The 93,544-nt window shown below is 54.0% G+C and carries 82 protein-coding genes; 66 read left to right on the forward strand and 16 right to left on the reverse strand.

Annotation, left to right across the window (positions count from 1 at the left end; translation table 11 throughout):
• A partial coding sequence (locus tag IV433_RS25230) for an integrase core domain-containing protein (protein ID WP_195822787.1) occupies nucleotides 1-88 on the forward strand: 88 nt, incomplete at its 5' end.
• Nucleotides 89-145: 57 nt separating this feature from the next.
• On the opposite strand, the gene fadL is transcribed toward IV433_RS25230, so the two are convergent.
• On the reverse strand, nucleotides 146-1,423 hold the full coding sequence (gene fadL, locus IV433_RS25235) for a long-chain fatty acid transporter FadL (RefSeq protein WP_195816405.1): 1,278 nt from the start codon (nucleotides 1,421-1,423) through the stop codon (nucleotides 146-148).
• Between the two features lie 416 nt (nucleotides 1,424-1,839).
• Between fadL and IV433_RS25240 the strand changes: the two genes are divergently transcribed.
• The 4 genes from IV433_RS25240 to sixA all read left to right on the forward strand — a co-directional run bounded on the left by IV433_RS25240 (nucleotide 1,840) and on the right by sixA (nucleotide 6,791).
• Nucleotides 1,840-2,172, forward strand: a complete 333-nt coding sequence (locus IV433_RS25240) for a YfcZ/YiiS family protein (protein WP_195816404.1) — start codon at nucleotides 1,840-1,842, stop codon at nucleotides 2,170-2,172.
• Nucleotides 2,173-2,376: 204 nt separating this feature from the next.
• On the forward strand, nucleotides 2,377-3,690 hold the full coding sequence (gene fadI / locus IV433_RS25245) for an acetyl-CoA C-acyltransferase FadI (RefSeq protein ID WP_195816403.1): 1,314 nt from the start codon (nucleotides 2,377-2,379) through the stop codon (nucleotides 3,688-3,690).
• The gene (gene fadJ / locus IV433_RS25250; protein ID WP_195816402.1) at nucleotides 3,687-5,855 is read left to right on the forward strand and encodes a fatty acid oxidation complex subunit alpha FadJ; all 2,169 of its coding nucleotides are present in this window, start codon (nucleotides 3,687-3,689) and stop codon (nucleotides 5,853-5,855) included. Before fadI ends, fadJ begins: the two co-directional genes overlap by 4 nt.
• Before the next feature lie 447 nt (nucleotides 5,856-6,302).
• Nucleotides 6,303-6,791: a phosphohistidine phosphatase SixA gene (gene sixA / locus IV433_RS25255; RefSeq protein ID WP_195816401.1), complete on the forward strand. Its 489-nt coding sequence runs from the start codon at nucleotides 6,303-6,305 to the stop codon at nucleotides 6,789-6,791.
• Between the two features lie 87 nt (nucleotides 6,792-6,878).
• Here the strand turns inward: sixA and smrB are convergent, their stop codons facing one another.
• On the reverse strand, nucleotides 6,879-7,418 hold the full coding sequence (gene smrB / locus IV433_RS25260; protein ID WP_104924666.1) for an endonuclease SmrB: 540 nt from the start codon (nucleotides 7,416-7,418) through the stop codon (nucleotides 6,879-6,881).
• Nucleotides 7,419-7,620: 202 nt separating this feature from the next.
• Here smrB and prmB point away from each other — a divergent pair, with 202 nt between their 5' ends.
• The 6 genes from prmB to IV433_RS25290 all read left to right on the forward strand — a co-directional run bounded on the left by prmB (nucleotide 7,621) and on the right by IV433_RS25290 (nucleotide 12,381).
• On the forward strand, nucleotides 7,621-8,553 hold the full coding sequence (prmB, locus tag IV433_RS25265; protein WP_152324412.1) for a 50S ribosomal protein L3 N(5)-glutamine methyltransferase: 933 nt from the start codon (nucleotides 7,621-7,623) through the stop codon (nucleotides 8,551-8,553).
• 74 nt (nucleotides 8,554-8,627) lie between these two features.
• On the forward strand, nucleotides 8,628-9,713 hold the full coding sequence (aroC, locus tag IV433_RS25270; protein WP_195816400.1) for a chorismate synthase: 1,086 nt from the start codon (nucleotides 8,628-8,630) through the stop codon (nucleotides 9,711-9,713).
• Nucleotides 9,714-9,798: 85 nt separating this feature from the next.
• On the forward strand, nucleotides 9,799-10,572 hold the full coding sequence (mepA, locus tag IV433_RS25275) for a penicillin-insensitive murein endopeptidase (protein WP_195816425.1): 774 nt from the start codon (nucleotides 9,799-9,801) through the stop codon (nucleotides 10,570-10,572).
• Between the two features lie 47 nt (nucleotides 10,573-10,619).
• Nucleotides 10,620-11,420 carry a sulfite exporter TauE/SafE family protein gene (locus IV433_RS25280; protein WP_195816399.1) on the forward strand — a complete coding sequence of 267 codons (801 nt, stop codon included), beginning with the start codon at nucleotides 10,620-10,622 and terminating at the stop codon, nucleotides 11,418-11,420.
• 94 nt (nucleotides 11,421-11,514) lie between these two features.
• Nucleotides 11,515-12,072: an elongation factor P hydroxylase gene (locus IV433_RS25285; protein ID WP_195816398.1), complete on the forward strand. Its 558-nt coding sequence runs from the start codon at nucleotides 11,515-11,517 to the stop codon at nucleotides 12,070-12,072.
• A gap of 30 nt (nucleotides 12,073-12,102) precedes the next feature.
• The gene (locus IV433_RS25290; protein ID WP_195816397.1) at nucleotides 12,103-12,381 is read left to right on the forward strand and encodes a YfcL family protein; all 279 of its coding nucleotides are present in this window, start codon (nucleotides 12,103-12,105) and stop codon (nucleotides 12,379-12,381) included.
• Nucleotides 12,382-12,451: 70 nt separating this feature from the next.
• On the opposite strand, the gene mnmC is transcribed toward IV433_RS25290, so the two are convergent.
• Nucleotides 12,452-14,482, reverse strand: coding sequence for a bifunctional tRNA (5-methylaminomethyl-2-thiouridine)(34)-methyltransferase MnmD/FAD-dependent 5-carboxymethylaminomethyl-2-thiouridine(34) oxidoreductase MnmC (gene mnmC / locus IV433_RS25295; RefSeq protein ID WP_195816396.1), 2,031 nt, complete (start codon nucleotides 14,480-14,482; stop codon nucleotides 12,452-12,454).
• Nucleotides 14,483-14,651: 169 nt separating this feature from the next.
• Between mnmC and fabB the strand changes: the two genes are divergently transcribed.
• The 4 genes from fabB to IV433_RS25315 all read left to right on the forward strand — a co-directional run bounded on the left by fabB (nucleotide 14,652) and on the right by IV433_RS25315 (nucleotide 19,432).
• Nucleotides 14,652-15,872, forward strand: coding sequence for a beta-ketoacyl-ACP synthase I (gene fabB, locus IV433_RS25300; protein WP_101076146.1), 1,221 nt, complete (start codon nucleotides 14,652-14,654; stop codon nucleotides 15,870-15,872).
• Between the two features lie 228 nt (nucleotides 15,873-16,100).
• Nucleotides 16,101-16,574 carry a DUF2946 domain-containing protein gene (locus IV433_RS25305; RefSeq protein ID WP_195816395.1) on the forward strand — a complete coding sequence of 158 codons (474 nt, stop codon included), beginning with the start codon at nucleotides 16,101-16,103 and terminating at the stop codon, nucleotides 16,572-16,574.
• An 88-nt stretch (nucleotides 16,575-16,662) separates the two neighbouring features.
• The gene (locus IV433_RS25310) at nucleotides 16,663-18,141 is read left to right on the forward strand and encodes a PepSY-associated TM helix domain-containing protein (protein WP_195816394.1); all 1,479 of its coding nucleotides are present in this window, start codon (nucleotides 16,663-16,665) and stop codon (nucleotides 18,139-18,141) included.
• 166 nt (nucleotides 18,142-18,307) lie between these two features.
• Nucleotides 18,308-19,432 carry an SLC13 family permease gene (locus IV433_RS25315; protein WP_195816393.1) on the forward strand — a complete coding sequence of 375 codons (1,125 nt, stop codon included), beginning with the start codon at nucleotides 18,308-18,310 and terminating at the stop codon, nucleotides 19,430-19,432.
• Here the strand turns inward: IV433_RS25315 and pdxR are convergent.
• Nucleotides 19,425-20,900 (reverse strand): MocR-like pyridoxine biosynthesis transcription factor PdxR, encoded by a 1,476-nt coding sequence (pdxR, locus tag IV433_RS25320; RefSeq protein ID WP_195816392.1) that lies wholly within the window; start codon nucleotides 20,898-20,900, stop codon nucleotides 19,425-19,427. The genes IV433_RS25315 and pdxR overlap by 8 nt on opposite strands.
• Before the next feature lie 100 nt (nucleotides 20,901-21,000).
• On the opposite strand from pdxR, the gene IV433_RS25325 reads away from it, so the two are divergent.
• Nucleotides 21,001-21,456, forward strand: coding sequence for a rhodanese-like domain-containing protein (locus IV433_RS25325; protein ID WP_195816391.1), 456 nt, complete (start codon nucleotides 21,001-21,003; stop codon nucleotides 21,454-21,456).
• Between the two features lie 8 nt (nucleotides 21,457-21,464).
• Here the strand turns inward: IV433_RS25325 and flk are convergent, their stop codons facing one another.
• Nucleotides 21,465-22,514 carry a flagella biosynthesis regulator Flk gene (gene flk / locus IV433_RS25330; protein ID WP_195816390.1) on the reverse strand — a complete coding sequence of 350 codons (1,050 nt, stop codon included), beginning with the start codon at nucleotides 22,512-22,514 and terminating at the stop codon, nucleotides 21,465-21,467.
• A 231-nt stretch (nucleotides 22,515-22,745) separates the two neighbouring features.
• A complete protein-coding gene (locus IV433_RS25335; protein ID WP_195816389.1) occupies nucleotides 22,746-23,651 on the reverse strand; it encodes a DMT family transporter in 906 nt (301 codons plus the stop codon).
• A gap of 128 nt (nucleotides 23,652-23,779) precedes the next feature.
• On the opposite strand from IV433_RS25335, the gene IV433_RS25340 reads away from it, so the two are divergent.
• The 15 genes from IV433_RS25340 to hisP all read left to right on the forward strand — a co-directional run bounded on the left by IV433_RS25340 (nucleotide 23,780) and on the right by hisP (nucleotide 38,462).
• Nucleotides 23,780-24,586, forward strand: a complete 807-nt coding sequence (locus tag IV433_RS25340) for an AraC family transcriptional regulator (RefSeq protein WP_195816388.1) — start codon at nucleotides 23,780-23,782, stop codon at nucleotides 24,584-24,586.
• An 89-nt stretch (nucleotides 24,587-24,675) separates the two neighbouring features.
• Nucleotides 24,676-25,803, forward strand: coding sequence for a 4-phosphoerythronate dehydrogenase PdxB (pdxB, locus tag IV433_RS25345; RefSeq protein WP_195816387.1), 1,128 nt, complete (start codon nucleotides 24,676-24,678; stop codon nucleotides 25,801-25,803).
• 127 nt (nucleotides 25,804-25,930) lie between these two features.
• Entirely contained in the window at nucleotides 25,931-26,941 is a 1,011-nt protein-coding gene (locus IV433_RS25350) for an aspartate-semialdehyde dehydrogenase (RefSeq protein ID WP_195816386.1), read from the forward strand.
• A 2-nt stretch (nucleotides 26,942-26,943) separates the two neighbouring features.
• On the forward strand, nucleotides 26,944-27,774 hold the full coding sequence (gene truA, locus IV433_RS25355; RefSeq protein ID WP_195816385.1) for a tRNA pseudouridine(38-40) synthase TruA: 831 nt from the start codon (nucleotides 26,944-26,946) through the stop codon (nucleotides 27,772-27,774).
• A gap of 59 nt (nucleotides 27,775-27,833) precedes the next feature.
• Nucleotides 27,834-28,502 (forward strand): DedA family protein, encoded by a 669-nt coding sequence (locus IV433_RS25360; protein ID WP_195816384.1) that lies wholly within the window; start codon nucleotides 27,834-27,836, stop codon nucleotides 28,500-28,502.
• Between the two features lie 262 nt (nucleotides 28,503-28,764).
• A complete protein-coding gene (accD, locus tag IV433_RS25365) occupies nucleotides 28,765-29,682 on the forward strand; it encodes an acetyl-CoA carboxylase, carboxyltransferase subunit beta (protein WP_195816383.1) in 918 nt (305 codons plus the stop codon).
• A gap of 172 nt (nucleotides 29,683-29,854) precedes the next feature.
• A complete protein-coding gene (gene folC / locus IV433_RS25370; protein WP_195816382.1) occupies nucleotides 29,855-31,141 on the forward strand; it encodes a bifunctional tetrahydrofolate synthase/dihydrofolate synthase in 1,287 nt (428 codons plus the stop codon).
• Nucleotides 31,131-31,952 (forward strand): cell division protein DedD, encoded by an 822-nt coding sequence (dedD, locus tag IV433_RS25375; RefSeq protein ID WP_195816381.1) that lies wholly within the window; start codon nucleotides 31,131-31,133, stop codon nucleotides 31,950-31,952. The genes folC and dedD overlap by 11 nt, the downstream gene beginning before the upstream one ends.
• A gap of 271 nt (nucleotides 31,953-32,223) precedes the next feature.
• Nucleotides 32,224-32,715, forward strand: coding sequence for a colicin V production protein (gene cvpA / locus IV433_RS25380; RefSeq protein WP_104921249.1), 492 nt, complete (start codon nucleotides 32,224-32,226; stop codon nucleotides 32,713-32,715).
• A gap of 30 nt (nucleotides 32,716-32,745) precedes the next feature.
• Nucleotides 32,746-34,263, forward strand: coding sequence for an amidophosphoribosyltransferase (purF, locus tag IV433_RS25385; protein WP_152324391.1), 1,518 nt, complete (start codon nucleotides 32,746-32,748; stop codon nucleotides 34,261-34,263).
• Between the two features lie 214 nt (nucleotides 34,264-34,477).
• The gene (locus IV433_RS25390) at nucleotides 34,478-35,050 is read left to right on the forward strand and encodes a UbiX family flavin prenyltransferase (RefSeq protein ID WP_195816380.1); all 573 of its coding nucleotides are present in this window, start codon (nucleotides 34,478-34,480) and stop codon (nucleotides 35,048-35,050) included.
• Between the two features lie 322 nt (nucleotides 35,051-35,372).
• Nucleotides 35,373-36,155, forward strand: a complete 783-nt coding sequence (gene argT / locus IV433_RS25395; RefSeq protein ID WP_101076128.1) for a lysine/arginine/ornithine ABC transporter substrate-binding protein ArgT — start codon at nucleotides 35,373-35,375, stop codon at nucleotides 36,153-36,155.
• Between the two features lie 105 nt (nucleotides 36,156-36,260).
• Nucleotides 36,261-36,947, forward strand: a complete 687-nt coding sequence (locus IV433_RS25400) for a histidine ABC transporter permease HisQ (protein WP_152324389.1) — start codon at nucleotides 36,261-36,263, stop codon at nucleotides 36,945-36,947.
• Nucleotides 36,944-37,660, forward strand: a complete 717-nt coding sequence (locus IV433_RS25405; RefSeq protein WP_152324388.1) for an ABC transporter permease — start codon at nucleotides 36,944-36,946, stop codon at nucleotides 37,658-37,660. Before IV433_RS25400 ends, IV433_RS25405 begins: the two co-directional genes overlap by 4 nt.
• 28 nt (nucleotides 37,661-37,688) lie before the next feature.
• Nucleotides 37,689-38,462, forward strand: coding sequence for a histidine ABC transporter ATP-binding protein HisP (gene hisP, locus IV433_RS25410; protein ID WP_152324387.1), 774 nt, complete (start codon nucleotides 37,689-37,691; stop codon nucleotides 38,460-38,462).
• A gap of 69 nt (nucleotides 38,463-38,531) precedes the next feature.
• On the opposite strand, the gene pepT is transcribed toward hisP, so the two are convergent.
• Nucleotides 38,532-39,764 carry a peptidase T gene (pepT, locus tag IV433_RS25415; protein ID WP_195816379.1) on the reverse strand — a complete coding sequence of 411 codons (1,233 nt, stop codon included), beginning with the start codon at nucleotides 39,762-39,764 and terminating at the stop codon, nucleotides 38,532-38,534.
• A 159-nt stretch (nucleotides 39,765-39,923) separates the two neighbouring features.
• Here pepT and IV433_RS25420 point away from each other — a divergent pair, with 159 nt between their 5' ends.
• The gene (locus IV433_RS25420; protein ID WP_195816378.1) at nucleotides 39,924-41,519 is read left to right on the forward strand and encodes an ABC transporter substrate-binding protein; all 1,596 of its coding nucleotides are present in this window, start codon (nucleotides 39,924-39,926) and stop codon (nucleotides 41,517-41,519) included.
• Between the two features lie 661 nt (nucleotides 41,520-42,180).
• Here the strand turns inward: IV433_RS25420 and IV433_RS25425 are convergent.
• Nucleotides 42,181-43,077 (reverse strand): TIGR01777 family oxidoreductase, encoded by an 897-nt coding sequence (locus IV433_RS25425; protein WP_195816377.1) that lies wholly within the window; start codon nucleotides 43,075-43,077, stop codon nucleotides 42,181-42,183.
• 150 nt (nucleotides 43,078-43,227) lie between these two features.
• Nucleotides 43,228-43,857: a GSH-dependent disulfide bond oxidoreductase gene (yfcG, locus tag IV433_RS25430; RefSeq protein ID WP_152324383.1), complete on the reverse strand. Its 630-nt coding sequence runs from the start codon at nucleotides 43,855-43,857 to the stop codon at nucleotides 43,228-43,230.
• A gap of 315 nt (nucleotides 43,858-44,172) precedes the next feature.
• On the opposite strand from yfcG, the gene yfcD reads away from it, so the two are divergent.
• Complete coding sequence (gene yfcD, locus IV433_RS25435; RefSeq protein WP_195816376.1) at nucleotides 44,173-44,790, forward strand: NUDIX hydrolase YfcD; 618 nt, start codon at nucleotides 44,173-44,175, stop codon at nucleotides 44,788-44,790.
• A 38-nt stretch (nucleotides 44,791-44,828) separates the two neighbouring features.
• Here yfcD and IV433_RS25440 read toward each other — a convergent pair whose 3' ends face one another.
• The gene (locus IV433_RS25440; protein ID WP_195816375.1) at nucleotides 44,829-45,845 is read right to left on the reverse strand and encodes a LacI family DNA-binding transcriptional regulator; all 1,017 of its coding nucleotides are present in this window, start codon (nucleotides 45,843-45,845) and stop codon (nucleotides 44,829-44,831) included.
• 351 nt (nucleotides 45,846-46,196) lie between these two features.
• Here IV433_RS25440 and IV433_RS25445 point away from each other — a divergent pair, with 351 nt between their 5' ends.
• The 5 genes from IV433_RS25445 to IV433_RS25465 all read left to right on the forward strand — a co-directional run bounded on the left by IV433_RS25445 (nucleotide 46,197) and on the right by IV433_RS25465 (nucleotide 50,496).
• Entirely contained in the window at nucleotides 46,197-46,640 is a 444-nt protein-coding gene (locus tag IV433_RS25445; RefSeq protein ID WP_195816374.1) for a PTS sugar transporter subunit IIA, read from the forward strand.
• Between the two features lie 139 nt (nucleotides 46,641-46,779).
• Entirely contained in the window at nucleotides 46,780-47,061 is a 282-nt protein-coding gene (locus tag IV433_RS25450; RefSeq protein ID WP_195816373.1) for a PTS sugar transporter subunit IIB, read from the forward strand.
• A gap of 174 nt (nucleotides 47,062-47,235) precedes the next feature.
• Nucleotides 47,236-48,612: a PTS ascorbate transporter subunit IIC gene (locus IV433_RS25455; protein WP_165058307.1), complete on the forward strand. Its 1,377-nt coding sequence runs from the start codon at nucleotides 47,236-47,238 to the stop codon at nucleotides 48,610-48,612.
• 104 nt (nucleotides 48,613-48,716) lie between these two features.
• Nucleotides 48,717-49,550, forward strand: coding sequence for a transketolase (locus IV433_RS25460; protein ID WP_195816372.1), 834 nt, complete (start codon nucleotides 48,717-48,719; stop codon nucleotides 49,548-49,550).
• On the forward strand, nucleotides 49,543-50,496 hold the full coding sequence (locus tag IV433_RS25465) for a transketolase family protein (RefSeq protein ID WP_195816371.1): 954 nt from the start codon (nucleotides 49,543-49,545) through the stop codon (nucleotides 50,494-50,496). The genes IV433_RS25460 and IV433_RS25465 overlap by 8 nt, the downstream gene beginning before the upstream one ends.
• 64 nt (nucleotides 50,497-50,560) lie before the next feature.
• Here the strand turns inward: IV433_RS25465 and pta are convergent, their stop codons facing one another.
• Together pta and ackA are read right to left on the reverse strand one after the other, a co-directional pair.
• Complete coding sequence (gene pta, locus IV433_RS25470; protein ID WP_193333090.1) at nucleotides 50,561-52,705, reverse strand: phosphate acetyltransferase; 2,145 nt, start codon at nucleotides 52,703-52,705, stop codon at nucleotides 50,561-50,563.
• Between the two features lie 189 nt (nucleotides 52,706-52,894).
• Nucleotides 52,895-54,097: an acetate kinase gene (ackA, locus tag IV433_RS25475; protein ID WP_195816370.1), complete on the reverse strand. Its 1,203-nt coding sequence runs from the start codon at nucleotides 54,095-54,097 to the stop codon at nucleotides 52,895-52,897.
• A 519-nt stretch (nucleotides 54,098-54,616) separates the two neighbouring features.
• Here ackA and yfbV point away from each other — a divergent pair.
• From yfbV to IV433_RS25495, 4 genes are all read left to right on the forward strand, one after another.
• Complete coding sequence (gene yfbV, locus IV433_RS25480; RefSeq protein WP_104921265.1) at nucleotides 54,617-55,072, forward strand: terminus macrodomain insulation protein YfbV; 456 nt, start codon at nucleotides 54,617-54,619, stop codon at nucleotides 55,070-55,072.
• 177 nt (nucleotides 55,073-55,249) lie between these two features.
• Nucleotides 55,250-55,744, forward strand: a complete 495-nt coding sequence (locus tag IV433_RS25485; protein WP_165058299.1) for a YfbU family protein — start codon at nucleotides 55,250-55,252, stop codon at nucleotides 55,742-55,744.
• Between the two features lie 27 nt (nucleotides 55,745-55,771).
• Nucleotides 55,772-56,425, forward strand: coding sequence for a sugar phosphatase (locus IV433_RS25490; RefSeq protein ID WP_195816369.1), 654 nt, complete (start codon nucleotides 55,772-55,774; stop codon nucleotides 56,423-56,425).
• A 243-nt stretch (nucleotides 56,426-56,668) separates the two neighbouring features.
• On the forward strand, nucleotides 56,669-58,501 hold the full coding sequence (locus tag IV433_RS25495; protein WP_195816368.1) for an SLC13 family permease: 1,833 nt from the start codon (nucleotides 56,669-56,671) through the stop codon (nucleotides 58,499-58,501).
• A gap of 14 nt (nucleotides 58,502-58,515) precedes the next feature.
• Here IV433_RS25495 and yfbR read toward each other — a convergent pair whose 3' ends face one another.
• Together yfbR and IV433_RS25505 are read right to left on the reverse strand one after the other, a co-directional pair.
• Nucleotides 58,516-59,115 (reverse strand): 5'-deoxynucleotidase, encoded by a 600-nt coding sequence (yfbR, locus tag IV433_RS25500; RefSeq protein WP_152324371.1) that lies wholly within the window; start codon nucleotides 59,113-59,115, stop codon nucleotides 58,516-58,518.
• A 114-nt stretch (nucleotides 59,116-59,229) separates the two neighbouring features.
• On the reverse strand, nucleotides 59,230-60,444 hold the full coding sequence (locus IV433_RS25505) for a pyridoxal phosphate-dependent aminotransferase (protein WP_152324370.1): 1,215 nt from the start codon (nucleotides 60,442-60,444) through the stop codon (nucleotides 59,230-59,232).
• Nucleotides 60,445-61,430: 986 nt separating this feature from the next.
• Here IV433_RS25505 and lrhA point away from each other — a divergent pair.
• From lrhA to nuoN, 14 genes are all read left to right on the forward strand, one after another.
• Complete coding sequence (lrhA, locus tag IV433_RS25510) at nucleotides 61,431-62,375, forward strand: transcriptional regulator LrhA (RefSeq protein ID WP_152324369.1); 945 nt, start codon at nucleotides 61,431-61,433, stop codon at nucleotides 62,373-62,375.
• Between the two features lie 702 nt (nucleotides 62,376-63,077).
• Nucleotides 63,078-63,521 carry an NADH-quinone oxidoreductase subunit A gene (locus IV433_RS25515; RefSeq protein ID WP_104921271.1) on the forward strand — a complete coding sequence of 148 codons (444 nt, stop codon included), beginning with the start codon at nucleotides 63,078-63,080 and terminating at the stop codon, nucleotides 63,519-63,521.
• A 22-nt stretch (nucleotides 63,522-63,543) separates the two neighbouring features.
• Nucleotides 63,544-64,218 (forward strand): NuoB/complex I 20 kDa subunit family protein, encoded by a 675-nt coding sequence (locus IV433_RS25520; RefSeq protein WP_101076105.1) that lies wholly within the window; start codon nucleotides 63,544-63,546, stop codon nucleotides 64,216-64,218.
• 81 nt (nucleotides 64,219-64,299) lie between these two features.
• Nucleotides 64,300-66,099, forward strand: coding sequence for an NADH-quinone oxidoreductase subunit C/D (gene nuoC, locus IV433_RS25525; protein ID WP_104921272.1), 1,800 nt, complete (start codon nucleotides 64,300-64,302; stop codon nucleotides 66,097-66,099).
• A gap of 2 nt (nucleotides 66,100-66,101) precedes the next feature.
• Nucleotides 66,102-66,638, forward strand: coding sequence for an NADH-quinone oxidoreductase subunit NuoE (gene nuoE, locus IV433_RS25530; RefSeq protein ID WP_229893720.1), 537 nt, complete (start codon nucleotides 66,102-66,104; stop codon nucleotides 66,636-66,638).
• The gene (nuoF, locus tag IV433_RS25535; protein ID WP_104921273.1) at nucleotides 66,635-67,996 is read left to right on the forward strand and encodes an NADH-quinone oxidoreductase subunit NuoF; all 1,362 of its coding nucleotides are present in this window, start codon (nucleotides 66,635-66,637) and stop codon (nucleotides 67,994-67,996) included. Before nuoE ends, nuoF begins: the two co-directional genes overlap by 4 nt.
• Before the next feature lie 144 nt (nucleotides 67,997-68,140).
• Nucleotides 68,141-70,867, forward strand: coding sequence for an NADH-quinone oxidoreductase subunit NuoG (gene nuoG, locus IV433_RS25540; RefSeq protein ID WP_195816367.1), 2,727 nt, complete (start codon nucleotides 68,141-68,143; stop codon nucleotides 70,865-70,867).
• Nucleotides 70,864-71,841, forward strand: a complete 978-nt coding sequence (gene nuoH / locus IV433_RS25545; RefSeq protein WP_195816366.1) for an NADH-quinone oxidoreductase subunit NuoH — start codon at nucleotides 70,864-70,866, stop codon at nucleotides 71,839-71,841. Before nuoG ends, nuoH begins: the two co-directional genes overlap by 4 nt.
• Nucleotides 71,842-71,855: 14 nt before the next feature.
• Nucleotides 71,856-72,398, forward strand: a complete 543-nt coding sequence (gene nuoI, locus IV433_RS25550) for an NADH-quinone oxidoreductase subunit NuoI (protein ID WP_101076101.1) — start codon at nucleotides 71,856-71,858, stop codon at nucleotides 72,396-72,398.
• 12 nt (nucleotides 72,399-72,410) lie between these two features.
• Nucleotides 72,411-72,968, forward strand: coding sequence for an NADH-quinone oxidoreductase subunit J (gene nuoJ / locus IV433_RS25555; RefSeq protein WP_101076100.1), 558 nt, complete (start codon nucleotides 72,411-72,413; stop codon nucleotides 72,966-72,968).
• The gene (gene nuoK / locus IV433_RS25560) at nucleotides 72,965-73,267 is read left to right on the forward strand and encodes an NADH-quinone oxidoreductase subunit NuoK (protein ID WP_004936014.1); all 303 of its coding nucleotides are present in this window, start codon (nucleotides 72,965-72,967) and stop codon (nucleotides 73,265-73,267) included. The genes nuoJ and nuoK overlap by 4 nt, the downstream gene beginning before the upstream one ends.
• Nucleotides 73,264-75,111: an NADH-quinone oxidoreductase subunit L gene (nuoL, locus tag IV433_RS25565; RefSeq protein WP_101076099.1), complete on the forward strand. Its 1,848-nt coding sequence runs from the start codon at nucleotides 73,264-73,266 to the stop codon at nucleotides 75,109-75,111. Before nuoK ends, nuoL begins: the two co-directional genes overlap by 4 nt.
• 97 nt (nucleotides 75,112-75,208) lie before the next feature.
• Nucleotides 75,209-76,738, forward strand: a complete 1,530-nt coding sequence (gene nuoM / locus IV433_RS25570) for an NADH-quinone oxidoreductase subunit M (RefSeq protein WP_195816365.1) — start codon at nucleotides 75,209-75,211, stop codon at nucleotides 76,736-76,738.
• A 6-nt stretch (nucleotides 76,739-76,744) separates the two neighbouring features.
• Nucleotides 76,745-78,205, forward strand: a complete 1,461-nt coding sequence (gene nuoN / locus IV433_RS25575; protein WP_195816364.1) for an NADH-quinone oxidoreductase subunit NuoN — start codon at nucleotides 76,745-76,747, stop codon at nucleotides 78,203-78,205.
• 95 nt (nucleotides 78,206-78,300) lie between these two features.
• On the opposite strand, the gene IV433_RS25580 is transcribed toward nuoN, so the two are convergent.
• Complete coding sequence (locus IV433_RS25580; RefSeq protein ID WP_195816363.1) at nucleotides 78,301-80,691, reverse strand: putative mucin/carbohydrate-binding domain-containing protein; 2,391 nt, start codon at nucleotides 80,689-80,691, stop codon at nucleotides 78,301-78,303.
• Between the two features lie 407 nt (nucleotides 80,692-81,098).
• Between IV433_RS25580 and IV433_RS25585 the strand changes: the two genes are divergently transcribed.
• The 8 genes from IV433_RS25585 (at nucleotide 81,099) to menE (ending at nucleotide 89,304) form a co-directional block, all read left to right on the forward strand.
• On the forward strand, nucleotides 81,099-81,614 hold the full coding sequence (locus IV433_RS25585; protein WP_195816362.1) for a DUF1097 domain-containing protein: 516 nt from the start codon (nucleotides 81,099-81,101) through the stop codon (nucleotides 81,612-81,614).
• A gap of 104 nt (nucleotides 81,615-81,718) precedes the next feature.
• Nucleotides 81,719-82,027, forward strand: coding sequence for a DUF883 family protein (locus IV433_RS25590; protein ID WP_195816361.1), 309 nt, complete (start codon nucleotides 81,719-81,721; stop codon nucleotides 82,025-82,027).
• A 230-nt stretch (nucleotides 82,028-82,257) separates the two neighbouring features.
• Complete coding sequence (gene menF, locus IV433_RS25595; RefSeq protein WP_195816360.1) at nucleotides 82,258-83,598, forward strand: isochorismate synthase MenF; 1,341 nt, start codon at nucleotides 82,258-82,260, stop codon at nucleotides 83,596-83,598.
• Between the two features lie 23 nt (nucleotides 83,599-83,621).
• Nucleotides 83,622-85,295 carry a 2-succinyl-5-enolpyruvyl-6-hydroxy-3-cyclohexene-1-carboxylic-acid synthase gene (menD, locus tag IV433_RS25600; protein ID WP_195816359.1) on the forward strand — a complete coding sequence of 558 codons (1,674 nt, stop codon included), beginning with the start codon at nucleotides 83,622-83,624 and terminating at the stop codon, nucleotides 85,293-85,295.
• Complete coding sequence (menH, locus tag IV433_RS25605; protein ID WP_195816358.1) at nucleotides 85,292-86,089, forward strand: 2-succinyl-6-hydroxy-2,4-cyclohexadiene-1-carboxylate synthase; 798 nt, start codon at nucleotides 85,292-85,294, stop codon at nucleotides 86,087-86,089. Before menD ends, menH begins: the two co-directional genes overlap by 4 nt.
• Nucleotides 86,076-86,933 (forward strand): 1,4-dihydroxy-2-naphthoyl-CoA synthase, encoded by an 858-nt coding sequence (menB, locus tag IV433_RS25610; protein ID WP_195816357.1) that lies wholly within the window; start codon nucleotides 86,076-86,078, stop codon nucleotides 86,931-86,933. Before menH ends, menB begins: the two co-directional genes overlap by 14 nt.
• Entirely contained in the window at nucleotides 86,933-87,934 is a 1,002-nt protein-coding gene (gene menC, locus IV433_RS25615; RefSeq protein WP_195816356.1) for an o-succinylbenzoate synthase, read from the forward strand. The genes menB and menC overlap by 1 nt, the downstream gene beginning before the upstream one ends.
• Nucleotides 87,919-89,304: an o-succinylbenzoate--CoA ligase gene (gene menE, locus IV433_RS25620; protein WP_195816355.1), complete on the forward strand. Its 1,386-nt coding sequence runs from the start codon at nucleotides 87,919-87,921 to the stop codon at nucleotides 89,302-89,304. The genes menC and menE overlap by 16 nt, the downstream gene beginning before the upstream one ends.
• Before the next feature lie 56 nt (nucleotides 89,305-89,360).
• Here the strand turns inward: menE and IV433_RS25625 are convergent, their stop codons facing one another.
• Nucleotides 89,361-90,794: a catalase gene (locus IV433_RS25625; RefSeq protein ID WP_195816354.1), complete on the reverse strand. Its 1,434-nt coding sequence runs from the start codon at nucleotides 90,792-90,794 to the stop codon at nucleotides 89,361-89,363.
• 321 nt (nucleotides 90,795-91,115) lie between these two features.
• On the opposite strand from IV433_RS25625, the gene IV433_RS25630 reads away from it, so the two are divergent.
• Together IV433_RS25630 and IV433_RS25635 are read left to right on the forward strand one after the other, a co-directional pair.
• Complete coding sequence (locus tag IV433_RS25630) at nucleotides 91,116-91,661, forward strand: YfaZ family outer membrane protein (protein ID WP_195816353.1); 546 nt, start codon at nucleotides 91,116-91,118, stop codon at nucleotides 91,659-91,661.
• 158 nt (nucleotides 91,662-91,819) lie between these two features.
• Nucleotides 91,820-93,025, forward strand: coding sequence for a nicotinamide mononucleotide deamidase-related protein YfaY (locus IV433_RS25635; RefSeq protein WP_195816352.1), 1,206 nt, complete (start codon nucleotides 91,820-91,822; stop codon nucleotides 93,023-93,025).
• Nucleotides 93,026-93,544: the final 519 nt, after the last annotated feature.

The raw sequence follows: 93,544 nt of genomic DNA on the forward strand, positions 1-93,544 counted from the left end.
CAGGGAGTCGGTGGAAATCTACAACACGCAGCGGCCCCATCAGTCGTTAAAATACAAAACGCCCGATGAAGTTCATCGGGCGTTTTGAGGCTGAAAAGTGTCAACCTATATCAGGACTGGTCATGTGCTCGGTCGTGAAAAACGATTAGAAGCTGTAGTTAAAGTTCGCGCCGTACAACATCGCGGTGCCTTTAGCCTGGAACTCATAATTCGGCACGCCGTCAGCCACTTTCTCGCTGATATTCACCGTCTGGCCGTGCATATAGGAGACACCGACGTCCACGGAAGCATCTTTGGTAAACGCATACGTGGTACCGGCTGAAATCCAGAAACGGTCCTGATCCGGGATAGAAATGGTGCGGTTGTCCGCCGGAACCGGGCTGTCATCAAACGCGATACCGGTACGGAATGTCCAGTTTTCGTCGTAGTAATAGGTGGTACCCAGCGCGATGCGGTAAGCATCATGATAGCCTTCGTCTTTCTGGAACAGCGTCTGGCCCTGAGAACCGGTGGCTTTCAGCTCCTGGAACTGGCTCCAGCTGGTGTACGCCAGGCTATAGTGAATAGCCCATTTCGGTGCGACACGGTTATAACCTGACAACTCCCACATTTCTGGCAGGTTCAGGGTCAGGGAACCCGGAACCGTGTGGCCACCCGTGCCGCCCAATGCCTGCGGAATGCCGTTGCGGTATTCGCCATCGAAATCGATTTTCACTTCTGAACGATATGTGAAGCCGTAACGGTTGTTGTCATCCACTTCGTACAGGATACCGGCGTTCCAGCCGTAGCCCCATTCGTTGCCTTTCAGCTTAGCGGCTTCGGTATCAGCTGGCAGCAAACCGCCGGTTTTAATCGGCACCAGTTCGCCAGCAGTACGGCGGATTTTCGCTTTCGCATAGACCGCATCAAAGCCCAGACCGAAGCTGAAATGCTCGTTCAAACGGTAAGCGACGCTTAAGTTATTGTTGATGGTGGTCAGATCGGTTTCGCCACCAATCGGGCCTGCCGGATAATTATCATTAAACTCTGTCGCCAGACCGTAGTTTGAGGTCGCCGATGCGCCGAAAGCCCATTGCTCATTCAGCGGCATAATAAAGTGGATATTCGGAACCCACTGGTTCGGTGCAATGTTATTGGCACTGGTATCAGCACCCGTGACCGGAGACTTGCCTGTAACATCGACATCCGGGTCGACATAGATTGCGCCGATGGAAAACGCCGGACGATTAAACATTGTCATCGTCGCCGGGTTACGGCTTCCGGATGCTGCGGTATCAGCGATAGCGCCTTCACCCGAGAAGGAACGGCCTAAACCGGCGGCGGTGTATTCATTGAGCTGAAAACCTGCCGCGTATACGTTGGAGGAAACAATTGCCACTGCAGCTGCCAGAGCTGATCTTTTAAACAGGTTTTTCTGGTTCATGACCAAAACCTCAATTTTATGTTTTTATCAAACAATGTTACATCAAGTAACAATGAGCGCGGGATTGTAGGGTTCGTTATCAGTCTGACAAATCAGACCAGTGAGCGAAGTATAGGTCTGACCTGTGGTGTAGTTGCAATGATGTTTCATTGATATTTCTTATTTGATGCAAGAAATTGGATCCACTTAACAAAAAACCAACAATAAAAGTTCAATTAAGAAACGCTAAAGTGAGAACGTTGACGTATTAATCATCGATTCATTACATTTACGTGATCTGGATCACTTCAAAGGCACATAAAAAGTAAGTGCTAGCTGTAGCCCAACCGCTGGCGTAAAATACAGGCTGAAAATAATTCTTTAATTCGCAATCAGGCCAGACGGTGGACGTTGCCGTTGATGCCGGGGAGAAAATTATGTCTGACGTAACCATGTCCTCTAAATCCACCCAACCTCTGCATTCCATCAACAAATGTGGCGCCGAAGAAACGGCTGCCTGCTGTTGTGTTGATGTCGGCACCATTATGGACAACACCGACTGTACCGCTTCTTACCTGCGCGTCTTCGAAAACGAAGCGCAGGCCAAAGAAATGCTGCAAACCCTGACCGAACGCGCACGCGGCGTTGAATCAGAGCCTTGCGAAATTAACAGCAAGATTGAAAAAGTTGACGGTGGCGTTGAGCTGAAAGTGGATTTCACTTTCTCCTGCCAGGCAGAGACCATGATCTTCCAGCTCGGATTACGTTAATTAATCGTGCTTTTAAAATACCGCTGCCAGACAGCGGTATTTTTTTGTCTGCTATTTTTCCAGCCTCTTTCTTTTCACTCTCATTTCAGAAAAATTTGCTGTTGCTCGCACTTCATTACCTTTCACTTTGCCAAATGTAAATACATAGTTAACACTGAGTTATCAGGTCTGACCTCTTAAGACCCTATTTACTCAGGAGCTTGTATGAACAAAGTCATTCCACTGGTTACGCGTGAAGGCGATCGCATTGCGATTGTCGATGGTTTGCGCACGCCGTTTGCCAAGCAGGCCACCGCCTATCACGGGATCCCTGCTGTGGATTTAGGTAAAACCGTGGTCAGCGAGCTGCTGGCGAAAAGTGGAATCGATCCGAAAGACATTGATCAGCTGGTGTTCGGACAGGTTGTCCAGATGCCCGAAGCGCCGAATATTGCGCGCGAAATTGTGCTCGGCACCGGAATGAATGTTTCGACCGACGCTTACAGCGTTTCCCGCGCCTGTGCGACCAGTTTTCAGGCGGTGGCGAACGTGGCCGAAAGTATTCTCAGCGGCACAGTGCGCGTCGGGATTGCGGGCGGGGCCGATTCCTCATCGGTACTGCCGATTGGTGTCAGTAAACGCCTCGCCCGGGCACTGGTTGATGTCAATAAAGCGCGCACACTGTCGCAGCGCCTTTCGATTTTCAGCAAACTGAAATTACGCGATCTGCTGCCGGTTCCTCCGGCGGTGGCGGAATATTCCACCGGCCTGCGCATGGGCGATACCGCTGAACAGATGGCAAAAAGCCATGGGATTTCCCGCGAACAGCAGGATGAGCTGGCGCACCGTTCGCACACGCTGGCCGCGCTGGCGTGGGAACAGGGCTATCTGAACTCACAGGTGATGGCGGCGCAGGTTCCGCCCTATCGTGAAGTGCTGCAAAAAGACAACAACATCCGCCTGAATTCAGAAATCGGGCAGTACGCGAAACTGCGTCCGGCATTCGACCGTAAACACGGCACCGTGACGGCGGCAACCAGTACGCCGCTCACCGACGGCGCCGCTGCCGTTCTGATGATGAGCGAATCCCGCGCCCGTGAATTAGGGCTTGAGCCGCTGGGCTATCTGAAGAGCTTTGCGTTTTCCGCCATTGACGTCTGGGAAGACATGCTTCTCGGCCCGGCATACGCCACGCCGCTGGCGTTAGATCGCGCCGGACTGACGCTGGCGGATCTGGATCTGATTGATATGCATGAAGCCTTTGCCGCGCAGACGCTGGCAAATATCAAAATGCTGGCCAGTGACGAATTCGCCCGCGAAAAACTGGGGCGCAGTCAGGCCGTTGGCGAAATCGACTGGGATAAATTCAACGTTTTAGGCGGTTCGCTGGCCTACGGCCATCCGTTTGCCGCAACCGGCGCACGGATGATCACGCAAACGCTGCATGAATTACGCCGTCGCGGCGGAAAATACGGGCTGACCACCGCCTGTGCCGCCGGTGGTCTGGGTGCAGCAATGATTCTGGAGGCAGCGCAATGAGGGACAATATGGACAATTCCGTGCTGGCAGAACAGTCATCCGCAGAGCCGGTTTCCGCTTTCTCGCTGATGTTTACGGCAGAACATGTCGGCATCATCACCATTGATGTTCCCGGTGAAAAAGTGAATACCCTGAAGGCTGAATTTGCTCAGCAAATCTGCGCTATTTTGCAAAAAGCGCAGCAGTATCCGAATCTGAAAGGTCTGGTGCTGGTTTCCGGTAAAAGCGACTCATTTATTGCCGGTGCCGACATCACGATGATTTCCGGCTGCAAAACGGCGGCTGAAGCCAGCGAACTGGCGCAAAAAGGCCAGACGGTCATGTCGCAGATTGCGTCGTTTTCCGTACCGGTCGTCGCGGCTATTCACGGTGCCTGTCTCGGCGGCGGGCTCGAACTGGCGCTGGCGTGCCATTCGCGCGTCTGTTCGCTGGATGACAAGACGCAGCTCGGCCTGCCGGAAGTTCAGCTCGGGCTGTTACCCGGTTCGGGCGGTACGCAGCGTTTACCACGTTTAATAGGCGCGCCGAAAGCGCTGGATATGATGCTCACCGGGCGCAGCATTCGCGCGAAACAGGCGCTGAGAATGGGGCTGGTGGACGACGCCGTGCCTTATTCTATTTTGCTGAAAACCGCGCTGGAACGTGTCGCCAAAGGCCGAAAATCCCGGCCACCTTTACCGTGGCAGGCGCGGCTGGCGGGCGGTCCGCTGGGGAAAAGCCTGTTGTTCTATTTTGTGCGCAAACAGACCCGCGCAAAAACGCACGGTAATTATCCGGCCACGGAAAAAATTATTGATGTGGTGAAAACTGGCCTCGACCAGGGCAGCGGAAACGGCTATCAGGCTGAGGCCAAAGCGTTTGGCGAACTGGTGATGACGCCGCAATCTGCCGCGCTTCGCGGTTTATTCTTTGCCTCGACGGCGCTGAAAAAAGAAAAAGGCGCTGACGCTGAGCCGTTGCCGGTTCACCGCGTCGGGATCCTCGGTGGCGGGCTGATGGGCGGCGGTATTGCGAATGTCACCGCGACCCGCGCCGGGCTGCCGGTGCGCATTAAAGATATTAATCACGAAGGCATCCGCCACGCGCTGAAATACAGCTGGGATCTGCTGGAGAAAAAAGTCCGCAGCCGCAGGCTCACCCGTAACGAACAGCAGCGGCAGATGATGCTGATTTCGGGGACGACGGATTACAGCGGTTTTTCGCAGATTGATATCGTGGTGGAAGCGGTATTTGAAGACCTGGCGCTCAAGCAATCCATGGTGGCAGAGATCGAGAAAAATGCGGCACCGCGTACCATATTTGCTTCAAACACCTCTTCTTTGCCGATTCATCAGATTGCGGAAAAGGCCACAAGGCCTGAGCAGGTAATCGGCCTGCATTATTTCAGCCCGGTAGACAAAATGCCGCTGGTGGAAGTTATTCCCCATGCGGGCACCAGTGCGCAGACGATTTCGACCACGGTAACGCTGGCGAAGAAACAGGGGAAAACGGCGATTGTGGTCGGTGACAGCGCCGGGTTCTACGTAAACCGCATTCTTGCTCCTTATATCAACGAAGCGGCGCGCTGCCTGCTGGCCGGTGAGCCTGTCGATCACATCGATAATGCGCTGGTGAACTTTGGCTTCCCTGTCGGGCCAGTTCAGCTTCTCGACGAAGTGGGCATTGATGTCGGCACTAAAATCGGCCCGATTCTGGTGGAGGCGTTTGGCGAGCGTTTTGCCGCGCCATCCGGCTTTGACGCAGTCCTGCAAGACGACCGCAAAGGCCGTAAAAATGGCAAAGGTTTCTATCTCTACGGCCAGAAAGGGCGCGGGGCGAAGAAAAAACAGGTCGATCCTTCGGTCTATCGTTTGCTCAATGTCACGCCAAAAGCGCAGCTGTCGGGTGAAGAGATCGCACAGCGCTGCGTCATGCTGATGCTGAACGAAGCCGTCCGCTGCCTGGATGAAAATGTTATCCGCAGCGCCCGTGATGGTGATCTGGGCGCAGTCTTTGGTATTGGTTTTCCGCCGTTTCGCGGCGGGCCGTTCCGTTACATCGACACGCTCGGTGCTGCCAGCGTGGTGAAAACGCTGGAACAACTGGCGCAGCGTTACGGTGAGCATTTCACGCCGTGTGACGGTCTGCGTCAGCGGGCGGAGCAGGGCGGGCGTTTCTGTCCCTGAGAGAGGCGCGCGAAAAGGTCGGCAGAGTGTGACCCTCGTCACTGCTTAATGCTGAGTTTCGCGACAATCTGGAACAGATCCTGCTTGCCGCCTGACGACAGCGCGCGGGATCTTTTTTATGGTGAGGCCGGCTTTGTGTACGAACAATCCCAAGCGGTTGATCTACAACCCGAGTGGTTAAATATTCGCCTGAACAGTTTACAAGCTGTAAGGGTTGGTGTAAAAAACAGCGTTTTCTTTACGCGAACTTTCAGGCAAAATGCCCGACCGCTGTTGCTGCACAGACAGAATTTGTGGGCACAGCGTGTTAAGTGGATGTACTGCCTTACAGTTATCTTGTCATGAGAAGGGTCGTCCGAACGGCGATCAAAAAGGCTGGGCAATGGGTAATACAGCACGCAAGGCGTTTCTGTATAGCGCTATTTTTGTTAACAAAAGCGGTGCAATATGCAAGTTGTAATTATGCGTCACGGTGATGCGGTTCTTGAAGCAGCCAGCGATTCGGTTCGTCCGTTAAGCGAATGCGGATGTGACGAATCAGTACATATGGCGGCATGGCTGAATGGCCGGGGTATCACCATTGACCGCGTTCTGGTCAGTCCGTACCTGCGTGCGCAGCAGACACTCGAAAAAGTTCGTCAGTGTCTGTCTCTGCCTGAAAACGTTGAGATTGATATTCTGAAAGAACTGACACCGGGCGGCGATCCTGCTCTGGTTGCCAGTGAATTGCAGCATCTGGCGCAAACGGGCGTCAATGCGGTGCTGGTGGTTTCCCACCTGCCGCTGGTCGGTTACCTGGTCGCAGAATTGTGTCCGGGAGTTTGCCCGCCGATGTTCGCCACCTCTGCCATGGCAAGCGTGGAGCTGAATGCGCAAACCGGGCAGGGCAGCTTTGACTGGCAATTCAGTCCGTGCCAGGTGATGGCTAAGGTTTAATTTTCCGGGACGGAATATTAAACAAAAGAAAGGCACAGTCGTGGAAACGCGCTGTGCCTTTCTGCTTTCTGGTATTCGCCAATGTAGTCAGCTGATTTTGTCATCCAGTTCGACAAGCACCAGTAACGCCGCAGTGCCGCCCAACTCTTTGGGGGCCTGATGGAAGGCTTCAACGTCAGGATGCTGAGCCAGCCACAGCGGGGTTTGCTGCTTGAGAATATGCTTGCCGTGGCCGTGCATGACGCACGCACAGTGAACGTGTTCGCGGCGGCAGGCGGCGATCAGCGCCCCTAATTCCTGCTTTGCTTCTTTCTGCGTTAAACCGTGCAAATCAAGAAACAGCTCGGGGGAATAATCTCCGCGGCGCAATTTCTTCAATTCAAAATGGCTGACGTCTGGCCGGATGTGACGAACCGGGCCTTCTTCCTGCAACATCGGCTGGAATTCATCAGAAAAATAATAACTGGCGTCCACCTGCTCCTGAATCAGCTTTTTCGGCGACAGTTCTGACACTTTTTTCCGCAGCGGACGGTGAGTAATTGTATCGTTTTTCAGGCGCTTGACGCCCGGTACGGCTTCACGAAACAGGGCCGCTTCCTCCGGGCTCAGCCGGTGTTTTTTCTTCATTTTTTTATCGTCATTTTCGCTCAATTCCGACAGTGTACCTTCCGTCACCCTGCGGTTTAAAGAAAACTCAGGGTTAAATTCTTCGAGGCGTCGCGCAAGTGCGTTGACTAGCTGCTGATTTGTGGCGGGCTTCGTGGCAAACTATGCGGAAAATTACGGGTTAAACGTCTGTTAAAAACCCTGTACTGCCTGGAGAACAAAATTGGACAAAATTTTCGTCGACGAAGCCGTCAGTGAACTGCATACCATTCAGGACATGCTGCGCTGGACCGTCAGCCGCCTCAACGCGGCCAATGTTTATTACGGTCATGGCACCGATAATCCGTGGGACGAAGCCGTGCAGCTGGTTTTGCCAAGCGTGTTTTTACCGCTCGACATTCCTGAAGACATGCACACGGCGCGTCTGACCTCCAGCGAGCGTCACCGTATCGTTGAGCGCGTTATCCGCCGCGTCAACGAGCGCATTCCGGTCGCCTATCTGACCAACAAAGCCTGGTTCTGCGACATGGAATTTTATGTCGATGAGCGCGTTCTGGTGCCGCGTTCGCCGATTGGTGAACTGATTAGCCACCGCTTCTCCGGCATTTTGCACGACAAACCTCAGCACATCCTCGACATGTGTACCGGCAGCGGCTGCATTGCGATTGCCTGTGCTTATGCTTTCCCGGAAACGGAAGTGGACGCCGTGGATATCTCCGCGGACGCGCTGGCCGTGGCTGAGCGCAATATCGACACGCACGGCATCGAAAACTGGGTTACACCAATCCGTTCTGACCTGTTCCGTGAATTGCCGCCGCTGCAATACGACCTGATCGTCACGAACCCGCCGTACGTTGACGAAGAAGACATGTCCGATTTGCCGCAGGAATACCGCCATGAACCGGTGCTCGGTCTGGCCTCCGGCAGCGATGGCCTGAAACTGACGCGCCGCATTCTGGCCTGCGCACCGGATTACCTGACCGATGACGGCGTGCTGATTTGTGAAGTGGGCAACAGCATGGTACATCTGATGGATCAATATCCTGAGATCCCGTTCACCTGGCTGGAATTCGAAAACGGCGGTGACGGTGTCTTCATGCTGACTAAACAGCAACTGCTTGATTGTGCAGAAGAGTTCCGCGCTTACCGCGACTAAATACCCTGTTGACCGGCTGTGCGTCAGCCGGTCATTTTGCAAATAAACAACTTATAAATGGTTAAGGAGCCGTGATGGCAGGGAACAGTATTGGGCAGTTTTTCCGCGTCACCACCTTCGGCGAATCTCACGGTGTGGCACTCGGCTGCATCATTGACGGCGTACCGCCGGGCATCTCGCTGACAGAAGCAGACCTGCAACACGACCTCGACCGTCGTCGTCCGGGAACCTCGCGTTACACCACGCAGCGCCGTGAAGCGGATGAAGTCAAAATCCTGTCCGGCGTATTTGAAGGCGTAACGACGGGAACCAGCATCGGCCTGATTATCCAGAATACCGACCAGCGCTCGCAGGATTACAGCGCGATCAAAGACGTATTCCGTCCGGGCCATGCCGATTACACCTACGAACAAAAATACGGCGTACGCGACTATCGCGGTGGCGGCCGTTCTTCTGCCCGTGAAACCGCAATGCGCGTGGCCGCAGGCGCGGTCGCGAAGAAATACCTGCTCGAAAAATTCGGCGTAAAAGTGCGCGGCTATATGTCCCAGATGGGCGACATCACCTGCGAACTGAAAGACTGGGATCTGGTCGAAACCAACCCGTTCTTCTGCCCGGATGAAAGCAAACTCGAAGCGCTGGACGAACTGATGCGCAGCCTGAAAAAAGAAGGCGACTCGATTGGTGCCAAAATTACCGTGGTTGCCGAGCATGTGCCGGTTGGCCTTGGCGAGCCTGTATTCGACCGTCTCGATGCCGATCTGGCGCATGCGCTGATGAGCATTAACGCCGTAAAAGGCGTGGAAATCGGTGACGGTTTTGCCGTGGTCAGCAAACGTGGCAGCGAAAACCGTGACGAAATTACGCCAAACGGTTTTGAAAGCAACCATGCGGGCGGCATTCTCGGCGGGATCAGCAGCGGTCAGCCGGTGGTTGCGCATCTGGCGCTGAAACCAACGTCCAGCATCACCGTTCCGGGACGCACCATTAACCGTGAAGGCGAGCAGGTCGAGATGATCACCAAAGGCCGTCACGATCCGTGCGTGGGGATCCGCGCCGTGCCAATCGCCGAAGCCATGATGGCGATTGTGCTGATGGATCACCTGCTGCGTCAGCGTGCCCAGAACGGCGACGTTCATTCCACCGTGCCACGCTGGTAAGCCTTCGATGAAATTCTTACGCAACGTTCCTGCGTTTAAAACCGCCTGCGCCAGTCTTCTGGCGCTCGCGCTCTGCGCACCGGCTATGGCGGCAACGCCCTGGCAGAAAATTACTCAACCGATTTCCGGCGCGCCGCAGGCAGTGGGAAGTTACGCCAACGGATGTCAGATTGGTGCACAACCTTTGCCGCTGAATTCACCGGATTATCAGGTAATGCGTACCGATCAGCGTCGTTATTTCGGCCAGCCGGATTTACTGGCGTTCATCACGCGACTCGGTACTCAGGCGCAGCAAAAAGGGCTGGGAACCATGCTGGTCGGCGATATGGCGATGCCTGCGGGCGGGCGTTTCAGCAGCGGACATGCCAGCCATCAGTCCGGGCTGGATGTGGATATCTGGCTGCAACTGCCCCGTCAGCGCTGGAGCGAGCAGATGTTGCTGAAACCACAGCCTATCGATCTGGTCAGTGCTAACGGCAAATCTATTGTGCCGGGCCAGTGGCAACCGCGTATCGAAACGCTGATCAAAATGGCAGCGCAGGATAAAGACGTGGTGCGCATTTTTGTGAATGCGGCGATCAAACAACAGCTTTGTCAGGATGCGGGCGCAGACCGTGAATGGCTGCACAAAGTGCGTCCGTGGTTTGGCCATCGTGCGCATATGCATGTGCGTCTGCGTTGCCCGGCAGGCAGTACCGAATGTGAAAATCAGGCTCCGCCGCCTCCGGGTGACGGATGTGGTGCCGAGCTGCAAAGCTGGTTCCTGCCACCGAAACCTCCGACAGGTAAACCGGTGAAATCTGAGCCACCTCCGCTGCCGCCAACGTGTCAGGCGCTGCTGGATAAACACGTTCTTTAACAACGTTTCAATAACTCTTCGCCACGTAAAGCGGGACTGATAGAAAAATGGACTGGTTGATTGTTGCCCCCTGGGTAGTAGGTGTTCTGTTTTTAGTCGCGTTAGTGGCGGGATTTATTGATTCAATCGCAGGCGGTGGCGGCCTTATCAGCCTGCCTGCATTGCTGGCAGCCGGGGTTTCTCCGGCTCAGGCGATTGCAACCAACAAGCTTTCGGCGGTAGGCGGTTCTTTCTCCGCCAGCCTGTATTTCGTGCGCCGGAAAGTGGTGGATCTTAACGATCAGAAGCTCAACATTGCCTGCACGTTTGTGGGTTCTGTACTGGGAGCGATCCTGATCCAGCGTTTACAGGCCGATATGCTGCGTCAGATCCTGCCGCTGCTGATCATCTGCATCGGGCTGTATTTCCTGCTGACCCCTAAACTGGGCGAAAGCGATCGCCAGCGGCGTCTTTCTGCGCTGCCTTATGCGCTGGTCGGCGGCGGCTGCGTCGGGTTTTATGATGGCTTTTTCGGCCCCGGTGCCGGTTCGTTTTACGCATTAGGCTTTGTGACGTTATGTGGTTTTAACCTCGCGAAAGCCACGGCGCACGCCAAGGTCCTGAACTTCACCTCAAACTTTGGTGGCCTGCTGTTCTTCATTTTGGGTGGCAAAGTGGTCTGGGGATTAGGATTTGTGATGATGGCAGGGCAGTTTATCGGCGCACGTCTCGGCGCGCGGATGGTACTCAGCAAAGGCCAGAAGATGATCCGCCCGATGGTGGTGGTGGTTTCCGTGGTGATGAGCTGTAAACTTATTTATGACAACCACGGTGCTGAAATCCACCAGTGGCTTGCCCTCCATATTTGAAGCTGCAGAATGCTTGCCCGAAGTCATGAAATAGGTCATTCAACCAAGGGTATATTGTCGCCCCTGATCTTACTTACAGAGTTTCACAGCAAATATGTCTGATTCGACTGCAACACATAACTATCATCAATTGATGGACATTTTTGATTCCTGTTTCTTTGAGGAATTCAACGTGCGCCTGGTGAAAGGCGACGACGAACCGATCTACCTGCCCGCCGATGAGCAGGAAACGTTTAACCGCATTGTGTTTGCACACGGCTATTACGCCAGCGGGATGCACGAGATTTCCCACTGGTGCGTCGCAGGCGCTGAACGCCGCAAGCTGGTGGATTTCGGTTACTGGTATTGCCCGGATGGCCGCGATGCGCAAACCCAAAGCGAATTCGAAAAAGTCGAAATCAAACCCCAGTCTTATGAATGGCTGTTCTGTGCCGCTGCCGGCTTTAATTTCAACGTGAGCTGTGACAACCTGAGCGGCGATTGCGAACCAGACCGCGTGGGCTTCCAGAACAAAGTGCGTGAGGAAGTGCTCCGCATGCTGGATCAGGGCATCGCTGAAAGACCGGCGCGCTTTATTAAAGCGTTACAATCGTTTTACAATACCGCCCCTTTAACGCCTGCGGATTTCCCTGCGTTGCAGCCGATTGAATAAAAAAACAGAGTCCGGATACGAGGAAGAGTAATGATCGCAGAATTTGAAACGCGGATTTTAACGCTGATCGACGACATGGTCGAAAGCGCCAGCGACGATGAATTATTTGCCAGTGGTTATCTGCGAGGCCATCTGACCGTCGCGGTTGCCGAGGCGGAAGAGAATGGCGAACATACCGCCGAAGCGCTGAAAATTCGTGTTCAGGATGGCCTGGATAAAGCCATCAATGCCGGTGAATTATCACCGCGCGATCAGGCTCTGGTTCAGGGGATGTGGGAGACTTTGTATCAGGCTTCTTTACCAAACTAGCCGGGATTTCTGTAAAAAAAAGCGCAGCACGGTGTTACGGCTGCGCTTTTTTATTGCCTGAAAAGGGCAATCAGCGGGATTCGACCGGGCGGCCTTTGAGTAATTTTCTTACCCACATCCGGTTCGGATTCAGCGCGGCCAGCGTTTCACTGTCCAGCGGCAATGGCTCACCGGCAATCTGCGCGGCCAGCACTTCGGCACCGAGCGGCGCAGAACTCAGGCCACGCGAGCCGAGTGCGCCAAACAGGAAAAGATTCTCATGCACCGGCGCATTGGCGACCGGACGATGGCGCTGAACGTCGAGATCTAACTTCTGATAACTTTCTAAAAGCGCCTCGTAATCGGAAACGGCCCCGATCATTGGCAGGTGATCGCGTGTGGCGCAACGCACGCCGTTCCGCGCCTGTGCGTCACTGACATCCACGTCTTTCGGCCATTGTTGCTCCGGCAGACAGTTCAGCAAACGCTGACGGTTTTCCTGCTGATCGTCTTCGCGGTAATCCGTACATTTATCGGCGCGATGATAGCTGGCACCGATGCAATGATGCTGGTTGAGCGGGTTCACCGGCGTCAGGTAGCCGTCGTAGCACAACACTTGTCTGAGCTTGCTCAGTTCCGGCGTGGTGGGAATATGCGAAACCTGACCGCTGACCGCGTAGACCGGCAGCTTTTCACTTTGCACGAAATCAGTGATATCTGCGCCATTTGCCAGCACCACAGCCTGATGGCGGGTTTCATGCCCGTCGGCAAATTTCAGCGTCCAGCTTTCGTTTGCGTCGCGGCTTAATTCCGTGACCCGCTGGCGATAATGCAGCGCTAATCCCTGCGTTTGCGCCAGTGCGAGCAGCGAGGCGGTCAGCTCCGCCGGGCATAACCATGCGCCAAGCGGATAGGTAATACCGCCGCTACCGCAAGGCAATCCGCATAAGGCTTCGACATCGGTTTCACTCAGCCCTTTCGCCAGCCCTTCCGGCCAGTTGCCGCCCAAAATTCCGTTAATTTTGCCCTGACTTTTTTCGTCATATCCCAGTTGGGTAACACCGCTCCAGCCGTGATCAAAAGGCACGCCCAGCTTTTCCAGCTGGAAATACTGGCGACGGGCGAACGTAAAGGCATGTGCAAAGAACTGTTCCAGCGTGTCGCCCCGGCCATTGAGCAGCGGATAAACCGCGCCCTGACGGTTACCGGATGCGCCCAGCGCCGGTTTTTCATCGGCGCAGTACAGCGTTACGGCATAACCACGGCGCAACAGCGCCAGCGAAAGTACGGCACTGGCGACGCCGCCGCCAAGAATCGCAAATTCAGTGGCATTTTTAGCAGGCGGGCGGAAATACCACGGTGCAGGATGAGGAATATCAATTCCCGCGGGCAAAACGCCGGATAACATATGCCGCTTTTCACCGAATCCGGGCACTTTTGCGATGTCAAAACCCGCGTCCTGCAAGCCGCGACGCACAAAACCGGCGACCGTGAAAGTGGCGAACGTTCCCTGCGGGCGGGTCATTTTGGCCATCGAACGGAAGAGTTCTTCCGTCCACATGTCCGGATTCTTTGATGGCGCAAATCCGTCCAGGAACCAGGCATCGACCTGCTGATTCATACTGGTGTCACATGCAGGCAGCAGGGTAGTCACATCGCCAAACCACAGGTCGAGCGTGATGCGCCCGCCCGCGAGTAAAAGGCGGTGACAACCGGCGAACGGCATCGGCCATTGTTCGCAAAGCTCGGCGGAATACGCGGCCAGTTCAGGCCATTGCGCATGGGCAGCAGCCAGATCGCTGGCGGATAAGGGGAATTTTTCGTAGCTGATGAAATGCAGGCGTTGCAGCGTGGCGTCGGGGCTTTCAGCGCGGAAAGCATCGAACGCCTGCCACAGCGTCAGGAAGTTCAGCCCGGTGCCAAAACCGGTTTCGGCAATGATGCAAAGCGGGCGAGGGTGGGCGGAAAAACGCGCCGGAAAATGGTTGCCATTCAGAAAGACATGACGTGTTTCCAACAAGCCGTCCTGATTGGAAAAATAGACGTCATCAAAATGTCGGGAAACAGGTGTACCCTGTTCGTTCCAGCTTAATTCAGCCGGCGTGATCGGGTTATGGCTCACGTGAAACTCTCTCAGTTCAAGGCGATGCCGGAGTTTAACGCTGCGTTTGACCTCGCGCAAATTTACCGCGATTTACACAAGGAATTGCTGATCGGACTTGTTCGGCGTACAACTGTACGCTAGAGTGCGTGACGAAATCCCAAATGGTGAATAGTACAAGAGGTATTAAATGAAACGTGCAGTGATTACTGGCCTGGGTATCATCTCGAGCATCGGTAACAACAAGCAGGAAGTTCTTGCATCTCTGCAGGAAGGTCGCTCTGGGATCACCTTCTCGCAAGAGCTGAAAGATGCCGGGATGCGTAGTCACGTCTGGGGTGATGTCAAATTAGACACCGCAGGCCTTATCGATCGTAAGATTGTGCGTTTCATGAGTGATGCCTCGATCTACGCTTACCTTTCCATGCAACAGGCGATTGAAGACTCCGGTCTGACCCCTGAAATGGTTTCTAACGAACGTACCGGCCTGATTGCAGGTTCCGGCGGCGGTTCTCCACGCAACCAGGTTGCGGGTTCCGACGGCATGCGTGCCAAAGGCCTGCGCGGCGTTGGCCCTTACATGGTGACCAAAGCGATGGCTTCCGGCGTTTCTGCCTGCCTGGCAACCCCGTTCAAAATTCGTGGCGTTAACTATTCCATCAGCTCTGCCTGCGCAACCTCTGCTCACTGCATCGGTAACGCGGTAGAAATGATTCAGCTCGGCAAACAGGACGTTGTCTTTGCCGGTGGCGGTGAAGAACTGTGCTGGGAAATGGCGTGTGAGTTCGACGCGATGGGCGCATTATCCACCAGCTACAACGAAACCCCTGAAAAAGCCTCCCGTACCTACGACAAAGCGCGTGACGGTTTCGTCATTGCAGGCGGCGGCGGTATGGTCGTGGTTGAAGAGCTGGAACACGCTCTGGCACGTGGCGCACATATCTACGCAGAAATCGTTGGCTACGGCGCAACGTCTGACGGCGCAGACATGGTAGCTCCATCTGGCGAAGGCGCAGTGCGTTGCATGAAAATGGCAATGAACGGCGTGGATACCCCAATCGATTACGTTAACGTTCACGGGACTTCTACCCCTGTCGGCGACGTGAAAGAACTGGGTGCAATCCGTGAAGTGTTCGGTTCCAAAACTCCGGCACTGTCTTCCACCAAAGCCATGACCGGTCACTCTCTGGGTGCCGCGGGCGTGCAGGAAGCTATCTACACCTTGCTGATGGCTGAACACGGTTTCATCGCGCCAAGCATCAACATCGAAAACCTCGATGAGCAGGCAGAAGGCATGGACATCATCACTAAACCGACTCAGCGCGAGCTGACGACTGTGATGTCCAACAGCTTCGGCTTCGGTGGTACCAACGCCACTCTGGTGATGCGTAAGCTGAAAAACGACAAATAATTCCTGTCGTTAAGCCATAAATTGAAGCCCGCTTAATGCGGGCTTTTTATATCCTTCATCCTTCAAGCCGCCTCTGCGTTGGCTTCGTTCGTTCACCCCGGTCACTTACTTCAGTAAGCTCCCGGGTTCATTCACTTGCCGCCTTGATGCAACTCGAATGATTTTGGATATCTAATCCAACATTTCAGGTACAATTTCGCCGGTTATTATTTTCACCTTGTTGACATAATGCTCTCACTCCAACGCCTTCATCACCGACATCGGCACTTCCCGGCCTGGCTGGGTATTGTGGCGATTTTGATGTTGTTTATCGCACCGGTGGTTTCTAAATCACGGGTGGCTGAGGGTGCGCAGCACATGATGATGCCCGGAATGGTGATGTCCGATATGGACATGCCGGACGGGGAAATGGCTGACATGGCGTTGTCAGACACCGAAACATCAGGTGAACATTGCCATCCGCAAGCCTGTAAAACGGCGCAACATGACACCGTGAAAGGGTTGCTTTCCGGCGATATGAGCGATGCTGCCTGCGGTTATTGTGTGCTGCTGGCGCATTTACCGCTGCTCGGTTTACAGGCCATGCCGATGCTCTGGTCGCTGGAGCTTTCCAGCCGTGCGCCTCCGCGTTCTCTCAAACAACGTTATGTACCTTCGCTGTTCTTTACCGATTCACAACCCCGCGCTCCGCCTGTTTTCTGATCTTCCCTTTTTAAGCCATTCCTTTTCAGGTTAACGACGATTTTTCGCCGTTAGCGATGTGCTATTTGAAATTCAGGAAATCAGATTTATGAACCAGCCTGCAAATCTGCGTGCAAACGCGGGTGAAAAACTGTCTGCGCAAACCGCGTTTCTGGCCCTGCTGCGGCGGCTGCATTTTTATATTGGTCTGTTTGTCGGGCCGTTTATTTTCGTCGCTGCGCTGACCGGCACGCTGTATGTGCTGACGCCGCAGTTCGAAAATTACCTGTATGCTGACGCGCTATTCACCGATTCACAGGGTGCATCACAGCCGCTTTCACGCCAGACAGAGGCGGCGATAAACGTGGCGGGGGTAAATCCAAAAATTTATGCCGTCAGACCCGCGCCGGAACGCGGAGATACCACGCGGGTGATGTTTTCTGATCCGCAGCTGGGCGCGTCCAAAAGCCGGGCAATATTCATCGACCCGGTGACGCTGGCGGTAAAAGGCGAAATGACAGTTTACGGAACCAGCGGGATTCTGCCGTTCCGCACCTGGCTGGATGATTTACATCGCGGGCTGTTACTGGGCGATATTGGCCGCGTGTACAGTGAACTGGCCGCCTCGTGGTTATGGGTAGCCGCGCTGGGCGGCGTCGTTCTCTGGTTCACCGGACGCAGAAAACCCCGAACGTCACGCAAGCTGAGCGAAAAAATTGAAAAGCAGCAGCGCAGCCGCCACTGGCACAGCACGCTGGGCGTGATTCTGCTGGCCGGACTGTTGTTCTTTTCCGCGACGGGGCTGACGTGGTCGCAGTGGGCAGGGGACAATATCGGTGTCTTGCGTGCCTACATGGGCTGGATGACACCGGCGGTCAAAACCAGTTTATCTCCTGAGTTAGTGGCTGCCCCGGCAGACGAACATGCAGAACATCATGCACATATGGCCGACATGCCCGATATGCCTGGTATGGACATGTCGGGTGATGTGATGCCCGCCGCACCGGCCACTGTGGCGGTTTCCACGCTCACTTTCGATGGCGTTGTTCAGGCGGCAAGGGCGTCAGGTATTGAGGCGCACCGGATAGAAATCCGCCCGGCTTATACCGCCGGTAAAGCGTGGACGGTGACGGAAGTTGACCGCAGCTGGCCGACACAGGTTGATGCGGTTTCCGTGGATCCGGCTTCATTACAGATTACCGATCACGTGCGTTTTGCGGACTTCCCGCTGCTGGCGAAACTCACGCGCTGGGGCGTTGATGCTCACATGGGCATCCTGTTTGGCGTCTGGAATCAGGTCATTCTGGTTGCCTTTGGCACCGGGCTTTGCGCGATGATTGCTTGGGGATACCGGTTGTGGTGGCTGCGCCGTCAGGGCGATGCCGGCAGCAGCAGCCCGGCCATCACCTTGTTGCAAACCTGGAAACGGGTGCCTTTTGCCCTGCAATGCCCGATAGCGCTGGTCACTCTGGGTTTAGCCATTTCATTGCCGGTCATGGGCGGCAGCCTGCTGATATTCCTGATGATTGATATTGTGCGTTGGCAGCGTCAGAAAAAGGCGCTGAAAACGGCCTCAGCCCTGAGCTGAATTCGGGCTTTTTTGAGGTGAATTCCCTTCCGGCACTGCAATATTTGCAGTGCCGGTTTTTTATTTGCGCGATGCCTCGGGGAAATCACTTTTGGAGTGGCAGCAATTAATTTCTTCGGGTAACGTCAGCGCATCGGATAACCGGCTTTTTTGATTAAGAAAAACCATGCTTACAACGGCTTTCAGCACAGTTTTTAAACCCTTTCTTCGCGACAGATTCTTGCATCTTCTGGTGTTGCTGGGCGTCGTCCTGACGCTCTTCCAGACTGAGAAAATCATGCAGTTTCCGCAGTTCGTCGACTGGGACACCATCATCACCTTGCTCGGCCTGCTGATGCTGACCAAAGGCGTTGAGGTCAGCGGCTACTTTGATTTTGTTGGCCGCAAGATGATTAACGCCATCGACAACGAACGCAGGCTGGCGCTGTTTCTGGTCACGGCTGCCGCCGTGCTTTCCACCTTTATGACCAATGACGTCGCGCTGTTTATCGTGATCCCGCTGACGATTACGTTGAAAAAACTGACGTCGCTGCCGGTTACGCGGCTGATCATTTTCGAAGCACTGGCGGTGAACGCGGGCTCTTTACTGACACCGATTGGCAATCCGCAAAATATCCTTTTATGGAATAAATCCGGCCAGTCATTCCTGCATTTTATCGGGCAAATGGCTCCGCTGGCGCTGGTAACGCTGGTTGCATTGCTGATTGTCACCGGCTTTTGTTTCCCGTCGCGCAGCCTTAAAAAAACGGCGAACAATCAGGGCTATCCGTTTCAGAAACGCCTTTTAGCCAGCTGCGGTGTGTTGTATGTCGTGTTTATAGCCTGCGTGGATCTGGGGCTGGCGCTGTACGGATTGCTCGCGGTGATTTTGTGTTTTCTGCTGCTGGCGCGAAAAGTCCTGCTGCGGATCGACTGGCCGCTGATTCTGGTGTTTATCGTGATGTTTATCGATGTACGCCTGATTGTCGGTTTAGACGTTTTACAGCCGGTCTTCGCGCGCATTCACGGGCTGCCGGATTACGGACATTATTTGCTGAGCATCGGTTTATCTCAGGTGATCAGCAACGTTCCGGCGACGATCCTGATGATCAACTATCTGCCTTCCGGCCCGTTACTCGCCTACGCCGTGAACGCCGGTGGCTTTGGTCTGGCGATGGGATCGCTGGCTAACCTGATTGCGCTGCGTATGGCGAATGACAGAAAAATCTGGCTGAAATTCCACTTTTACTCTTTCCCGTTTCTGCTGTTCAGCGGTCTTGCCGGCTGGTTCCTGCTTCCGTTAGTCAGCTGAGCGCGCCGGTATCGAGAGCGGCCAGCCGGTTAACGGCGAAGGTGATTTCAGCGGGCGTAAGGGCTGAAAAGCCCAGAAGCCAGCCATCACGATGCAGCGCATGCGGTTCGCTCTGATTGAGAAACAGCGGTGAGAGGCGTGGTGTTTCAACACCCGCTTTTGCGGCCAGTGCGCTGAGCCGCTGCTCTTGTCCGGCGGGCAAATGCGCCGCAAGTTGTAAGCCTCCGGCTGCAACCTGCGGGGTCAGCCAGTCAATTTTTTGCCTGATTTGCTCCAGCAGATGATCGCGGCGGCTGTGATAAAGCTGGCGGGAAAGACGCAGGTGCGAGGCGAAATGACCGCTTTGCATAAATTCAGCGGTTACCGCCTGCATCAGCTGTGAAGAATGGCCGTCACTGACGGTGCGCAGCGTCACCATCGGTGCGACCAGTGACGGAGGCAGCACGATATAAGCCAGACGCAGCGACGGGAATAAAACCTTCGAGAAGGTGCCCAGATAAATAACCTGCTGATGCTTATCCAGCCCCTGCATGGCCGGAAGCGGGCGTCCGTCGTAATGCAGTTCGCTGTCGTAATCGTCCTCGATGATCCAGCTTTCGTGACGTCTGGCGTAATCCAGCAAATGCAGACGGCGGGGCAGACTCAGGCTTACGCCGGTCGGATAATGGTGAGAAGGCGTGAGATAGATCAGGCGCGGCGAAGGAGAGTCGGCAGCAGGATTGATGCCCTGTTCATCCACCGGTATTGCACAAAGGCGCGCACCGGCACTGGTAAACGCATTGCGCGCTCCCGGATAACCGGGTTCCTCAAGCCAGACCGTATCGTTGGGATCAATCAGCAACATCGACAGCAGTTGCAGCGCCTGCTGGGAACTGGTGGTGATCATGATGTGATCAGCGGAACACAGTACACCGCGTGACTGTTGCAGATAACTGGCAATCGCCTCGCGAAGGGGCAAATATCCCTGCGGATCGCCATATCCCAGCAAACGTTCGCCGTGTGTACGCAGCTGTTTACCGGTGATTTGCTTCCAGATTTTCAGGGGAAACGCGCGTAAATCCGGGGAGCCTGCTGCAAAAGCCCTGGGAAATTGCGGGTCGTTACAGCCGCCGGTTGCCACAATATTCCGGCCACGTGCTGAAAGCGTGGAAAGTTTCACCGGTGCGCTGCCATTCGCACGCGGTGCGGAAGGGCGGGGAAGCGACTGGCTGACAAACGTGCCTTTTCCGGTCTGGCGCTGCAAATACCCTTCGGCCTCTATCTGCGCATAGGCCGCTTCTACGGTAATGCGTGAGAGTTTTAAATCGGCAGCCAGCACTCGTGAAGAAGGAAGTCGCTGCCCGACGGTCAGCGCACCGGTATTAATGGCCTGCCGCAGAACTGAGCAAAGCCGGTCGCGCAGGCCGGACATTTCGGCCGCGTTTTCAAAAAGAGTAATCAGTGCTGATGGTTGGGGCAGGGTAGCCATAATGGGTCTTATTGATAGGCGATAATTGGTATTAATCATAAGGCCAAAAACAGAGATGATGAACCTGTTTTCAACACAGTAAATTGCAGAGGAAAATTTTATGTCGCAGACGTCTTATGTTCTGGCTTACGAACCGCCTTCCCCCGAAGTCAGCGCAGCCTATTTGCAGTCAAAGCTGAGCTTTTATACCGATGCCGCGGATGTGGCAGCCGATTTACAAAATGGCGTGACCGGCATTGTGGTTATTGATACCCGTTCTGCTGAACATTATGCGCGCGGTCATGTGCCCGGTGCGGTCAGTTTTCCCCATAAAAATATGACGGCAGAAAGCACCCGTGATTTCAATAAAGACGTGGTGTATGTGACGTATTGCGACGGGATTGGCTGTAACGGTTCTACGCAGGGCGCGTACAAACTGGCGAAGCTGGGGTTCCGCGTGAAAGAAATGATCGGCGGGCTGGATTTCTGGACTCGGGACCGGCATCCGGTCGTGAAAGGCGAAGCGCGCGGAGTTTATCCGGCGGACTCCGCCCCTGAAGATTGTGGCTGTGCGTGAGCAGCGGCTTAAAAGACCGCCCACAGCAACAGTACGACGACCACAAAAGCGATAAACACTAACGGCTTGCCGCCGAGCGCCTGCATGGAAGGCGGCAACATGGCCACGAAAGGATTCATGATCGGCTGCGGATCGGTGCGCGAAACGGTGGCAAAGCTGTCATCGATGTCTTCCGCGCGCGGGGAACGGTCAACGCGCTGGCTGAACAATACGCCAATCAGGTCGCTGAACTGAACCGGCGTCAGCGGCGTCGATAATGTCGCGCTGAAACGGTTTTCTACATACTCGGTGAGCTGACGTATTTCGTGCGTGCTGGCAGGTTGTTTCAGTACGCTCAGCAGCGTGGTCAGCGTCGGCGCAGTGGTTTGCTGGCTGAGTGACGCTTTCACCTGCATGAACTGGCTTAACAGCTGAAAATGCTTCGCCGGGATCGAATCTCCGACTTTTACGCCCACCAGATTGAACAGTTCCTGCCAGACTTTCACCGGCGCTTCACCGGTCGCCGCGCTGAGACGAGTGACCAGTTGTTGCAGGCTGTTATGTTCCGCAGGCAGCAACGGACGATCGGTGACCGGCGTCTGCTGGGGTTGCGGAATATTCATCTGGCGTGTCTGGATCAAATCCAGCACTTGCTGAAGCTGAGGATGTGTCAGCTGGCTCAGAACAGTATGACCAAAGTTCTGACGAATAAAATCGCTGACAGCCTGACGGTTATTGCCCTGCGGCAGCAGCTCGGTCAGCTGCAACATCAGCTGGCGGGTCGCGTGGCTGTCCTGCGCCTGGGTCAGTTTCCCCTGCAATAACGTCTGCGCCTGAGGAAATTGTGATGAGGTGATTTCTGCGCCATGAGGCAGCGAAAGATCGTGGCGCAGGTTGGCCCAGATCTCAGCAGATTTTATGGGAGTCAGAGCCATCAGCTTCACAATCAGCTTTTCCAGCGTGGTGCGCTGTGCCGGTGTGAGCGGTAATTCGCCTCCCGGTTTAACCGGAACGGTCTGACCCTGGGGCTGTGTTCTGTTGTCGCCAACCGGCATGCCCGGGCCGCTCAAAGGTTGCATATCACCGTCCTTCGCTGGAAATTTAAACGTCGCTTGATGAGTAAGCGCGGCGCAAAGCGCAGAAGCGCCTCATCATACCTGCAAAGTGTTTTAACCGACACCGTGAATAGCAGCCCGGTGAACATTCATGAGGATATTGTTTCTGAAAACGGCGGGTAAAAACATCTTACTGTACGCAAAAGCGTAAAAGGGGAAGATGCCATCCACCTGAACGGGGGATGGCACTGAGGTTTAACGCGTTTCTTTTTGCAGTTCGCCCGGTTTGCGGCCAAACAAAGGCTTGCGCAGACGCTGTGCGAGGATAACGCCGACCAGCGTGATGCCGCCGCCGATCAGATGGTAGCTTTGCAGGTGTTCATGCAGGAACAACACCGCAATGATTGCCGTGAAAATGGGTGACAGGTTCATGAAAATAGAGGCTTTGTTCGCACCGAGGCGGATAACGCCCTGGATCCACAAAAAAGGCGCAATGATTGACGCCGGGATCCCCGCGAAAAGCACCAGCGGAATGTTGTGTACGGTCAGGCTGACATCTTTCGCCATCAGGAAGTTAGGCAGCAGCAGTAAGACGCCGAAAATGATCTGCACGTACAACGATTGCCAGTTAGGCAGCGGGATCGCCCAGCGCTTGGTCAGCACGCCATACAGCGCGTAGGACGCCGACGCGGCAAACATCATCAGTTCCCCGGTGCCAATACCGTGTTGCAGCAACTGCGCCGGATCCCCTGCGCTCACCAGCCAGATGAGTCCGCCGAGAGAAACAATGCTGCCCACGGCCACGCCAACCGTCGGTACCACGCTCAGCACAAACAGGCCGATAAGCACCGTCAGCAGTGGGATCAGGGAATTGAGGATCCCCATAAACAGGGCGCTGACGCTGTGCGCGGCGTAATACGCCAGGCTCTGATAAAGCACCATTCCGAGCAGGCCGAAGATCAGCAGTTTCCACCAGTATTGTCTGACGGCTTGCAGATTACGCAGAACGCCGGGCAGGATAAAAGGTGTCAGCGTCACCAGCGCCAGAAGCCAGCGGTAGAAAGAGATTGCAGCCGGATCTATCGCACTTGAAGCCGCCTTGCTGACGACCGCATTCAGTGACCAGATCAGCACGGCCAGCAGCGGAAAAAGTACATTCATTGGAAATTGTCCCTGAGTAAATCGTAACGCAAGTGTACGATTGTCTTATTTGTTAGATATAACGATAATCAGACAACTGTTCACGCAATTAAGACAATCGCAATATCGCTCACAGACAAAAGGATTTTATGCCAGCTCCACGTGCTTCATCTCAGCAACCATCCTCTCCCCGCTATTATCCGCCGTTGCCGGAAAAAATGCCGGTGACACTGTTGTTTCGCGGCGAGATCGTTGAAGGGAATTCCGAGTATGTGCAGCATTCCCATCCGTGGAGCCAGATTATCTGCGTGAAGTCCGGCGTTCTGGCGATGCTGGTGGGAGGGAAGCGCTACCTGGCACCGCGCGAGTTTGCGATCTGGGTGCCTGCCGGTGTGGAGCATTCCAGCTATAACCGCAAAACGACGCGATTTTGTGCGATTGATATCGCTCCGGCGCTGGATAAAGATCTGCCTTCCACGCCGTGTTTGCTGACACCGACGGCCATATTCAATGCGATTGCGGATGACTGCTTTTCGCGCAATATGTCGGAGCCGGTCACTGAGGCGGACCTGCGTATGTGCCGCGTGCTGCTGGACCAAATCAGTCTGGCACCGCGTCAGAATACCTATCTGCCCACTTCCGAAGATAAATTACTCTCGCCGGTGCTGAATGCGCTGGAGAAAAATCCGGCAGATAATACGCCGCTGGCGCAATGGGCGACGCAGGTTTATACCACCGAAAGGACGCTTTCGCGCCGCTGCCAGCAGGAGTTAGGCATGGGATTTGCGGAATGGCGTCAGCGGTTGCGTTTTCTGCATGCCATCTCGTTGTTAGAACAGGGCAAAACCGTACACGAGATTGCGCTGGATGTGGGATACAGCTCGGCGTCGGCGTTTATCGCCATGTTCCAGCACATTTCCGGCACCACGCCACAACGTTTTCGTAACGACAGGTAAACCCGGTTGGGATCTCATTTCATATCGTGGCAAAATCAGTGTCCTCTTTATTTTCTATTCTTTCTTAGGCCTTGCTGCCGGAGACAAACGTGAAAATCCTGGTTGATGAAAATATGCCGTATGCCGTCGAGCTTTTTAGCCGGCTGGGGAACGTGCAGGCCGTGCCTGGCCGCCCAATTCCACAAGATGCGCTCAATGATGCTGATGCGCTGATGGTGCGGTCCGTGACGAAAGTGAACGAAAGTTTGCTGGCGGGAAAACAGGTGAAATTTGTGGGTACCGCAACAGCGGGTACCGATCACGTTGATGACGCATGGCTTGCCACTCAGGGTATTGGCTTCTCGGCGGCGCCGGGTTGCAATGCGATTGCGGTGGTGGAATATGTCTTTTCTTCACTCCTCATCCTTGCGCAGCGAGATGGTTTTCAGCTGCGCGACAAAACGGTCGGGATCATTGGCGTCGGTAATGTGGGTTCGCGCCTGAACGCCCGTCTGGAAGCGCTGGGTGTCCGTACGCTGCTTTGCGATCCGCCGCGCGCCGATCGTGGCGATGCCGGTGAATTCTGGCCGCTGGAAAAACTGGTCGCCGAAGCCGATATTCTGACGTTCCATACTCCGCTGAACATGTCAGGCCCATATGCCACGCATCATCTGGTCGATGCGGATTTACTGGCGCGTCTGCCGGCCGATCGCATTCTGATTAACGCCTGCCGCGGTGAAGTAGTCGACAACGCCGCGCTGCTGGATGCGCTGAACGGCAGCAAAAAGCTGACCGCCGTGCTGGATGTCTGGGAACCTGAACCTGATTTGTCGCTGGCATTGCTCGATAAAGTCGCCATCGGTACCGCGCATATCGCCGGTTACAGTCTGGAAGGGAAAGCACGTGGCACCACGCAGGTTTTCGAAGCGTTCAGCCAGTTCATCGGACAACCGCAAACCGTGCCGCTGGAATCCCTGCTGCCTGCGCCTGAATTTGCCGAAGTGACCTTACGTGGCGCGCTCAGCGAAGCCAAACTGCTGCGGCTTATTCACTTAGTGTATGATGTGCGCCGCGATGACCGGCCTTTGCGCCGTGTCGCCGGGAAACCGGGCGAATTCGATAAGCTGCGCAAGTTCTATGAAGAACGCCGCGAGTGGTCGTCTTTACGTGTTATTTGCGATGATGCAGCGACGGCAGACGTCCTGAAAAAGCTCGGATTTAACAGCCAGCCAGGCTGATTTAAATCCCGTCTTAACACGGCCTTAAGCTTTTTAGCCTACAGTGACGCGATAACTATTTGAAAGCAGGGCGGTGATTATTCATCGCCCCTTGTATTTGTACTTTTATTTTCTGGAGAAAACCAACATGTCTGATGGCTGGAATATTGCGCTGCTTGGCGCGACGGGCGCAGTCGGTGATGCGTTACTGGAATTATTGGCTGATCGTCAGTTCCCGGTTGGTGAGCTCTTTCCGCTGGCCAGCGACCGCAGTGCGGGTCAGACCGTGCGCTTTAATGGCAAAAGCCTGCGCGTGCAGCTGGCATCCGAGTTTGACTGGTCACAGGTTCAGCTGGCGTTCTTTGTTGCCGGTACCGAAGCCTCGACGTTATATGCCGAAGAGGCCGCCAATCAGGGTTGTCTGGTGATTGACAGCAGCGGTCTGTTCTCCCTCGAAAACGATATTCCGCTGGTGGTGCCGGGCGTGAACCCGGACGCGCTGTCCCATTACCGTAACCGTAATATCGTGGCGGTTGCCGACAGTCTGACCAGCCAGCTTCTGACGGCGATCAAGCCGCTGACCGAACAGGCCGGGCTTGCCCGTCTGCATGTTACTTCTCTGCTGTCCGTTTCCGCGCTGGGTAAAGCCGCCGTGGACGATCTGGCCGGGCAAAGTGCCCGTCTGCTCAACGGTATCCCGGCAGAAGAAGGCATTTTCACCAAGCAGCTGGCGTTTAACCTGTTGCCGCTGGTGAGCGACGAAGAGGGCAGCGTTCTTCAGGAACGTCGTCTGGTCGATCAGGTTCGCAAAGTTCTGCAAAATGACGGCCTGCCAATTTCCGTCAGCTGTGTGCAGTCACCGGTATTTTACGGTCATGCGCAGGTTGTGCATCTCGAAGGTTTGCGTCCGCTGTCTGCGGAAGAAGCACGTACTGAACTCGAACGTATCGATGATATCAGCCTCAGCGAAGAAGATGATTTCCCGACACAGGTCAGCGACGCTTCCGGTAACGCGAACCTGAGCATCGGTTGTATCCGCAATGACTACGGCGTGCCTGAATTACTGCAATTCTGGTCAGTGGCAGACAACGTGCGTTTCGGCGGTGCCCTGATGGCGGTTGAGACCGCAGAAAAACTGATTAACGAATACTGGTACTGATAATGTCCGATGATGTAATTACTGACGTCGCAGCTCCGGTTATTGCGGGGCGCGTGGCGTTAGGCATTGAGTACAACGGCAGTGAATATTACGGCTGGCAGAGACAGCAGGGCGCGGCGAGCGTCCAGGAATGTCTGGAAAAAGCCCTGAGCCGCGTGGCGGATGCGCCGATTGTGGTGCTCTGCGCCGGACGTACCGACGCGGGTGTCAGTGCCACCGGGCAGGTGGTGCATTTCGATACGCCGGTTTTGCGCAAAGATGCCGCATGGACGATGGGCGTTAATACCCATCTGCCGAAAGATATTGCCGTGCGCTGGTGTGCCAGTGTTCCTGAAGATTTTCATGCACGCTTCAGCGCCACCGCACGCCGTTATCGTTACGTGATTTACAATAATCGCTACCGTTCGGCGATTTTGCATACCGGTGTGACGCACGTCCACATGCCGCTTGATGTCGAAAAGATGCAGCTCGCCGGGCAGGCATTGCTCGGGGAAAACGATTTTACGTCGTTCCGTGCGTCCCAGTGCCAGTCGCGCACGCCGTGGCGCTATGTGATGCATCTGAATGTCAGCCGCCACGGCAATTATGTGGTGGTGGATATCAAGGCGAATGCCTTTGTGCATCATATGGTGAGAAATATTGTCGGCAGTCTGGTCGAAATCGGTGCCGGAAATCAGCCGGTAGGCTGGATGGCTGAATTGCTGGCAGCGAAAGACCGCAATCTGGCGGCGGCGACCGGAAAACCGGAAGGGTTGTATCTGGTATCTGTTGATTACCCTGAGAAATTTGCATTGCCTCAGGTCAATATGGGCCCCTTGTTCCTGGAAGATTAAGGAACAGTACACGTGATTTTTACGCCACGTTTTAAAGAACACATGGGACGGTAAATCAAATGAGTTTTATCCACTTTATTATTGATTTTATTCTTCATATTGATGTGCATTTAGCGGAGCTGGTTGCGCAGTACGGCATCTGGGTTTACGGGATTTTGTTCCTGATCCTGTTTTGTGAAACGGGTCTGGTGGTGACACCGTTTTTACCGGGCGATTCGCTGCTGTTTGTGGCGGGTGCGCTGGCGGCATTGCCGAGTAATGACATTAACGTACACGTGATGGTGTTGCTGATGGCAATTGCGGCGATCCTCGGCGATGCGGTGAACTACACTATCGGACGGGTGTTTGGTGAACGGCTGTTCAGCAATCCGGATTCGAAAATTTTCCGTCGCAGTTATTTAGATAAAACGCACAAGTTTTACGAGAAACATGGCGGCAAAACGATTATTCTTGCGCGCTTCGTGCCAATCGTCCGGACTTTTGCGCCGTTTGTCGCGGGCATGGGGCATATGTCCTACCGCCACTTTGCGGCCTATAACGTGATTGGTGCGCTGATTTGGGTGCTGCTGTTTACCTACGCGGGCTACCTGTTTGGCGATCTGCCCATTGTTCAGGAAAATCTGAAATTGCTGATTGTTGCCATCATCGTGGTTTCGATTCTGCCGGGCGTGGTAGAAATCTGGCGGCACAAACGCGCAGCGGCGAAAGAAAAGCGTCAGCAGGATTAATCTGCGGCGATTTTTTGCGCAAGCGCTTTAAAATTTAAGACATTAAACCAGAGGGTGGACCAGTTTTTTATCCACAGTGTCTGGCCGTTATGGTTTAATGAGCGACAATTTATGGTCTGTTCCTGCGAACAACCCTTCTGCGATGCGGTGTGTAAGGTTTTTTGACACTCCGTGCGCAGGCGTATTTGGGTAGGTTTCAGGGGACTTGTTACAGCATGAACAGCGGACTGGCTTCGGCCGGGTTCAAACAGAAAGGTTATCGATGAGCTGGATTGAACGAATTCTTAGTAAGAGCACTGACTCGCAAACCCGTAAGGCAAGTATTCCTGAGGGCGTCTGGACTAAATGTGACAGCTGCGGGCAGGTTCTTTACCGCGCCGAGCTTGAGCGTAACCTCATGGTTTGCCCTAAGTGCGACCACCATATGCGTCTTACCGCGCGTATGCGTCTGTCCACTTTCATGGACGAGGGTAGTGAGGTTGAATTAGGCAGCGAGCTTGAGCCTAAAGATGTTCTGAAGTTTAAAGATTCCAAAAAATACAAAGATCGTCTGGTTGCTGCACAGAAAGAAACCAACGAAAAAGACGCCCTGATCGTCATGAAAGGCACGCTGTTCGGCATGCCAATCGTGGTGGCTTCTTTTGAATTTGCCTTCATGGGCGGTTCAATGGCGTCGGTGGTGGGGGCTCGCTTTGTGCGTGCCGTTGAACAGGCGATGGAAGATAACTGCCCGCTGGTATGCTTCTCTGCCAGTGGCGGTGCGCGTATGCAGGAAGCGCTGATGTCGCTGATGCAGATGGCGAAAACCAGCGCCGCATTGGCGAGATTGCAGGAACGCGGTCTGCCGTACATTTCCGTACTGACTGACCCGACCATGGGTGGCGTTTCTGCCAGCCTGGCAATGCTGGGTGACATCAACGTCGCTGAGCCGAAAGCGCTGATCGGCTTCGCCGGTCCACGTGTTATCGAGCAAACAGTTCGTGAAAAGCTGCCGCCGGGCTTCCAGCGCAGTGAATTCCTGATTGAGAAAGGCGCGATTGATATGATCGTGCGTCGTCCGGACATGCGCGCCAAACTCGGCAGCGTTCTGGCGAAACTGACCGGGCAACCGGAGCCGAATGTGTCTGACGTCCATTCTGCTGTCGACGGCTCTGCCGCTGACCATCATCAGGATGCCTGATCGGACGAGGTAAAAGCCGGTCAGCTTTTCGGGCGGTAACCTGTTGTATGCCGCCCGGCACCTCCTGGCTGTGCTTTTACTCTTCGTCAGTTCTGACAAAGAGGGCATTGCCTGCTATCACAGTCTGGTGATGTAGTGTCGAAGTGAACCTAACTCAGGTTGAACGGGACTCATGCAAAATCAACTTATCCCTCAAGCCACGTCGCCTTTGGCCACGTGGCTTTATTATCTTGAAAACCTCCATTCTCAGGCTATCGAGCTTGGCCTTGACCGGGTCAAAGCGGTGGCGACAAAACTTGATTTGCTGGCACCTGCGCCACGCGTCTTTACCGTCGCAGGAACCAACGGCAAAGGCACTACCTGTGCGACGCTGGAAGCCATTCTGATGGCCGCGGGTTACCGTGTGGGCGTTTACAGTTCCCCGCACCTTGTCCGCTACACCGAGCGCGTCCGTATTCAGGGCGAAGAGTTGCCTGAGTCTGCGCACTGTGCCTCTTTTGCGCTGCTTGAAGCCGGACGGGGGGATATCTCCCTGACCTATTTCGAGTACGGCACGCTGTCCGCGTTACAGCTGTTCAAACAGGCGAAGCTGGATATTGTTATCCTCGAAGTCGGGCTGGGCGGGCGTCTGGATGCGACGAATATTGTCGATGCGGACGTCTCGGTCGTCACCAGCATCGCGCTGGATCATACTGACTGGCTGGGCTCCGATCGCGAGAGCATTGGCCGCGAGAAAGCCGGTATTTTCCGTTCAAACACGCCAGCCGTCGTTGGTGAGCCGGATATGCCGCAATCAATTGCCGATGTGGCAAAAGAGAAACACGCAGATTTATACCGCCGGGGTGAGAGCTGGAATTTCGCGGCAAACGCCGGAAACTGGCGCTGGGCGGCTTTGCAGGATGGCGAAGAAATCACCATACTGGACGAATTGCCGCTGCCGAATGTTCCTTTGCCAAATGCCGCGACGGCGCTGGCCGCGTTGCATTATTCGACGCTGGATATTCCTGAAGCGGCGTTACGCAATGGCTTACAGCGCGCTGCATTGCCGGGGCGTTTCCAGACGGTCAGTGAATCGCCACGCCTGATCCTTGACGTTGCGCACAACCCGCACGCCGCGGCTTATCTGGCCGGACGCCTGGCTGAACAGCCGCGCCAGGGCGGGAAAGTGCGCGCGGTAGTGGGAATGTTGAAAGACAAAGATATTGCCGGTACGCTGGCTTGTCTTTCTCCTCAGGTGGATGAATGGTATTGCGCACCGCTGGCAGGGCCACGTGGCGCCAGCGTTGAAGAACTGGCCTCGCACCTGCCTCAGGCGCGCCGGTTTGATGATGTGGAGTCTGCCTGGAGACAGGCTATGCAGGAGGCGGCTCCTCAGGATATTGTGATTGTCTGCGGTTCGTTCCACACCGTAGCTCACGTAATGGATGCTATCGACACGGGGAAAACCAGTGGCAAGTAAGTTTCAAAATCGTCTGGTCGGGACGGTCATTCTGGTGGCGCTGGGCGTTATCATTTTGCCCGGTTTACTCGACGGCAAGAAAAAGCATTACGAAGACGAATTTGCGTCTATTCCATTGGTGCCAAAACCGGGTGATGTTGAGGAACAGGATTCTGTACCGCCTGTCACGCAGTCATTGCCCGCTCAGCCGCCGGAAGGCGCAAATCAGGCGATGAACGGTGCGCAGGACATCGACAGTGCGGCGACCAATACTAATGCCGCCAATCATGGCAACGTAGCGCCGGGGAATACGACGGTCGAAGCACCGCCGGTTACGACGCTGCCTGAGCAGAAGAAACCGGTGCAAACGGCGCCAGCGAAACCAGCCCAGGTTAAACCTGCGCCTCAGAAACCGAAAGTGATTGAACCTAAACCGCTGGCGGAAGCCAAACCGGTGGCGAAACCAAAACCGGTCGAACAGCCGAAGCCGGCAGAGCAACCGAAGGTCGTCGCTGAACAGCCGAAACCGGTTGAACAACCGAAAGCCGTGGAACAGCCTAAGCCTGCACCGGAAGAAAAAGCACCAGCGGGTCAGTCTTATGTTGTGCAGCTCGGCGCATTGAAAAATGCGGCGAAAGCGACCGAGATTGTTGCGACTCTGCGGCTTTCCGGGTTCCGTGCTTATTCTGTTCCGGCGACGCCGGTGCAGGGACAAATCACGCGGCTTTATGTGGGCCCGGATGCGTCAAAACAAAAACTGGAAGCTTCACTCCCTCAGCTGCAACAGCTCAGCGGGTTAGGCGGACAGGTGCGCGCTTATTCGGCGCACTAATCTTGCGGTTCCCCGTGAGGGCGGGGAAGCCGGAAGGCACTAAAAACACAAAAAATACCAGGGAGGGCACAAGCGATTTGTGCCCTTTTTCTATAAGATCGCCGGGTTGGGATTTTATAGGTTTATGCTGCGGTTGAGGTTTTTTTAATCGCTATTATTAATTTGTCTGACCGGCTGATTTCCGCTACGCAAACGTTTTCTTTTTCTGTTAGAATTCGCAGCGATTTGGATGCCGGGGTAGACGCGACTAGATTAGACACTGGAATTGTTAATGGTCTGGATTGATTACGTCATCATTGCGGTTATCGGATTTTCTGCTTTAGTCAGTTTAATCCGTGGCTTTGTTCGCGAGGCTTTATCACTGGTTACCTGGGCTTGTGCCTTCTTTGTAGCCAGTCATTATTACCCGTATCTCGCCATCTACTTCACGCGTTTCGAAGATGAGTTAGTTCGAAACGGGATCGCAATTGCCATCTTGTTCATCGCGACGTTGATCGTAGGTGCAATTGTCAACTATGTGATCAGTTCACTGGTTGAAAAAACCGGGTTGTCCGGCACTGACAGGGTGTTAGGTGTGTGCTTCGGCGCACTGCGCGGTGTACTTATCGTCTCCGCGATGCTGTTCTTCCTGGATACCTTCACCAGTTTTTCGCAAAGTGACGACTGGAAACAATCCCAGTTGATCCCACAGTTCAGTTATATCATCAGGTGGTTCTTTGACTACCTGCAGAGCACGTCGAGTTTCTTGCCAAAACATATTTAGTTCTGGCAGCGCTGAAGAGGAAAAGACAACATGTGCGGTATTGTCGGTATCGCCGGTTTCATGCCGGTAAACCAGTCGATTTATGACGCGTTAACGGTGTTACAACACCGTGGGCAGGATGCTGCTGGCATCACCACCATCGATGCCAATAACAATTTCCGTTTACGGAAAGCCAATGGCCTGGTGAAAGATGTGTTTGAAGCCCGCCATATGCAACGCTTACAAGGCAACATGGGTATCGGCCATGTTCGCTATCCAACGGCTGGCAGTTCCAGTGCCTCAGAAGCTCAACCTTTCTACGTCAACTCTCCGTTCGGCATCACACTCGCCCACAACGGTAACCTGACCAATGCTCACGAATTGAGAAGCAACCTGTTCGAAGGCCAGCGCCGTCATGTGAACACGACTTCCGATTCTGAAATTCTGCTCAATATCCTGGCGAGCGAACTGGACCGTTTCCAGCATTACCCGCTGGAAGCCGACAACATTTTCGCCGCTGTGGCTGCCGTGAACCTGAAAATTCGTGGTGCTTATGCCTGCGTGGCGATGATCATCGGCCATGGCATGCTGGCGTTCCGTGACCCGCACGGTATCCGTCCGCTGGTGATCGGTAAACGTACGCTGGAAGATGGCCGCAACGAGTACATGGTCGCGTCTGAAAGCGTGGCGCTTGATACGCTGGGCTTTGAGTTCCTGCGTGATGTCGCGCCGGGCGAAGCGGTGTATATCACCGAGAAAGGCCAGCTGTTTACCCGCATGTGTGCTGAGAATCCACAGTACAATCCATGCCTGTTCGAGTACGTTTATTTCGCACGTCCTGACTCGTTCATCGACAAAATTTCCGTCTACAGTGCCCGTGTCCGTATGGGTGAAAAGCTGGGTGCGAAAATTGCCCGTGAATGGGAAGATCTGGATATCGATGTGGTCATTCCGATCCCGGAAACCTCCTGCGATATCGCGCTGGAAATCGCGCGTATTCTGGATAAACCTTACCGTCAGGGTTTTGTGAAAAACCGCTATGTAGGCCGTACCTTTATCATGCCGGGCCAGCAGGAACGCCGTAAATCTGTACGTCGTAAACTGAACGCTAACCGCGCTGAGTTCCGTGATAAAAACGTTCTGCTGGTCGATGACTCCATCGTGCGCGGCACCACCTCTCAGCAGATTGTTGAGATGGCGCGTGAAGCCGGTGCGCGACGTGTGTATCTGGCCTCTGCGGCGCCGGAAATTCGTTTCCCGAACGTTTACGGCATCGATATGCCAAGCGCAAATGAACTGATTGCCCACGGTCGCGAAGTCAGCGAAATCAATCAGATCATTGGTGCTGATGCGTTAATCTTCCAGGATCTGAGCGACCTTATCGCCGCAGTGAAAGAAGACAATACCGACATCGAGAAATTCGAATGTTCCGTATTCGACGGTGTTTACGTCACCAAAGACGTTGACCAGAACTATCTGGAATATCTCGAAGCGCTGCGCAACGATGATGCTCAGGCATTACGTGGTCAGCAGGAAGCTGAAAACCTCGAAATGCATAACGAAGGCTGATCCCTTTGAAATGCGCCCGCTCAGGCTGAAAGGCCGGGCGGGCGCGTTATTATTGTTTACTCCGCCCGTTTCCCCGCCCCAATTCCCGTGCCTTTAGGTTGCCAATTCCCCGGCATTCCGGCAAAGTCAGACCCATTCTCCGGCGTGTATACTGATTCATATTGATGGTTCATTCATATTGATTGTTTCGCGCGAAATTTCAGAGGCAGTGTTTATGAAACGACTTATTGTCGGTATTTCCGGCGCCAGCGGTGCGATTTATGGCGTTAGGTTATTGCAGGTTCTGCAAAGCGTGCCGGATATCGAAACCCATCTGGTGATGAGCAACGCCGCCCGCCAGACGCTGACGCTGGAAACGGATCTGACACTGCGCGATGTTCAGGCGCTGGCCGACGTGGTGCATGATTCCCGCGATATCGCCGCCAGTATTTCCTCCGGCTCATTTAAAACCACGGGCATGGTGATTTTGCCTTGTTCGGTCAAAACCCTCTCCGGCATCGTGAACAGTTATACCGATGGTTTACTGACGCGTGCGGCGGATGTGGTGCTCAAGGAAAGGCGTCGTCTGGTACTTTGCGTGCGTGAAACCCCGCTGCATCTGGGGCATTTACGGCTGATGACGCAGGCCGCCGAGCTGGGCGCGATTATTATGCCGCCGGTTCCGGCGTTTTATCACCGGCCGGCAACCGTAGAAGATATCATCGATCAGACCGTCAACCGGGTGATCGATCAGTTTGATATCGAGCTTCCGGAAGACTTATTTGTTCGATGGCAGGGCAGCCACTAAACTTTCTCACTGCGTTACGCACCTCTTTTGCGCAATACCGTTACATTGCACCAACAATGATCACAATTTGATTCATTAAGGTGCAGTGTTCGCGGGCGCTTCAGCTATTCTTCCTTCAGACCTTTGAAAACTTTCATTATCCCGATGCTTTTTTGAACGGTTTTCGTTCTTCATGAGATGAAAATCACCTTACGGAGAAACGGCACGGAACGTGCATGAGAAAACCTGGCAAAAAGCCATTTGCGCCGTTCAGCAAACTATAAAAAGACGTTCATTCACGCACACACAACCACAACAGATGAATAATCACTGAGGCTAATGTATGAAAAAGTTGTTCAAGGTTCTTCCGCTGGTTCTGGTCTTAGCCAGTGCAGGTAGTGCATTTGCTGCCGCGCCTAAAGCAATTAATATCGGTACTGATCCGACTTACGCCCCATTTGAATCAAAAGACTCCAGCGGCAAGCTGGTAGGTTTTGATATCGACCTGGCTAATGAGATGTGTAAACGTGCAGCCATCAAATGTACTTATGTTGAAAGTGACTTTGATGCGCTGATCCCTTCTCTGAAAGCGAAGAAAATTGATGCGATTATCTCTTCCCTGTCGATCACTGAAAAACGTCAGCAGGAAATTGATTTCACAGAAAAACTGTACGCGGCTAACGCCCGTCTGATCGCGCCAAAAGGCTCTAAAATTCTGCCAACGCTGGACGCGCTGAAAGGCAAAAACGTCGGTGTTCTGCAAGGTTCTACTCAGGAAGCCTATGCAAACGCAATGTGGCAGCCAAAAGGCATCAACGTGGTGGCTTACCAGAACCAGGATCTGATCTACGCCGATCTGGCTTCAGGTCGTCTGGATGTGGCTTTCCAGGATGAAGTGGCAGGCAGCGAAGGCTTCCTGAAACAGGCTGCCGGTAAAGATTACGCGTTCGCGGGTCCTTCCGTGAAAGACGATAAATTCTTTGGTGTGGGCACAGGTATGGGTCTGCGTAAGAACGAAACCGATTTGCAGGCTGCGCTGAACAAAGCGTTCGACAGCATGCGTAAAGACGGCACTTACGACAAACTGGCCAAAAAATACTTCGATTTTGACGTTTACGGCGGCTGATTTGCGCTGTGAGATGTGCCAAAGGGAGCGGTTCGCCGCTCCCTGCGGTTCTGACGCAGGGTGAGCGTAACCTGCGCCGGGATCCACTGAAGACAGGACAAATACATGCTGTATGGGTATTCCCAGGTAATTATCCAGGGCACATTGGTGACACTGGAGCTGGCGATTTCGTCAGTGATTTTAGCGTTGGTGATCGGGCTTATCGGGGCTGGCGGGAAACTGTCAAAAAGCCGGGTTATTTCGGGTATTTTTGGCTGTTACACCACGCTTATTCGCGGCGTCCCTGACCTGGTTTTAATGTTACTTATTTTCTACGGATTGCAGATTGCGCTTAACAGCCTGACTGAATCATTAGGTTTTTCTCAGATTGATATCGATCCTATGAGCGCGGGTATTATTACCCTGGGCTTTATTTATGGCGCCTATTTTACCGAGACGTTCCGCGGTGCTTTTATGGCGGTTCCCCGCGGTCAGATTGAAGCAGCGACGGCGTTTGGTTTCAGCGGCTCGCAGATTTTTCGTCGTATTTTATTCCCGGCCATGATGCGTTTCGCGCTGCCCGGAATTGCCAACAACTGGCAGGTTATTTTGAAAGCCACCGCGCTGGTATCCCTGCTCGGCCTCAATGACGTGGTGAAAGCGACGCAGCTTGCAGGCAAAGGCACGTATCAGCCTTTTTACTTCGCGATTGTTGCGGGTGTGGTTTATCTGATTTTCACCACGCTGTCGAACGGCGTGCTGGTCTGGCTTGATCGCCGTTATTCGCTGGGTGTGAAGAGGGCGGACCTATGATCGAAATTTTACAACAATACGGCATGTCCTTGCTGTACAGCGACGGTTACCGTTTTACCGGCCTGGCGATTACGTTGTGGCTGTTAATCAGCTCCGTCGTGATGGGCGGATTACTGGCGGTTCCGATGGCGGTTGGCCGCGTTTCCTCCAACAAATTCCTTCGCTATCCGATCTGGCTTTATACCTATGTCTTCCGCGGAACGCCGCTGTACGTTCAGTTGCTGGTGTTTTACTCCGGCATGTACAGCCTGGAAATTGTGCGCGGTACGGATTTCCTGAATGCGTTTTTCCGCAGCGGCCTGAACTGTACGATCCTCGCGCTGACGCTTAATACCTGTGCTTATACCACGGAGATTTTTGCCGGGGCGATCCGTTCTGTTCCGCACGGTGAAATTGAGGCAGCCAATGCCTACGGTTTCTCACGCTTTAAACTGTATACCTGCATTATTTTGCCGTCGGCTCTGCGCACCGCGCTGCCTGCGTACAGTAACGAAGTGATTCTGATGCTGCATTCCACTGCGCTGGCCTTTACCGCCACGGTGCCGGATGTGCTGAAAATCGCCCGTGATATTAACTCCGCGACCTATCAGCCTTTCTACGCGTTCGGGATTGCGGCGGTGATTTATCTTTGTGTTTCTTTTGTCCTGATTGGTCTGTTCCGCAAGGCGGAAAAACGCTGGCTGGCGCACGTGAAACCTCAGTCAAGCCACTGATAAAAATAACTATTGCGGATATAAAATTATGCCAGAAAACAAATTAGCGGTTCTCGACTTACACAAACGCTACGGTGACCACGAAGTGCTGAAAGGCGTGTCTTTGTCTGCGAATGCGGGCGATGTCATCAGCATTATCGGCTCGTCCGGTTCCGGGAAAAGTACCTTTTTGCGCTGCATTAACTTCCTGGAAAAACCGAGCGAAGGTTCGATCAGCGTCAATAATCAGGATATCCGTATGGTGCGCGACACCGACGGGCAACTGAAAGTCTTCGACAAAAAACAGCTGCAACTGCTGCGCACTAAACTGACGATGGTCTTCCAGCATTTCAACCTGTGGAGCCACATGACGGTGCTGGAAAACGTCATGGAAGCGCCGGTTCAGGTGCTGGGATTAAGCAAAGCCGAAGCGCGTGAACGTGCGGTGAAATACCTCGATAAAGTAGGTATCGACGCCCGGGCGCAGGGAAAATATCCGGTAAATCTGTCAGGTGGTCAGCAACAGCGCGTGTCTATCGCGCGTGCGCTGGCGATGGAACCGGAAGTGCTGCTGTTCGATGAACCGACGTCAGCGCTTGACCCGGAACTGGTGGGCGAAGTCTTGCGCATCATGCAAAAACTGGCGGAAGAGGGGAAAACCATGGTGGTGGTCACACACGAAATGGAATTTGCCCGTCACGTTTCCAGCCATGTGATTTTCCTGCATCAGGGCGTTATCGAAGAGCAGGGTGATCCCGATGAAGTCTTTGGTAACCCGAAAAGCGCCCGTTTACAGCAGTTCCTGTCCGGTGCGTTGAAGTAATATCCGTACGCTCCTTCCCCTCTCACGAGGGGAAGGCTGGGATGGGGTGAGGGTTTTACCTGAGGAAAATCAGCCTTTCGCAGCCAGCAGGCAAAGCTGCACGGTCAGTTCATAGGATTTCACAAACGAATTCACCGGCAGGAACTCATATTTCGAGTGGAAATTATGCGCGCCGGTGAAGTAGTTTGGCGTCAGCAAACCTTTCGCTGACAGCGCTGCGCCATCGGTACCGCCGCGCATCGGGATCACTTTCGGCTCAACGCCAATCTCTTTCAGACCTGCAAAAATCAAATCAATCGCACGACGGTCTTCGCCGATGGCGCTGCTGATATTGCTGTAGGTGTCGCTGATTTCAACTGACACTTTTGCCGCCGGATATTGCGCGGCAATGTCTTTCGCGACGTCCTGAATCTTCTGCTTACGTGCGGCAAAACTGGCGCTGTCAAAATCGCGGATGGACGCGTTCAGCTTAGCCCCTTGCTGCGAGGCGCTCATGCCGTTAAACCACACATAACCTTCGCGGCCTTCGGTGTTTTCCGGCGTCTCAGCGCGGTCGAAATGGCTGATGAAATCCTGTGCCATCAGCAGCGGATTCACCAGTACGCCTTTGGCGGACATCGGGTGCGCGGTGACGCCGGTGAAGGTAATTTCAGCGGCGGCGGCGTTGAAGTTTTCGTATACCACTTCGCCAAGCTCGCAGCAGTCGATGGTGTAAGCGAAATCCACGTCAAAACGGGCGAGATCCAGCGCTTTTGCGCCGCGCAGGCCGATCTCTTCATCAGGGACAAATGCCACCACGATATCGCCGTATTCCTGGTCTGCGCCGAGGTTTTCCAGCAGCGTCATCACCACGGTCACGGCCGCTTTATTGTCCGCGCCGAGTACGCTGGTGCCGTCACTGAAAATAATCTCTTCGCCCAGATACGGTAAAATCTCAGGTCTTTCCGCAGGACGCAGCCAGATATCCTGTTCTTTATTGAGACACAAATCATCGCCGATGAAACGCAGCGTTTGCGGGTGAATGTCAGGGCGCAGGCCCACATCCACGGTATCAATATGCGTAATGAAACCGATGCGCGGGCCACCTTTTTTCGTGCCCGGTTTGACGGCAGTAACGGTCGCGTGTTCGTCAATCTGAATGTTTTCCAGACCGAGCTGGTGCAGCTCATCGGCCAGTAAACGCGCCATATCATGTTGACCCGGCGTACTCGGCAGCGTGGTCGCGCTGGCGTCACTTTGTGACGTCACGGAGAGATAGCGGTAGAAACGTTCGGTAAGCTGTTTTGCGATTTGTGTCGACATCTTGACCTCTGAATGATCGCCAATAAGGTGTGTTGTTATAAGATTTTCATATATAACAAAGCATTACTAGGTGTTATCCAGATGTTAATCTGTTTTTGCTTTATGTTCCACGATGAAGAAGATCTAAACACTCTCCGGACAGGGAAAATAGGGAAAAGAATGAAACACAACATCTTAAAAATAAGCACAGGTTTACTGGCATTAGCCATCACCGGCGGCGCCTCAGCGAAAACGCTGGTTTACTGCTCTGAGGGTTCGCCGGAGCAATTCAACCCGCAACTTTACACCTCGGGCACCTCGGTGGACGCCAGCGCCGTGCCGATTTACAACCGTCTGGTGGATTTCAAAACCGGCACGACGGAGCTGGTGCCGAGCCTGGCGGAAAGCTGGGATGTCAGCCCGGACGGCAAAACCTACACGTTCCATCTGCGCAAAGGCGTGAAATTCCAGAGCAGCAAGCTGTTCACGCCGACCCGCGACTTTAATGCTGACGACGTAATCTTCTCGTTCATGCGCCAGAAAGACGAAAATAATCCTTACCATAAAATTTCCGGCGGCACGTATCTGAACTTCGACAGCCTGAAACTGGGTGATCTGATTGGCAGCATCGACAGGGTGGATGATTACACCGTGCGCTTCAATCTGACCCGCCCGGAAGCGCCATTTGTCGCCGATCTGGCCTGGTATTTCGCGTCTATCCTCTCGGCAGAATATGCCGATCAGATGCTGAAAGCCGGTACGCCGGATAAGTTGGATCAGAACCCGATCGGCACCGGTCCGTTTGAACTGGTGCAGTATCAGAAAGATACGCGTCTGCTGTACAAAGCGTTCCCGGATTACTGGCAGGGCAAATCTAAAATCGATCGTCTGGTGTACACCATCACGCCGGACGCCTCGATGCGCATGGCCAAGCTTGAGAAAAATGAATGTCAGGTGATGCCGTTCCCGAATCCGGCCGATCTTGATCGTCTGCGTGCTAACAAAGACATCAACCTGATGAGTAAATCCGGCCTGAACACCGGTTTCCTGTCGTTCAACACCCAGAAGCCGCCGCTGGATAATGTGAAGGTGCGTCAGGCGCTGAGCATGGCGATCAATAAGCCGCAAATCATCGACGCTGTTTTCCACGGCACCGGAACCGTCGCCAAAACGCTGCTGCCAACGGGTGTCTGGAGTTATAACGATAAGCTGGTGGATTACGATTATTCGCCGGAGAAAGCCAAAGCACTGCTGGCAGAAGCCGGAATGCCAAACGGTTTTGATATCGATCTGTGGGCGATGCCGGTTCAGCGTCCGTACAACCCGAATGCGCGCCGCATGGCGGAGATGATTCAGGCCGACTGGGCGAAGATTGGCGTGAAAGCGCACATCATCAGCTATGAGTGGGGCGAATATCAGACCCGTATCCGTAACGGCGAACATATGGCTGCGCTGATGGGCTGGACAACGGCCAATGGTGATCCGGATAACTTCTTCGGCCCGCTGTTTACCTGTAATGCGGCAAAAGGCGGTTCAAACTCCGCGAAATGGTGTTACCCGCCATTCGACCAGCTGATTACCGAAGCCAAGGAAACCACCGACCATGCGAAGCGTGTCGCGCTCTATGAGCAGGCTCAGCAGATGATGCATGATCAGGCACCTGCGGTGATGATCGCGCACTCGACGATTTTCGAACCTGTGCGGAAAGAAGTGAGTGGGTATGAGATTGATCCGTTTGGGAAACATGTCTTTTATCAGACGGATATAAAGGAGTAGGGCCTGCGGCGGCGAGTACTAGATCGAGAATACTTCGGTTTTTCAATAGCAGTGTTAGCTTAACTCAGGTCAAAACCTTGGGTTGCCACCCAAACCGGCCTCAAGGGTGGTCTATCGCCACCACCCTTGAGAATCCCGGGCTCTTAAACTGCGCGCTATCGCTGGGTCGACGGACATGTTCTGTTGCTCCGACGTGTGGCGCGAAATCTTGCCGCTTCGCGGTGCCTTCCCAACGGGCTTCGAGCCTTGCGGTCTCGAACCCTCGGTCAGCAAAATTTCTGAGCGCGCCATCTCACCTATTTAAAAGATAAAAACAGTCAGCCTTTGAATTTATAAAGCCATTGGCCGCTTTCAAAACGGCGTCGAATGAGCGGTGAGAAACGGCGAGAGTCTTTTTTCGCGTAGGTTCGAACCCGAAGTGAGAGCACCGCGCAGCGGCGGCGTTTGCGGCACTAGCCGGAGTTCCTGAAACATAGCCAGCGAGCGGTAGCGCGCAGTGAAAAGACGCGAGAGATCCAAGAGAGGCCCGTCCTGGCCTCTTTTGGGCGGTTTCGGCGAGAATGTCCGGGCGATCACCGCAATTGAGAAACCGAAACTTTTTCGATCCAACCCTCACTGCAAGTGAAAAATCCTCCGAGCGGGTCGAAGGGCAGCAAGCCCTTCACTTAAGCAAATCCTCGAGTGCTTCCTTCAGCTCCTTATGCCGGTAGGCAAACCCCGCGGCTTCCAGCTGTTTCGGCACGGCCCGTTGCCCGCCGAGAACTAACACCGCCGACTCTCCCATCAGCAAACGAACCACCGGCGCAGCCGCGCGCATAAACGCCGGGCGGTGCAGGACTTCACCGAGCAGGGCGCTGAACTGTTCATTGCGGGCAGGATAAGGCGAAACCATATTGAACGGGCCGGAGAGCGTTTCGTGCGTCAGCAGGAAAATGATGCCATCAATCATGTCATCGATATGGATCCACGGCATATATTGCTGGCCATCGCCCAGCGGACCGCCCAGACCGGCGCGGAAAGGCAGCACCATTTTTGCCAGCGCGCCGCCTTTTTCAGCCAGAACGATGCCGGTACGCAACAGACAAACGCGGGTGCGCGGGCTTTCGGCAGTCAGTGCCAGCGCTTCCCAGCGGGCGCACAGTTGCCAGGTAAATTGCTTATTCGGCGGTTCATCCTCCGGCACCAGCGCCTGCCCCTGATCGCCGTAATAACCCACTGCGGAGCCGGAAATAAAGACCGAAGGCGGCGTCTGGCTGGCGTTAATCAGCGTCGCCAGCTTTTCGGTTAACTGCCAGCGGCTTTCGCACAGCAATGCTTTATGCTCTTTCGTCCAGCGTTTGTCGGCGATCGGCTCGCCCGCCAGATTAATTACCGCGTCAAAACCTTCCAGCGATGTTATGCCGTCGAGGGTTTCCCAGATCTGAACCTGTGACCCCAGCAGTTTTGCCGCACGTTCAGGCGCACGGCTTAGCGCAGTAATCTGATGAGATTGCCCGAGAAGCCGTTCCGTGAGTTTACGGCCAATGAGCCCGGTAGCGCCGGTAATCAAGATCTTCATATCGTGATCCTTAACTGTCTGAATACGCGGGTGAACTGTCTCTAATCATAGATGAGTCATCACCATTAACGCGCGATATGGAGCACAATTAGGAATTATTTATTCAGCGGAAATCAGAACGCCTCCGGCAGATACCGGAGGCGGGAGGGCTTATTGCACAGAGGCCAGCGCGTAGGCTTTTTGGGTGGCCGGGCGCGCTTTAACACGTTCGAACCAGTTGCGGACGGCCGGGTATTCAGCCAGATCAACGCGCTGGCGCTCGTGCGCCACCACCCACGGATACGTGGCGATATCCGCAATGCTGTAATGGTCACCGGCGATATAGGCGTTTTTTTCCAGCTGGCGGTTCAGAACGCCGTACAGACGCCGGGTTTCCTGAAGGAAACGTTCGATGGCGTAAGGCACCGGCTGCGGGGCGTAATGCGTGAAGTGATGGTTCTGGCCAAGCATCGGACCAAATCCGGCCACTTGCCAGTAGAGCCATTCCAGCGTGGATGTGCGCTCGCGCAGCTCTTTGCTCAGGAATTTCCCGGTTTTTTCTGCCAGATACTGCAAAATGGCGCCGGATTCAAAAACGCTGACGGGCGCGCCGCCGTCCACAGGCTGGCTGTCGACAATGGCCGGGATTTTGTTGTTCGGGGATAGGGCGAGGAATTCAGGTTTGAACTGGTCTCCGGCGCTGATATCAATGCGGTGGAGCCGGTATTGCAGGCCACTCTCTTCAAGAAAAAGAGAAATTTTATGGCCATTTGGTGTTGGTGCGTAATAAAGATCAATCATATTGCCTCCTGCGTTGTTTTAATCACTCTTGGCGATTTGCGGGGCGAAATGCGCCTATGTGTTACTGCTAATCACAAGCTTATTATCAGAATTAATAGGGTAACATAACGTGGGTGAATAGGAGTCTATGTCAGAGTTGTCTGATGGCGAACTTTGCGCGATAACTTAGCTTTTAGCATGCATCAACGCATCCATAGCTATTGAAGCAACCCCGCAGACCCAGATAGAATCTCCGAACATTATCGACGTGTTGCAAAATCACTGCGCACAGACTTATTGCGCACAGACCAGCGCTTAAAAGAGAAGGTTCATCGGATGTCAGAACAAGAGCAAAACATCAGTACGGATGAATGGGTAGATATCGTCAACGAAGAAAACGAGGTCATTGCCCAGGCCAGCCGACAACAAATGCGCGCTCAGGTCCTGCGTCACCGTGCCAGCTATATTGTGGTTCATGACGGCATGGGCAATATTTTGGTTCAGCGCCGGACTGAAACCAAAGACTTCTACCCGGGCTGGCTGGATGCCACAGCCGGTGGCGTGGTGCAAAGCGGTGAAAATATCCTTGATTCTGCCCGCCGTGAAGCGGAAGAAGAGCTGGGCATCGCCGGTGTTCCGTTTGCTGAGCACGGGCAGTTCTACTTCGAAGAAGAGAATAAGTGCCGCGTCTGGGGCGCGCTGTTCAGCTGCGTCTCTCACGGGCCGTTTGCTTTACAGGAAGAAGAGATTGATGCCGTTCGCTGGATGACACCGGAAGAAATCACGGCACGTTGCGATGAATTCACGCCGGATTCCCTGAAGGCATTGTCCCTGTGGATGACGCGTAACAACGAAAAAGAACACGGTAAACCGCTGACGCGCGAACCGTCTGCGTTAGCTCCGGAAAGCGAGCACAATGAAGACAGCGCGCACTCTGAAGGTGACGCCGAGTAAGGCAGCCGGCGGGCGATGTTAAGTCGTCCGCCACTTTTCTAGCAACTGTCCCGCTTACACAATGACGATGCGATCGTCACTTCTTCCCACTCTTCGTCATTAATCCTCGCCAGCAGTGCCTGCGCGGCGCGTATCCCAATTTCTTTGTGCGGAATGGCAATCGTGGTCAGCGGCGGCTGGCAGACTTTGCTCACATCTGCGTTACCAAATCCGACAACGGCCAGATCGTCCGGCACTTTGATGCGACGGCGCTGACATTCGTACAGTGCGCCGCAGGCCAGATCGTCGGAAACACACACCAGTGCGTCAATTTCCGGCCAGGCGAGCAGAAATTCCGGCAACTGTTGTGCGCCGGTTGAGAAGCAGGCCGGTTCGGCGGCGTTAATCACGCGGTGCGGCGACATGTGCGCCCTGAGCATCGCTTTACGCCAGCCTTGCAGGTGTTGCTGGAAAATCCATTGTTCCTGATTGGCACACAGCATGCCGATGTTCTGATACCCCTTTGCCACCACGGTTTGCGTGAGCTGGAACATGGCTTCGACGTAATCAATCCCAATGTTCATGTCTATCGGGGAGTCGGTCAGCGCACCAATTTCAAGAACCGGAATGGCCAGATTATCCAGCCACTGGCGCACGTTGGTGGAGTGTTCGACGGACAGCAAAATGGCGGCCGCCAGATTATAAGAGAGCAGGGTTTCCAGCAGCTTTTCCTCACGCTCGATCCGGTGCTGAGACTCGGCGAGCATGATCTGATATCCGGCAGGTTGAAGTACTTTTTGCAGACCGGCGAACATCTCGGCGCAACCGGATTCAGAAAGGCTTGGCACAATCATCGCAATAGTATTGGAGGACGCGGAGGCCAGCGAACTGGCGGCCTGATTGGGCAGATATCCCAGCTGACTGACCGCTTCCTCAATCTTTTCCCGCAGCTTATCGGAGACCTGTTCCGGCGTTCGCAGCGCGCGGGAAACGGTCATGCTTCCCACGCCCGCAAGCTGCGCGACATCGGCCAGCGTCACTCTTCCGGTACTGCGTCTTTTTTTGTTAATGGACATTCACGATCCTGACTGCGCATCTTGCGCACAAATTATACCCGCAGGCATAGCGAAAAAAACAGGCCGCAGCAGGACCGGTATCGAACAGGAACCACGGCAGAATTCGGTAAATTATCGGCAATTTCCAGACAAAGTATACCGTTATTTGTACGGCCAGCGGGCTGATGGTTCCGCGACGGGACTATTTTTGATAGCGCTATCACAGATCTCAATGATAGAAGTTTGGTAGCGCTATCTTTGTGAGTTGTATCACAGATGTTAACGCTACCGCTGAAGTAGAGTCTGGATCGTTGGTGGTGTCTGGGGGAAATTCGACCTGCCATCTTAAAAAAATAAACCGGAGCCATAACTATGCTGAATGATTGGCTGACTTCTGAGAGGATTCAGATCAGAACAGATATCACAGACTGGCGTGAGGCCGTGGAAGTGAGCGCTGAACCGTTGCTGAAAGAGGGGACGATTACCCCCGACTATCTGACGGCAATTTTTGCTCAGCGTGAAAAACTGGGCCCGTATTTTGTTCTGGCACCCGGCATTGCGATGCCACATGCCAGGCCGGAAGAGGGCGCTAACGGATTAGGATTGTCTTTACTGACATTGCCGCACGGGGTGAAATTTAATTCGGAAGATAACGACCCGGTGTATACGGTCGTGATGTTATCTGCACCCGATAAGCACCGTCATATTGAGCTTATTTCCGAACTGGCGGAATTGTTCTCCAGCGAAGAAGATATGCAGAAAATATTCCGGGCCAAAGCCATAGATGAAATACAGGAAGTCATCGCCCGTTATTAATTTAGGTTAAGTGTTGTTTCGCTTATTAACAGGCTGACGATTTCATTCTCAGAAAAATAGTGTTTTTCATATGCATTATCCTGCGTAGCGGATACGTGTACCTTACGCCTTTCAAAACAGATAAAAATCAGGTGAATTTATGAAGATTATGGCGATTTGCGGTTCCGGTTTAGGCAGCAGCTTTATGGTTGAAATGAATATCAAGAAAGTCCTGAAGAAATTAAACATCCAGGCCGATGTTCAGCACTCCGATCTGTCATCCGCTATCCCGGGTGAAGCGGATCTGTTTGTCATGGCGAAGGACATTGCCGCCAGCGCCAGTATTCCGGAAAACCAGCTCGTGGTCATTACGAATATTATTGATATTAATGAACTTGAAACTAAACTGATTGCGCATTTTGAAAAACACCCAATATCCTGATTGGCACTGAAAATACCTGACTAATAAAATTAATATTTCCCCTAAATAATTCGAATGGCAGGAAGGCGGCAAGTGAAGGAATCCCGATGAGCTTACTACTGTAAGTGATTCGAGTGAGTGAACGCAGTCAACGCATCTGCAGTTCGAAGTATGACGGGGAATAACGAGGTTGATATGTTTATCCAAGAGACGCTCAAGTTTGTGGTTGATATATTAAAAGTGCCTTCTGTGCTGGTCGGGCTTATTGCATTAATTGGCCTGGTTGCGCAAAAGAAAAACTTTTCAGATGTCGTCAAGGGAACCGTTAAAACAATACTGGGCTTTTTAGTATTGGCCGGCGGTGCGACCGTATTAGTGGGCGCATTAAATCCACTCGGCGGCATGTTTGAACACGCTTTTAATATCCAGGGTATTATTCCAAACAACGAAGCCATTGTTTCCATCGCACTTGAGAAGTTTGGTGCGCCGACGGCCTTAATTATGGCGTTCGGTATGGTGGCAAACCTGGTTGTGGCGCGCTTTACCCGTCTGAAATATGTGTTTCTGACCGGACATCACACATTTTACATGGCCTGTATGATCAGCGTTATCCTGACCGTTGCCGGTTTTGAAGGAGTTGCACTGGTCTTCACCGGTTCCCTGACGCTGGGTCTGATCATGGCGTTCTTCCCGGCACTGGCGCAGCGTTATATGCGCAAAATCACCGGCAGCGACGATGTGGCATTCGGCCATTTCGGCACCATCGGTTATGTGTTATCGGGCTGGATCGGCAGCAAAGTCGGGAAGGGTTCACGCTCAACCGAAGAAATGAACCTGCCTAAAAATCTCAGCTTCCTGCGCGACAGCTCAATTTCCATCTCGCTGACCATGATCATCATTTACCTGATTATGGCGGTATTTGCCGGGCAGATTTTCGTCGAGCAAACCTACAGCGCAGGCCAGAACTATCTGGTGTACTCCATCATCATGGCGATTACCTTTGCGGCTGGTGTGTTCATCATCCTGCAAGGTGTGCGCCTGATTCTGGCGGAAATCGTTCCGGCGTTCGTCGGCTTCTCCGAAAAACTGGTCCCGAATGCCCGCCCGGCGCTGGATTGCCCGGTTGTGTATCCGTACGCCCCGAATGCCGTGCTGATTGGTTTTCTGTTCAGTTTCCTCGGCGGTCTGGTCGGTCTGTTCCTGTTAGGCCAGATGCATCTGGTGCTGATCCTGCCGGGCGTCGTACCGCACTTCTTCACCGGTGCAACGGCGGGCGTGTTTGGTAACGCAACCGGTGGTCGCCGCGGCGCGATGGTCGGTGCATTTGCCAACGGCGTGCTGATTACTTTCCTGCCTGTTCTGCTGTTACCGGTGCTTGGCGCGCTGGGCTTTGCCAACGCGACCTTCTCTGATGCGGACTTCGGTGTTATCGGCATTCTGCTGGGTAATCTGGCCCGCTTCATGTCGAAGGAAGGCATCATGGCGCTGATTGTCGGCATCTTCGCGGTACTGGTTGCCTGGAACTATCTCGGCAAAAAACCGGTGGCTGATAAAGAAGTCACTGAGAAGTAATTCCCTGCATCAATACGTTTCTTAAATCCATCCGGGAAACACTGTCCTGCCTGTTAGCAATAACAGGCCAGGATAAGTGCTCACTAAAATAAGGACCCATCAAGATGAAAGATGTCCAGGAGGTTCGTGAACTGGCCCGCCATATCCGCATCGAGACGCTGAAAATGCTGACCGGTCTGGGGTTCGGGCACTATGGCGGCAGTATGTCAGTGGTGGAAACGCTGGCCGTTTTGTACGGTGATGTGATGCGTATCGACCCGGATAAACCGGACTGGCAGGAGCGCGATTATTTCGTGCTTTCCAAAGGCCACGCTGGCCCGGCTTTGTACGCCACGCTGGCGCTGAAAGGTTATTTCCCGGTCAGTGAGTTGCAAACGCTGAACCAAAACGGCACCCGTTTGCCGAGTCATCCGGATCGTCTGCGCACCACGGGTGTGGATGCCACAACCGGATCACTCGGGCAGGGCGTTTCCATCGCGGCGGGCATGGCGCTTTCCCATAAGCTGGCAGGCCGTTCCAACCGCGTTTTCTGCATCCTTGGCGATGGCGAACTCAATGAAGGACAGTGCTGGGAAGCCTTCCAGTTCATCGCTCACCACAATCTGCACAACCTGACGCTGTTCATTGATTACAACAAACAGCAACTCGATGGCACGCTGGACGAAGTGATTAAGCCGTTTGATCTGGCAGGAAAATTCAGCGCATTTGGATTTGATGTTCAGACCATTAAAGGTGATGACGTGGTGGCTATCAGTGAAGCCGTTACGCCGATTCGCCATGCAGAACAGCGTCCGCTGGTGGTGATCCTCGACAGCATAAAAGGGCAGGGCGTGAAGTATCTTGAGCAACTGGCGAACTCCCATCACCTGCGCTTAACGCCTGATGTAAAACTGGAAATTGAAAACGCTATTGCTGAGCTGGAGGCCGCCCATGTTTGAAGTCACGCTGGAATTGCAGAAAGATGCGGTTGAGATGCGTAAAGTCTATGCCAATACCGTGCGCGAGAAGATTGTCGAGAACACACCGATTATCGCGCTGGAAGCGGATCTGATGAGCTCGATGGCAATGGACGGCGTGCATAAAGACCACCCGGAACACGTGATTAACTGCGGCATCATGGAAGCCAACGTGATTGGCGTTGCGGCCGGTTTATCGCTGACCGGACGCGTGCCGTTTGTGCATACGTTTACCGCTTTTGCCAGCCGCCGCTGTTTCGACCAGTTGTTTATGTCGCTGGATTACCAGAAGAATAACGTCAAAATCATCGCCTCGGATGCGGGCGTCAGCGCCTGCCACAACGGCGGCACGCATATGTCTTTTGAAGATATGGGCATTGTGCGCGGGCTGGCAAGCTCGGTGGTGATGGAAGTGACCGACGCGGTGATGTTCCGCAATATCCTGTTGCAGCTGATGGATCTGAAAGGTTTTTACTGGGTGCGGACTATTCGCAAACAGGCCACGCAGGTTTACAAGGAAGGTTCGACATTCACCATTGGTAAGGCAAATCTGCTGCGCGACGGCAGCGATGTAACGCTGATTGCCAACGGTATTATGGTGGCGGAAGCGCTGAAGGCGGCAGAAATGCTGGAGCGCGAAGGTGTCAGCGCCGCGGTGATCGACATGTTTACACTCAAACCTATCGATAAAGACATCATCATTAAGTACGCCGCGAAAACGGGCAAAATCGTGACCTGTGAGAACCACAGTATTCATAACGGTCTGGGATCGGCGGTAGCCGAAGTGCTGGTAGAGAATCACCCTGTACCGATGCGCCGTGTCAGCGTGAAAGAGCGTTACGGTCAGGTGGGAACACAGGAATTTTTACAGCAGGAATATGGCCTGACGGCGGAACATATTCTGGAAGCCGCAAAAGCGTTGCTGTAATTTCCTTTGTGCCAAAAAAAACGCCGGTCATCAAGACCGGCGTTTTGCGTTCAGAGGGTCTGGCTTATTTAGCCGGAACCGCCGCTTCTGCCTGAGCAGACTGAATCGCAGTCAGGGCAACAGTGTAGACGATATCGTCAACCAGTGCGCCACGGGACAGGTCGTTAACCGGTTTGCGCATACCCTGCAACATCGGCCCGATTGAGACCAGATCCGCAGAACGCTGAACCGCTTTATAAGTTGTGTTACCGGTGTTCAGATCAGGGAAGATGAACACGGTAGCTTTACCTGCAACCGGTGAGTTTGGTGCTTTGGATTTCGCTACGTCAGCCATGATAGCGGCGTCGTATTGCAGCGGGCCATCGATGATCAGGTCAGGACGTTTTTCCTGCGCCAGACGGGTCGCTTCACGCACTTTCTCAACGTCGCTGCCTGCACCGGAGTTGCCGGTGGAGTAGGAGATCATCGCAACGCGCGGCTCGATACCGAATGCAGCCGCGGAATCCGCAGACTGGATTGCGATTTCTGACAGCTGTTCAGCTGTTGGATCCGGGTTGATCGCGCAGTCACCGTAAACCAGAACCTGGTCAGGCAACAGCATGAAGAACACGGAAGAAACCAGTGAGCTGCCCGGTGCAGTTTTGATCAGCTGTAGCGGTGGACGGATGGTGTTTGCGGTGGTGTGGACAGCACCGGAAACCAGGCCGTCAACGTTACCCTGTTCGAGCATCAGTGTGCCCAGAACCACATTGTCTTCCAGCTGTTCGCGGGCAACCACTTCGGTCATGCCTTTGCTTTTACGCAGCTCAACCAGACGGGCAACGTATTCTTCACGTACAGCAACCGGATCAACAATTTCGATGCCTTTACCCAGCGTCACGCCCTGAGCGGCTGCAACGCGTTTGATCTCGTCAGGGTTACCCAACAGAACGCATTCCGCGATACCGCGTTCAGCACACAGCGCTGCGGCTTTCACGGTACGTGGCTCGTCGCCTTCTGGCAGAACGATACGTTTGCCGGCTTTGCGGGCCAGTTCGGTCAGCTGATAACGGAAGGCCGGAGGAGACAGACGACGTGAACGCTCGGAGTGCGCGCTCAGGGAGTTAATCCAGTCAGCGTTGATGTGAGAAGCCACGTATTGTTGCAGTTTCTCAACGCGCTGATGGTCGTCTGCAGGCACTTCCAGATTGAAGCTTTGCAGGCTCAGGGACGTCTGCCAGGTGTTGGTGTCTACCATGAAGACCGGCAGGCCAGTCTGGAAAGCACGTTCGCACAGCTGGTTGATGCGGTCATCAATTTCATAACCGCCGGTCAGCAGGATTGCGCCAATCTCAACGCCGTTCATCGCGGCCAGACAGGCTGAAACCAGCACATCAGGACGGTCTGCGGAAGTCACCAGCAGTGAACCCGGACGGAAATGTTCCAGCATATGAGGAATGCTGCGTGCGCAGAAAGTCACGGATTTTACGCGGCGGGTTTTGACATCACCTTCGTTGATGATGCGGGCATTCAGGTGTTTCGCCATGTCGATTGCGCGGGTGGCAATCAGCTCGAAGCTCCACGGAATGCAACCCAGAACCGGCAGCGGGCTGTTGGCAAACAGCTGAGTCGGGTCAACGTTGGCAACGCTGGCTTTGGTGGAATCATCAAAGATTTCAGACAGGTCAGGCCGTGTACGACCCTGATCGTCAACCGGTGCGTTCAGTTTGTTGATGATAACGCCGGTGATGTTTTTGTTTTTGCTGCCGCCGAAGCTGCTGCGCGCCAGTTCGATGCGCTCTTTCAGCTGTGCCGGAGAATCGTTACCCAGCGCCAGAACGAAGACGATTTCTGCGTTCAGGGTTTTGGCGATTTCATAGTTCAGGGCATTCGCGAACTGGTGCTTACGCGTAGGCACCAGGCCTTCAACCAGAACGACTTCAGCGTCTTTGGTGTTTTCGTGGTAACGCGCGATGATTTCTTCCATCAGCACGTCTTGCTGGTTTGAACTCAGCAAGGTTTCAACGTGGCTCATTTTCAGCGGTTCCGCTGCGGTCACGGTGGAGTTAGCACGAATGATGGTGGTGGTCTGGTCTGGTGCATCACCGCCGGTGCGCGGTTGCGCGATAGGCTTGAAGATGCTCAGGCTGACGCCTTTTTGTTCCATTGCACGGATCACACCCAGGCTGACGCTGGTCAGACCTACGCTGGTGCCTGTTGGGATCAACATAATTGTACGGGACACGGCTAAACCTCTTTGACGGTTGCCAGGCAAGAACATTCGCAGGTTTGTGCAGAGGGGATAATGATCAGCATAAGCGCGATGATTATCCTGCGCGGTGCGTCCAAACGGGCGGCGTTTGCCTTTGATGATAGTAGAAAAATGACTGCCAGCTTGCGCTGGCAGTTTAGGGTCGTTTTATGCGGTCAGGCGCGCGGCGTCTTGTGCAATGACCAGCTCTTCATTGGTTGGGATAACCAGAGCGGTACGGGTGCCTTCTTTGTTGATAGCACCGGATTTGCCAAAGCGTGCAGCCAGGTTGCGCTCGTGGTCAACTTCAAAGCCCAGCAGAGCCAGTTTGTCCAGAGACAGTTCGCGAACCATTGCCGCATTTTCGCCGATACCACCGGTGAACACGATAGCGTCCAGACGGCCTTCCATCAGTGAAGTATACGCACCGATGTATTTCGCCAGACGGTGGCAGAACACGTCCATTGCACGTTTAGCGTCAGCTTTGGTGGCGTAGTTATCTTCAACATAACGGCAGTCGCTGGTGACTTCAGTCAGGCCCAGCAGGCCGGATTCTTTGGTCAGCATTTTGTTGATTTGATCAACGCTCATGCCCAGAGAATCATGCAGGTGGAAGATGATTGCCGGGTCGATGTCACCGCTGCGGGTACCCATGACCAGGCCTTCCAGCGGGGTCAGACCCATAGAAGTATCAACGCATTTACCGTTACGGATTGCGCTGACAGAACCGCCGTTACCCAGGTGGCAAGTGATCAGGTTCACTTCTTCCACTGGTTTGTTCAGCATTTTCGCGGCTTCCTGAGTCACATAGAAGTGGCTGGTGCCGTGTGCGCCGTAACGACGGATGTGGTGATCTTTATACAGGCTGTACGGCAGCGCGTAGAGGTAAGATTCTTCAGGCATGGTCTGATGGAACGCGGTGTCGAAGACAGCAACGTTTTTGTCAGCCAGTTTAGGGAAAGATTTCAGTGCTTCATCGATACCGATCAGGTGAGCCGGGTTATGCAGCGGTGCAAACGGGATAGATTCTTTGATACCTTCGATCACCGCGTCGTTGATCAGCATGGATTTAGTCAGCTTCTCGCCGCCATGAACGATGCGGTGGCCGATTGCTACCAGCTCAGCAGACAGTTCAGGTTTTTTGCTCAGAATATTGTTAACGATGAATTTCAGCGCTTCGCTGTGTGCGGCACCCGCACCTAAAGCGGCTTCTTCTTTGCCACCGTCCATTTTCCACTTAATGCGTGCTTCTGGCAGATGGAAACATTCGGCTAAACCTGAAATGTGTTCTTCACCGTTTGCTGCATCAATGATGGCAAACTTAAGGGAAGAACTACCACAGTTAAGAACCAGTACAAGCTTACTCGACATGGAAGTACCTATTTATTGTTGGTGCTGTTTAAAAAAAACAATACACGTGGTTAATAAATCGTCAGTCTGACATCAAGCGTAGCGCATAATGGCGGTGACAATTATGATTAACATCATGCCAGAGAGCCATAACAGGCATGACGATGAAAAAGCTGAAGAATCGCGGGGAACAGATTTTTTAATCTCCCGGATAACGGTGAAACGTCCGTCTTGCAGACGAAAACGTTCCTGTTATGCTTCTTCAGAATGTTGCTAATAAGTAAAAACACTAACAAAAAATACAATAACTAATTACAAAACCACCCGACGCAAGGCACTATGCTTAATGTAGGGAGAAAACATTGCAATTTCGCGTTTCCGCCCCAACTTTATATTAACCTTGTCGGCTGAGAGGTATGCAAGGCTGCGATAGAATACCGACAGGTGCCAGCAAAAACAAAATATATTTTATCGTGGTAAACTCCAGTTTGTGTTTTACAAATATTTTTTAAATTTTATACGTGAAGTTGAGGTGCATCTATGACGAGTAAGCCAACAGGCTCCGTAGGCTGGTTCCAGGTTTTCCAGCGCGGGCAGCACTACATGAAGACATGGCCGTCAGATAAGCGTCTGGCTCCGGTATTCCCTGAGAACCGGATTTCCAGTGCCACCCGATTTGCTGTACGCGTTATGCCCGCCGTGGCCGTTTTCACGCTGAGCTGGCAAATTGCCATGGGCGGACAACTGGGCCCGGCCGTGGCGACCGCTATTTTTGCCTGTAGCCTGCCGATGCAAGGGTTGTGGTGGCTTGGCCGTCGTTCCCTGACGCCGCTGCCGCCGACGCTGATGAGCTGGTTCCACGATGTGCGCAATAAACTTGTCGAAGCCGGGCAGGCATTAGCCCCGATTGAAGGCACGCCGACGTATCAGTCGCTGGCCGATGTACTCAAGCGGGCTTTCAAGCAGCTTGATAAAACCTTTTTAGACGATCTGTAATTCTGCCCGTCCCGTCATTAACATCGTTTACGCCGCATTTTGACCGGAGGAACGTCTCCTCCGGTGATTATTTCAGATGAGATCCAGACCCAAATCAAAGAATGGCGTGCTTGCGATTTCGCAGAACTTTGCGCTATGCCATGCTTTGCTCATTATGCAGACATGAGGATTTTCACGATGGAAATGACGAACGCTCAACGCCTGATTTTGTCGAATCAATATAAAATGATGACCATGCTGGACCCCGATAACGCGGAGCGTTATCGCCGGTTACAAACGGTGATCGAACGTGGTTTTGGTTTGCAAATGCGCGAGCTGGACAGGGACTTTGGCGAATTGCCGGAAGAAACCTGCCGCACCGTAATTAACATTATGGAAATGCATCATGCGATGCAGGTTTCATGGACTAACCTGAAAGACACTCAGGATTTGGATCGCCGCCGTATTGATTTCCTCGGTTTTGATGCTGCAACAGAATCCCGCTATTTAAGCTATGTCCGCTTTATGGTGAACACCGAAGGACGTTACACTGATTTTGATGCGGGGACGCACGGCTTTAACGCACAGACCAAAATGTGGGATAAATACCAGCGCATGCTGGCCGTCTGGCAATCTTGTCCTCGTCAGTACCATTTGAGCGCCGTCGAGATAGCGCAAATCATAAATGCCTAAATTGAGATAACTAAAGAGGAATTGCCTGTGGAGTGCAAAGGTTTCTTGTTCGACCTTGATGGAACGTTAGTGGATTCACTGCCCGCCGTAGAACGCTCCTGGATTAACTGGGCACTCAGTTGGGGGGCCAACCCGCAGGATGTTCTGGCCTTTATTCATGGCAAACAGGCAATCACTTCTTTACGTCATTTCATGGAAGGCGCAAGCGAAGAAAAGATTCAGGAAGAGTTCGATAAACTGGAAAAGATCGAAGCCACTGATACTGAAGGTGTTACGGCGCTGCCGGGCGCTCATCTTATTCTGAGTGAACTCAACCGCATGAACATTCCGTGGGCGATTGTGACCTCGGGTTCCATGCCGGTGGCCAGTGCGCGTCATAAAGCCGCGAATTTGCCTGAGCCGGAAGTGTTCATCACCGCAGAACAGGTTAAACACGGCAAGCCTAAGCCGGATGCTTATCTGCTGGGTGCAGAACGTCTTGGGCTGGCGCCGGAAGATTGTGTCGTGGTGGAAGATGCCGCGGCGGGCGTAATGGCCGGTCTTGCGGCCGGTTGCAAAGTGATTGCGGTTAACGCGCCGTCTGACACACCGGGAATCGAAGATGTAGATTTCGATCTTTCCTCGCTGAAAGATTTACTGCTTAATCCTTCCGATAACGGCGTGACCGTCAGCCTGCGCTAAGCGCATAAAAAGTACAATTAACGCCTTTTAATTGATATAAACCCCGCAGCAGCGGGGTTTTTTTATGCCATCCTAATATCCGTCATACTTCAAACTGCCTCTGCGTTGGCCGCCTTCACAAATCCCGGTCACTTACTCTTGTAAGCTCCCGGGATTTATTCCGTTGCCGCCTTGATGCAATTTGAATTATTTGGGGTATTCACTGAGTTTATGCCTGCCATCTCAACGCAAAAGGAGTTTGTTTTGACCGGTGAATTAATCTGGGTAGTGATACTGCTTGTGATCGCCATGGTGTTGTTCGCGCGCAATACGCTGCGGATGGATATCGTGGCGTTACTTGTCATCATTGCTTTCGTGCTGAGCGGAACGCTGACCATCAATGAAGCGCTGGCCGGATTCAGCGACCCGAACGTGATTCTGATTGCCGCACTGTTTGTTGTCGGGCACGGGCTGGTCAGAACCGGCGTGGCTTATCAGGTGGGCGACTGGCTGATGAAAGTCGCGGGTAACAGCGAAACCCGTATGCTGGTTTTACTGATGCTGACCGTCGCCGGGCTGGGCGCGTTTATGAGTTCGACCGGCGTAGTGGCGATTTTCATCCCCGTTGTTATCAGCGTTTCTGCCCGCATGAAAACGTCTCCCGCCCGCCTGATGATGCCACTGAGTTTTGCCGGGCTTATCAGCGGGATGATGACGCTGGTCGCCACGCCACCCAATATGGTGGTTAACAGCGAATTACTCCGTGAAGGGTTTGACGGTTTTGGTTTCTTCGGCGTGACGCCGGTGGGGCTGGTCGTGCTGGTAATGGGCGTAGGATATATGCTGCTTGCCCGCCGCTGGCTGTCTTCCGATGACGCCTTACAGGATAAACAGCGCTGGAAGCGTCGTACTTTTCGTGATCTTATCCGCGATTACCACCTGACCGGCCGTGCGCGGCGGATGACGGTACGTCCCGGATCTCCGCTGGTCGGCCGCACGCTGGACGACTTGCATCTGCGTTCCCGCTATGGCGCAAACGTGGTGGGTATTGAACGCTGGCGCAAATTTCGTCGTGTGATGGTCAGTGCAACCGGGAACACCGAGCTGTGTGCCCGCGATGTGCTGCTGCTGGATATGGCTGATCCTGATGTTTCTGTCCGCCAGTTTTGTACCGATGAAATGCTTGAGCCGATGGTTTTACGCGGTGAGTATTTTTCCGAGCAGTCACGGGATGTCGGAATGGCGGAAGTGTCGCTGATCCCAGACTCCGAGCTGCTAGGTAAAACGTTGCGCGACGTGGCGTTCCGCTCAACTTACGGCCTGAACGTGGTCGGCATTCGCCGGCAGGGAGAAGCGCTCGACGGCAAGCTGGTTGATGAAGTTTTACTGCTGGGCGATATGTTGCTGGTGATTGGCGACTGGAAACTCATCCGCCAGCTACAACAGCAGATGCATGATTTCATTGTGCTGAATCTGCCCGCAGAAGTGGATGAAGTCGCGCCCGCACTCAGCCAGGCCCCCCATGCGCTGTTTTGCCTGGCGCTGATGGTCGCGTTAATGCTTACCGACGACGTGCCGAATGCCATCGCGGCCATTATTGCCTGCATGCTGATGGGCAAGTTCCGCTGCATCACGATGGAAGGCGCGTATAAAGCCATTCACTGGCCGAGTCTGCTGCTGATCGTCGGGATGATGCCTTTCGCGCTGGCACTGCAAAAAACCGGCGGCGTGGCGCTGATTGTGAAAGGCCTGATGGAAGTGAGCGGAGGATACGGCCCGTACATGATGCTGCTGAGTTTGTTTGTGCTCTGCGCCGGTATCGGGTTATTTATTTCCAATACTGCAACGGCCGTACTGATGGCGCCGATCGCCATTGCGGCGGCGCATCAGATGGGCGTTTCGCCTTACCCGTTTACCATGATTATCGCGATTGCGGCCTCGGCGGCGTTCATGACGCCGGTTTCATCACCGGTGAATACGCTGGTGATGGTGCCCGGCAACTACAAGTTTGGCGATTTCATCCGTATCGGCGTGCCTTTTACGCTGCTGGTGATGGTCGTCAGCATTTTTCTGGTGCCAGTACTTTTCCCGTTCTGACGCACAGCAGGCGATCAGAGCGGAGAATCGAGGCTGATTTCATCCAGTGACAGACTGAAGCTTGGGATAAAGACTTCCATGAAGTAGTCCATTTCCGGGCTTTTTCTGTCAGCCAGCGTCTTTTCCAGACGCGCTTTTGCCAGCGTAAATTCGTTATTACCCGCCGACAATTCTTCCAGACATTTCAGGTACGCGCACAAGGCATCGGCCTGTTTTACCGTCAGTTTTTCATCTTCCGTATAGTAGTGTTCGTCAATCAGCGGACGGAAATCCTCCTGCAATTCTTTCGGCAGCATTTCAATCAGTTTTTGCTGAGCAATTTTCTCGATCTTTTTGTATTCATGGGCAATTTGCGGATTGTAATACTTGATAGGCGTCGGCATATCGCCGGTCAGCACCTCGCTGGCGTCGTGATACATCGCCAGAAGGGCGACGCGTTCTGCGCTCAGATTGCCGTTAAATTTACGATTTTTGATCACGGCCAGGGCATGAGCCACGAAGGCGACCTGGAGGCTGTGTTCGGACACATTCTCGGTGCGGACGTTGCGCATCAGTGGCCAGCGGCTGATCAGTTTAAGACGGGAAAGGTGGGCGAAAAAATGGCTTTGACTCATAGCACTCTCGATAACAACGGTGAATGAGAGTCCATTGTGAGCAGTGCGAAACCGTTATGCAAATGCGGAAATGCGCAGAAAGAAAAAAGGGCGCAGATGTCTGCGCCCTGATCATTACTGACGGTAGGTTTCGAGGAAACGACCGAACTTGTTCACTGCCATTTCCAGTTCGTCTACGCGCGGGAGCGTCACGATACGGACGTGGTCAGGATAAGGCCAGTTAAAGGCGGAGCCCTGAACCAGCAGGACTTTTTGCTGTAACAGCAAATCGAGCACCATTTTCTGGTCATCCTGAATATTGAAACGCTTGGCATCGATTCGCGGGAACATATACAGCGCGCCTTTCGGCTTCACGCAGGACACGCCCGGGATCTGATTAATCAGTTCCCACGCGCGGTCACGCTGTTCGACCAGGCGCCCGCCCGGCTGAATGAATTCGCTGATACTCTGGTAACCGCCCAGCGCTGTCTGAATGGCGTGCTGCATCGGAACGTTGGCGCACAAACGCATCGAGGCCAGCATTTCCAGACCTTCTATATAGCCTTTGGCGTGCTTTTTCGGGCCGTTCAGTACCATCCAGCCCTGACGGAACCCGGCAACGCGGTAGGTTTTTGACAGACCATTGAAGGTTACGGTCAGAAGATCCGGCGCCAGCGACGCAATGGAAATGTGCTGAGCCTCGTCGTACAGGATCTTGTCGTAGATTTCGTCGGCAAAGATGATCAGATTGTGTTCACGCGCAATCTCGACGATCTGCATCAGCAATTCCTTGCTGTACACCGCGCCGGTTGGATTGTTCGGGTTGATGATCACAATGCCACGGGTGCGCGGCGTGATTTTGTCACGAATATCGGCGATATCCGGGAACCAGTCAGCGCCTTCATCACACAGGTAATGCACCGCATTACCGCCAGACAGGGAAACTGCGGCGGTCCACAACGGATAATCGGGCGCAGGCACCAGCATTTCATCGCCCGTGTTCAGCAATGCCTGCATTGACTGAACGATGAGCTCAGAAACACCGTTACCGATGTAAATGTCTTCAACAGTGATATCGCGCATATCGCGCGCCTGATAGTGCTGCATGATCGCTTTACGTGCAGAAAACAGGCCTTTTGAATCACAGTAGCCCTGTGAAGTCGGCAAATTGCGGATTACGTCGATCAGGATTTCATCCGGCGCGTCGAAACCGAACGGGGCAGGGTTGCCGATGTTCAGTTTGAGGACTTTGTTGCCTTCTTCTTCAAGACGTTTTGCTTCTTTGAGCACCGGGCCGCGAATGTCATAACAGACGTTGTCCAGTTTGTGGGATTTTTCAATCGGGGACATGTAAATAGGAGCCTTTTGCAGTAAAGCCTGTTCTTCCCTGGCGCCAGGCGACCGTAGAACAGTGCGAAGGGGTCAATTTACTCCCCCGGAGCGGGTGTGAGAAGGGCTGTGCACCGTTTTGGTGAAAAACAGCAGTAATGCGGCCGGAGGTGGTTCTTTCCCATGCCTTACAGGACACTAAATGGTTTTTAATTCTTATGATTGGCTTTTATGTGATTTTTTATTTTGTAAATGGTGGTTTTATAACCGGTAATTTCACTGTTTTTGCTGCACTACGATCGCCGTTCCGGTTTTGCGGCTGTGTTCTTTTTGGGCAGAACATCATGAAAACTTACCAAAGCTCGACAAATTCTGAAAAAAAATCGTGTGCGGATGATAAACAAGGAAAAATGTTTGATGAGAATTAGTTTTATTTATCTAATGATTAATAGTGAGTGCTGGATAAATGATCATGTCGGGGCAATATCTGAAACCTATTCTTTTTTGAATAAGTGAATGCTTTACTGGCATATATATAATAAAAATCACTATAAACAAAATTTGATGAAACAAGAAAAATCTTAATGATCATTTAACTAATGACCAGTGGCATTAAATGGTTATTCGTTTGAGCCAATGAATTTAATGGGTTATATTTCCATGCGTTACTTTTATTAGTTAATTTAGCTTATGTTTCTTCTCCGGCAGATTGGCGATTGTCAGGGTTTTGTCAGCAGCAGGCCAGTATGTAAGGCATGTGGAAGGGTTTCACGGGACGGACTATATTAATTAAGACGCTCTAATCATTCCTGCTTTGTGCGGAATTACTGTGCGTGCTTTTAATGGTTCGATGCTCACAAAGTGGAAAACTTTCGTGCACAAATATTTCTCATTTTCACTTATCAAATGAGTGAGTATCAGCCATATCTGGTATTCTGCTTTTTGCGGGTACTTTGACGCACCATCAGGGTAGCTTGTTATTAGATTCTATAAAGTGAAGAAAAACTATGACAATAGCAAATCGTCCAATCCTCAATCTCGACCTTGACCTGTTGAGGACATTTGTCGCTGTTGCCGATTTAAATACGTTCGCTGCGGCCGCTGCTGCCGTGTGTCGTACTCAGTCGGCGGTCAGCCAACAAATGCAACGTCTAGAACAACTCGTTGGAAAAGAACTGTTTGCCAGACATGGACGCAATAAATTATTAACTGAACACGGTATTCAGTTATTGGGGTACGCACGAAAAATTCTTCGTTTTAACGACGAAGCGTGCACCTCTTTGATGTACAGCAACGTCCAGGGCGGGATAACGATTGGTGCGTCAGACGATACGGCTGACACCATCTTACCTTTCCTGCTCAGCCGCGTGACTTCGGTATATCCAAAGTTGTCTATTGATGTCCGCGTGAAACGCAGCCCGTTTATGTTGTCGATGCTGGAAAGTGAGGAAGTCGATTTGGCCATCACGACGATGACCAACACCGATCATCCGCATATCGTCCTGCGAACTTCGCCAACATTATGGTATTGCTCGGCTGATTTCGCCTATCCGTCAGGGGACAGTGTGCCGCTGGTGGTGCTGGATGAACCCAGCCCGTATCGCATGATGGCGATAGAGCATCTCAACCAGGCGGGGATCCCGTGGCGTATTGCGTATGTGGCATCAACATTGTCTGCTATTCGTGCTGCGGTTCGCGCCGGTTTGGGCGTGACAGCGCGGCCGATTGAAATGATGAGCCCTGAACTGCGTGTTTTGGGTGAGCAGGATGGTCTGCCACGCTTGCCGGATACTCAGTACGTGCTGTACAAAAACGCCCGTTGCGAAAATGAACTGGCGATGGCGATTTTCAACGCTGTTGAGCAAGGGAATGATCCTTATTCTCTCAGTGCCTATGGTCCGCGTCCGGTTGTGGATGACGATCATGAGTTCCTGGCAGACTCTCAAAGTTAAAAATAACCCCGGCTTTACCTTCCGCCTCCGATCATCGGGGCGGGGGTAAAGGTTTCTACCTCTTTAGGGGTGTAAAAGTTGTGTTTTTATCGGTTTACTTTAATAACTCCATCCAAACCTGATTTTTTCTGCATTAACCCCTTTCCTTTCCCGCTACGACTGTCATTCCCGTTGACTATCACTTCACTAAATGACGCAAAATCCTGAATTTTTTTAGGTTAAAAAAATGCATCAAATTTTTCCGCAAATCGCTTGTCGTTTTTTGAAAATCAACAAAACTTGTTAAATGTGTGGCCATTTCTGTCTCAAAATTGACAGAACTCTGACATGGATCAAAAAAATACCCCTATTAAGAGAGTGGAAGAGCCGACTATTCCTGCGACAATAGGAAAGCCCGAAAGATGTAATAACTCCCATCCCAGGCCCATGCTTTATCACGGTATTTAACTGACACGATTTAGCTTAAGTACCGTCGCATGATATGTTAATTAAATGCTAAGCATGTAAACTAATGTGGAGATACTTTTGTCAAAGTTGACAAAAGGTTATAGAAAAGGGTAAAAAGCCCACAACAAATCACTGGCTTAATGCCTTGTTGAGCCGTGAACTGTGTGGTTATTAATCCTTCCCTTGAATCGATGTGGTACGCAAACTGCCGACCCTAAGAGCAGATGCCAAAGTGCCACTTTTGATGAGTAAGCAATGAGTATGTCAACAGCCACTGAAGTCATCGCTCAACATTGGGCGTTCGCCGTTTTTCTTATCGTTGCCGTTGGGCTGTGCTGCCTGATGTTACTGGGCGCCGCGTTCCTTGGCGGGAGAGCCAGAGCACGCTACAAAAACACGCCTTTTGAATCAGGTATCGCCTCGGTGGGCACTGCCCGTCTGCGCCTTTCCGCAAAGTTCTATCTGGTCGCAATGTTTTTCGTCATTTTCGACGTTGAAGCCCTGTATCTCTATGCATGGTCAACGTCAATCCGCGAAAGCGGTTGGACGGGATTCGTTGAAGCCACCATTTTCATTTTGGTACTGCTGGCAGGTTTGTTCTATCTGGTGCGAATTGGCGCACTCGACTGGACCCCAACACGTTCGAAAGGACCTGTTAAACCGAGCCCGGCAATTAATACCAACAATCACCCTCAGTAAGCAGTCATAGCGAGGCATTAAGATGGACTATACGCTCACCCGCATAGACCCGGACGGTGAGAACGACCGTTACCCCCTGCAAAACCAGGAGGTCGTCGGCGATCCTCTTCAGGAGCAGGTTAAGCGCAGCGTTTTCATGGGGAATCTCCAGGAATCATTGCACGGCATGGTGAACTGGGGACGCAAAAACTCCCTCTGGCCCTACAACTTCGGCCTTTCCTGCTGCTACGTCGAAATGGTGACGTCATTCACTGCGGTGCATGACGTTGCGCGTTTTGGGGCAGAAGTTCTGCGTGCATCACCCCGTCAGGCTGACTTCATGGTGGTCGCAGGTACCTGCTTCACCAAAATGGCCCCGGTTATTCAGCGCCTGTACGACCAGATGCTGGAACCGAAATGGGTGATTTCGATGGGCGCCTGTGCGAATTCCGGCGGCATGTACGATATTTATTCTGTTGTGCAGGGCGTGGATAAATTCCTGCCTGTCGACGTGTATATCCCGGGTTGCCCGCCGCGTCCGGAAGCGTATATGCAGGCATTACTGCTGCTGCAGGAATCTATCGGTAAAGAACGTCGCCCATTGTCATGGGTTGTTGGCGATCAGGGTGTTTACCGCGCGAATATGCAGTCTGAAAAAGAGCGTAAACGTGCTGAGCGTATTGCCGTGACAAATCTGCGTTCGCCGGACGAGATTTAACACTGCGGTCTGAGAGTCAACCCTGAGGGGTGAGGTGTCCCCCTTACGGCATAAATGACCATTTAGTGTGGTGAAAAAAATATGACAGATTTGACGACGCAAGATTCAGCCCTGCCAGCATGGCATACCCGTGATCATCTTGATGATCCGGTTATCGGCGAATTGCGTAACCGTTTTGGGCCAGAGGCCTTTACTGTTCAGGCAACCCGTACCGGAATTCCCGTGGTATGGTTCAAGCGCGAACAGGTACTGGAAGCGATTACCTTTTTACGAAAACAGCCAAAACCTTATGTCATGCTTTTCGATTTGCATGGTTTTGATGAGCGTTTACGTACCCACCGCGACGGTTTACCGGCTGCGGATTTTTCCGTTTTCTACCACCTGATCTCTGTCGAGCGTAACCGCGACATCATGATCAAGGTGGCGTTGTCAGAAAACGATCTCCATGTTCCGACCGTGACCAAGGTGTTCCCGAACGCCAACTGGTACGAGCGCGAAACCTGGGAAATGTTCGGTATTACCTTCGATGGCCACCCGCACCTGACGCGCATCATGATGCCGCAGACCTGGGAAGGTCACCCGCTGCGTAAAGATTATCCGGCGCGCGCCACCGAGTTCGACCCTTATGAGCTGACTAAGCAAAAAGAAGAACTCGAGATGGAATCGCTGACCTTCAAGCCGGAAGACTGGGGCATGAAGCGTGGCACCGACAACGAGGACTTCATGTTCCTCAACCTCGGGCCAAACCACCCGTCTGCGCACGGTGCGTTCCGTATCGTATTGCAGCTTGATGGCGAAGAAATTGTCGACTGCGTTCCGGACGTCGGTTACCACCACCGTGGTGCTGAAAAAATGGGCGAACGTCAGTCCTGGCACAGCTACATCCCGTATACCGACCGTATCGAATATCTTGGCGGTTGTGTTAACGAAATGCCTTACGTTCTGGCGGTTGAAAAACTGGCCGGTATCGTAACGCCTGATCGCGTTAACACCATCCGCGTGATGCTGTCTGAACTGTTCCGAATCAACAGCCACCTGCTGTACATCTCTACGTTTATTCAGGACGTGGGCGCGATGACGCCAGTGTTCTTCGCCTTTACTGATCGTCAGAAAATTTACGATCTGGTGGAAGCGATCACCGGTTTCCGTATGCACCCGGCCTGGTTCCGTATTGGTGGCGTTGCACATGACCTGCCTAAAGGCTGGGATCGTCTGCTGCGTGAGTTCCTTGACTGGATGCCAGCGCGTCTGGATTCCTACGTCAAAGCGGCACTGAAAAACACCATTCTGATTGGCCGTTCCAAAGGCGTGGCGGCGTATAACGCTGACGACGCTCTGGCCTGGGGCACCACCGGTGCTGGCCTGCGCGCAACGGGTATTCCGTTCGACGTGCGTAAATGGCGTCCATACTCTGGCTACGAAAACTTCGATTTTGAAATCCCGACCGGCGATGGCGTCAGTGACTGCTATTCCCGCGTGATGCTGAAAGTAGAAGAGCTTCGTCAGAGCCTGCGCATTCTGGAACAGTGCTACAAAAACATGCCGGAAGGCCCGTTCAAGGCGGATCACCCGCTGACCACGCCGCCACCGAAAGAGCGCACGCTGCAACACATCGAAACCCTGATCACGCACTTCCTGCAAGTGTCGTGGGGTCCGGTCATGCCTGCGCAAGAATCTTTCCAGATGGTTGAAGCAACCAAAGGGATCAACAGCTACTACCTGACCAGTGACGGCAGCACCATGAGCTACCGCACGCGCGTACGTACGCCGAGCTTCCCGCATTTGCAGCAGATCCCGTCCGTAATCCGTGGCAGCCTGGTATCCGACCTGATCGTGTATCTGGGCAGTATCGATTTTGTAATGTCAGATGTGGACCGCTAACGATGACAGATATCAACAAAGACTCAGAAGTTCAGTACATCAACGTCAGCGAGCCTGTTGCGCCGCCGGTGTTCGTGCTGAGCGATGCTGAACGTGAAGCGATTGAACACGAGAAACATCACTACGAAGATGCCCGCGCGGCCTCTATCGAAGCGCTGAAAATCGTGCAGAAAGCGCGTGGTTGGGTGCCAGACGGCGCTATCTACGCGATCTCCGATGTTCTGGGCATTCCCGCCAGCGACGTTGAAGGTGTGGCGACATTCTACAGCCAGATCTTCCGCCAGCCGGTTGGCCGCCATGTGATCCGTTACTGTGACAGCGTGGTGTGCCACATCACCGGTTATCAGGGGATCCAGGCTGCTCTTGAACAACAGTTGCACATCAAGCCGGGCGAAACGACCAAAGACGGGCGCTTCACCCTGCTGCCGACCTGCTGCTTGGGGAACTGTGACAAAGGTCCATCAATGATGATTGATGAGGACACGCACAGCCACCTGACGCCAGAAGCGATCGGCCAGCTACTGGAGCGCTACGCATGACCTATACACCCCGACATATCGAACGCACGCCGGAGATGCATCCGCTGACCTGGCGTATGCGCGATGACAAACAGCCTGTCTGGATTGACGAATACCGCAGCAAAAACGGTTACGTCGGTGCAGAAAAAGCGCTGAAAGGCATGGCGCAGGAAGAAATCGTCAATCTGGTGAAAGACGCAGGCCTGAAAGGGCGCGGCGGTGCAGGTTTCTCCACGGGTCTGAAGTGGAGTCTGATGCCGAAAGACGAAAGCATGAACATCCGCTATCTGCTGTGTAACGCCGATGAGATGGAACCGGGTACTTACAAAGACCGCATGCTGATGGAGCAAATGCCGCACCTTCTGGTGGAAGGCATGTTGATCTCCGCGTTCGCGCTGAAATCTTACCGTGGCTACATCTTCCTGCGTGGCGAATACATCGAAGCCGCCGTGAACCTGCGTCGCGCGATCGAAGAAGCCACAGCGGCGGGTCTGCTGGGTAAAAACATCCTCGGCACCGGTTTTGATTTCGAACTGATTGTTCACACCGGTGCAGGTCGCTACATCTGTGGTGAAGAAACCGCGCTGATTAACTCGCTGGAAGGCCGCCGCGCCAACCCGCGTTCCAAACCACCGTTCCCGGCTTCTGCCGGTGCATGGGGTAAACCGACGTGTGTAAACAACGTCGAAACCCTGTGTAACGTGCCTGCAATTCTTGAGCACGGCGTGGACTGGTACAAAGGTATTTCTGCGGGCAAAAGTGAAGATGCCGGTACCAAACTGATGGGCTTCTCTGGCCGGGTGAAAAATCCGGGCGTATGGGAACTGCCATTTGGTACGACTGCACGTGAAATCCTTGAAGAGTATGCCGGTGGCATGCGCGATGGTCTGACCTTCAAAGCCTGGCAGCCGGGCGGGGCAGGGACTGACTTCCTGACCGCTGACCATCTCGACCTGCCGATGGATTTTGCCAGCATTGGTAAAGCCGGAAGCCGTCTGGGTACGGCGCTGGCGATGGCGGTGGATAACGAAATCGGCATGGTCCCGCTGGTACGTAACCTCGAAGAGTTCTTCGCCCGCGAATCCTGTGGCTGGTGTACACCGTGCCGCGACGGTTTGCCGTGGAGTGTGAAAATTCTGCGCGCGCTGGAACGTGGCGAAGGCCAGCCAGGGGATATCGAAACCCTTGAGCAGCTTTGCCGCCAGCTGGGCCCGGGCAAAACCTTCTGCGCACACGCGCCGGGTGCCGTGGAGCCATTGCAGAGTGCGATTAAATATTTCCGGGAAGAGTTCGAGGCGGGTATCGCCAAACAGCATTACAACAATGCGCGTGCGATTGGCGGGATTCAGCCAAACAACCTGCTCAAACAACGCTGGTAGTGAAGGCAACAGACGGCGGACGTGAGCCCGCTGTGCGCGAATTCCCGTAATAAGGGACGCGCTGCTAACAGGACAGACGCCAACCCGGCAAGAATTTTTGATTAACGCCCGCCGTCAGGTGGGCCACGTGGAAGCATGCTGACTATGGCTACGATTCATGTAGACGGCAAAGAATACGATGTAGACGGAGCGGACAACCTGTTACAGGCTTGCCTCTCTCTCGGCCTCGATATTCCTTATTTTTGCTGGCATCCGGCGCTGGGAAGCGTCGGCGCTTGCCGCCAATGTGCGGTTAAGCAATACCAAAATGCGGAAGACACGCGCGGTCGTCTGGTGATGTCATGTATGACACCAGCGTCTGATGGCACCTTCATTTCCATCGACGACGGAGAAGCGAAAGAATTCCGTGAAAGCGTCGTGGAATGGCTGATGACCAACCACCCGCACGACTGTCCGGTGTGTGAGGAAGGCGGTAACTGTCACCTTCAGGATATGACGGTGATGACCGGCCACAGTATGCGCCGCTACCGCTTTACCAAACGTACCCATAACAACCAGGATCTCGGTCCGTTCATCTCGCATGAAATGAACCGCTGTATCGCCTGCTACCGTTGCGTCCGTTACTACAAGGATTACGCGGACGGCACCGATCTGGGTGTCTATGGCGCGCACGACAACGTCTATTTCGGTCGCCCGGAAGATGGCCCGCTGGAAAGCGAGTTCTCCGGTAACCTGGTAGAAGTCTGTCCGACAGGCGTGTTCACCGATAAAACGCACTCCGAACGCTACAACCGTAAATGGGACATGCAGTTTGCGCCAAGCATCTGCCAGCAATGTTCTGTTGGCTGTAACACCAGCCCGGGCGAGCGTTATGGCGAACTGCGTCGTATTGAAAACCGCTATAACGGGACCGTAAACCACTATTTCCTCTGCGACCGTGGTCGTTTCGGTTACGGCTACGTGAACCTGAAAGATCGTCCGAAGAAACCACTGCAATTGCGTGGCAACGACTGGATCGAACTCAACGCCGAACAGGCGATGCAGGGCGCGGCGGATATCATCCGTCAGGCGAAGAAAACCATCGGTATCGGTTCTCCGCGAGCCAGCCTGGAAAGCAACTTCGCGCTGCGTGAACTGGTCGGGGCAGAAAACTTCTACACCGGCATCAACGCGGCAGAGCAAGGGCGTCTTCAACTGATGCTCAACGTTCTGCGCAACAGCGGCGTTCACACGCCAGCGCTGCGTGAAATCGAAGAATATGATGCGGTTCTGGTGCTGGGCGAAGATTTAACCCAGACCGGCGCACGTATCGCGCTGTCTGTTCGTCAGGCGGTGAAAGGTAAAGCGCGCGCGATGGCGGCGGCACAACGTGTTGCCGACTGGCAAATCGCGGCAGTGCAAAACATTGGTCAGCACGCCAAGCATCCGTTGTTCATCACGAACGTGGACAACACCAAGCTTGATGATATCGCGGCTTACAATTACCGCGCGGCGGTAGATGAACAAGCGCGTTTCGGCTTTGCTATCGCCCATGCGCTGGATAATTCAGCACCGGCAGTCACTGATCTGGCTGAAGGCCTGAACAAGAAAATTGACGTGATCGTGCAGGCGCTGACCGGTGCCCGCAAGCCACTGATCATCACCGGTTCTAACGCCGGTTCTGACGCGATTATCGAAGCGGCAGCCAACATCGCGAAAGCACTGAAAGTGGCGGGCAGCAATGTCGGCATCACTTTCGTGGCTTCTGCGGCCAACAGCATCGGTTTGTCGATGATTGGCGGCGGCACGTTGGATGACGCGCTTGAGCTTCTGACCCGCGGCGACGCTGACAGCGCCATCGTGATGGAGAATGACCTTTACCGTCAGGCTCCGGCAGCGAAGGTGGACGCGGCGTTAGCGAAAGTGCAGAACCTGCTGGTCGTTGACCATCAGCGCACCCGCATCATGGATAAAGCCAGCCTGATCCTGCCTGCGGCAAGTTTTGCCGAAAGCGACGGTACGCTGGTGAATCAGGAAGGCCGCGCACAGCGTTTCTTCCAGGTTTATGACCCGGCTTACTACGACACCACCGTTTCCATGCTGGAAAGCTGGCGCTGGATGCACTCGCTGCATTCCACCATCAACAGCCGTCATGTGGACTGGACCCAGCTTGATCACGTTATCGACGCCTGCGTTGAAGCACTTCCACAGCTGAAAGGCATGGTGGAAGCCGCGCCAAACGCCAGCTTCCGTATTCGTGGTCAGAAACTGGCACGTTCTCCGCACCGCTCAAGTGGCCGTACCGCAATGCGCGCCAACATCAGCGTGCACGAACCGCGTCAGCCGCAAGATAAAGACACCATGTTTGCCTTCTCGATGGAAGGGAACAACAGCCCGACAGCTAACCGCAATCAGGTGCCATTCGCCTGGGCGCCAGGCTGGAACTCACCGCAAGCCTGGAACAAATTCCAGAGCGAAGTGGGCGGCAGTCTGCGCCACGGTGATCCGGGGGTGCGTCTGATTGAAGCAGGGGAGGGTAACCTCGACTACTTCACCGGTATTCCGGCGGCCTTTACTGCACAGAGCGATAACTGGCGTGTTGCGCCTTACTATCACCTGTTCGGCAGTGAAGAAATGACTCAGCGTTCTGCGGTTATTCAGCAGCGTATGCCACAACCTTATGTGATGGTTAACCCGGCCGATGCGGCTCAGTTAGGCGTAAATGCCGGTTCTCAGGTGGAATTCACCTGCGCCGGTCAGCAGCTTAAACTGCCGGTTCGTCTGAGTGAAACCCTCAGTCAGGGCCAGCTTGGCCTGCCGCTGGGCTTACCGGGTATTCCACCGGTGCTGGTGGGCGCAACGATTGAAAATCTGCGGGAGGCAGCACAATGAGCTGGTTTACACCTGTTGTGATCGATTCGTTGATCGCTATCCTGAAAGCCGTTGTGATCCTGCTGGTCGTCGTGACCTGCGGGGCCTTCATGAGTTTCGGTGAGCGTCGCTTGCTGGGCCTGTTCCAGAACCGGTACGGGCCAAACCGTGTCGGCTGGGGCGGTTCCCTGCAACTCGTTGCCGACATGATCAAGATGTTCTTCAAGGAAGACTGGGTTCCTAAATTCACCGACAAAGCCATCTTTACGCTGGCGCCGATGATTGCGTTTACGTCCCTGTTGATCTCCTTTGCGATCGTGCCGGTCAGCCCGACCTGGTTCGCCGCAGACCTGAACATCGGTATCTTGTTCTTCCTGATGATGGCCGGTCTGACTGTCTATGCGGTGTTGTTTGCTGGCTGGTCCAGTAACAACAAATACTCGCTGCTGGGTGCGATGCGTGCATCGGCCCAGACCCTGAGCTACGAAGTATTCCTCGGCTTGTCGCTGATGGGCGTTGTGGCGCAGGCGGGTTCGTTCAACCTGCAAGACATCGTGAATTCGCAAGCGCACATCTGGAACATCATTCCGCAGTTCTTTGGCTTTGTGACCTTTGCGATTGCCGGTGTGGCTGTGTGTCACCGTCACCCGTTTGACCAGCCGGAAGCCGAGCAGGAACTGGCCGATGGTTACCACATTGAATATTCCGGTATGAAATTCGGTCTGTTCTTCGTGGGGGAATACATCGGTATCGTGACTGTCTCTGCGCTGATCGTCACCTTGTTCTTCGGTGGCTGGCAGGGTCCGTTCCTGCCGCCGTTTATCTGGTTTGCGCTGAAAACCGCTTTCTTCATGGTGATGTTCATTTTGATCCGTGCTGCTTTGCCGCGTCCCCGCTACGACCAGGTAATGTCATTTGGCTGGAAAGTTTGCCTGCCGCTGACGTTACTTAATCTGCTGGCGACCGCTGCGGTCATCTTGTACAACGCGCAATAAGGGGTGATGAAACCATGACATTGAAAGACATAGTGGTCGGGTTCGGTACCCAGGTTCGCAGCTTGTGGATGATAGGCCTGCACGCCTTCGCCAAGCGCGAAACCCAGATGTACCCTGAAGTTCCGGTCAATCCACCTCCGCGCTACCGTGGCCGTATCGTGCTGACGCGCGATCCGGACGGTGAAGAGCGCTGCGTTGCCTGTAACCTGTGTGCGGTAGCGTGTCCGGTCGGCTGTATTTCTCTGCAAAAAGCAGAGCATAAAGATGGCCGCTGGTACCCGGAATTCTTCCGCATCAACTTCTCACGCTGCATCTTCTGCGGCCTGTGTGAAGAAGCGTGCCCGACAACCGCGATTCAGCTGACGCCGGACTTTGAACTGGGTGAATTCAAACGCCAGGATCTGGTGTATGAAAAAGAAGATTTGTTGATTTCAGGGCCGGGTAAATATCCGGAATATAACTTCTACCGGATGTCCGGTATGGCCGTTGACGGTAAGCCGAAAGGCGAAGCGGAAAACGAAGCCAAACCGATCAACGTCAAAGGTCTGTTGCCTTAAGGAGCCGCAAGCATGGAATTTGCATTTTATATTGCAGCCCTGGTGGCCGTGTTGGCGACATTGCGTGTTATCACGCACACCAATCCGGTGCATGCATTGCTGTATCTGATCGTCTCTTTGCTGGCGATTGCTGCGGTCTTCTTCTCGCTCGGTGCCTACTTTGCCGGTGCTCTGGAGATCATCGTTTACGCCGGGGCCATCATGGTTCTGTTTGTGTTCGTCGTGATGATGCTGAACCTTGGCAACGTCCAGGAGCAGGAACGCGCGTGGCTGAAACCCGCGACCTGGATCGGGCCTTCAATTTTGTCGGTCATCCTTCTGGTGGTCATGATCATGTCGATTCTCGGATTGCATGAACACGGCATCAAAGGCGACATGATTGACGCGAAAGCCGTCGGTATCGCGCTGTTCGGGCCTTACGTTTTGGCGGTTGAACTGGCGTCCATGTTGCTGCTGGCCGGTCTGGTGGTGGCGTTTCATATTGGTCGTGAACATAAACCGGGCGAAGTTTTTGGTGACGCACCGGTCACGACAGAAATGGCAAAAAGAAAAACGGAGGAGAGAGCATGATCCCTCTACAACATGGCCTGATTCTGGCCGCAATTCTCTTTGTTCTCGGGCTGACCGGCCTGCTGGTTCGCCGTAATCTGCTGTTTATGCTGATCAGTCTGGAAGTGATGATCAACGCGGCAGCGCTGGCGTTTATCGTGGCGGGAAGCTACTGGGGTCAGGCAGACGGGCAGGTGATGTACATTCTGGCCATCAGTCTGGCTGCGGCGGAGGCCAGTATTGGCTTGGCGTTGCTGCTGCAACTGTATCGCCGTCGCCATACCCTGAATATTGATACTGTCAGTGAGATGCGCGGATGAACTTACTCTATTTAACAATTCTGTTCCCGCTGATTGGCTTCATTTTGCTGGCCTTCTCACGCGGTCGCTGGTCAGAAAATACGTCAGCCACGGTTGGCGTAGGTTCCATTGGTCTGGCTGCACTGACCACTATTTATGTGGGCATCAACTTCCTCAGCCAGAAAGCGGCGGGCGTTGAAATCTTCAACCAGACACTGTGGAACTGGATGCAGGTCGGAAACTTCAACATTTCCGCGACGCTGACCCTCGACGGTTTGTCGATGACCATGTTATCCGTGGTCACCGGTGTCGGTTTCTTCATCCACATGTTCGCGTCCTGGTACATGCGCGGTGAAGAAGGCTACTCACGCTTCTTCGCGTACACCAACCTGTTTATCGCCAGCATGGTGATTCTGGTACTGGCAGACAACCTGTTGCTGATGTACCTCGGTTGGGAAGGCGTGGGCCTGTGCAGTTACCTGCTGATCGGTTTCTACTACTCCAACCCGGCTAACGGCGCAGCGGCGATGAAAGCGTTCATCGTGACCCGCGTCGGTGACGTGTTCCTGGCTTTCGCACTGTTCATCCTTTACCGCGAACTGGGTACGCTGAACTTCCGTGAGCTGATGGTGCTGGCACCGCAGAAACTGGCGGTTGGCGACACGGCAATTACCTGGGCAACCCTGATGTTACTGGGTGGCGCTGTGGGTAAATCTGCACAGCTTCCGTTGCAGACCTGGCTGGCAGACGCCATGGCCGGTCCGACACCGGTTTCCGCGCTGATCCACGCCGCGACGATGGTAACCGCAGGTGTTTACCTGATTGCACGTACTCACGGCCTGTTCCTGATGGCGCCGGAGATTCTGCATCTGGTCGGTATCATTGGTGCGGTGACGCTGGTGCTCGCTGGCTTTGCGGCGCTGGTACAAACCGATATCAAACGCGTTCTTGCTTACTCGACCATGAGCCAGATTGGTTACATGTTCCTGGCGCTGGGCGTTCAGGCGTGGGATGCCGCCATCTTCCACCTGATGACGCACGCATTCTTCAAAGCCTTACTGTTCCTTTCTTCCGGTTCGGTCATTCTGGCCTGCCACCACGAACAGAACATCTTCAAGATGGGGGGATTACGTAAATCCATTCCGCTTGTTTATATCTGCTTCCTGGTCGGTGGCGCGGCACTTTCCGCCTTACCTGTCATCACAGCGGGCTTCTTCAGTAAAGATGAAATCCTTGCGGGTGCGCTGGCTAACGGCCATCTGAACCTGATGGTTGCCGGTCTGGTAGGGGCGTTTATGACCTCGCTGTACACCTTCCGCATGATCTTCATCGTGTTCCACGGCGAAGAGAAAATCAAAGCGCATGCGGGTAAAGGCATCACTCACCACCTGCCGCTGCTGGTGTTACTGGTTCTGTCCACCTTTATTGGCGCGATGATTGTTCCGCCACTGAAAGGTGTTCTGCCAGAAACCACTGAGCTGGCGCATGGCAGCGTGCTGACCCTGGAAATCACCTCTGGCGTGATTGCGATTGCGGGTATTCTGCTGGCGGCTGCCCTGTATCTGGGTAAACGCTCACTGGTTAACAGCATCGCGAAAAGCGCACCGGGCCGTTTCTTCACGACCTGGTGGTTCCATGCCTGGGGCTTCGACTGGCTGTACGACATGATTTTCGTCAAACCGTATCTGCTGGTGGCGAAACTTCTGCAACGTGACCCGCTGAACTCAATGATGAATCTGCCTGCGATCTTTGCCCGCCTGGGTAACCGTGGTCTGACATTGAGTGAAAATGGTCAGGTGCGTTGGTATGTCGCGTCAATGGGGCTCGGTGCAGTGGTTGTTCTGGCGCTGCTGCTGGTGATTTAAGCCTGCATTACGGGTGTAACTGTCAATGCCGGCCCGTTGGTGTAACGGGCCGGCAAGTGAAATAGCCTTCGGGCATAAAAGAAGGGAACGACACGCCATGCTATTACCTTGGCTAATATTTATCCCCTTTATCGGCGGGCTGCTGTGCTGGCAGACTGAGCGCTTTGGGAGCAAAGTACCGCGCTGGATCGCGTTAATTGCGATGGGGCTGACGCTGGCTCTTTCCGTGCAATTGTGGTTGCAGGGAGGATATTCATTAACGACGCCTGCGGGTATTCCACAGTGGCAGTCCGAGTTTTCGGTGCCGTGGATCCCACGTTTTGGCATCAGCTTCCATCTGGCGCTGGACGGTTTGTCCTTGCTGATGGTCGTGCTGACCGGCCTGCTGGGCGTGCTGGCGATCCTCTGTTCGTGGCGTGAAATCCAGAAATATCAGGGCTTCTTCCACCTGAACCTGCTGTGGATCCTCGGCGGCGTTATCGGCGTGTTCCTTGCCATCGACATGTTCCTGTTCTTCTTCTTCTGGGAAATGATGCTGGTGCCGATGTACTTCCTGATTGCCTTGTGGGGTCACAAAGCGTCAGACGGTAAAACGCGTATCAGCGCAGCAACCAAATTCTTCATCTATACGCAGTCCAGTGGTCTGGTGATGTTGATTGCCATCCTCGGACTGGTGTTCGTGCACTACAATGCCACCGGCGTGTGGACATTCAACTATGCTGACCTGCTGAAAACGCCGATGTCGCATAACGTTGAATATCTGCTGATGCTGGGCTTCTTCATCGCCTTTGCGGTGAAAATGCCGGTTGTGCCATTGCACGGCTGGTTGCCGGATGCTCACAGCCAGGCACCTACCGCCGGTTCCGTTGACTTAGCGGGTATCTTGCTGAAAACCGCGGCCTACGGGATGTTACGTTTCTGTCTGCCACTGTTCCCGGAAGCCTCTCATCAGTTCGCGCCGATTGCCATGTGGCTGGGTGTGATAGGTATCTTCTACGGTGCGTGGATGGCGTTCTGCCAGACCGACATCAAACGTCTGATTGCTTACACCTCGGTTTCGCACATGGGCTTCGTGCTGATTGCGATTTACACCGGCAGCCAGCTGGCGTACCAGGGCGCAGTGATTCAGATGATTGCACACGGTCTGTCCGCAGCCGGTATGTTCATCATCTGTGGTCAGCTGTACGAACGTCTACATACCCGCGATATGCGCCAGATGGGCGGATTGTGGGGACGCATTAAATACCTGCCAGCGTTGTCGCTGTTCTTCGCCGTGGCGACCTTAGGGATGCCGGGTACCGGTAACTTTGTGGGTGAATTCATGATCCTGTTTGGCAGCTTCCCGATTGTTCCGGTGATCACTGTCATCTCGACCTTCGGCCTGGTGTTCGCTTCGGTGTACTCCCTGGTGATGATGCAGCGCGCTTATTACGGCAAAGCAAAATCCGACGAGCCGCTGCAAGGCATGACCTCACGTGAACTGTCGATCATCCTGTTGCTGGTGGTATTGCTGGTGGCGCTGGGCGTGTTCCCGCAGCCAATTCTGGATACTTCGGGTGCAGCGATGAGCAACATTCAGCACTGGTTCGGGTCTTCAGTTTCCACTATTTCAACGACAAGGCCGTAACTCGCCATGACATTTACACTTCAAAATCTGATCGCACTATTACCGCTGATGATCGTCGGATTGACGGTGGTGGTGGTGATGCTGTCCATTGCGTGGCGACGCGACCATTTTCTCAATGCCACACTGACAGTCATCGGGCTGAACGTTGCCTTACTTTCCCTTTACTACGTCGGGCAGGTCGGGCCGCAGGACGTCACACCGCTGCTGCGTGTTGACGGTTATTCGATGTTCTACATCGGGCTGGTCTTGCTGGCGAGTCTGGCAACCAGTACGTTTGCTTATCCGTGGCTGGCCGGTTATCCGGACAACCGTGAAGAGTTCTACCTGTTAGTTCTCATCGCGGCCATGGGCGGCATTCTGCTGGCCTGCTCTAACCATCTGGCGTCAATGTTCCTGGGGATCGAACTGATTTCCCTGCCATTGTTTGGCCTGATCGGTTACGCCTATCGCCAGAAACGTTCGCTCGAAGCCGCTATCAAATACATGCTGCTGTCTGCGGCTGCCTCTTCATTCCTGCTGTTCGGTATGGCGCTGCTGTACGCACAGTCTGGTGATTTGTCCTTTGCGTCATTGGGCAAAAACCTGGGCGACGGACAGATGCTGCATCAGCCACTGCTGATGGCCGGTCTGGGCATGATGATTGTCGGTCTGGGCTTCAAACTGTCACTGGTTCCGTTCCACCTGTGGACTCCGGACGTGTATCAGGGCGCTCCGGCACCGGTTTCGACTTTCCTGGCGACCGCCAGCAAAATTGCTATCTTTGCCGTGGTCATGCGTTTGTTCCTGTATGCACCGGTTGCTGACAGCGAAGCCATCCGCATCGTTCTGGGCATTATCGCCTTCTGTTCGATTCTGGTCGGTAACCTGATGGCCATCAGCCAGAGCAACATCAAGCGTCTGTTGGGTTACTCGTCAATCGCTCACCTGGGTTATCTGCTGGTGGCGCTGATTGCCGTGCAAACGCATCAGCTGTCGATGGAAACCGTCGGTGTGTATCTGGCCGGTTATCTGTTCAGCAGCCTCGGCGCGTTCGGTGTGGTCAGCCTGATGTCCAGCCCGTACAAAGGCCCGGACGCAGAATCGCTGTTCTCCTACCGTGGTCTGTTCTGGCATAAACCGATCCTGTCCGCGGTAATGACTGTGATGATGTTGTCACTGGCCGGTATTCCGATGACGCTCGGCTTTATCGGTAAGTTCTACGTGATTGCGACCGGTGTGACCGCGCATCTGTGGTGGCTGACCGGCGCTGTGGTTGTCGGTTCTGCGATTGGTCTTTACTACTACCTGCGCGTGACCGTGAGCCTGTATCTCAGCGCGCCGGAAACGCTGGTCCGTGACACCCCGAACAACTGGGCGTTAACGGCAGGCGGCGTGGTGGTTCTGATTTCCGCGATTCTGGTGCTGTTGCTGGGTATCTTCCCGCAACCGCTGATTTCGCTGGTTCAGATGGCCCAACCGCTGCTCTGATTTTTACCGTGACGAATGCAGTAACAAACAAAGAAGCCGCTCAGATGAGCGGCTTCTTTGTTATGGATTTCCCTGAATGAAGGCGGCAAAAAGTATTACGGATTTTGATGCAGATATCTGAACAAGACGATCCCTTTCTGGTCTGTAATGATGACGTTCAGGGACGGCTTTTCGCCATTGCTGGCGTTGAGTTTTTTACCCGCTGAAGCTTCACTACCGCCGGTGATAACCGTGGCTTCGTAAGAAAATTCCTCACCGTCTGCTGAAGCCTGGAGATCCAGTGTAAAACTGTTTGGCAGGATGACCGGATCCGGTTCCAGATTGTTATGGGTTGAAATCACGTCGTGGTAATCCTCCAGCAATTGCTCTTTCTGCGGGCTGCCGAACAGCGAAACCGCCATAAAAATATCATCTTTGGACGACGCATATTCCGCGGCCAGCATGGCCGGATTCGCCCGGACCATTTCTGCCTGCTTAGCGATACTGGCCACCAGCGGGGCAAAAGGATCGTTTTGCAGCGAAACATTGATAAGCCCGGCAGGTGTCACGGTAAAGCTGTTGTTACTGGACTTCGTATTTATCACGCCAGCAAACGACGGCGATAATTTCAGGCGGCTCGGCGTTTCCGCATGGAAAATATCAATGCGGTAATTGGCGCTGAAAGGGACCTCGTCGTGGGAAAGCGTGGTTTTATCGCCATTCATCGTGCGGGTGAAGACAATATTACCGCTGAGATCGTAAATCTCGACTTTGGCATACGCTTCGCCGGGAAAATAGGAATGCGGTGATGTGCTGGTGACATCAATTACCACGGTTTGCTTAACCTGATCCACTTTCAGGCTACAGAACGGGGAGCCGCCTAAACCTAAAAAGCTGAATGACTGACTTGCCAGTACCGCACCCGCTTTCGCCACATAATTAATCGTCTGGGCGTTTGCGCCGTTTTTGACGATAGCGTAATGATTATCCTGGAAGTATTTAACGCTCTTTCCTGTAGGCGTTTGCAGCTTATAAGCGCCAACCGGGATCTGAGAAAACGTCAGTGAGTTGCCATCGGGCGTGCCGGTTTGCACGGGCTGACTGGCATCATTTAGCAGCAGGAAGGTTTTTTCCCCTTTAATCTGCGCAATATCATCGATATTAAAAGTGAGAGTCAGGTCGCCCTTTAACGCCGCTGAAGTAAGTTGCGTCGCGGTTACCAGAGACAGCACCGAAGGCAGCTTCAGACTGGTTTTTAGCGCTGTGGCCTGATCAGCACTGACCAGCTCTGAAAGCGGATAAGCAGGTTCGCCGTTGTTGAAGAGATGCATTTCACGCTGTTTTTCCGACAACGTGGTATCCGCCCGGTAGATATACGGCGTCACATCGACGTTGCCAATTTTCTGATAACTGTCGGAGAGTAAATCCAGCAGTAAATAATCGGTGGCGACAAATCCAGCCGTGTTAGCCAGCACGCGGTAATTCTGATAAAAGGCCGTGAACGCCGGATCGCCGCCGATGTCTTTGAGCTGCATCAGGAAGAACAGTTTTGAGCGTAAGTCCCAGTTGGTGACGGGCTTATTGTCGGCCAGATCTTTTTGAATGATAGACAGCGTGGAGTCGACTTTGCCGTAGTTGTATAACCAGCCTTTGGCGTAAACCTGGTCGCCTAACACCCGGTTCTGAAAACTGGCGGCAAAAATGTTGTTCCACACTTCTGCGGTGCTGAACGCCGGACCGGACATAAATGCGCCCTGATACCCGTGGCCAATCTCATGCAGGGCGCCCCAGTTGTTGTCGATCGGTGTCAGCCAGCAGTCTGAAACCTTTGCGCTGGTGGCGGCAACCCATTGTGAGCTGTAGTAAGCCGCGCCCGCGCCGTGTACATCGGCTTTGGCAAAATAACGGTTGGGGATATTTTTATCCGTCGCGGCGACCGGATTAAAGCTGATCCCCATCAGGGCATTATAGAATTCGAATATCTGTTTATAGTTGGCAATAATACCGCTGAGATTATTTGGAATTCCGGTATTTTTCATTTTTGCTTTATCGGCTTTAGGCACGAGTATCTGAATAAACTCAGAAAATATCAGTGCAAATTCTGCGTCTCTGGAATCCCAAAGCTGGAAAAAAGGAAACTCATCGTCATTTTCATTATATACCGGCAACGGTTTCGCATCGCCAGGGAAGCTATATTCAAGAACAGGCGCTTCGGTGGAGTAGGGCGTGGTGATGAACGGAACGGACGTTGTGGAAAAGCTTATGTTCGTTGCCGCACTGGTCACGGTATAGGATTTCTCCGTTGCACTGTCGGCGTTGAGCAGCCAGAGCGTCAGCGGTGCCGTGAATTTAGGGTTGGTCTGTCTGATCGTGAGAGTTTGCCCGGCGGCGAGAATCATGTCGAGGCTCTGTCTGTCGTGATTGACGCCTTTATCAATTCCCGCTTTTTTTAACCAGGTCGGATCCTGCAAAGTATAAAGTGTTTTAGTCAGTGTAATTGTGGTCATGTTGGCGACTCCGTGGGGTTATTGCCTGAATGAAAAAGAGAACGGGAAATTCCGGTCGTTAAATTTCATTTGAACGGTTTTAATTAGTGACGGAGCCACTATAAGAAGGGTTTTCTGCGTCCGGAAATAACAACGTCTAATAAATCATCACAAATAAAAATGGCACGATAAAAAAGATGACTCACAAAATATAACGCGATGATTTGATTTTTTTTGCCCCGGACCACGACAAACCACCTCGCGGCTGAGAGAAGCGGGTTGAATCTGAAAGAGGGTTTTATGTGACTCACATCACATTTATATGTACGTTCAATGAATTATTACATCAAATTTGTGATCTTCCCCATTCCATTCTTCCCATCAATGAGTAAACTGCGCGCTTGTTCAAATTTGTGCAGGTTTTAAACATGAATGTTTTAGTGATGATCGCGATCACCACCGGGATCCTCTCCGGTCTCTGGGGCTGGGTGGCTGTCAGTCTGGGTCTGATCGGCTGGGCAGGTTTCCTGGGCTGCACCGCGTATTTCGCCTGCCCGCAGGGCGGGTTGCGCGGACTCGTGATCAGCACGCTGACCTGCATGAGCGGCGTCTTCTGGGCGGTCGTCATTATCGCGGGTAGCGCGATGCGTCCGGAACTGAATATTCTCGGCTACATGCTGACCGGCGTTGTCGCTTTCCTCATGTGTATTCAGGCCTGGCAACAATGGCTGGCTTTTGTGCCGGGCACCTTCATCGGCGCGTGTGCGACCTTTGCCGCGCAGGGCGACTGGCGCCAGGTCGTCGTGTCGCTGCTGGTCGGGCTGGTTTTCGGTTATGCGATGAAAAACAGCGGATTATGGCTGGCGAAACAGCGTGAAAAACCGCGTGCGCAGCCGGAAAATTCTGTCGTTTTTGTGAAAACCGAAGGGTCAGAAGGTTCTTAAAACTCCCGAATTTACGGCAGTTTATGCGGATCCGGCGGGCATTTACTCCCGTTCTGCGCTAGGGTTATAGGCAGTGTGAACTTTCACATCATAAGGAGATAAACATGGCTGACCAATTTGAGACACAGCAGAACTCGTTAGATGACGATTTGCGTATGCTGACTGAAACTCTGGAAGAAGTGCTGAAATCTTCCGGTGATAAAGCCGATGAGAAGTATGTCCAAATCAAAGCGCGTGCAGAAAATGCACTGAAAGACATCAAATCGCGCATTGATCCTCAGGCTCGCTCTTACTGTAAAAAAGCCCGCAAAGTTGCAGAACAAACTGACAGCTATGTGCGCGATAACCCATGGCACGGCGTCGGTGTTGGCGCGGCTGTAGGTCTGGTGGTTGGCCTCCTTCTTCGTCGCTAATCCCGCTGAGCAGGAGCGGTTTTCGCTGCTCCTGCTGCCTCACGTTTGATTACTCCTTTCTCTCCTCCTATACTCCTTCTTAGCTAACGTCACTCACTTCAGCTTGATCTGTCGCATATTTTCATTTTTCGTATCGCCGCATAATTCATCCGTAATTGATCCAACCCGTTTTTTGATCCAGAAGGGTATTTCTGCCCGTCACAAAACATCCGGTATGGCCCGAGGTAGCGGTGAAACAAATATCAGCAATCATTGAACAGCTTGATACAGCGCTTGCAGGCGAATGGCCTGATACCGCGGGCATCCGGCAGTTCAGTTATTCCCTGCAAAAACAGCCTGACACCGGCCTGCTTGAATGGTTATCCGCACAACCGTGCTATCCGAAATTCTACTGGCAGCAGCGCGATGGCGATGAAGAAGCCGCCGTGTGTGGCGATGCCTATGCGTTTGGTAACCTGTCGCAGGCGCAGGATTTTATCCGCGAGTACCAGGACATTCCCGATCTGCATATCTGGGGGCTGAACGCCTTCAATGCGGACAACGATGACGCCGCATTTGCCGCCAACGCACTCTTCCTGCCACGCATTGAACTCTGCCGTAAAGGCACCACTTACTGGCTGCGCTGTACCGTTTTCAGCACCCGCTCATTGTGCGATGAAGCGCGCCGCACCCGGTTGTTCCTGCGTTCGCTGGTCGCCAGCCGGGATTTGCCGCCGATCACTTCCCGCGTTATCCAGCACCAGCATCTGCCCGCACAACCGCAGTGGAACGAACTGATTTCACAGGCGCTGACCTGCATTGAACAGCAGCAATTCGACAAAGTCGTTCTCGCCCGTAAAACGACCTTAACACTCAGCCAGCCGCTGAACGCCTGCGCTTTTCTCGCCGCCAGCCGCGAAGTCAATCATCGCTGTTATCACTTCATGCTGGCGTTTACGCCGCAACAGGCTTTTCTGGGCTCCAGCCCGGAACGTCTGTTCCTGCGCGACCATACTGAATTATTCACCGAAGCGCTGGCGGGCACCGTCGCTAATCATCCTGATGATGATGAGGCACAAACGCTCGGCGAATGGCTGCTGAATGATGGCAAAAACCAGCGCGAAAACCTGCTGGTGGTTGATGATATTTGCCAGCGTTTGCAGGGCGGGGCGCATTCTCTGGACGTGATGCCTGCTGAGATTTTGCGGTTACGCAAAGTGCAGCATCTGCGCCGCAGCATCCACGGCGAGCTCGCCGAGGCCGATGACGCCGGATGTCTGCAACGTCTGCAACCGACGGCGGCGGTGGCCGGATTACCGCGTCAGGCCGCGCGTGAATTTATCGCCCGTTATGAACCGTTTGACCGCCAGTGGTACGCCGGTTCTGCCGGGTATCTCAGTACTGAACAAAGTGAATTTACCGTGGCGTTGCGCTCTGCGGCGGTAAAAGGACATCAGCTGGAACTTTACGCCGGGGCGGGGATTGTCGCCGGTTCAGACGCTGCACAGGAATGGCAGGAAATCGAAAACAAGGCCGCAGGATTGCGGACATTGTTGGAAGAGCATTACACGCCTGCCGTTCAGGCCGGATAATCCTTTGCCGGAGTGAGTTCATCATGTCTGATGCCGTCTTTAACAGTCGCTGGGCGACGCTGATCCTTGAAGCACTGACCCGCCATAATGTGCAGCATGTCTGTATTGCTCCCGGCTCCCGCTCCACGCCGCTGACCCTTGCGGCCGCGGCGCATCCGCACCTTATCTGTCACACCCATTTTGACGAACGTGGTCTCGGCCATCTGGCGCTCGGTCTGGCAAAAGCCAGCGGGCAACGTGTGGCGGTGATTGTGACATCCGGCACCGCCGTCGCGAATCTCTATCCTGCGCTGATTGAAGCCGGGCTGACCGGTGAAAGACTGGTGTTGCTCACCGCCGATCGTCCGGCAGAGCTCATCGACTGCGGCGCGAATCAGGCCATCCGCCAGACCGGCATGTTTGCCAGCCATCCCGTCGAAACGCTGGATTTGCCGCGCCCGACGCCGGAAATCAGTGCCCGCTGGCTGGTATCGGCGCTCGATAACGCGCTGGCGCAGCAGACGCACGGCGCGGTACATGTCAATTGTCCGTTTGCTGAGCCGCTTTATGGCGAAGATAACGGTGAACATCAGGACTGGCTGCAAACGCTGGGCGACTGGTGGCAGGGAAATCAGCCGTGGCTGTCTTATTCGCCGGTGCAGCATCCGGCGGGACAGTCTGACTGGTTTTCATGGCGGCAAAAACGCGGCGTGATTATCGCCGGACGCATTTCTGCCTCTGAAAGTGAGCTGCTGGCGCAATGGGCTGAGCAACTCGGCTGGCCGCTGGTCAGCGACGTGCAGGCTTCAACCGGCAATCCTTTGCCGTGCGCAGACTTGTGGCTGGCGTCACCGCAGGCACAGTCTGTCCTGGCACGGGCGCAGCTGGTGATTCAGTTTGGCGGCGGGCTGACGGGTAAACGGCTGCTGCAATGGCAGGCCGCGTGCCTGCCTGAGGAATACTGGCTGATCGACACCTTGCCGGGCAGGCAGGATCCGGCGCAGCACCGTGGCCGCCGTATTCAGGCTGATGTTGCGGAGTGGCTCCTTGCGCACCCTGCGCAGCCTCAGCCGGACTGGGCTGAAGAGCTGGAACACTGTTCTCAGCGTGCATTGAACGCTGTGGAAAATCGCCTTGAAGGCACTTTTGGTGAGGCCGCTGCGGCGTGGTTGCTGCCTGCTTTATTGCCGGAGCATGGCCAGCTTTTTCTTGGCAACAGCCTGATCGTCCGCCTTGTCGATGCTTTAGCGCAGTTGCCTGCCGGTTACCCGGTTTTCGCTAACCGCGGCGCCAGCGGAATTGACGGCCTGCTTTCAACCGCCGCCGGTGTTCAGCGCGCAACCTGCAAACCCACGCTGGTGCTTCTCGGCGATATCTCCGCACTTTACGATTTAAACGCGCTGGCGCTGATGCGTCAGTGTTCCGCCCCGACGGTCATCATTGTGGTGAATAACAACGGCGGGCAGATTTTCTCTTTGTTGCCGACGCCGGAGGCCGAGCGTCAGCGTTTTTACTGCATGCCGCAAAACGTCGAATTCAGCCATGCGGCAGCGATGTTTGGTCTGGAATACGCCTGCCCCGATTCCATGAGTGCGTTACGCGACGCCGTCAGCCAGTGCTGGCAGCACGGCGGCGTAAAACTTATCGAGCTGAAAGTCAGTGAAACGGAAGGCGCTGAGTGTCTGCGTGATTTAGTCAGAGAGGTCAGCGCATCATGACGCTGGCCTGCACGCGACTCAGTGGCGAAGCCGAAGGGCGTCCGTGGCTGGTCTTTCTCCACGGCCTGTTAGGCAGTGCTGAAGACTGGCAGCCGCTGTTGCCTTCGCTGACCGGATGGCCGTGCTTACTGTTGGATTTACCGGGGCACGGGCGTTCCGCCGCGATTACCGCCGCCGGTTTTGCCGACGTCAGCCAGTTGCTGACCGATACGCTGAACGGGCAGGGCATAACGTTTTACTGGCTGATCGGTTACTCACTGGGCGGGCGCATCAGCCTGTATCACGCCTGTCACGGTGACACATCCGGCTTGCAGGGCGTGCTGGTAGAAGGCGCACATCCCGGTCTGACCTGTCAGGCTGAGCGCGCGCAGCGCCGTCATCACGATCAGCAATGGGCCGCCCGTTTCACGCAAGCATCCTGGCCGCAGACACTCGCCAGCTGGTATCAGCAGCCGGTGTTTTCCAGCCTGACGGACGAACAGCGCGCGGAGCTGGTTTTATTGCGTGAGGGCAATAATCCCCGCGCCGTTGCCGCGATGCTGGCCTCCACGTCGCTGTCGGTGCAGCCCGATTTACGCCCCGAACTTCGCCTGCATTCCCGCCCGCTGGCGTGGCTGTGTGGCAGCGCTGACACCAAATTTATCGATCTTGCACAGCAGTCCGGTTTCGAACTGCGTACCATCGCCAATGCCGGGCATAACGCCCATCGTGACAATCCGGCGGAATTTGCCCGTCAGGCGCTGGCGTTCATTAATTCACCTGTCTTAAAGGAAGTTGAGCATGATTTATCCTGATGAAAAAGAACTGTATGCGCCGGTTGAATGGCGTGATTGCACCGGCGAATTTGAAGATATCCGTTATCATAAATCTGTTGATGGCATCGCTAAAATCACCATCAACCGTCCGCAGGTGCGTAATGCGTTTCGCCCGCTGACTGTCAAAGAAATGATCCGTGCGCTCGACGATGCCCGTAATGACGAAGGTATTGGCGTGATTGTGCTGACCGGCGAAGGCGAAAAAGCCTTCTGCGCAGGCGGTGATCAGAAAGTCCGCGGCGATTACGGCGGCTATCAGGACGCCAGCGGCGTGCACCACCTGAATGTGCTGGATTTCCAGCGTCAGATCCGTACCTGCCCGAAACCTGTTGTGGCGATGGTAGCCGGTTTCTCCATCGGCGGCGGACACGTTCTGCATATGATGTGCGATCTGACGATTGCCGCGGATAACGCCATCTTTGGCCAGACCGGCCCGAAAGTCGGTTCCTTCGACGGCGGCTGGGGCGCTTCTTATATGGCGCGCATCGTCGGCCAGAAAAAAGCCCGCGAAATCTGGTTCCTGTGCCGTCAGTACGACGCGAAAGCCGCGCTGGAAATGGGCCTGGTTAACACCGTCGTTCCGCTGGCTGATCTGGAAAAAGAGACCGTGCGCTGGTGCCGTGAAATGCTGGAAAACAGCCCGATGGCGCTGCGTTGCCTGAAAGCTGCACTCAATGCAGACTGCGACGGTCAGGCCGGGTTGCAGGAACTGGCGGGTAACGCCACCATGCTCTTCTACATGACCGACGAAGGTCAGGAAGGCCGCAACGCGTTTAACGAAAAACGCCAGCCGGACTTCAGCAAATTTAAGCGTAATCCATAATGCGCCGCGCCACGGTGTACCGGTATAGCCTGCCGATGGAGGCGGGCGTGGTGCTGCGCAATCAGCGTCTGAAAACGCGTGACGGTTTGCTGGTATCACTGTGGCAGGACGATAAAACCGGCTGGGGCGAAATTGCGCCGCTGCCCGGTTTTAGTCAGGAAGGATTGCCGCAGGCGCAAGATGCCGTTCAGCACGGGCTGAGCCAGTGGGTGCAGGGCGCATCGCTGACGGCGGTCGCCTCGGCGTTCAGCAGTTTGCCTTCCGTGGCGTTCGGTCTGAGCTGCGCCGATGCGGAACTGCGCGGCGAATTGCCGGAAGTCATGAGTTTGCGCTGTGCGCCGCTGTGTCATGGCGATCCGAATGAACTGTATGCGCGTCTGGGCGAACTGCCGGGTGATTTATTTGGCAAGAAAGTCGCCAAAGTGAAAGTCGGTTTGTACGAATCGGTAGGCGACGGGCTGAATGTCAGCATGTTGCTGGAAGCGCTGCCTGAGCTGCGTTTACGCCTCGACGCTAACCGCAGCTGGACGCCGGTCAAAGCCGAAGGATTTGCCCGTCACGTCGCCCCTGAGCTGCGTTCCCGCATCGCGTTTATCGAAGAACCCTGCCTGACGCGTGAACAATCCCGCGACTTTGCCCGTACCACCGGCATTAAGATTGCCTGGGACGAAAGCGTGCGCGAGCCCGGCTTTACCGTTCAGGCCGAGCCGGGGCTGGCGGCGATTATCATCAAACCTACGCTGACGGGAAGCCTGTTGCGCTGCCGCCAGCTGATTGCGCAGGCCCATGCGGGGGGGCTGGAAGCCGTCATCAGTTCATCGATTGAATCCAGCCTCGGGCTGACGCAGCTGGCGCGTATCGCGCAATGGCTGACGCCCGACGCCGTGCCGGGGCTCGATACGCTGGATCTGATGCAGGCACAGCTGGTCCGGCAATGGCCGGGTTCCGCACTGCCGCTGACGGATGTTTCTCAACTGGAAAAGGTATGGCAGAGCAAATGATCAATGACTGGCCGTGGCGTGAACGGGCGAACCGTTCGCCGTTTGCTGTGGCGCTGAAAGCCGGGGATATCACCTGGTGCTGGCGTGATTTGCAGCATCGCGTCGATTCACTGGCCGCCGGATTTATTCAGCAGGGTGTCAGTGAAGGCACAGGTGTTGTGCTGCGCAGTAAAAACAGCCTCGATGCGCTGCTCAGTTATCTGGCGCTGTTGCAGGCTGGCGCGCGTTTACTGCCGCTGAATCCGCAGTTGCCGCAGAGCCTTTGCGAAGAATTATTGCCCCAGCTGGACATCAGTTTTGTACTGGATCTGACCGGACAGCCGCTGCCCCTGAGCCAGACGCCGCTGCATTTGCGTAACGCGTTTTCCGTCAGTTGCGTTTCATGGCTGCCGGAGCGTATTGCAACAATGACGCTCACTTCCGGCTCCAGCGGGTTGCCGAAAGCCGCAGCGCATACCCTTTCCGCGCATCTTGCCAGCGCGCGCGGCGTTCTGAGTTTGATTCCGTTTACCCAAAACGACAGCTGGCTGCTTTCGCTGCCGCAGTTTCATGTTTCGGGGCAGGGGATTATCTGGCGATGGCTTACCGCCGGTGCCACGCTGGTGCTGGCTGCGGATAAAAATATCGCGGCCGCGCTGGCGGAATGCAGCCACGCGTCGCTGGTACCGACGCAGCTCTGGCGTTTGTTGCAACAGCCGGCATTCCCGGCGTCCCTGCGACACGTACTGCTCGGCGGTGCGCAGATCCCGCTGGAACTGACCACGCAGGCCGAAAAGGCTGGCGTTCAGTGCTGGTGCGGTTACGGGATGACGGAAACGGCGTCCACGGTGACGGCCAAACGCGCTGATGCGTCGGCGGGTGTGGGCATGCCGCTGGCCGGAAAAGACGTCCGTATTTCTGACGAAGAAATCCTGATCCGTGCCGACAGCCTGGCGGCCGGTTACTGGAAAAACGGTGGCCTGACGCCGCTGACGCCGCTGACGGATGCCGATGGCTGGCTGCATACCCGCGATCGCGGCGGGTGGCATGCCGGAGAACTGTTTATCGCCGGGCGTCTGGATAATTTGTTTTTCAGCGGCGGCGAAGGCATTCAGCCGGAAGATATCGAAAAAGTGCTGGTCAGCCATCCTCAGGTTTCGCAGGCTTTTGTGGTTCCCGTTGCTGATGAACAGTTCGGACATCGTCCGGTGGCGGTGCTCGACGCACAGGCCGGGCTGGTTTATGCGGAACTGAATCTCTGGCTGAGCCGGAAATTGCCGCATTTCCAGTTGCCGGTGGCGTATCACGCGCTGCCCGAAACGCTGGCGCAGGGCGGTATCAAAATCTCCCGGCTGCGCATCCGGCAGTGGATTGAAACGCTGACCGCGTAGACGAAAAAAGGGCCGCATCGCGCGGCCCTTATCACTGCTTACGGTGTTAAACCGGATCAGGCTTTCAGTGCTTCTTCAACGCCCGCGCCATACGCCGGATCGACTTTATAAAACAGGTCGAGCTGGCGTTGTTGCGTTTCAGGCGACGCATGTTTGAGTTCACCCGCGATGCGCGCAAACATACGCTGATGTTCTTCGGCGCAAAGCTGGTTGAACAGCAGGCGCGGCTGCGTGTAGTAATCGTCATCTTCGCGATGATTCCAGTGGTCTGCTGCGCCTTCAATCGTCAGCGGTGGTTCGCTGTAATCTGGCTGTTCCTGGAATAAACCTGCACTGTTCGGCTCATACGTCACGCCGTTGCCGCTGTTGCCGTCAACGCGCATCGCGCCGTCGCGGTGATAATTATGGAACGGGCATTTTGGTGCGTTCACCGGGATCTGATGATGGTTCACGCCCAGACGGTAACGGTGCGCATCGCCGTAAGAGAACAGGCGGCCCTGCAACATTCTGTCCGGTGAGAAGCCGATGCCCGGCACCACGTTCGCCGGGCTCATCGCCACCTGCTCAACTTCGGCAAAGTAGTTTTCCGGATTACGGTTCAGCTCGAATTCACCGACCTCAATCAGCGGATAATCGCTGTGCAACCAGACTTTGGTCAGGTCAAACGGGTTGTACGGCAGTTGGGAGGCTTCCGCTTCCGGCATGATTTGCACGAACAGTTTCCAGCGCGGGAAATCGCCGCGTTCGATGGCGTCATACAGGTCGCGCTGTGAACTTTCGCGGTCGGTGCCAACCAGTTTTTCGGCTTCGTCATCCATCAGGTTTTCAATACCCTGCTGGCAGCGGAAATGGAATTTCACCCAGAAACGCTCATTTTCTGCATTGATAAAGCTGAAGGTATGGCTGCCGAAACCGTGAATGTGACGGTAAGACGTTGGCAGGCCACGGTCACTGACGTCAATGGTCAGCTGATGCAACGCTTCCGGCAGATGCGAGAAGAAATCCCATTTATACGCCGGGTTGCGCAGGTTAGTGCGCGGGTCGCGTTTCACGACGTGGTTCAGATCCGGGAATTTCAGCGGGTCACGCAGGTAAAACACCGGCGTGTTATTACCGACCAAATCCCAGTTGCCTTCTTCGGTGTAAAACTTCATGGAGAAGCCGCGGATATCACGTTCTGCATCCGCCGCGCCGCGCTCACCGGCCACGGTGGAGAAGCGGATAAACATGTCGGTTTGCTTGCCGATTTCAGAGAAGATCTTCGCGCGGGTGTACTGCGTAATATCGTGCGTTACGGTGAAGGTACCGTGCGCGCCGGAACCTTTCGCGTGCATTCGACGCTCAGGGATCACTTCGCGGTCGAAGTGCGCTAATTTCTCAAGAAACCAGACATCCTGCAGAAGCAGCGGGCCACGGCGGCCTGCGGTGATGACATTGTTATTATCGACGACGGGTGCGCCAGAGGCTGTTGTTAATCCTTTCTTCGTCATGACAATTCCTTCCAGTTTGAAACGGGTGTGGGGTAAAAGGGGCTGTGGAAGCCTTTTTTACATTCCTTGTCTGAGGGTTGCTTTCCTAAGCAAAATTCACTCTACCTACAAGTAATAAACCCTATATTGATCAGGGGCAAATAGGCTGGAGTTATCATTCCGATTAGAAATCGTCGTTTCATCAATGAAATCGATGTTTCTTACAATTTACCGCCTTTTCGCGAATGTTTTAAAGTTCCAAAAAGTTGTTACAACAGAGTGAATTGCTTTAGACTTCACGCGGAAGAATCATTGTCGTTTAGCAATTATTTAGGATAAATAATGAAAAAGTTTCTTGTCGCTGGTGTTGCTGCCAGCCTGATGTTCGCGGCTGCTTCTGCAAATGCAATCAGCGTGAATGGTGAAGTTGGCGAGCATTACACTCACTTAGGCGTGGGCTTCGGCACCACTTCTCCGGGTCTGGCGTTAAGCGGTGACTGGACACATAACGATGACGACGGCGATGTTGCCGGTCTGGGTCTGGGCTACAACATCCCGCTGGGTCCGTTCATGGCCACCGTCGGCGGTAAAGGGCTTTACACCAACCCGAAAGACGGTGACGAAGGTTACGCGGCAGCAGTCGGTGGCGGCCTGCAATTGCCAATCGCTAAACTGTTCACCCTGTACGGTGATTACTATTATTCCCCGGATTCACTGTCCAGCGGCATTGGCAACTATAAAGAAGCGAATGCAGGCGTGCGTCTGACCGCGATTCCGTTAGTGACCGTGAGCGTGGGTTACCGCTACATGGCGCTGGACGGCAAAGACGGCAACCGCGACAACATCGTGGCCGATGGTGCGTACCTCGGCGGCGCCGTGAATTTTTAATTCCCGATATATCTCGAGGAATAATGTGTTCAAGCCTGCTTAGCGGGCTTTTTTTTCGTCCGGATGTTCACTTCCGCACTCTCACTTTGTGCTTTTGCAATTGTGTTTCGGCCTGAGCCTTTCTACAGTGGAGTGACAAAAAACAGAAGGAGAACGGGATGCTTAGGGTTGAGATGCTGAGTACGGGTGATGAAGTGCTGCACGGCCAGATTGTGGATACCAATTCCGCGTGGCTGGCGAATTATCTGTTCGAACAGGGTTTACCGATGACCAGCCGCGAAACCGTCGGCGACAGTCTGGAAGCGCTGGTAGCCGTTCTCAAAGAACGCAGTCATATCGCCGATGTGCTGATTGTAAACGGCGGGTTAGGGCCGACAACGGATGACCTGAGCGCGCTGGCTGCCGCCAAAGCCTGTGGCGTTGAGCTGGTGGAAGATGCCGGTTGGATCAAAACCATGCAGGCATTTTTCAACGAACGTGGCCGCCCGATGGCTGAATCCAACCGTAAACAGGCGCAGATCCCGGCCAATGCCGAACTGCTGGATAACCCGGTCGGCACGGCCTGCGGGTTTAGCGTCAGGCTCAACCGCTGCCAGATTTTCTTCACGCCGGGCGTACCTTCCGAATTCAAAGTAATGGTTGAACAGCAAATTGTTCCGCGCCTTCACAAGCAATTTCCCGCACTCGAAGCGCCGTTGTGTCTGCGTCTGACCACCTTCGGACGCGGCGAAAGCGATCTCGCTACCGAACTGGATAAACTCGAGCTTCCGGAAGGCGTGGTGATGGGCTATCGCTCATCGTCACCGATTATCGAACTGAAAGTCACCGGCCCGCGTTCGCAGGAAGCGGCGATGCATAAAGCTTTCGAACGCGTCCGCGAAGTGGCGGGTGAGAGCACAATTTTTGAAGGTCTGAGGAGTTTGCCGGATCGTCTGGCTGAACGTCTGCTGGCACAAAATCTGCGTCTTGCAGTGAGTGAAAGTTTCACCGGTGGTCTGCTGAACTGGCGGCTGCAAAGCGCAGGCGTTCCGCTGGCCGGAGGAGAACTGCTGGCGCACAGCGAAGAAGCGTCACCGGAAAAATCCCTCGAATGCCTGCTGGCGCGGGCGCAGGGGTTGGCGGAAACCACCGGCGCACAACTCGCGCTGGCCGTCGGGGCATTATCAGGCGATCAGCTTAGCCTTGCCTTGCATACGCCGTCCGGTACCAGCGGATTGACGATCCGTTATACCGCCACGCGGCACGGACTGACGTTACGGCAGGAGACGATGGCGATGGTCGCGATGGATATGCTCAGGCGTTATCTGAACGGATGGGAAGTAGTGGCGGATTATCCGTGGTTGGATCGGGTGGCGAAGGTCTAGCTTTTGAAAAGCTAAGATCAAAACCTTGGGCTCGCCGCCCAAACTGGCCCAAAGGGCGCGTTAACGCGCGCGCCCTCTGGACACCCGCGCTTTTTAACTCCGCGCTGCCGCTCGCTGGCTACGTTTCAGTAATTCCTGCTAGTGCCGCAAACGCCGCCGCTGCGCGGTCCTTTCGCTTCGGGTTCGAACCTGCTCGAAAAAAAAACTCTCGCCGTTTCTCACCGCTCACTCAACGCCGTTTTGAAAGCGGCCAATGGCTTTTAGTTCACAACCTCGCCATCTTTTTTCAACCACTTGAAAGCTAGATATACCGCTCGTTAAGTAAGGCAAAACTGTTTTTTTAAATGGTGAGATGGCGTACTCAAAAATCCTGCTGAACGAAGCGGGCTGGAGACCCAAGTTACCGTCTTGAATGTCAACAACTCAACGCGTAGTTTTCATCATAAGGCAGCCCCGTTTTCAACACGCCGTAGCATAGGTGAACCAGCTTTCGCATCGCAGCACCCATTGCCGACATCT

This window comes from Rahnella laticis, assembly GCF_015644585.1.
Lineage (GTDB): Bacteria > Pseudomonadota > Gammaproteobacteria > Enterobacterales > Enterobacteriaceae > Rahnella > Rahnella laticis.

Excerpts from the sequence above, each read along its gene's own strand:
- fadJ (WP_195816402.1), top strand. The coding sequence starts at position 3,687 with ATGAGGGACAATATGGACAATTCCGTGCTGGCAGAACAGTCATCCGCA.
- IV433_RS25340 (WP_195816388.1), top strand. The coding sequence starts at position 23,780 with ATGCCAGCTCCACGTGCTTCATCTCAGCAACCATCCTCTCCCCGCTAT.
- IV433_RS25315 (WP_195816393.1), top strand. The coding sequence starts at position 18,308 with ATGCTTACAACGGCTTTCAGCACAGTTTTTAAACCCTTTCTTCGCGAC.
- yfcG (WP_152324383.1), bottom strand. The coding sequence starts at position 43,857 with ATGATTGATCTTTATTACGCACCAACACCAAATGGCCATAAAATTTCT.
- IV433_RS25520 (WP_101076105.1), top strand. The coding sequence starts at position 63,544 with ATGGACTATACGCTCACCCGCATAGACCCGGACGGTGAGAACGACCGT.
- nuoF (WP_104921273.1), top strand. The coding sequence starts at position 66,635 with ATGACCTATACACCCCGACATATCGAACGCACGCCGGAGATGCATCCG.
- IV433_RS25585 (WP_195816362.1), top strand. The coding sequence starts at position 81,099 with ATGAATGTTTTAGTGATGATCGCGATCACCACCGGGATCCTCTCCGGT.
- nuoN (WP_195816364.1), top strand. The coding sequence starts at position 76,745 with ATGACATTTACACTTCAAAATCTGATCGCACTATTACCGCTGATGATC.
- sixA (WP_195816401.1), top strand. The coding sequence starts at position 6,303 with ATGCAAGTTGTAATTATGCGTCACGGTGATGCGGTTCTTGAAGCAGCC.
- IV433_RS25590 (WP_195816361.1), top strand. The coding sequence starts at position 81,719 with ATGGCTGACCAATTTGAGACACAGCAGAACTCGTTAGATGACGATTTG.
- IV433_RS25290 (WP_195816397.1), top strand. The coding sequence starts at position 12,103 with ATGATCGCAGAATTTGAAACGCGGATTTTAACGCTGATCGACGACATG.
- IV433_RS25485 (WP_165058299.1), top strand. The coding sequence starts at position 55,250 with ATGGAAATGACGAACGCTCAACGCCTGATTTTGTCGAATCAATATAAA.
- IV433_RS25305 (WP_195816395.1), top strand. The coding sequence starts at position 16,101 with ATGCTCTCACTCCAACGCCTTCATCACCGACATCGGCACTTCCCGGCC.
- fadL (WP_195816405.1), bottom strand. The coding sequence starts at position 1,423 with ATGAACCAGAAAAACCTGTTTAAAAGATCAGCTCTGGCAGCTGCAGTG.
- IV433_RS25505 (WP_152324370.1), bottom strand. The coding sequence starts at position 60,444 with ATGTCCCCGATTGAAAAATCCCACAAACTGGACAACGTCTGTTATGAC.
- IV433_RS25390 (WP_195816380.1), top strand. The coding sequence starts at position 34,478 with ATGAAACGACTTATTGTCGGTATTTCCGGCGCCAGCGGTGCGATTTAT.
- pepT (WP_195816379.1), bottom strand. The coding sequence starts at position 39,764 with ATGTCGACACAAATCGCAAAACAGCTTACCGAACGTTTCTACCGCTAT.
- folC (WP_195816382.1), top strand. The coding sequence starts at position 29,855 with ATGCAAAATCAACTTATCCCTCAAGCCACGTCGCCTTTGGCCACGTGG.
- IV433_RS25630 (WP_195816353.1), top strand. The coding sequence starts at position 91,116 with ATGAAAAAGTTTCTTGTCGCTGGTGTTGCTGCCAGCCTGATGTTCGCG.
- IV433_RS25285 (WP_195816398.1), top strand. The coding sequence starts at position 11,515 with ATGTCTGATTCGACTGCAACACATAACTATCATCAATTGATGGACATT.
- cvpA (WP_104921249.1), top strand. The coding sequence starts at position 32,224 with ATGGTCTGGATTGATTACGTCATCATTGCGGTTATCGGATTTTCTGCT.
- ackA (WP_195816370.1), bottom strand. The coding sequence starts at position 54,097 with ATGTCGAGTAAGCTTGTACTGGTTCTTAACTGTGGTAGTTCTTCCCTT.
- lrhA (WP_152324369.1), top strand. The coding sequence starts at position 61,431 with ATGACAATAGCAAATCGTCCAATCCTCAATCTCGACCTTGACCTGTTG.
- nuoC (WP_104921272.1), top strand. The coding sequence starts at position 64,300 with ATGACAGATTTGACGACGCAAGATTCAGCCCTGCCAGCATGGCATACC.
- IV433_RS25445 (WP_195816374.1), top strand. The coding sequence starts at position 46,197 with ATGCTGAATGATTGGCTGACTTCTGAGAGGATTCAGATCAGAACAGAT.
- IV433_RS25455 (WP_165058307.1), top strand. The coding sequence starts at position 47,236 with ATGTTTATCCAAGAGACGCTCAAGTTTGTGGTTGATATATTAAAAGTG.
- IV433_RS25325 (WP_195816391.1), top strand. The coding sequence starts at position 21,001 with ATGTCGCAGACGTCTTATGTTCTGGCTTACGAACCGCCTTCCCCCGAA.
- menB (WP_195816357.1), top strand. The coding sequence starts at position 86,076 with ATGATTTATCCTGATGAAAAAGAACTGTATGCGCCGGTTGAATGGCGT.
- nuoK (WP_004936014.1), top strand. The coding sequence starts at position 72,965 with ATGATCCCTCTACAACATGGCCTGATTCTGGCCGCAATTCTCTTTGTT.
- IV433_RS25420 (WP_195816378.1), top strand. The coding sequence starts at position 39,924 with ATGAAACACAACATCTTAAAAATAAGCACAGGTTTACTGGCATTAGCC.
- nuoJ (WP_101076100.1), top strand. The coding sequence starts at position 72,411 with ATGGAATTTGCATTTTATATTGCAGCCCTGGTGGCCGTGTTGGCGACA.
- nuoH (WP_195816366.1), top strand. The coding sequence starts at position 70,864 with ATGAGCTGGTTTACACCTGTTGTGATCGATTCGTTGATCGCTATCCTG.
- IV433_RS25360 (WP_195816384.1), top strand. The coding sequence starts at position 27,834 with ATGAGTTTTATCCACTTTATTATTGATTTTATTCTTCATATTGATGTG.
- IV433_RS25405 (WP_152324388.1), top strand. The coding sequence starts at position 36,944 with ATGATCGAAATTTTACAACAATACGGCATGTCCTTGCTGTACAGCGAC.
- smrB (WP_104924666.1), bottom strand. The coding sequence starts at position 7,418 with ATGAAGAAAAAACACCGGCTGAGCCCGGAGGAAGCGGCCCTGTTTCGT.
- IV433_RS25440 (WP_195816375.1), bottom strand. The coding sequence starts at position 45,845 with ATGTCCATTAACAAAAAAAGACGCAGTACCGGAAGAGTGACGCTGGCC.
- IV433_RS25515 (WP_104921271.1), top strand. The coding sequence starts at position 63,078 with ATGAGTATGTCAACAGCCACTGAAGTCATCGCTCAACATTGGGCGTTC.
- accD (WP_195816383.1), top strand. The coding sequence starts at position 28,765 with ATGAGCTGGATTGAACGAATTCTTAGTAAGAGCACTGACTCGCAAACC.
- nuoI (WP_101076101.1), top strand. The coding sequence starts at position 71,856 with ATGACATTGAAAGACATAGTGGTCGGGTTCGGTACCCAGGTTCGCAGC.
- purF (WP_152324391.1), top strand. The coding sequence starts at position 32,746 with ATGTGCGGTATTGTCGGTATCGCCGGTTTCATGCCGGTAAACCAGTCG.
- argT (WP_101076128.1), top strand. The coding sequence starts at position 35,373 with ATGAAAAAGTTGTTCAAGGTTCTTCCGCTGGTTCTGGTCTTAGCCAGT.
- menE (WP_195816355.1), top strand. The coding sequence starts at position 87,919 with ATGGCAGAGCAAATGATCAATGACTGGCCGTGGCGTGAACGGGCGAAC.
- nuoL (WP_101076099.1), top strand. The coding sequence starts at position 73,264 with ATGAACTTACTCTATTTAACAATTCTGTTCCCGCTGATTGGCTTCATT.
- truA (WP_195816385.1), top strand. The coding sequence starts at position 26,944 with ATGTCCGATGATGTAATTACTGACGTCGCAGCTCCGGTTATTGCGGGG.
- menC (WP_195816356.1), top strand. The coding sequence starts at position 86,933 with ATGCGCCGCGCCACGGTGTACCGGTATAGCCTGCCGATGGAGGCGGGC.
- menH (WP_195816358.1), top strand. The coding sequence starts at position 85,292 with ATGACGCTGGCCTGCACGCGACTCAGTGGCGAAGCCGAAGGGCGTCCG.
- IV433_RS25625 (WP_195816354.1), bottom strand. The coding sequence starts at position 90,794 with ATGACGAAGAAAGGATTAACAACAGCCTCTGGCGCACCCGTCGTCGAT.
- pta (WP_193333090.1), bottom strand. The coding sequence starts at position 52,705 with ATGTTGATCCCAACAGGCACCAGCGTAGGTCTGACCAGCGTCAGCCTG.
- IV433_RS25635 (WP_195816352.1), top strand. The coding sequence starts at position 91,820 with ATGCTTAGGGTTGAGATGCTGAGTACGGGTGATGAAGTGCTGCACGGC.
- fabB (WP_101076146.1), top strand. The coding sequence starts at position 14,652 with ATGAAACGTGCAGTGATTACTGGCCTGGGTATCATCTCGAGCATCGGT.
- mepA (WP_195816425.1), top strand. The coding sequence starts at position 9,799 with ATGGCGGCAACGCCCTGGCAGAAAATTACTCAACCGATTTCCGGCGCG.
- IV433_RS25425 (WP_195816377.1), bottom strand. The coding sequence starts at position 43,077 with ATGAAGATCTTGATTACCGGCGCTACCGGGCTCATTGGCCGTAAACTC.
- yfcD (WP_195816376.1), top strand. The coding sequence starts at position 44,173 with ATGTCAGAACAAGAGCAAAACATCAGTACGGATGAATGGGTAGATATC.
- aroC (WP_195816400.1), top strand. The coding sequence starts at position 8,628 with ATGGCAGGGAACAGTATTGGGCAGTTTTTCCGCGTCACCACCTTCGGC.
- IV433_RS25400 (WP_152324389.1), top strand. The coding sequence starts at position 36,261 with ATGCTGTATGGGTATTCCCAGGTAATTATCCAGGGCACATTGGTGACA.
- IV433_RS25450 (WP_195816373.1), top strand. The coding sequence starts at position 46,780 with ATGAAGATTATGGCGATTTGCGGTTCCGGTTTAGGCAGCAGCTTTATG.
- yfbR (WP_152324371.1), bottom strand. The coding sequence starts at position 59,115 with ATGAGTCAAAGCCATTTTTTCGCCCACCTTTCCCGTCTTAAACTGATC.
- nuoM (WP_195816365.1), top strand. The coding sequence starts at position 75,209 with ATGCTATTACCTTGGCTAATATTTATCCCCTTTATCGGCGGGCTGCTG.
- yfbV (WP_104921265.1), top strand. The coding sequence starts at position 54,617 with ATGACGAGTAAGCCAACAGGCTCCGTAGGCTGGTTCCAGGTTTTCCAG.
- IV433_RS25310 (WP_195816394.1), top strand. The coding sequence starts at position 16,663 with ATGAACCAGCCTGCAAATCTGCGTGCAAACGCGGGTGAAAAACTGTCT.
- menD (WP_195816359.1), top strand. The coding sequence starts at position 83,622 with ATGTCTGATGCCGTCTTTAACAGTCGCTGGGCGACGCTGATCCTTGAA.
- IV433_RS25350 (WP_195816386.1), top strand. The coding sequence starts at position 25,931 with ATGTCTGATGGCTGGAATATTGCGCTGCTTGGCGCGACGGGCGCAGTC.
- IV433_RS25580 (WP_195816363.1), bottom strand. The coding sequence starts at position 80,691 with ATGACCACAATTACACTGACTAAAACACTTTATACTTTGCAGGATCCG.
- fadI (WP_195816403.1), top strand. The coding sequence starts at position 2,377 with ATGAACAAAGTCATTCCACTGGTTACGCGTGAAGGCGATCGCATTGCG.
- IV433_RS25280 (WP_195816399.1), top strand. The coding sequence starts at position 10,620 with ATGGACTGGTTGATTGTTGCCCCCTGGGTAGTAGGTGTTCTGTTTTTA.
- pdxR (WP_195816392.1), bottom strand. The coding sequence starts at position 20,900 with ATGGCTACCCTGCCCCAACCATCAGCACTGATTACTCTTTTTGAAAAC.
- IV433_RS25465 (WP_195816371.1), top strand. The coding sequence starts at position 49,543 with ATGTTTGAAGTCACGCTGGAATTGCAGAAAGATGCGGTTGAGATGCGT.
- nuoE (WP_229893720.1), top strand. The coding sequence starts at position 66,102 with ATGACAGATATCAACAAAGACTCAGAAGTTCAGTACATCAACGTCAGC.
- IV433_RS25335 (WP_195816389.1), bottom strand. The coding sequence starts at position 23,651 with ATGAATGTACTTTTTCCGCTGCTGGCCGTGCTGATCTGGTCACTGAAT.
- hisP (WP_152324387.1), top strand. The coding sequence starts at position 37,689 with ATGCCAGAAAACAAATTAGCGGTTCTCGACTTACACAAACGCTACGGT.
- IV433_RS25460 (WP_195816372.1), top strand. The coding sequence starts at position 48,717 with ATGAAAGATGTCCAGGAGGTTCGTGAACTGGCCCGCCATATCCGCATC.
- IV433_RS25240 (WP_195816404.1), top strand. The coding sequence starts at position 1,840 with ATGTCTGACGTAACCATGTCCTCTAAATCCACCCAACCTCTGCATTCC.
- flk (WP_195816390.1), bottom strand. The coding sequence starts at position 22,514 with ATGCAACCTTTGAGCGGCCCGGGCATGCCGGTTGGCGACAACAGAACA.
- nuoG (WP_195816367.1), top strand. The coding sequence starts at position 68,141 with ATGGCTACGATTCATGTAGACGGCAAAGAATACGATGTAGACGGAGCG.